This is a genomic window from Chromobacterium sp. INPA-IVC (genome assembly GCF_059047085.1).
Map to the genome: position 1 here is coordinate 54,828 of NZ_JBTNLS010000005.1, position 108,922 is coordinate 163,749.

The 108,922-nt window shown below is 65.5% G+C and carries 112 protein-coding genes and 6 tRNA genes (2 of these 118 only partly in view); 76 read left to right on the forward strand and 42 right to left on the reverse strand.

The features are described from left to right. From rpsA to rfaD, 9 genes are all read left to right on the forward strand, one after another. Positions 1–324 carry the 3' portion of a 30S ribosomal protein S1 gene (gene rpsA, locus ACX17K_RS09945; protein WP_463087894.1) on the forward strand. Its footprint begins 1,371 nt before the window's first position, so 324 of the gene's 1,695 nt are visible here — the last part of the coding sequence; the start codon falls outside the window, past its left edge; the stop codon is at positions 322–324. Between the two features lie 7 nt (positions 325–331). After that, positions 332–646 (forward strand): integration host factor subunit beta, encoded by a 315-nt coding sequence (locus ACX17K_RS09950; protein WP_021477774.1) that lies wholly within the window; start codon positions 332–334, stop codon positions 644–646. A gap of 136 nt (positions 647–782) precedes the next feature. Further along, positions 783–1,076, forward strand: coding sequence for a LapA family protein (locus ACX17K_RS09955; protein ID WP_231154915.1), 294 nt, complete (start codon positions 783–785; stop codon positions 1,074–1,076). Positions 1,077–1,133: 57 nt separating this feature from the next. Next, complete coding sequence (gene lapB, locus ACX17K_RS09960) at positions 1,134–2,291, forward strand: lipopolysaccharide assembly protein LapB (protein WP_493774663.1); 1,158 nt, start codon at positions 1,134–1,136, stop codon at positions 2,289–2,291. Between the two features lie 63 nt (positions 2,292–2,354). Next, positions 2,355–3,098 carry an orotidine-5'-phosphate decarboxylase gene (pyrF, locus tag ACX17K_RS09965; protein ID WP_493774664.1) on the forward strand — a complete coding sequence of 248 codons (744 nt, stop codon included), beginning with the start codon at positions 2,355–2,357 and terminating at the stop codon, positions 3,096–3,098. Beyond that, positions 3,095–4,414, forward strand: coding sequence for a UDP-glucose dehydrogenase family protein (locus ACX17K_RS09970; protein WP_493774665.1), 1,320 nt, complete (start codon positions 3,095–3,097; stop codon positions 4,412–4,414). Before pyrF ends, ACX17K_RS09970 begins: the two co-directional genes overlap by 4 nt. 8 nt (positions 4,415–4,422) lie before the next feature. Next, positions 4,423–5,385: a D-glycero-beta-D-manno-heptose-7-phosphate kinase gene (gene rfaE1 / locus ACX17K_RS09975; RefSeq protein WP_104947593.1), complete on the forward strand. Its 963-nt coding sequence runs from the start codon at positions 4,423–4,425 to the stop codon at positions 5,383–5,385. A 24-nt stretch (positions 5,386–5,409) separates the two neighbouring features. Next, positions 5,410–6,000, forward strand: coding sequence for a DUF924 family protein (locus tag ACX17K_RS09980; RefSeq protein ID WP_493774666.1), 591 nt, complete (start codon positions 5,410–5,412; stop codon positions 5,998–6,000). A 46-nt stretch (positions 6,001–6,046) separates the two neighbouring features. Continuing rightward, positions 6,047–7,048, forward strand: coding sequence for an ADP-glyceromanno-heptose 6-epimerase (gene rfaD / locus ACX17K_RS09985; RefSeq protein ID WP_493774667.1), 1,002 nt, complete (start codon positions 6,047–6,049; stop codon positions 7,046–7,048). A gap of 58 nt (positions 7,049–7,106) precedes the next feature. Here the strand turns inward: rfaD and ACX17K_RS09990 are convergent, their stop codons facing one another. Next, positions 7,107–7,877, reverse strand: coding sequence for an FCD domain-containing protein (locus ACX17K_RS09990; protein WP_493774668.1), 771 nt, complete (start codon positions 7,875–7,877; stop codon positions 7,107–7,109). A gap of 258 nt (positions 7,878–8,135) precedes the next feature. On the opposite strand from ACX17K_RS09990, the gene ACX17K_RS09995 reads away from it, so the two are divergent. From ACX17K_RS09995 to zapE, 10 genes are all read left to right on the forward strand, one after another. Next, a complete protein-coding gene (locus ACX17K_RS09995) occupies positions 8,136–9,080 on the forward strand; it encodes a chemotaxis protein (RefSeq protein WP_493774669.1) in 945 nt (314 codons plus the stop codon). A 194-nt stretch (positions 9,081–9,274) separates the two neighbouring features. Further along, positions 9,275–10,018 carry a (Fe-S)-binding protein gene (locus ACX17K_RS10000; protein WP_493774670.1) on the forward strand — a complete coding sequence of 248 codons (744 nt, stop codon included), beginning with the start codon at positions 9,275–9,277 and terminating at the stop codon, positions 10,016–10,018. Then, positions 10,015–10,713 (forward strand): LutC/YkgG family protein, encoded by a 699-nt coding sequence (locus ACX17K_RS10005; RefSeq protein WP_493774671.1) that lies wholly within the window; start codon positions 10,015–10,017, stop codon positions 10,711–10,713. Before ACX17K_RS10000 ends, ACX17K_RS10005 begins: the two co-directional genes overlap by 4 nt. Beyond that, a complete protein-coding gene (locus ACX17K_RS10010) occupies positions 10,710–12,167 on the forward strand; it encodes a LutB/LldF family L-lactate oxidation iron-sulfur protein (RefSeq protein ID WP_493774672.1) in 1,458 nt (485 codons plus the stop codon). Before ACX17K_RS10005 ends, ACX17K_RS10010 begins: the two co-directional genes overlap by 4 nt. Further along, positions 12,164–14,980: an FAD-binding and (Fe-S)-binding domain-containing protein gene (locus tag ACX17K_RS10015; RefSeq protein WP_493774673.1), complete on the forward strand. Its 2,817-nt coding sequence runs from the start codon at positions 12,164–12,166 to the stop codon at positions 14,978–14,980. Before ACX17K_RS10010 ends, ACX17K_RS10015 begins: the two co-directional genes overlap by 4 nt. A 126-nt stretch (positions 14,981–15,106) precedes the next feature. Next, positions 15,107–16,741, forward strand: a complete 1,635-nt coding sequence (locus tag ACX17K_RS10020; protein WP_493774674.1) for a lactate permease LctP family transporter — start codon at positions 15,107–15,109, stop codon at positions 16,739–16,741. A gap of 135 nt (positions 16,742–16,876) precedes the next feature. Beyond that, entirely contained in the window at positions 16,877–17,767 is an 891-nt protein-coding gene (gene cysM, locus ACX17K_RS10025; protein ID WP_231161662.1) for a cysteine synthase CysM, read from the forward strand. Between the two features lie 76 nt (positions 17,768–17,843). After that, complete coding sequence (gene yfcF / locus ACX17K_RS10030; RefSeq protein WP_493774675.1) at positions 17,844–18,455, forward strand: glutathione transferase; 612 nt, start codon at positions 17,844–17,846, stop codon at positions 18,453–18,455. A gap of 53 nt (positions 18,456–18,508) precedes the next feature. Continuing rightward, on the forward strand, positions 18,509–19,291 hold the full coding sequence (locus ACX17K_RS10035; protein WP_493774676.1) for a substrate-binding periplasmic protein: 783 nt from the start codon (positions 18,509–18,511) through the stop codon (positions 19,289–19,291). A gap of 91 nt (positions 19,292–19,382) precedes the next feature. Beyond that, positions 19,383–20,546 (forward strand): cell division protein ZapE, encoded by a 1,164-nt coding sequence (gene zapE, locus ACX17K_RS10040; RefSeq protein WP_493774677.1) that lies wholly within the window; start codon positions 19,383–19,385, stop codon positions 20,544–20,546. 15 nt (positions 20,547–20,561) lie between these two features. Here zapE and ACX17K_RS10045 read toward each other — a convergent pair whose 3' ends face one another. Next, positions 20,562–21,311 carry an MgtC/SapB family protein gene (locus ACX17K_RS10045; RefSeq protein ID WP_231153604.1) on the reverse strand — a complete coding sequence of 250 codons (750 nt, stop codon included), beginning with the start codon at positions 21,309–21,311 and terminating at the stop codon, positions 20,562–20,564. Between the two features lie 286 nt (positions 21,312–21,597). Between ACX17K_RS10045 and rbsK the strand changes: the two genes are divergently transcribed. From rbsK to ACX17K_RS10075, 6 genes are all read left to right on the forward strand, one after another. Then, positions 21,598–22,488: a ribokinase gene (rbsK, locus tag ACX17K_RS10050; RefSeq protein WP_493774678.1), complete on the forward strand. Its 891-nt coding sequence runs from the start codon at positions 21,598–21,600 to the stop codon at positions 22,486–22,488. After that, on the forward strand, positions 22,485–22,883 hold the full coding sequence (gene rbsD, locus ACX17K_RS10055) for a D-ribose pyranase (RefSeq protein WP_231153602.1): 399 nt from the start codon (positions 22,485–22,487) through the stop codon (positions 22,881–22,883). Before rbsK ends, rbsD begins: the two co-directional genes overlap by 4 nt. Positions 22,884–22,894: 11 nt before the next feature. Next, positions 22,895–24,403 carry a sugar ABC transporter ATP-binding protein gene (locus ACX17K_RS10060; protein ID WP_493774679.1) on the forward strand — a complete coding sequence of 503 codons (1,509 nt, stop codon included), beginning with the start codon at positions 22,895–22,897 and terminating at the stop codon, positions 24,401–24,403. Then, the gene (locus ACX17K_RS10065; RefSeq protein ID WP_493774680.1) at positions 24,400–25,338 is read left to right on the forward strand and encodes an ABC transporter permease; all 939 of its coding nucleotides are present in this window, start codon (positions 24,400–24,402) and stop codon (positions 25,336–25,338) included. Before ACX17K_RS10060 ends, ACX17K_RS10065 begins: the two co-directional genes overlap by 4 nt. A 59-nt stretch (positions 25,339–25,397) precedes the next feature. Continuing rightward, complete coding sequence (gene rbsB / locus ACX17K_RS10070) at positions 25,398–26,333, forward strand: ribose ABC transporter substrate-binding protein RbsB (RefSeq protein WP_231153599.1); 936 nt, start codon at positions 25,398–25,400, stop codon at positions 26,331–26,333. A 94-nt stretch (positions 26,334–26,427) separates the two neighbouring features. Next, the gene (locus ACX17K_RS10075) at positions 26,428–27,444 is read left to right on the forward strand and encodes a substrate-binding domain-containing protein (protein WP_493774681.1); all 1,017 of its coding nucleotides are present in this window, start codon (positions 26,428–26,430) and stop codon (positions 27,442–27,444) included. Here ACX17K_RS10075 and ACX17K_RS10080 read toward each other — a convergent pair. The 3 genes from ACX17K_RS10080 to ACX17K_RS10090 all read right to left on the reverse strand — a co-directional run bounded on the left by ACX17K_RS10080 (position 27,441) and on the right by ACX17K_RS10090 (position 31,417). Next, on the reverse strand, positions 27,441–28,634 hold the full coding sequence (locus tag ACX17K_RS10080; protein WP_493774682.1) for an MFS transporter: 1,194 nt from the start codon (positions 28,632–28,634) through the stop codon (positions 27,441–27,443). The genes ACX17K_RS10075 and ACX17K_RS10080 overlap by 4 nt on opposite strands. 66 nt (positions 28,635–28,700) lie before the next feature. After that, positions 28,701–30,095, reverse strand: coding sequence for a CoA transferase (locus ACX17K_RS10085; protein WP_493774683.1), 1,395 nt, complete (start codon positions 30,093–30,095; stop codon positions 28,701–28,703). Positions 30,096–30,139: 44 nt separating this feature from the next. Continuing rightward, positions 30,140–31,417, reverse strand: coding sequence for a S10 family serine carboxypeptidase-like protein (locus ACX17K_RS10090; RefSeq protein ID WP_493774684.1), 1,278 nt, complete (start codon positions 31,415–31,417; stop codon positions 30,140–30,142). 209 nt (positions 31,418–31,626) lie between these two features. On the opposite strand from ACX17K_RS10090, the gene ACX17K_RS10095 reads away from it, so the two are divergent. From ACX17K_RS10095 to ACX17K_RS10105, 3 genes are all read left to right on the forward strand, one after another. Next, the gene (locus ACX17K_RS10095; RefSeq protein WP_493774685.1) at positions 31,627–32,760 is read left to right on the forward strand and encodes a flagellin N-terminal helical domain-containing protein; all 1,134 of its coding nucleotides are present in this window, start codon (positions 31,627–31,629) and stop codon (positions 32,758–32,760) included. A gap of 200 nt (positions 32,761–32,960) precedes the next feature. Beyond that, positions 32,961–33,455 (forward strand): putative pterin-binding protein, encoded by a 495-nt coding sequence (locus ACX17K_RS10100; RefSeq protein WP_493774686.1) that lies wholly within the window; start codon positions 32,961–32,963, stop codon positions 33,453–33,455. Next, entirely contained in the window at positions 33,452–35,182 is a 1,731-nt protein-coding gene (locus ACX17K_RS10105; protein ID WP_493774687.1) for an ATP-binding response regulator, read from the forward strand. Before ACX17K_RS10100 ends, ACX17K_RS10105 begins: the two co-directional genes overlap by 4 nt. Before the next feature lie 71 nt (positions 35,183–35,253). Here ACX17K_RS10105 and ACX17K_RS10110 read toward each other — a convergent pair whose 3' ends face one another. From ACX17K_RS10110 to ACX17K_RS10145, 8 genes are all read right to left on the reverse strand, one after another. Beyond that, entirely contained in the window at positions 35,254–36,117 is an 864-nt protein-coding gene (locus ACX17K_RS10110) for a helix-turn-helix domain-containing protein (RefSeq protein ID WP_493774688.1), read from the reverse strand. A gap of 313 nt (positions 36,118–36,430) precedes the next feature. Continuing rightward, entirely contained in the window at positions 36,431–38,521 is a 2,091-nt protein-coding gene (locus ACX17K_RS10115) for a flagellar biosynthesis protein FlhA (RefSeq protein ID WP_343479249.1), read from the reverse strand. Beyond that, positions 38,518–39,657 (reverse strand): flagellar type III secretion system protein FlhB, encoded by a 1,140-nt coding sequence (gene flhB, locus ACX17K_RS10120; RefSeq protein ID WP_104947576.1) that lies wholly within the window; start codon positions 39,655–39,657, stop codon positions 38,518–38,520. The genes ACX17K_RS10115 and flhB overlap by 4 nt, the downstream gene beginning before the upstream one ends. Continuing rightward, positions 39,650–40,429 (reverse strand): flagellar biosynthetic protein FliR, encoded by a 780-nt coding sequence (fliR, locus tag ACX17K_RS10125; protein ID WP_493774689.1) that lies wholly within the window; start codon positions 40,427–40,429, stop codon positions 39,650–39,652. Before fliR ends, flhB begins: the two co-directional genes overlap by 8 nt. Before the next feature lie 2 nt (positions 40,430–40,431). Continuing rightward, positions 40,432–40,704: a flagellar biosynthesis protein FliQ gene (gene fliQ, locus ACX17K_RS10130; RefSeq protein WP_011136551.1), complete on the reverse strand. Its 273-nt coding sequence runs from the start codon at positions 40,702–40,704 to the stop codon at positions 40,432–40,434. A 13-nt stretch (positions 40,705–40,717) separates the two neighbouring features. Then, complete coding sequence (gene fliP, locus ACX17K_RS10135) at positions 40,718–41,464, reverse strand: flagellar type III secretion system pore protein FliP (RefSeq protein WP_463087858.1); 747 nt, start codon at positions 41,462–41,464, stop codon at positions 40,718–40,720. After that, positions 41,464–41,808, reverse strand: a complete 345-nt coding sequence (fliN, locus tag ACX17K_RS10140) for a flagellar motor switch protein FliN (RefSeq protein ID WP_021477810.1) — start codon at positions 41,806–41,808, stop codon at positions 41,464–41,466. The genes fliP and fliN overlap by 1 nt, the downstream gene beginning before the upstream one ends. Before the next feature lie 15 nt (positions 41,809–41,823). Further along, complete coding sequence (locus ACX17K_RS10145; protein WP_493774690.1) at positions 41,824–42,666, reverse strand: FliM/FliN family flagellar motor C-terminal domain-containing protein; 843 nt, start codon at positions 42,664–42,666, stop codon at positions 41,824–41,826. Between the two features lie 228 nt (positions 42,667–42,894). On the opposite strand from ACX17K_RS10145, the gene fliE reads away from it, so the two are divergent. From fliE to flgJ, 18 genes are all read left to right on the forward strand, one after another. Continuing rightward, complete coding sequence (gene fliE, locus ACX17K_RS10150) at positions 42,895–43,236, forward strand: flagellar hook-basal body complex protein FliE (protein WP_231153591.1); 342 nt, start codon at positions 42,895–42,897, stop codon at positions 43,234–43,236. A 13-nt stretch (positions 43,237–43,249) separates the two neighbouring features. After that, entirely contained in the window at positions 43,250–44,923 is a 1,674-nt protein-coding gene (gene fliF, locus ACX17K_RS10155; RefSeq protein ID WP_493774691.1) for a flagellar basal-body MS-ring/collar protein FliF, read from the forward strand. Further along, a complete protein-coding gene (locus ACX17K_RS10160; RefSeq protein WP_493774692.1) occupies positions 44,907–45,965 on the forward strand; it encodes a flagellar motor switch protein FliG in 1,059 nt (352 codons plus the stop codon). The genes fliF and ACX17K_RS10160 overlap by 17 nt, the downstream gene beginning before the upstream one ends. Next, positions 45,962–46,633, forward strand: a complete 672-nt coding sequence (fliH, locus tag ACX17K_RS10165; RefSeq protein ID WP_104947570.1) for a flagellar assembly protein FliH — start codon at positions 45,962–45,964, stop codon at positions 46,631–46,633. Before ACX17K_RS10160 ends, fliH begins: the two co-directional genes overlap by 4 nt. A 3-nt stretch (positions 46,634–46,636) precedes the next feature. Next, positions 46,637–47,950: a flagellar protein export ATPase FliI gene (gene fliI, locus ACX17K_RS10170; protein ID WP_231161643.1), complete on the forward strand. Its 1,314-nt coding sequence runs from the start codon at positions 46,637–46,639 to the stop codon at positions 47,948–47,950. Then, on the forward strand, positions 47,947–48,378 hold the full coding sequence (gene fliJ, locus ACX17K_RS10175) for a flagellar export protein FliJ (RefSeq protein ID WP_231161642.1): 432 nt from the start codon (positions 47,947–47,949) through the stop codon (positions 48,376–48,378). Before fliI ends, fliJ begins: the two co-directional genes overlap by 4 nt. 85 nt (positions 48,379–48,463) lie before the next feature. Further along, a complete protein-coding gene (gene fliD / locus ACX17K_RS10180) occupies positions 48,464–49,816 on the forward strand; it encodes a flagellar filament capping protein FliD (protein ID WP_493774693.1) in 1,353 nt (450 codons plus the stop codon). A 25-nt stretch (positions 49,817–49,841) separates the two neighbouring features. After that, positions 49,842–50,234 carry a flagellar export chaperone FliS gene (fliS, locus tag ACX17K_RS10185; RefSeq protein ID WP_166438216.1) on the forward strand — a complete coding sequence of 131 codons (393 nt, stop codon included), beginning with the start codon at positions 49,842–49,844 and terminating at the stop codon, positions 50,232–50,234. Continuing rightward, a complete protein-coding gene (locus ACX17K_RS10190; protein ID WP_493774694.1) occupies positions 50,221–50,508 on the forward strand; it encodes a hypothetical protein in 288 nt (95 codons plus the stop codon). Before fliS ends, ACX17K_RS10190 begins: the two co-directional genes overlap by 14 nt. Next, positions 50,505–51,512, forward strand: a complete 1,008-nt coding sequence (locus ACX17K_RS10195) for a flagellar hook-length control protein FliK (protein ID WP_493774695.1) — start codon at positions 50,505–50,507, stop codon at positions 51,510–51,512. Before ACX17K_RS10190 ends, ACX17K_RS10195 begins: the two co-directional genes overlap by 4 nt. A gap of 21 nt (positions 51,513–51,533) precedes the next feature. Next, complete coding sequence (locus ACX17K_RS10200; RefSeq protein WP_493774696.1) at positions 51,534–51,971, forward strand: flagellar basal body-associated FliL family protein; 438 nt, start codon at positions 51,534–51,536, stop codon at positions 51,969–51,971. Positions 51,972–51,976: 5 nt separating this feature from the next. Further along, positions 51,977–52,672 (forward strand): FliA/WhiG family RNA polymerase sigma factor, encoded by a 696-nt coding sequence (locus ACX17K_RS10205; RefSeq protein WP_046167270.1) that lies wholly within the window; start codon positions 51,977–51,979, stop codon positions 52,670–52,672. A gap of 16 nt (positions 52,673–52,688) precedes the next feature. Then, positions 52,689–53,555, forward strand: coding sequence for a flagellar motor stator protein MotA (gene motA, locus ACX17K_RS10210; RefSeq protein ID WP_021475129.1), 867 nt, complete (start codon positions 52,689–52,691; stop codon positions 53,553–53,555). 3 nt (positions 53,556–53,558) lie between these two features. Then, complete coding sequence (locus ACX17K_RS10215; RefSeq protein WP_231153582.1) at positions 53,559–54,545, forward strand: flagellar motor protein MotB; 987 nt, start codon at positions 53,559–53,561, stop codon at positions 54,543–54,545. A gap of 221 nt (positions 54,546–54,766) precedes the next feature. Then, a complete protein-coding gene (locus tag ACX17K_RS10220) occupies positions 54,767–55,453 on the forward strand; it encodes a Crp/Fnr family transcriptional regulator (RefSeq protein ID WP_493774697.1) in 687 nt (228 codons plus the stop codon). Positions 55,454–55,493: 40 nt separating this feature from the next. Beyond that, complete coding sequence (gene flgM, locus ACX17K_RS10225; protein WP_493774698.1) at positions 55,494–55,835, forward strand: flagellar biosynthesis anti-sigma factor FlgM; 342 nt, start codon at positions 55,494–55,496, stop codon at positions 55,833–55,835. Beyond that, the gene (gene flgN, locus ACX17K_RS10230) at positions 55,835–56,260 is read left to right on the forward strand and encodes a flagellar export chaperone FlgN (RefSeq protein ID WP_493774699.1); all 426 of its coding nucleotides are present in this window, start codon (positions 55,835–55,837) and stop codon (positions 56,258–56,260) included. Before flgM ends, flgN begins: the two co-directional genes overlap by 1 nt. Further along, positions 56,241–56,951, forward strand: coding sequence for a flagellar assembly peptidoglycan hydrolase FlgJ (gene flgJ / locus ACX17K_RS10235; protein WP_493774700.1), 711 nt, complete (start codon positions 56,241–56,243; stop codon positions 56,949–56,951). The genes flgN and flgJ overlap by 20 nt, the downstream gene beginning before the upstream one ends. 110 nt (positions 56,952–57,061) lie before the next feature. On the opposite strand, the gene ACX17K_RS10240 is transcribed toward flgJ, so the two are convergent. The 5 genes from ACX17K_RS10240 to ACX17K_RS10260 all read right to left on the reverse strand — a co-directional run bounded on the left by ACX17K_RS10240 (position 57,062) and on the right by ACX17K_RS10260 (position 57,485). Beyond that, a tRNA-Ala gene (locus ACX17K_RS10240) sits at positions 57,062–57,137 on the reverse strand. A 7-nt stretch (positions 57,138–57,144) separates the two neighbouring features. After that, positions 57,145–57,220: transfer RNA gene (locus tag ACX17K_RS10245), tRNA-Glu, on the reverse strand. Between the two features lie 19 nt (positions 57,221–57,239). Next, positions 57,240–57,315, reverse strand: a tRNA-Ala gene (locus ACX17K_RS10250). A gap of 10 nt (positions 57,316–57,325) precedes the next feature. Next, positions 57,326–57,401: transfer RNA gene (locus ACX17K_RS10255), tRNA-Glu, on the reverse strand. A gap of 8 nt (positions 57,402–57,409) precedes the next feature. Next, positions 57,410–57,485 (reverse strand) — tRNA-Ala (locus tag ACX17K_RS10260). A 301-nt stretch (positions 57,486–57,786) separates the two neighbouring features. On the opposite strand from ACX17K_RS10260, the gene ACX17K_RS10265 reads away from it, so the two are divergent. The 3 genes from ACX17K_RS10265 to ACX17K_RS10275 are packed head-to-tail and all read left to right on the forward strand — an operon-like array spanning position 57,787 to position 60,007. Further along, entirely contained in the window at positions 57,787–58,548 is a 762-nt protein-coding gene (locus tag ACX17K_RS10265; RefSeq protein ID WP_493774701.1) for an amino acid ABC transporter substrate-binding protein, read from the forward strand. A gap of 14 nt (positions 58,549–58,562) precedes the next feature. Next, positions 58,563–59,243, forward strand: coding sequence for an amino acid ABC transporter permease (locus tag ACX17K_RS10270; protein WP_493774702.1), 681 nt, complete (start codon positions 58,563–58,565; stop codon positions 59,241–59,243). Beyond that, positions 59,240–60,007, forward strand: coding sequence for an amino acid ABC transporter ATP-binding protein (locus tag ACX17K_RS10275; RefSeq protein ID WP_493774703.1), 768 nt, complete (start codon positions 59,240–59,242; stop codon positions 60,005–60,007). Before ACX17K_RS10270 ends, ACX17K_RS10275 begins: the two co-directional genes overlap by 4 nt. 16 nt (positions 60,008–60,023) lie before the next feature. Here ACX17K_RS10275 and ACX17K_RS10280 read toward each other — a convergent pair whose 3' ends face one another. From ACX17K_RS10280 to ACX17K_RS10290, 3 genes are all read right to left on the reverse strand, one after another. Then, positions 60,024–60,950 (reverse strand): diguanylate cyclase domain-containing protein, encoded by a 927-nt coding sequence (locus ACX17K_RS10280; RefSeq protein WP_493774704.1) that lies wholly within the window; start codon positions 60,948–60,950, stop codon positions 60,024–60,026. 1 nt (position 60,951) lies between these two features. After that, positions 60,952–65,772: a CHASE domain-containing hybrid sensor histidine kinase/response regulator gene (locus ACX17K_RS10285; protein WP_493774705.1), complete on the reverse strand. Its 4,821-nt coding sequence runs from the start codon at positions 65,770–65,772 to the stop codon at positions 60,952–60,954. 143 nt (positions 65,773–65,915) lie between these two features. Then, a tRNA-Ala gene (locus ACX17K_RS10290) sits at positions 65,916–65,991 on the reverse strand. Positions 65,992–66,195: 204 nt separating this feature from the next. Between ACX17K_RS10290 and hpnC the strand changes: the two genes are divergently transcribed. From hpnC to ACX17K_RS10335, 9 genes are all read left to right on the forward strand, one after another. Next, positions 66,196–67,008, forward strand: a complete 813-nt coding sequence (gene hpnC / locus ACX17K_RS10295; protein ID WP_493774706.1) for a squalene synthase HpnC — start codon at positions 66,196–66,198, stop codon at positions 67,006–67,008. Between the two features lie 69 nt (positions 67,009–67,077). Further along, the gene (gene hpnD, locus ACX17K_RS10300) at positions 67,078–67,923 is read left to right on the forward strand and encodes a presqualene diphosphate synthase HpnD (RefSeq protein WP_493774707.1); all 846 of its coding nucleotides are present in this window, start codon (positions 67,078–67,080) and stop codon (positions 67,921–67,923) included. After that, complete coding sequence (hpnE, locus tag ACX17K_RS10305; RefSeq protein ID WP_493774708.1) at positions 67,920–69,191, forward strand: hydroxysqualene dehydroxylase HpnE; 1,272 nt, start codon at positions 67,920–67,922, stop codon at positions 69,189–69,191. The genes hpnD and hpnE overlap by 4 nt, the downstream gene beginning before the upstream one ends. Then, on the forward strand, positions 69,188–69,949 hold the full coding sequence (locus ACX17K_RS10310) for an SDR family oxidoreductase (protein WP_166438231.1): 762 nt from the start codon (positions 69,188–69,190) through the stop codon (positions 69,947–69,949). Before hpnE ends, ACX17K_RS10310 begins: the two co-directional genes overlap by 4 nt. 14 nt (positions 69,950–69,963) lie before the next feature. After that, complete coding sequence (locus tag ACX17K_RS10315; RefSeq protein ID WP_493774709.1) at positions 69,964–70,509, forward strand: hypothetical protein; 546 nt, start codon at positions 69,964–69,966, stop codon at positions 70,507–70,509. Positions 70,510–70,580: 71 nt separating this feature from the next. Next, positions 70,581–71,942, forward strand: a complete 1,362-nt coding sequence (radA, locus tag ACX17K_RS10320; protein WP_493774710.1) for a DNA repair protein RadA — start codon at positions 70,581–70,583, stop codon at positions 71,940–71,942. Between the two features lie 4 nt (positions 71,943–71,946). Beyond that, complete coding sequence (locus ACX17K_RS10325; RefSeq protein WP_104947555.1) at positions 71,947–72,507, forward strand: sigma-70 family RNA polymerase sigma factor; 561 nt, start codon at positions 71,947–71,949, stop codon at positions 72,505–72,507. Then, complete coding sequence (locus ACX17K_RS10330; RefSeq protein WP_493774711.1) at positions 72,504–72,698, forward strand: anti-sigma factor family protein; 195 nt, start codon at positions 72,504–72,506, stop codon at positions 72,696–72,698. Before ACX17K_RS10325 ends, ACX17K_RS10330 begins: the two co-directional genes overlap by 4 nt. Before the next feature lie 64 nt (positions 72,699–72,762). After that, positions 72,763–73,668 carry a hypothetical protein gene (locus ACX17K_RS10335; RefSeq protein ID WP_493774712.1) on the forward strand — a complete coding sequence of 302 codons (906 nt, stop codon included), beginning with the start codon at positions 72,763–72,765 and terminating at the stop codon, positions 73,666–73,668. 48 nt (positions 73,669–73,716) lie between these two features. On the opposite strand, the gene ACX17K_RS10340 is transcribed toward ACX17K_RS10335, so the two are convergent. Next, complete coding sequence (locus tag ACX17K_RS10340; protein WP_021477625.1) at positions 73,717–74,070, reverse strand: DUF2325 domain-containing protein; 354 nt, start codon at positions 74,068–74,070, stop codon at positions 73,717–73,719. A 258-nt stretch (positions 74,071–74,328) separates the two neighbouring features. Between ACX17K_RS10340 and ACX17K_RS10345 the strand changes: the two genes are divergently transcribed. Further along, positions 74,329–75,120, forward strand: a complete 792-nt coding sequence (locus ACX17K_RS10345; RefSeq protein WP_493774713.1) for a transporter substrate-binding domain-containing protein — start codon at positions 74,329–74,331, stop codon at positions 75,118–75,120. Positions 75,121–75,166: 46 nt separating this feature from the next. Here the strand turns inward: ACX17K_RS10345 and ACX17K_RS10350 are convergent, their stop codons facing one another. Both ACX17K_RS10350 and ACX17K_RS10355 read right to left on the reverse strand, forming a co-directional pair. After that, positions 75,167–76,129, reverse strand: a complete 963-nt coding sequence (locus ACX17K_RS10350) for an SPM autocatalytic domain-containing protein (RefSeq protein ID WP_493774714.1) — start codon at positions 76,127–76,129, stop codon at positions 75,167–75,169. A 104-nt stretch (positions 76,130–76,233) separates the two neighbouring features. Further along, positions 76,234–77,916: an ABC1 kinase family protein gene (locus ACX17K_RS10355; protein ID WP_493774715.1), complete on the reverse strand. Its 1,683-nt coding sequence runs from the start codon at positions 77,914–77,916 to the stop codon at positions 76,234–76,236. Positions 77,917–77,976: 60 nt separating this feature from the next. On the opposite strand from ACX17K_RS10355, the gene ACX17K_RS10360 reads away from it, so the two are divergent. From ACX17K_RS10360 to ACX17K_RS10395, 8 genes are all read left to right on the forward strand, one after another. Continuing rightward, positions 77,977–78,711, forward strand: coding sequence for a C40 family peptidase (locus tag ACX17K_RS10360; RefSeq protein WP_343479221.1), 735 nt, complete (start codon positions 77,977–77,979; stop codon positions 78,709–78,711). 61 nt (positions 78,712–78,772) lie between these two features. Beyond that, complete coding sequence (locus ACX17K_RS10365) at positions 78,773–78,994, forward strand: hypothetical protein (protein ID WP_493774716.1); 222 nt, start codon at positions 78,773–78,775, stop codon at positions 78,992–78,994. Positions 78,995–79,005: 11 nt separating this feature from the next. Beyond that, on the forward strand, positions 79,006–80,244 hold the full coding sequence (locus ACX17K_RS10370) for a lipoprotein-releasing ABC transporter permease subunit (protein ID WP_104947549.1): 1,239 nt from the start codon (positions 79,006–79,008) through the stop codon (positions 80,242–80,244). Continuing rightward, positions 80,237–80,929 carry a lipoprotein-releasing ABC transporter ATP-binding protein LolD gene (lolD, locus tag ACX17K_RS10375; RefSeq protein WP_493774717.1) on the forward strand — a complete coding sequence of 231 codons (693 nt, stop codon included), beginning with the start codon at positions 80,237–80,239 and terminating at the stop codon, positions 80,927–80,929. The genes ACX17K_RS10370 and lolD overlap by 8 nt, the downstream gene beginning before the upstream one ends. Before the next feature lie 40 nt (positions 80,930–80,969). Continuing rightward, positions 80,970–82,259 carry a mechanosensitive ion channel family protein gene (locus ACX17K_RS10380; RefSeq protein ID WP_493774718.1) on the forward strand — a complete coding sequence of 430 codons (1,290 nt, stop codon included), beginning with the start codon at positions 80,970–80,972 and terminating at the stop codon, positions 82,257–82,259. A gap of 9 nt (positions 82,260–82,268) precedes the next feature. After that, the gene (locus ACX17K_RS10385; protein ID WP_493774719.1) at positions 82,269–82,889 is read left to right on the forward strand and encodes a response regulator transcription factor; all 621 of its coding nucleotides are present in this window, start codon (positions 82,269–82,271) and stop codon (positions 82,887–82,889) included. Beyond that, positions 82,890–83,339 (forward strand): dihydroneopterin triphosphate diphosphatase, encoded by a 450-nt coding sequence (gene nudB / locus ACX17K_RS10390; protein ID WP_493774720.1) that lies wholly within the window; start codon positions 82,890–82,892, stop codon positions 83,337–83,339. It begins immediately after the preceding gene. A 157-nt stretch (positions 83,340–83,496) separates the two neighbouring features. Continuing rightward, a complete protein-coding gene (locus ACX17K_RS10395) occupies positions 83,497–84,261 on the forward strand; it encodes a hypothetical protein (protein ID WP_493774721.1) in 765 nt (254 codons plus the stop codon). Positions 84,262–84,268: 7 nt separating this feature from the next. On the opposite strand, the gene ACX17K_RS10400 is transcribed toward ACX17K_RS10395, so the two are convergent. From ACX17K_RS10400 to gntR, 3 genes are all read right to left on the reverse strand, one after another. Further along, positions 84,269–85,576 carry an MFS transporter gene (locus ACX17K_RS10400; protein WP_493774722.1) on the reverse strand — a complete coding sequence of 436 codons (1,308 nt, stop codon included), beginning with the start codon at positions 85,574–85,576 and terminating at the stop codon, positions 84,269–84,271. 46 nt (positions 85,577–85,622) lie between these two features. Beyond that, positions 85,623–86,123: a gluconokinase gene (locus tag ACX17K_RS10405; protein WP_493774723.1), complete on the reverse strand. Its 501-nt coding sequence runs from the start codon at positions 86,121–86,123 to the stop codon at positions 85,623–85,625. A gap of 183 nt (positions 86,124–86,306) precedes the next feature. Beyond that, on the reverse strand, positions 86,307–87,326 hold the full coding sequence (gene gntR / locus ACX17K_RS10410; RefSeq protein WP_493774724.1) for an HTH-type transcriptional regulator GntR: 1,020 nt from the start codon (positions 87,324–87,326) through the stop codon (positions 86,307–86,309). A 109-nt stretch (positions 87,327–87,435) separates the two neighbouring features. On the opposite strand from gntR, the gene ACX17K_RS10415 reads away from it, so the two are divergent. After that, positions 87,436–88,071 carry an FMN-binding negative transcriptional regulator gene (locus ACX17K_RS10415; RefSeq protein WP_493774725.1) on the forward strand — a complete coding sequence of 212 codons (636 nt, stop codon included), beginning with the start codon at positions 87,436–87,438 and terminating at the stop codon, positions 88,069–88,071. A gap of 39 nt (positions 88,072–88,110) precedes the next feature. On the opposite strand, the gene ACX17K_RS10420 is transcribed toward ACX17K_RS10415, so the two are convergent. Further along, entirely contained in the window at positions 88,111–88,935 is an 825-nt protein-coding gene (locus ACX17K_RS10420; protein WP_493774726.1) for a hypothetical protein, read from the reverse strand. Positions 88,936–89,175: 240 nt separating this feature from the next. On the opposite strand from ACX17K_RS10420, the gene ACX17K_RS10425 reads away from it, so the two are divergent. The 3 genes from ACX17K_RS10425 (at position 89,176) to ACX17K_RS10435 (ending at position 94,476) form a co-directional block, all read left to right on the forward strand. Continuing rightward, a complete protein-coding gene (locus ACX17K_RS10425; RefSeq protein WP_493774727.1) occupies positions 89,176–93,348 on the forward strand; it encodes a sensor domain-containing protein in 4,173 nt (1,390 codons plus the stop codon). A gap of 116 nt (positions 93,349–93,464) precedes the next feature. Then, positions 93,465–93,938, forward strand: coding sequence for a GNAT family N-acetyltransferase (locus tag ACX17K_RS10430; protein ID WP_493774728.1), 474 nt, complete (start codon positions 93,465–93,467; stop codon positions 93,936–93,938). A gap of 88 nt (positions 93,939–94,026) precedes the next feature. Further along, positions 94,027–94,476, forward strand: a complete 450-nt coding sequence (locus ACX17K_RS10435; RefSeq protein WP_493774729.1) for a GNAT family N-acetyltransferase — start codon at positions 94,027–94,029, stop codon at positions 94,474–94,476. A gap of 1 nt (position 94,477) precedes the next feature. Here the strand turns inward: ACX17K_RS10435 and ACX17K_RS10440 are convergent, their stop codons facing one another. Both ACX17K_RS10440 and ACX17K_RS10445 read right to left on the reverse strand, forming a co-directional pair. Then, positions 94,478–95,140: a DUF3313 domain-containing protein gene (locus ACX17K_RS10440; protein WP_493774730.1), complete on the reverse strand. Its 663-nt coding sequence runs from the start codon at positions 95,138–95,140 to the stop codon at positions 94,478–94,480. A 210-nt stretch (positions 95,141–95,350) separates the two neighbouring features. After that, positions 95,351–95,548, reverse strand: coding sequence for a hypothetical protein (locus tag ACX17K_RS10445; RefSeq protein ID WP_493774731.1), 198 nt, complete (start codon positions 95,546–95,548; stop codon positions 95,351–95,353). A gap of 256 nt (positions 95,549–95,804) precedes the next feature. On the opposite strand from ACX17K_RS10445, the gene ACX17K_RS10450 reads away from it, so the two are divergent. Next, a complete protein-coding gene (locus tag ACX17K_RS10450) occupies positions 95,805–96,527 on the forward strand; it encodes a substrate-binding periplasmic protein (RefSeq protein ID WP_493774732.1) in 723 nt (240 codons plus the stop codon). 41 nt (positions 96,528–96,568) lie between these two features. Here ACX17K_RS10450 and ACX17K_RS10455 read toward each other — a convergent pair whose 3' ends face one another. After that, the gene (locus tag ACX17K_RS10455) at positions 96,569–97,246 is read right to left on the reverse strand and encodes a hypothetical protein (RefSeq protein WP_493774733.1); all 678 of its coding nucleotides are present in this window, start codon (positions 97,244–97,246) and stop codon (positions 96,569–96,571) included. Here ACX17K_RS10455 and ACX17K_RS10460 point away from each other — a divergent pair. Further along, on the forward strand, positions 97,230–97,454 hold the full coding sequence (locus ACX17K_RS10460) for a hypothetical protein (protein ID WP_493774734.1): 225 nt from the start codon (positions 97,230–97,232) through the stop codon (positions 97,452–97,454). The genes ACX17K_RS10455 and ACX17K_RS10460 overlap by 17 nt on opposite strands. A gap of 130 nt (positions 97,455–97,584) precedes the next feature. On the opposite strand, the gene ACX17K_RS10465 is transcribed toward ACX17K_RS10460, so the two are convergent. The 4 genes from ACX17K_RS10465 to ACX17K_RS10480 form a co-directional block, all read right to left on the reverse strand. Further along, positions 97,585–98,193, reverse strand: coding sequence for a 3'-5' exonuclease (locus tag ACX17K_RS10465; protein ID WP_493774735.1), 609 nt, complete (start codon positions 98,191–98,193; stop codon positions 97,585–97,587). Further along, positions 98,193–99,998, reverse strand: coding sequence for a putative nucleotidyltransferase substrate binding domain-containing protein (locus tag ACX17K_RS10470; RefSeq protein ID WP_493774736.1), 1,806 nt, complete (start codon positions 99,996–99,998; stop codon positions 98,193–98,195). Before ACX17K_RS10470 ends, ACX17K_RS10465 begins: the two co-directional genes overlap by 1 nt. 57 nt (positions 99,999–100,055) lie before the next feature. After that, the gene (locus ACX17K_RS10475; RefSeq protein ID WP_493774737.1) at positions 100,056–100,838 is read right to left on the reverse strand and encodes a class II glutamine amidotransferase; all 783 of its coding nucleotides are present in this window, start codon (positions 100,836–100,838) and stop codon (positions 100,056–100,058) included. 233 nt (positions 100,839–101,071) lie between these two features. Beyond that, positions 101,072–102,001, reverse strand: a complete 930-nt coding sequence (locus ACX17K_RS10480) for a LysR family transcriptional regulator (RefSeq protein ID WP_493774738.1) — start codon at positions 101,999–102,001, stop codon at positions 101,072–101,074. 141 nt (positions 102,002–102,142) lie between these two features. Here ACX17K_RS10480 and ACX17K_RS10485 point away from each other — a divergent pair, with 141 nt between their 5' ends. Together ACX17K_RS10485 and ACX17K_RS10490 are read left to right on the forward strand one after the other, a co-directional pair. Beyond that, positions 102,143–103,003 carry an MBL fold metallo-hydrolase gene (locus ACX17K_RS10485; RefSeq protein ID WP_493774739.1) on the forward strand — a complete coding sequence of 287 codons (861 nt, stop codon included), beginning with the start codon at positions 102,143–102,145 and terminating at the stop codon, positions 103,001–103,003. Positions 103,004–103,008: 5 nt separating this feature from the next. Continuing rightward, positions 103,009–103,692 (forward strand): DsbA family protein, encoded by a 684-nt coding sequence (locus tag ACX17K_RS10490; RefSeq protein WP_493774740.1) that lies wholly within the window; start codon positions 103,009–103,011, stop codon positions 103,690–103,692. A 63-nt stretch (positions 103,693–103,755) separates the two neighbouring features. On the opposite strand, the gene ACX17K_RS10495 is transcribed toward ACX17K_RS10490, so the two are convergent. Continuing rightward, positions 103,756–104,202 (reverse strand): globin family protein, encoded by a 447-nt coding sequence (locus tag ACX17K_RS10495; RefSeq protein ID WP_343479201.1) that lies wholly within the window; start codon positions 104,200–104,202, stop codon positions 103,756–103,758. A 199-nt stretch (positions 104,203–104,401) separates the two neighbouring features. On the opposite strand from ACX17K_RS10495, the gene ACX17K_RS10500 reads away from it, so the two are divergent. Continuing rightward, positions 104,402–105,718, forward strand: coding sequence for a chitinase (locus ACX17K_RS10500; RefSeq protein ID WP_493774741.1), 1,317 nt, complete (start codon positions 104,402–104,404; stop codon positions 105,716–105,718). A 22-nt stretch (positions 105,719–105,740) separates the two neighbouring features. Here ACX17K_RS10500 and ACX17K_RS10505 read toward each other — a convergent pair whose 3' ends face one another. The 6 genes from ACX17K_RS10505 to ACX17K_RS10530 form a co-directional block, all read right to left on the reverse strand. Further along, on the reverse strand, positions 105,741–106,469 hold the full coding sequence (locus ACX17K_RS10505) for a peptidylprolyl isomerase (RefSeq protein ID WP_493774742.1): 729 nt from the start codon (positions 106,467–106,469) through the stop codon (positions 105,741–105,743). Positions 106,470–106,646: 177 nt separating this feature from the next. Then, entirely contained in the window at positions 106,647–107,429 is a 783-nt protein-coding gene (locus tag ACX17K_RS10510; protein WP_493774743.1) for a peptidylprolyl isomerase, read from the reverse strand. Between the two features lie 28 nt (positions 107,430–107,457). After that, positions 107,458–108,246, reverse strand: a complete 789-nt coding sequence (locus ACX17K_RS10515) for a peptidylprolyl isomerase (protein WP_493774744.1) — start codon at positions 108,244–108,246, stop codon at positions 107,458–107,460. A 20-nt stretch (positions 108,247–108,266) separates the two neighbouring features. Further along, on the reverse strand, positions 108,267–108,533 hold the full coding sequence (locus tag ACX17K_RS10520) for a BolA family protein (protein WP_493774745.1): 267 nt from the start codon (positions 108,531–108,533) through the stop codon (positions 108,267–108,269). Continuing rightward, positions 108,530–108,835: a YciI family protein gene (locus ACX17K_RS10525; RefSeq protein ID WP_493774746.1), complete on the reverse strand. Its 306-nt coding sequence runs from the start codon at positions 108,833–108,835 to the stop codon at positions 108,530–108,532. The genes ACX17K_RS10520 and ACX17K_RS10525 overlap by 4 nt, the downstream gene beginning before the upstream one ends. Further along, positions 108,832–108,922: the 3' end of a septation protein A gene (locus tag ACX17K_RS10530; protein ID WP_347371650.1), read on the reverse strand. The gene runs 443 nt beyond the window's last position; the window shows 91 of its 534 coding nt (coding positions 444–534); the start codon falls outside the window, past its right edge — the gene reads right to left on this strand; the stop codon is at positions 108,832–108,834. Before ACX17K_RS10530 ends, ACX17K_RS10525 begins: the two co-directional genes overlap by 4 nt.

Here is a 108,922-nt window from a genome sequence, read left to right on the forward strand (position 1 = left end):
GTCAAGGGTACCGTGAAGTCCGTTGACGCCAAGGGCGCGGTTATCGCTCTGGACACCGACGTTGAAGGCTACCTGCGCGCTTCCGAACTGTCCCGCGACCGCGTGGAAGACGCTCGCTCCGTCCTGAAGGATGGCGATGCCGTCGAGGCCGTGATCGTTGCCGTGGACCGCAAGTCCCGCAACATCAGCCTGTCCATCAAGGCTAAGGACGCTCAGGAAGAGAATGCCGCGATGAAGAACCTGTCGACCGTTGACAGCGCTTCCGCCGGCACCACCAACCTGGGTGCCCTGCTGAAGGCCAAACTGTCCGGTTCCAACGAGTAATAGCGTCATGACCAAGTCTGAGCTGATCGCGAGGCTGTCTGAACGACTGGCCGAGCGCAATTCTCAGTTGGTCTACAAAGATGCTGAGTTGGCCGTCAAGACCATTCTGGACGCGATGGCCAACAACCTGGCGCAGGGAAGCCGCATCGAGATTCGCGGGTTCGGTAGCTTCGATCTGAACTACCGTCCGCCGCGGGTCGGCCGCAACCCGAAGTCGGGCACCAGCGTCTCGGTTCCTGAGAAATACGTGCCTCATTTCAAGGCCGGCAAGGAACTGCGCGAGCGCGTGGACTTGTCCCTTGTGGAACAGACCCAGGCCTGATCGCAGTTTTATCGGTCTACATGCTAAAAAGCGCCGCATATGCGGCGCTTTTTTCGTATCCGCGCCGCTTGAGCGGCTTGGGTTGCGGCGGGCTATCGTTTAGAATTGCACTCCGGCAAACTCATTGAGCGATCCCATGCGATATTTGTTGCGCATCGTCGAACTGGCCCTGTTGCTGCTGCTGGTCGCCGTCACCGTGCAGAACAGCCACTCAGTCGAATTCAAACTGTTCTTCGGCCAATCGTGGTCGGCTCCGTTCATCGTGTTCCTGCTGCTGTTCTTCGTCGTCGGCGCCGTCGTCGGCCTGCTGGCCACCTTCAGTTTCTACCTGAAAACCCGCCGCGAGCTGTCGCAGTTGAAAAAAGAACTGCGCAATCGGCCTCCCGTCGGCAAGGTGGTCAACGATCCCAGCGACGCCATCGCCGATTGAGCTTGTCTTCACGGGGCATGGCCTTGACCCCGTTCTATCATCCCGAAAGGATTGCTGTTGGAACTCGATTTGTGGTGGCTGCTGCTGTTTCCAGCCTTTTTCGGCCTGGGCTGGTTCGCGGCCCGGGTGGACATGCGCACCGTGCTGAAACAGGCGAAGTCGGTGCCGATTTCCTATTTCCGCGGCCTGGACGCGCTGGTGGAAGACAAGACCGACGTCGCGGCCCAGGCTCTGGCCGAAGTGGCGCGCCAGCAGGGTTCGGCGCTTGAGTTGCAGCACATCCTCGGCAAGCTGTACCGCAAGCGCGGCGAGAATGACCGCGCGATCCGCCTGCATCAACAGATGCTGGATTCTTCCGACCTGCCGGGCGAGCAGCGCGACCTGGTGCGCAACGAGCTGGCGCAGGACTTCCGCAAGGCCGGCCTGGTGGATCGGGCCGAGGAGATCCTGCTCAAGCTCCTGAACGGCAATATGGCGCTGGCGGCTCGGCGCCAGCTGCTGGACATCTATCAGCAGGACCGCGACTGGAAGAAGGCGATCGAGACCGCGCGCGAGCTGCGCAGCGACGCGCACTCGTTCCAGCATGAAGTCGCGCAGTTCTACTGCGAGTTGGCGCAGGGCGAGCTGTACAAGTCCGATCACAGCCAGGCCAGGCAATACGTGGCGGAGGCGCTGGCGGCCAACCGCAAATGCGTGCGCGCCAGCCTGATCCTCGGCGATATCGAGTTCGCCGAAGGCAATCTGGAGGCGGCCATCGCCGCCTGGCAGAACATAGAGAAACAGAACTACGAATATCTGGCGATGGCGGCCGAGCGCCTGTTCGACGCTTACGAAAAGCTGGGGCGTCCGCAGGAGGGCATCGCGTTGCTGCGCGGTTATCAGCGCACCTTCCCGCAATTGGAACTGACCGATCTCTTGTACCAGAAGATCGCCACCTATGATGGCGAGGCCAAGGCGCTGGACGGCGTGCGCGAAGCGGTGCATGCCCGCCCCAGCCTGGCCGGCGTGTACCGGATGATAGAAGCGCAGATGGACGAGCTGTCGCCGGAGGGGCGGATGGACGCGGAGGTGGCGCGCGCGCTGATCCTCAAGCACTCCCAGCGCCTCAGCGTGCATCGCTGCAAGTGCTGCAACTTCCGTTCGCGGGCCTTCTTCTGGCACTGTCCTGCCTGCGGCGAGTGGGAAAGCTTCACCGCCAACCGTTCGGAAAACTGAATCACTCGGCGCGCGGCCGCTTGAACGGCGCGCGCCGCGGCAATATAGAATGATGGAGCATCGATGAATCCCCTGATCGCACAAAGCGAAAGCCGGACGACATCCCCGGTGGTGGTGGCGCTGGACTTCGCCGACGCGGATAGCGCATTGGCTTTCGCCAGCCGCCTGGATCCGGCGGAGTGCCGGCTGAAGGTGGGCAAGGAGCTGTTCACCTCCAGCGGCCGCCATCTGGTCGAATCGCTGGCCGCGCGCGGTTTCCAGGTTTTCCTGGACATGAAATTCCACGACATTCCCAATACTGTCGCCCATGCCTGCAAGGCCGCGGCCGAGTCCGGCGTGTGGATGGTCAACGTCCACGCCTCCGGCGGCCGCCGGATGATGGAGGCCGCGCGCGACGCGCTGGCCGTTTACAGCCAGCGTCCGCTGCTGATCGCGGTGACGGTGCTCACCAGCATGGAAGCGTCGGATCTGGCCGAGGTCGGCATCGATGTCCCGCCGCAGCAGCACGTGCTGCGCCTGGCCACGCTGACCCGCGATTGCGGCCTGGACGGCGTGGTGTGCTCGGCGCAGGAGGCATCCATGCTGAAGCAGGCCCTGGGCAGTGATTTCAAGCTGGTGACGCCGGGCATCCGCCTGGCCGACAGCGCCGGCGACGACCAGCGCCGCGTGATGACGCCGACCGCCGCCTTGGCCGCCGGCTCTGACTATCTGGTGATCGGCCGCCCGATCACCCGCGCCGCCGACCCGCTGGCCGCGCTGCGCGCCATCAATCAAGACATTTCCGCATTCCTGGGTAAACAATCATGAAAATCACGGTAATTGGCTCGGGCTATGTCGGCCTGGTGACCGGCACCTGCCTGGCCGAGACCGGCTACCACGTCTGCTGCCTGGACGTGGACCCCCGCAAGATCGAAATTTTGCAAAACGGCGGCATTCCCATTTTCGAGCCTGGTTTGGAAGACATGGTGAAGCGCAATGTGGCCGCCGGCCGCCTGCACTTCACCACCGACGTGGCCGCCTCGGTCGCTTTCGGCGAAGTGCAGTTCATCGCTGTCGGCACGCCGCCGGATGAGGATGGCTCGGCCGACTTGCAGTACGTGCTGGCCGCCGCGCGCAATATCGCCCGCCACATGACCGGTTACCGCGTGGTGGTGGACAAGTCCACTGTGCCGGTGGGTACCGCGGACAAGGTGCGCGCCGCCATCGCCGACGAGCTGGCGCAGCGCGGCGCCGACCTGCCGTTCAGCGTGGTGTCCAATCCGGAGTTCCTGAAGGAAGGCGCGGCGATCGAGGACTTCATGCGGCCCGACCGCGTGGTGATCGGCGCGGACGACGACCGCGCGGCCGAAATCATGCGCCGCCTGTACAAGCCGTTCCAGCGCAGCCACGAGCGCGTGCTGCTGATGGACGTGCGCTCGGCCGAGCTGACCAAGTACGCGGCCAACGCGATGCTGGCCACCCGCATTTCGTTCATGAACGAGCTGGCCAATCTGGCCGAGACCATGGGCGCCGACATCGAGCAGGTGCGCCAGGGCATGGGCTCCGATCCGCGCATCGGCTACCACTTCCTGTACCCGGGCGTCGGCTATGGCGGTTCCTGCTTCCCCAAGGACGTCAAGGCGCTGGTGCAGACCGCCAAGGAAAACGGCCACACGCTGCGTGTGCTGACCGCGGTGGAAGAGGCCAACGACGCGCAGAAGCTGCGCCTGGTCGAGAAAGTGGTGTCCCGGTTCGGCGAGGATCTGTCCGGCCGCCGCCTCGCATTGTGGGGCCTGGCGTTCAAGCCCAATACCGATGACATGCGCGAGGCGCCCAGCCGCGTGATAATCGAGGAGCTGACCCGCCGCGGCGCCGAAATCGTCGCCTTTGATCCGGTGGCGGCGCACGAGGCGCAACGGGTGATGTCCGGCGTCAACGGCGTGGCGTTCGCCGACGACATGATGCAGGCGCTGCAAGGCGCGGACGCGCTGCTGATCGTGACCGAGTGGAAGATGTTCCGCGCGCCGGACTTCGAGGCGATCCGCAGCAGCCTGAAGCAGCCGCTGATTTTCGATGGCCGCAATATGTACGACCCGGCCTGGCTGCGCGAGCAGGGCTTCGATTACCACGCCATCGGCCGCTGAGGTAAGCCATGAGTCTGATGCAAACCCTGGGACTGAAGCCCGCCGCGCTGGCTTCTTCCCTGGCGAAGGCCAAGGTGCTGGTGGTCGGCGATGTGATGCTGGACCGCTACTGGTTCGGCGACGTGTCGCGCATTTCGCCCGAGGCGCCGGTGCCGGTGGCCAAGATTGGCCGCAGCGAGGAGCGGGCCGGCGGCGCCGCCAACGTGGCGCGCAATATCGCCGGCCTGGGCGGCAAGGCCACCATTTTGTCGGTGGTCGGCGACGACGAGGCGGCGGACGCGCTGGAGAGGCTGTTGAAGGCGGACGGCATCGTCACTTCGTTCAAGCGCGATTCCAACATCGCCACCACGGTGAAGCTGAGAGTGGTGGCGCGTCAGCAGCAGCTGATCCGGCTGGACTTCGAAGACGCGCCCAGCCATGAAATCCTGGCCGGCAAGCTGGAAGAGTTCGCCGACATCGTCGCCGCGCACGACGTGGTGATCCTGTCCGACTACGGCAAGGGCGGCCTGACCCATGTGGCCGAGATGATTCAACTGGCCCGCGCCGCCGGCAAGCCGGTGCTGATCGACCCCAAGGGCGACGATTACAGCAAATACGCCGGCGCCACGCTGTTGACGCCCAATCGCAGCGAGTTTCGCCAGGTGGCCGGCGGCTGGAAGGACGAGGCCAGCCTGACCGCCAAGGCGCAGGCGTTGCGCGCCGAACTGAATCTGGACGCGTTGCTGGTGACGCGCAGCGAAGAGGGCATGACGCTGTTCCGCGCCGACGGCGCGCTGCATCAGCCGACCTTCGCGCGCGAGGTTTATGACGTGTCCGGCGCCGGCGATACCGTGATCGGCACGCTGGGCTTGGCGCTGGCCGCAGGCCAGCCGTTGCCGGTGGCGATGAACCTGGCCAACGCCGCCGCCGGGGTGGTGGTGGGCAAGCTGGGAACCGCCGTGTGTTCGCAACAGGAACTGTTTGCCTTGTAAGCCGGCGCGCCGGCAGGAGACGCGATGACGAAGCTGACCGCGCAACAAGTTGAAGAGGTGCTGGCCTTCTGGTTCGACGCCAGCGACGACGAGGCCTTGAGCCGGCCCCGCGAGGCCTGGTTCCGCCGCGACGACGCGTTCGACGCCGAAATCGGCCGTCGTTTCCTGCCTTTGTGGCAGGCGCTGGCGGCCGGCGGGCTGGCCATCGACGCCGGCGACGCCCGCGCGGCGCTGGCCTGGCTGATCGTGGCCGACCAATTCCCTCGCAATCTGTTCCGCGGAGAGGCTAAAGCGTTCTCCAGCGACGAGAAGGCGAGAGAGGGCGCCCGGTCGGCCGTCGGCCAGGGGCTGGAGCAGACGCTGCCGCCGGTGGCGCGGGTTTTCTTCTACCTGCCGTTCGAGCACAGCGAGGACATGGCGGACCAGAGGCGGTCGCTCGAGTTGTTCGCCGCGCTGGACGCGGCCTTGCCTGGCTCCAATTATCTGGATTTCGCGCAGCGGCATGAGCGGGTAGTCGCCGAATTCGGCCGTTTTCCGCATCGCAACGCGGCGCTGGGCAGAACCAGCACGCAGGCCGAACAGTCCTACCTGGCGCAGCCGGGCGCGGGCTTCTGAATTTCATCCGGACCCGAGGGTCCGCAGCAGAACTAAGGATCGACATATGACTATCGTCGTCACCGGAGCCGCAGGCTTCATCGGTTCCAACCTGGTCAAGGGTTTGAACCAGCGCGGCATCACCGACATCATCGCCGTAGACAACCTCAGCAGCGGCGACAAATTCCACAATCTGGTCGATTGCGAGATTTCGCATTATCTCGACAAGCACGAATTCCTGCACCTGCTGCTGGATGGCGAGTACGAGGGCGAGCTGGCCGCCATCCTGCACCAGGGCGCGTGCTCCGACACGATGAACCACGACGGCAAGTACATGATGGACAACAACTACCAGTACACGCTGGCGTTGTTCGACTATTGCCAGCATGAGGAAATCCAGTTCTTGTACGCGTCCAGCGCCGCTACCTACGGCAAGGGCACCGTGTTCAAGGAAGAGCGCCAGTACGAAGGCCCGCTCAATGTCTATGGTTATTCCAAGTTTCTGTTCGACCAGGTGCTGCGCCAGCGGATGAAGGAAGGCCTGTCCGCGCAGGCGGTGGGCTTCCGCTACTTCAACGTCTACGGCCCGCGCGAGCAGCACAAGGGCCGCATGGCTTCCGTCGCCTTCCATCATTTCAACCAGTACCGCGAGCACGGCAAGGTCAAGTTGTTCGGCGGCTGGGATGGCTGGGACAACGGCATGCAGAGCCGCGACTTCGTGTCGGTGGAGGACGTGGTCAAGGTCAACCTGCATTTCCTGGACCATCCGGAGAAGAGCGGCATTTTCAACCTGGGCAGCGGCCGTTCGCAGCCGTTCAACGATGTGGCCGAAGCCACCGTCAACGCCTGCCGCCGCCACGAGGGCAAGCCGGCGCTGACGCTGGCCGAGATGATAGTCCAGGGCATCGTCGAGTACATCGATTTCCCGGACGCGCTGAAGGGCAAGTACCAGAGTTTCACCCAGGCCGATATCGCGCGGCTGCGCGAGGCGGGTTACGGCGAGGCCATGCTGTCGGTGGCCGAGGGCGTGGACCGCTACGTCGATTGGCTGATCAGCCGCCAGGGTTGATCGCCTGGGCAGTGATATCAAGCCGCGTCGTCTTTATGATGGCGCGGCTTTTGTCGTTTCAGCGTCCGGTGTTTTCCTGCTCCAGCCGCATGCGGGCCCGGGCATCGCGTTCGGCCAGCAGCATCTGGTTTTGCAGCGTGTCGGCGACAAAGTCGATATGCCGCTCCGCCGCCAGTTGCGCGTCGTCGGGCTGGCGGTCGCGTATCGCCTGCCAGATCGACAGATGCTGCTCGCGCAGCGCCTCCGCCACTTCGCCGACGGCGAACAGATTGGCGATATTGTCCTTCACATGCCGCTGCAGCATGGCCAGCAGGCTGCCGGACAGGTGGGCGAACAGCACATTGTGGGAGGCTTCGGCCACCGCCTGGTGGAACTCGACGTCAGCCTGCGCCTGCTCCGCCAGATCGCCGCCGCGGTAAGCCTGCTGCAGCCGGTCCACGCAGCGCCGCAGCCGCTCCACGTCGGCCGGCGTCGCCCGGCTGGCGGCGCAGCGCGCCACCGTGCCTTCCAGCACGCGGCGGAATTCGAGCAAGTCGCCGTGCAGCTCTTCGTGCTGGTTCAGCAACTTTTCCCAGGGATCGGAAAACGCCGTTTCCAGCCTGTCCGTCACCCAGGTGCCGCCGCCCTGGCGGCTGGACAACAAGCCGCGCGACGACAGTTGCTGGATCGCCTCGCGCAGCGATGGCCGCGACACGCCGAACTCCTCGGCCAATTGTCTTTCCGGCGGCAAGCGGTCGCCCGGTTTGAGCACGCCGTCGAGTATGCGTTTTTCCAGTTGCTGCACGATCATGTCGGACAGTTTGGGCAGGTTTACTTTGGGGTAAGCCATAATGAAATGAATCCGCGGCAAGCGGAATATTGGTCTGACCAGATGGCCCAGCATAGCAGAGCGGACAGCCGCCTGTCATGATTGGGGCCTCCGCTGCCGCGGCATATTGCCAGAAGCATGCCCCGTTCAGGCTCAAGCCTTGGCTTGCGCGTCTGGCGCGGGTGCGAGAGAAATGATCCGGGTATATCTTTTGGCCGAGGCCATTTAATTTTAGATATTTGCTATAAAGACATACTGTCTTTTGCAAGGAGTTACGCGATGTCCGACCTGCTGAAAAAAATCGACGCTCGAACCAAGCTGGCCGGCACCAATAAGCTGGAAATCCTGCTGTTTTCGCTGGGCGACGATCAGCGCACCGGCCGCAAGGAGGTATTCGGCATCAATGTGTTCAAGGTGCGCGAGGTGATGCGCACGCCGGAAATCACCACCGCGCCGGAGATGCCGGCCTCGGTGGAGGGCATGGTCAGCCTGCGCGGCGCGCTGGTGCCGGTGATCGACTTGGGGAAATACACCGGCATCGTGACGTCCAAGCGGCCGGAAATCATGATCATCACCGAGTACAACGGCCATACCCAGGGTTTCCTGGTGGAGACGGTGGATACCATATTGCGGCTGGACTGGTCGGCGATGCGGGTGCCGCCGGACATGATCACCAACCGGATGGCGGGGCTGGTCACCGCGGTCACGGAGTTGGAGAGCGGCACGCTGGTGATGATGATGGACGTGGAGAAGGTGCTGGCCGAAACCTGCCTGTCGGACGAAACCCAGAACTATATCTCCATCGAGCCGGTGAAGGAGGACAGGCACATCTTCTTCGCCGACGACAGCGCGGTGGCGCGCAAGCAGATCGAACGCACGCTGGACGCGATGCATATCCGCTATTCATCGGAAATGAACGGCATGCGCGGCTGGGAAACCCTGCAGAAGATGGCGCAGCAGGCGGAGGCGGCGGGCCAGAAGCTGAGTCAGGTGCTGCACCTGATCCTGACCGATGTGGAAATGCCGGAAATGGACGGCTACATGTTGACCAAGATGATCAAGGACGACGCGCGTTTCGCCGGCATTCCGGTGCTGATGCACTCGTCGCTGTCCGGCATGGCCAACAAGAAGCTGGGCGAGTCTGTCGGCGTGGACGCTTATGTGTCCAAGGATGAGCCGCAGAAGCTGGCCAGCAAGCTCCGGGAGATGCTGTTGCTGGAATAGCGCCCATGCGGCGCGTCGCCCGGCAGGGACGCGCCGCCCATTTCTGCCCGCCTGCGTTCCGCTCAGGGGCGCAAGACTCCGCTCCGCCCTGTACTCCCTTCCCGACGGCCTCTTGTCATATTGACGAACTCAAGCATTCACTCTAAAGTGGTTTTCATAAGAATAATTGGTCTTACCAATTTACAAAGGAAGCCATGAAGACGCCTGCCGACGTTTACCTGTTCGGCACCTGTCTGCTCGACCTGTTCCTGCCGGAAGCTGGCCTAGACGCCATCGCCCTGCTGGAAGGCTTGGGCGTGCGGGTGCATTTTCCCCAGGCCCAGAGCTGCTGTGGCCAGCCGGCCTATACCAGCGGCCATCCCAAGGAGGCGCTGGCCGTGGCGCGCGCGCAACTGGCCTGTTTCCCGGAAGACTGGCCCATCGTGGTGCCGTCCGGCTCTTGCGGCGGCATGATCCAGCATCATTGGCCGCGCCTGTTCGCCGGCGAGGCGGATGAAAGGGTTGCCTGCGCCATCGCCGCGCGGGTGGTGGAGTTTTCCGATTTCCTGCTGAATCACCTGGATTGGCGTCCGCAAGACCTGGGTGCGCCGGTCAAGGTGGCGGTGCATACCTCCTGTTCGGCGCGGCGCGAGATGAACGTGCACAAGACCAGTTGGGCGCTGGTGGATCGGTTGCAGAATGTTCAGCGCGTGGCGCATGACCATGAGTCCGAGTGCTGCGGATTTGGCGGCACTTTCTCCATCAAGCATCCGGACATCGCCGGCGCGATGGTGGAGGACAAGGCGCAGTCCTTGCAGGACAGCGGCGCGATGGAGTTCGTCACCGCCGACGGCGGCTGCCTGCTCAATATCAACGGCAAGCTCGGCCAGTGCGGCAGCGGTTTCAGGGGCCGCCATCTGGCCAGCTTTCTGCTGGCGCGCACCGGGGGCAAGCGATGAGCGCCCGCGCCTCCATCTTGCAAAAGCTGCGCGCCGCGCCCAGGCAGGAGCGCGCGCGGCCGGACCTGGCCGGCCATTTCCAGCATTTCGCGGCCAAGGACGATGAGATTGCCCGCCTGCGCCATTGGGCGGCGATGATGCGTTCGGTGAAAACCGACATTCTGTGGACGCGCGAGGCGGAGTGGGACTCAGCGCTGGCCGGTTGGCTGGCCGCGCATCCGCAAGATTCCATCCTGTTGTCCGTCACGCCGCATGGCCGACGGCTGGCGCAATGCCTTGAGGGCAGGGAGGATGCGCCGCGCATCGTCTGGTTCGAGCGCGAGGTGGATGGCTGGAAGGCGGAGCTGTTCGACATCGCCGCCGGTTTCACCGCCGCCCGCTGCGGCATCGCCGCCACCGGCACGCTGGCGCTATGGCCGGACGAGGCCGAGCCGCGCACCATGAGCCTGGTGCCTCCCTTGCACATCGCTTTGTTCGACGCCGCGGCCTTGTACCCGGATTTCTATTCGGCGATGAAGGGCGAGAACTGGTCCGCCGGCATGCCCACCAACGCCTTGCTGATCTCCGGCCCGTCCAAGACCGCCGACATCCAGCAGACATTGGCCTACGGCGCGCACGGCCCGCGCGATTTGCTGGTGCTGGCCGTGCTGCCGCCGCACATCGCCATCCATGACGTGGAAGGGGAGACGAGATGAGCGAGAGCAAGATCACCGTTTACCCGTCGCGCGCCTTCAAGGACAACGCCAGGCTGGCGCTGACCGACGACAAGCTGCGGCAAAGCCTGCGCGGATCGATGGACTTTTTGATGGCCAAGCGGCTGGCGTCGTTTCCGGACGAGGCGGAGCTGTCCGCCTTGCGCACGCTGGGCGAGGGCATACGCCAGCGCTGCCTGTCGCGGTTGCCCGATTTGCTGGAACAACTGGAAGACAAGCTCACCGCCAACGGCGTGCAAGTGCATTGGGCGGAAACGGCCGAGGAGGCCAACCGCATCATCCACGGCATCGTCGAAGCCAGGCAAGGCAAGCTGATGGTCAAGGGCAAATCGATGGTCAGCGAGGAGATCGAGCTCAACCATTACCTGGCCGAGCAGGGCGTGGAGGCGGTGGAGAGCGATATGGGCGAGTACATCGTCCAGCTGGCGGGCGAGAAACCCACCCACATCATCATGCCGGCCATCCACAAGACCAAGCAGGACATCGCCCGGCTGTTCCATGAGCAACTGCCGGACACGCCTTACACCGAGGACGTGGACGCGCTGATCCAGATCGGCCGCCGCGTGCTGCGCCGCAAGTTTCTGGACGCCGGCGTCGGCCTGTCCGGCGTCAATTTCGCCGTGGCCGAAACCGGCACGCTGTGCCTGGTGGAAAACGAGGGCAACGGCCGCATGTGCACCACGGTGCCGGACGTGCACGTCGCCATCACCGGCATCGAAAAGGTGGTGGAAAAGCTGGAAGACGTGGTGCCGCTGTACAGCTTGTTGACCCGTTCCGCCATCGGCCAGCCCATCACCACTTACTTCAACATGATCAGCGGCCCGCGCAAGCCGGGCGAGAAGGACGGCCCGCGCGAGGTGCACCTGGTGCTGCTGGACAATGGCCGCAGCCAGGCTTACGCCGACGAGCAATTACGCAAAACGCTGCAATGCATACGCTGCGGCGCCTGCATGAACCACTGTCCGGTCTACACCCGCATCGGCGGCCACGCCTACGGCACCACCTATCCGGGGCCGATAGGCGAGATCATCTCGCCGCATCTGATGGGACTGGAAAACACCCGCGACCTGCCTACCGCGTCCAGCCTGTGCGGCGCCTGCGGCGAGGTGTGCCCGGTGCGGATTCCGATTCCAGAGATGCTGATGCGGCTGCGCGAGGAGAGCCAACGCCCGGCCGGCGAGCGGGTGGCGCATCCGCTGCGCGGCCAGGGCGCGGCGGCCAGCGGCGCGGAGCGCATGGCCTGGGCCGGATGGCGGCTGGTCAACGCTTCGCCCAATCTGTACCGGATGTTCGGCTGGGCGGCGACGCGGCTGCGCAGGCATGCTCCCAAGAATCAGCTGGGCTGGACGCAAAACCACCTGCCGCTGACGCCGGCGCCCAAAACGCTGCATGAGCTGGTGCGCGAGCGCGAGGCGAGCAAGGGGAAATCCACATGACGCCCGCCCACGCCGATTTTCTGCAGGATCTGCGCCAAACGATGCCGGCGGCGCGCATTTTCACCGACCCATTGTCCACGCTGGCCTACGGCACCGACGCCAGCTTCTACCGCTTGCGGCCGCAAATCGTCGCCAGGGTGGAGAACGAGGGCGAGGTGGCGGCGCTGCTGCGGCTGGCCAGATTGCACCGCGTGGCCGTCACCTTCCGCGCCGCCGGCACCAGCCTGTCCGGCCAGGCGGTCAGCGATTCGGTGCTGGTTCTGCTGGGTGACGGCTTCAACCATGGCGAAGTGCTGGACGGCGGCGCGCGCATCCGTCTCAAGCCCGGCATGATAGGCGCGCACGCCAACGCGATGCTGGCGCCGTTCGGCCGCAAGATCGGTCCCGATCCGGCGTCGATCAACACCGCCAAGATAGGCGGCATCGCCGCCAACAACTCCAGCGGCATGTGCTGCGGCACCCGCGACAACAGCTACCACACCATGCAGGCGATCCGGCTGCTGCTGCTCGACGGCGCGGCGCTGGATACCGCCGATCCGGCCAGCGCGGCGGCCTTCCGCGAATCGCACACCGGCCTGCTCGATGGCCTGGCCCAGTTGTCGCGACAACTGGCCGGCGATCCGCAGCTGGCGGAGCGGGTGCGCCGCAAATACCGGCTGAAGAACACCACCGGCTACGGCATCAACGCCTTGCTGGATTTCGCCGATCCGCTGGAAATGCTCAGCCATTTGATGATCGGCTCCGAAGGCACGCTGGGCTTCATTTCCGAGATCACTTTCCACACCGTGGCCGAGCATCCGCACAAGGCGTCGGCGCTGGTGCTGTTCGACGATCTGGAGCGCTGCTGCCGCGCGGTATCGGCCTTGAGCGCGGCGCGCGACGCCTGCGGCGTGTCGGCGGTGGAGCTGATAGACAGTCGCAGCATCCGCGCGGTGCAGGGCAAGCCGGGATTGCCGGATTTTCTCTATCAGCCGGTGGGGCCGGGCAGCACCTGTCTGTTGATCGAGCTGCGCGCCGGCGACGAGGCGCGGCTGGGGGAGGATTCCGCCGCTATCGAGCGGCTGCTGGCCGATTACCAGCCGCAGGTGTCCAGCGGCTTCAGCCGCGACGCGCGCGAATGCGAAACCTACTGGGCCTTGCGCAAGGGCCTGTTTCCGGCAGTGGGCGCGGCGCGGCCGGTGGGCACCACGGTGGTGATCGAGGACGTGGCTTTTCCCATCCCTCAGTTGGCCGACGGCGTGGCCAGGCTGACCGCGCTGTTCGACAAGCACGGCTACGACGAGGCGCTGCTGTTCGGCCACGCGCTGGACGGCAATCTGCACTTCGTGTTCGCGCCCGGTTTCGAAAGCCCGGCTGAGGTGGACCGCTACGAGGCCTTCATGCAGGACGTCAGCGATCTGGTGGCCGGCGAGTACGACGGCTCGCTGAAGGCCGAGCATGGCACCGGCCGCAATGTGGCGCCCTTCGTGCGGCAGGAGTGGGGCGACGCCGCCTGGAACATCATGCGCCGCATCAAGGCGCTGTTCGATCCGGAAGGCCTGCTCAATCCCGGCGTGATCATCACCGACAACGACAGGCTGCACCTGGAAAACCTGAAGCCGATGCCGGCGGCGGATGATCTGGTGGACCGCTGCACCGAGTGCGGCTTCTGCGAGCCGGCCTGCCCCTCGCACGGGCTGACGCTGAGCCCGCGCCAGCGCATCGTCGCCTGGCGGCGCATCCGCCAGCTGGAGCGCGACGGCGAGGGCGCGATGGAGCTGGCGGCGCTGAAGTCCGGCTACCGCTACCGCGCCGTCGATACCTGCGCCGCCACCGGCATGTGCGCGACCCGTTGTCCGGTGGGCATCAACACCGGCCTGCTGATGAAAAAATTGCAGGGCCCGAGCCGGCGTCCCGTACTGGCCGGCTTCGCCGCGCGGCATATGGGCTGGATGACGGCGGCGGCGGGGACCGGCTTGCGGCTGGCGCATCTGGCCGGCGCGCGGCGCTTGAACGAGTGGACGCGCCGCCAGCCGGGTGAGCGCAAGGTGATTCCGCTGATCCCGGCCTGCCTGCCGCGCGCCGCCGCGCCGCTGCCCCGCTTGTCCGGCGACGGCGAGCCGGTGGTGCTGTTCGTCAGCTGCGTCAACCGCGCGCTGGCGGAGGGCGAGGGCGGCGAGTCCGTCGCCACTCACACCGTCAACCTGTTGCGCCGCGCCGGTTTCGCGCCGGTCTATCCGCCCGGCCATGAAGGCCTGTGCTGCGGCCAGCCTTTCGCCTCGGCCAACGCGGCCGGCGCTTTGGCCTTCAGCCAGGCGTCGCTGAACGAGGCTTTGCTGCAAGCGAGCGGCGATGGCCGCCGCCCGGTTTATCTCGACAACAGCCCGTGCGCGGCCCGCGTCAAGCAGGCGCAGGCCGAGGGCTTGCTGGACCCGCGCTTGCAGCTGTTCGACGCCGCCGGCTTCCTGGCGGAAAAAGTTCTGCCGCGGCTGAGCATCGCCCGGCGGCTGCCGCAACTGGCGCTGCATATTCCATGCAGCGCGACGGCGATGGGCGCGGCTGGAAGCTTGAAACAACTGGCCGCCAGTTGCTGCGACGAGCTGACTGTGCCGGACATCGCCTGCTGCGGCTTCGCCGGCGACAAGGGCTTCACCGTGCCGGAATTGAACGCCCATAGCCTGCGGCGGTTGAGGCCGGCCTTGTCGGATGCCTGCCGCCACGGCGTGTCGATGAGCCGCACCTGCCAGATCGGCCTGACCGAGCATGGTGGGATTCCCTACGCCAGCATCGAGGCGTTGCTGGATTTCTGCACCAACCCAAGCGGTCCGCCATGAAGGCCGCCTTTTCAACGCTGATGTAAACCCAAGAAACGCAAGCCAGTCCTGCCATGCCGAAACGATCCCGTTCCTCGGCAGGGGAGCGGCTGCGCCTGCGAAACCAGGAATGAGGAGAAGCTTCACATGCAAGGTATCTGGACCCAACAGTACTTTCCCGCCGGCGGCCCCGCGCTGTCGGCATTGATGGCCGCGCTGCCCATCGCTTTTTTCTTCGTCGCGCTGGCGGTGCTGCGATTGAAGGGCCATGTCGCCGGCACGCTGACGGTGCTGATCGCGCTGGCGGTGGCCATGCTGTTTTACGGCATGCCGGCGCAGATGGCGCTGGCCGCCGCCGCCTTCGGTTTCGGCTACGGGCTGTGGCCGATCGCCTGGATCATCGTCGCCGCGGTGTTCCTGTACAAGATCACGGTCAAGACCGGGCAGTTCGACATCATCCGCGCCTCGGTGCTGTCGGTGACCGAGGACCAGCGGCTGCAGATGCTGCTGGTGGGTTTTTCCTTCGGCGCCTTCTTGGAGGGCGCGGCCGGATTCGGCGCGCCGGTGGCCATCACCGCCGCGCTGTTGGTGGGCTTGGGCTTCAATCCGCTGTATGCGGCCGGGCTGTGCTTGATCGCCAACACCGCGCCGGTGGCGTTCGGCGCGATGGGGATACCGATCATCGTCGCCGGGCAGGTGACCGGGTTGGATCCGTTCCTGATCGGCGCCAAGGCCGGCCATCAGCTGCCCATCCTGTCGGTGATCGTGCCGTTCTGGCTGGTGATGATGATGGACGGCCTCAAGGGTGTGCGCCAGACCTGGCCCGCCATCCTGGTGGCCGGCGTCTCGTTCGCCGTCACCCAGTTTTTCACCTCCAACTACATCGGGCCGGAGCTGCCGGACATCACCTCGGCGCTGGTCAGCCTGATCTGCCTGACGCTGTTTCTGAAAACGTGGCAGCCCAGCGAGATCTTCACTTTCAACGGCCGCCGCGCGCCGTCCGCCCGGCAGGCGAGCGGCTTCAGCCTGGGACAGATCGCCCGCGCCTGGAGCCCTTTCCTGATTCTGACCGCGCTGGTGACGGTGTGGAGCGTCAAGCCGTTCAAGGCCTTGTTCATCAAGGGCGGCGCGCTGGAGGGCTGGATCTGGAAGCTGCACGTGCCGGGTCTGGACAAGCTGGTGCTGAAGACCGCGCCCATCGTCGCGCATGACGCGCCGTACGAGGCGCTGTACAAGTTCGACATCGTTTCCGCAGTCGGCAGCGCCATCTTCCTGTCTGCGTTGCTGTCCATGGCGCTACTGAAATTCCGCCCGGCCGACGGCTTGCGTACGCTGGGCGAGACATTGGTCGAGCTGCGGCGGCCGATATTGTCGATAGGCATGGTGCTGGCTTTCGCCTTTGTCGCCAACTATTCCGGCATGTCGAGCACGCTGGCGCTGTGCCTGGCCGGCACCGGCAAGGCATTTCCGTTCTTCTCGCCGTTCCTGGGCTGGCTGGGCGTGTTCCTGACCGGTTCCGATACCTCGTCCAACGCGCTGTTTTCCGCCTTGCAGGCGGCCACCGCGCACCAGTTGGGCGTCTCGGACGTGCTATTGGTGGCGGCCAACACCACCGGCGGCGTCACCGGCAAGATGATCTCGCCGCAGTCCATCGCCGTGGCCTGCGCGGCGGTGGGGCTGATAGGCAGGGAAGCGGATCTGTTCCGCTTCACGCTGAAACACAGTCTGATCTTCTGCAGTTTCGTCGGCCTGTTGACTTGGCTGATGGCGTATATGGGCTGACGCGGGTTCTCCGCGGCGGCAAGCGCCGCCGCGGAGCGGATTGTCCGGTTACGGATGGTTATTAGATTAGAAATAACGATTTCGCATCTGCTGATAGCCAATCGATATAATGGGGCCAGTTCTGGGAGAGGCTCTGTGTACAAACATCTGGAAGATTTCGTCGGCGGCACGCCGCTGGTGCGGCTCAAGCGCCTGCCGGGCGATAACGGCAACGTGGTGCTGCTGAAGCTGGAAGGCAATAATCCGGCGGGGTCGGTGAAAGACCGGCCGGCGCTGTCGATGATCCGCCGCGCCGAGCGGCGCGGCGACATCAAGCCGGGCGACACGCTGATCGAGCCCACCAGCGGCAACACCGGCATCGCGCTGGCGATGGCGGCGGCGATGATGGGCTACCGCATGGTGCTGATCATGCCGGAGAACTCCAGCGCCGAGCGGGTGCAGGCGATGCGCGCTTACGGCGCCGAGGTGATCCTGACGCCGGCCGCCGGTTCGATGCCGGCGGCGATCGACCTGGCGCGCAGCATGGAGGCGGCCGGCGAGGGCCGCATCCTCGACCAGTTCTCCAATCCGGACAACCCGCTGGCGCATTACGAGGGCACCGGTCCGGAAATCTGGGAAGAGACCGAAGGCAAGATCACCCATTTCGTGTCCAGCATGGGCACCACCGGCACCATCATGGGCACCGGCCGCTTCCTGAAGGAAAAGAATCCGGCCATCCGCATCGTCGGCGTCCACCCGGAGCCGGGCAGCCAGATCGCCGGCATCCGCAAATGGGAAGACCCGTACGTGCCGAAGATCTGCGACTTTTCCCGCATCGACGAGATCCTGCATGTCGGCCAGCAAGAAGCGGAAGACACCGCCCGGCTGCTGGCGCGGCGCGAGGGCATCCTGGCCGGCCCGTCTTCCGGCGGCGCGCTGGCGGTGGCCTTGCGGCTGGACGCGCAATTGAAGAACGCGGTAATCGTGTCGGTGGTGTGCGACCGCGGCGACCGCTACTTGTCCACCGGATTGTTCGATCGCGTTTGACGCTGTGTCGCCGGTTGCCGGCTTGGCAGCCGGGCCGGCGGCGATTAGCATGGCATTTTGTTCGAAAGATGCCGATATGCTGAAACTCTACGTCGATCAGGATTTCTTCAGCCCCTACGCGATGGCCGCCTTCGCCGCGCTGACCGAGAAGGGCCTGCCTTTCGAGGCGCTCACCCGCGACCTCGCCGCAGGCCAGCAGTTCGAGCCCGCCTACTGTGCGCAATCGCTGACCTCCCGCGTGCCGACCTTGGTGGACGGCGATTTCGCGCTCAGCGAATCGTCGGCCATCATCGAATACCTGGAAGACGCCTACCCCGACACCCCCCGCGTGCTGCCCGTCGATCTGAAAGCCCGCGCCCGCGCGCGCCAGCTGCAGGCCTGGCTGCGAAGCGACCTGCTGCCGCTGCGCGACGAGCGCAGCACCGAGACGGTGTTCGGCCGCAAGCCGGCTTTGCCGCTGGGCGAGGCGGCGCGCAAGGCGGCGGACAAGCTGATCGCGGTGGCCGAGGCGGTGGTGCCGGCGGATGGCGGCAACCTGTTCGGCGACTGGTGCGTGGCGGACGCGGAGCTGGCACTGCTGCTGAAGCGGCTGGCGGCGGAGGAGATGCCGCCGCGGCTGTCCGCTTACGCCGAGCGGCAGTGGCTGCGGCCATCGCTCGCGGCTTGGCGTGCCCGGCAGGCTCGCTGAGCCGGCCCCGTCCGCTCTATACTGCGGGTAAAGAAGAGCGGGGGACGGGGACGATGGGTATCGCGAAGACGGGTTCCAGGCTGTGGGCCGGCCTGCTGCTGGCCTGCTCCGGCGCGCAGGCGCATGCGGCGTCGCGCGATCTGTATTTCGTCACCCAGCTGTTTCCTCCCTTCATCACCCAGGATGCCGACGGCAGGCTGGATGGCGCGCTGGTGGCGATTCTGCGCGAGGCCTGCCGGCGTTCGTCATGGAATTGCACCGTCCAGGCCATGGTGTGGAAGCGGGCATTGCTGACGGTGAGCCAGGGCGGCGCCGACGGGCTGGTGCTGGCGCAGGACGCGCCGGAGCGGCGGGCGGTGATGGAGTTGTCCAAACCGGTGCTGGCCAGCAGCTACGGCCTCTACGTGAAAACGAACAGTCCATTGCGCTACCGCCAGCCTGGCGATCTCGCCGGCAAGACCGTGGCCGTGTACGGCCCGTCGCTGTCGCAGACCAATAGCGAGCGGCTGGTCCAGGGCGTGGCCGGCGTGAACCTTAGCGTGGAGCTGGACCCGGAGACGGTGCTGCGCAAGCTGGCGGCGGGCCGTTACGGCAATAATGCGGTGGCGTTTTCCAATGACGACGTCGCGCGTTACTGGATTAAGCGCGACGGCCTGGGCAATCTGCGCAAGCTGGCCGAGGTCAAGCAGCTGACGTATCTGTACGGCTTCACCCGCAGCCGGGTAAAGCCTGGCATGCTGGAAACATTCAATATCGCTCTGGACGGCATGTGCCGCGATGGCAGCCTGGCCAGGCTGGCCGCGCCGTCCGGCATCCGGCTGGCTACTTGCCGCTGAGCGCGGGCAAGGGCCGGCCAAAGCGGTTATCATTCAGGGATTCCCTCGCCGCCGCCGGCGGCGCCAAACGCAGCGCAGAACAAGCATAACCATGTCGCAACACGCATTCTCTCCGGACGAGAACGTCCACTGCAGCCCCAAGGGCTGGTACCAGCTGGCCAGCGAGAAGCCCGGTTTCATTCATGACGAGGCCCAGGCCGCCGCCATCGAGCAACTGGACCGCCTGTGGCACGAGCTGATGGATTTCAAGACCAAGCGCAACCGCTTCCTGGGCCGCAGCCTGAGAAGCCCGGACGTGCCGCGCGGCTTGTATTTCTGGGGCGGAGTGGGGCGCGGCAAGAGCTTCCTGATGGACGCCTTCTACGCTTGCGTGCCGTACCGCCGCAAACGCCGCATCCACTTCCACAACTTCATGGCGGAAACCCACCGCGAACTGCGCAAGTTCGCCGGCGGCAAGGACCCGCTGCTGGCCTACGCCGACGAGATCGCCAAGTCGACGCGGCTGCTGTGCTTCGACGAATTCCACGTGTCGGACATCGCCGACGCGATGATTCTGGGCCGCCTGCTGTCGGCGCTGATCGAGCGCGGCGTGGTGGTGGTGACCACCTCCAATTACGCGCCGGACGATCTCTACCCGGGCGGCCTGCAGCGGCAGAACTTCCTGCCGACGATAGAGCTGATCAAGCGCGAGATGGACGTGCTCAACGTGGACGGCGGGCATGACTACCGGCTGCGCGAGCTGACGCGGGAGCCGCTGTTCATGGTGCCGGCCGACGAGGGCAGCGAACGGAAGATGGAGCAACTGTTCCACAAAGTGGGCACTGGCGCGGAGCTGCCGCAGAAATCCATCATCGTGCTGGAACGGGAGATCGCGGTGAAGCGGATGTCGCCCGGCGTGATCTGGTTCGATTTCACCGCCTTGTGCGACGGCCCGCGCGCGCAGACCGACTACCTGGAAATCGCCAGCGAATACCACACGGTGTTCGTGTCCGGCATTCCCAGGCTCAGCGCCAAGCAGGCCTCGGTCGCCCGCCGCTTCACCTGGCTGGTGGACGTGTTCTACGACAACCGCGTCAAGCTGATCGCCTCGGCCGACGCGCCGCCGGAAGAGATCTACACCGAGGGCCTGCAGTCCGGCGAGTTCTTCCGCACCGCCAGCCGGCTGACCGAGATGCAGTCCAAGAGCTATCTGGAGCTGCCGCACCAGTCGATGGCGCAGAGCCACGACCAGCCGCCGCCGGGCGTGGCGCTGTAAGCGGGCCGGCCGCGCTCAGTTGCGCGCCGGTTGCAGGTCCAGCTCCAGGATGTGGTCGGCGACCATGATGTCGCGGGCCAGGTCCACCACGCTGATGAAGCTGCGCCGGTCGTGCGCGGACACCAGGAAGCTCCAGCTGGCGCCGTTCTGATCGGCGCGGATGCTGATGCTTTCCTCGTGCAGCTTCAGGCCCGACGGCGCCAGCCGTTCCGCCAGCCGCTCCACCGTCCAGTCGTGGTCGGCGCTCAGCTTGACGCTGACGAACAGGCTGACCCGCCGCGGCAGGATGTTCTCGATGCGGTTCACCACGGTGACGAAGACCATGCACAAGATGGTCAGCGCGATGGCTGCGCCGTAGAAACCGACGCCGATCAGGATGCCGATCACCGACGACATCCACACCGAGGCGGCCGAGGTCAGGCCGCTGATGCTCAGCCCTTCCTTCATGATCATGCCGGCGCCCAGGAAGCCGATGCCGGTCAGCACGCCTTGCGCCACGCGGGTCATGTCGCCGTGCATGATGTCGGCCGACTGTCCGCCGTACCAGTAGCCGGAGTAGCCGATGATGCTGATCGCCGCCGACGATGCCATGCACACCAGGCCGTAGGTGCGCATGCCTGCCGCGCGGCCGTTGTACCAGCGCTCATAGCCCAGCAGGCTGCCCAGGACCAGGCCGCCGAACAGGTGGGCGACGACCAGCAGGTTGACCTGCCATTTGCCAGCGTTCCAGTACAGGTCGGCCAATTGCTGCCAGCTCAAATCCATTTTCTTCCTCCGGCGCCGTCGGGCGCGCATGCGGTGTCGGTTTGCTTAAGCGGGCATCATGGCATACCGCGCGGCGCTTTCTCAATCCGGCGGGCATTTGTCGGCGCGCGGGTGCTGGGGAACATTGATATCTTTACGTGAAAATATGTAGTGAGATGACTACATTTTTGCGCTTCCCTCTTTCGTGAAGCTGTCCATCTCTGCTATAAATCGATGCTGATTACGTTTTAGCAAGAAAATCGCAATTTGTGCGTTGCAATGTAGCAAAGGTACACAAGGAGACGGCATGACTCGGGTGCTGGTAGTCGGCAGTATCAATATGGACCTGGTGGCATCCGCCAAACGGATGCCGAAACTGGGCGAAACGCTGCTGGGCGATGGCTTTGCAACCTACCCGGGCGGCAAGGGCGCCAACCAGGCCGTGGCCGCCGCCCGTCTGGGCGCGCAAGTGTCGCTGCTGGGCTGTGTCGGCGACGACGCCTTCGGCCGCGACCTGCGCGCCCATCTGGAGCGCGAGGGCGTGGATTGCGGCCGGGTGGGGGCCGTGGACGGGCCCACCGGCATCGCCGTCATCACCGTCAGCGGCGGCGACAACGCCATCCTGGTGGTGCCGGGCGCCAACCACAAGCTGACGCCGGCCCATCTGGACGCCGCGGAGCAGGCCTTCATCGACGCCGACGTGGTGCTGACCCAGCTGGAAATTCCGCTGGCGACAGTGCGCCGCGCCGCTGAATTGGCCGCCCGCCACAAGAAGCCGTTGCTGCTGAATCCCGCGCCGGCGGTGCCGCTGCCGGAAGAGCTGCTGCAGCGAGTGGCGTTGCTGACGCCCAACGAGCACGAATTCCTGACCATGCTGGCCCAGCCCGACGCCGATTGGCGCTCACTGCTAGCCGAGCGCCCCGGCAAGCTGGTGATGACCCATGGCAAGCACGGCGCCTATTTCGCGCTGGCGCGCGGCCAGCTGCGCCATCAGCCGGGCTTCGAAGTCAAGGCGGTGGACAGCACCGGCGCCGGCGACACCTTCAACGGCGCGCTGGCAGCCTTCCTGCCGCTGGGCCTGGAAGAGGCGGTGCGCCGCGCCAACGCGGCCGGCGCGCTGTCGGTCACCCGCCCCGGCGCGCAGGGCGGCATGCCCACGCTGGCGGAGCTGGAAGCCTTCCTGGAGAGCAAAGCATGAAGAAGCACGGCCATCTGAACCGCGACATCGCCCGCATCCTGGCGTCGATGGGCCATACCGACAGTTTGGTGATCGCCGACTGCGGCCTGCCGATCCCGCCCGGCGTCGAGTGCGTGGACCTGTCGCTGAAGCTGGGGCAGCCCGGCTTCATCGAAACGCTGGACAGCGTCCTGGCCGATTTCCAGTGCGAGCGCGCGGTGTTCGCCATCGAGTGCCGCCAGCACAACCCGTCGGTGCAGGACCGGGCCGAACGGATGGCGAAGGACGGCGCGGTACTGGATTTCGTCAGCCACGAGGAATTCAAGCAGCGCTGCCAGGCGGCGAGGGCGGTGATCCGCACCGGCGAATGCACGCCGTACGCCAACGTGATCCTGCACTCCGGCGTGATCTTCTGAGGAGCCGGACCATGCAAGTGACCATGCGCGGCATCAGCAAGGCTTTCGGGCCGGTCAAGGTGCTGGAAAATGTCGAGTTCACGCTGCGCGGCGGCGAGATCCACGCGCTGATGGGCGAGAACGGCGCCGGCAAGTCCACGTTGATGAAGATACTCAGCGGGGTGCACCGCGCCGACGCCGGCGAAATTCTGCTGGACGGCCGCAAGACCGAGCTGCGCGACACCGCGGCGGCGGAAGCGGCCGGCATCGCCATCATCCACCAGGAATTGAACCTGATCCCGCAGCTGTCGGTGATGGAAAACCTGTTCCTCGGCCGCGAGCCGTCGCGCTTCGGCCTGATCGACTACGGCCGCATGCGCCGCGAGGCGAAGGCGCAGCTGGCTGCGCTGGGCGTCGGCGGCATCGATCCCGACGCCGAGGCCGGCGGCCTGTCCATCGGCCAGCAGCAGATGGTGGAAATCGCCAAGGCGCTGGCGCTGAACGCCCGCGTGCTGATCATGGACGAGCCGACGGCGGCGCTGACCGAGCGCGAGATCGACACGCTGTTCGGCCTGATGGCCCAGTTGAAGGAAAGCGGCGTGGCCATCGTCTACGTTTCGCACCGGATGGAAGAGATCTTCCGCGTCTGCGACCGGATCAGCGTGCTGCGCGACGGCTGCTTCGTCGGCGAGCGCGAAATCGCCGGCACCGATTTCGACGAGGTGGTGCGGATGATGGTGGGCCGCGAGATCGGCGACCGCTATCCCAAGCGCGAAGCTGTTCCGGGCGCGGTGCGGCTGAAGGTGGAAAACCTGGCCGACGAGAACATGATCGCCGGCATCAGCTTCGAGGTGCGCGCTGGCGAGGTGCTGGGCATCGCCGGGCTGATGGGCTCGGGCCGCAGCGACATCCTGAAGACGTTGTTCGGCGCCAAGCGCCGCACCGCCGGCCGCGTCGAGCTGGACGGCGAGGAGTTGAAAGTGGCCGCGCCGGGCGACGCCATCGCCGCCGGCCTGGGCTTCGTGCCGGAAGACCGCAAGAGCAAGGGGCTGGTGCTGGGCATGTCGTTGCGCGAGAACGCGACGCTGGTGCACCTGGATCGTTACGCCCGCCTAGGCGTGGTGAGCGCCGGCGACGAGAAGCGGGCGGTGGACGGCTTGATAGAGCAACTGCGCATCCGCGCCCGCGACGCCGAGCTGGACGTCAAGTCGCTGTCCGGCGGCAACCAGCAGAAAGTGGTGTTCGCCAAATGGCTGGCGCGCCCGCCCAAGGTGCTGCTGCTGGACGAGCCGACGCGCGGCGTCGACGTCGGCGGCAAGGCCGAGATCTACCACATCGTCAACCAGCTGGCCGCCGCCGGCGCCGCCATCGTGATGGTGTCGTCCGAGCTGCCGGAAGTGCTGGCGCTGAGCAACCGCATCCTGGTGCTGCACGAGGGCCGCCAGGCCGGCATCTTCGACGCCGCCGGCTGCAGCCAGGAAACCCTGATGGCCGCCGCCGCCGGCGGAGCCGCATCCACCGAAACCAGGAAACAAGCATGACCCCGCAACAGAAAGCCAATCTGCAACGCCTAGGCCCCTTCATCGCCCTGGTGCTGGTGGCCGTCGGCCTGTCCGTGATGAGCCCGGACTTTCTCACCGTCAACAACCTGCTGAACGTGATGCGGCAGGTGTCGATCAACGCGCTGATCGCCTTCGGCATGACGCTGGTGATCCTGCTGGGCGGCATCGACCTGTCGGTGGGCTCCATCCTGGCGCTGTCCTCGGTGCTGACCGCCACGCTGCTTCAGGCGGGCGTCGATCCGATGTTGGCCACGCTGCTGGGCATTCTGTCCGGCGCGGCGATGGGCCTGTTCAACGGCCTGGTGATCAGCAAGGGCAAGGTGGCGCCGTTCATCGCCACGCTGGCGACGATGACCATCCTGCGCGGCCTGGCGCTGGTGTTTTCCAACGGCAGCCCGATCACCGGCTTCGACAGCGAGCTGTTCTCGATGCTGGGCGGCGGCTATGTCGCCGGCCTGGTGCCGGTGCCGGTGGTGTGGATGCTGATCCTGTTCATCGGCTTCTGGTTTCTGCTCAAAAAGACCGTGTTCGGCCGCCATCTGTACGCCACCGGCGGCAACGAGGAAGCGGCGCGGCTGTCCGGCGTCAAGGTGGACCGGGTCAAGCTGTGGGTGTACACCGCTTCCGGTTCGATGGCGGCGATGGCCGGCGTGGTGCTGACCTCGCGGCTCAATTCGGCGCAGCCGACCGCCGGCGCCGGCTATGAGTTGGACGCGATCGCCGCGGTGGTGCTGGGCGGCACCAGCCTCAGCGGCGGCCGCGGCTGGATTTTCGGCACCTTGATCGGCGCGCTGCTGATCGGCGTGCTCAACAACGGCTTGAATCTGCTGGGCGTGTCCTCGTTCTACCAGCAGGTGATCAAGGGCGCGGTGATTCTGTTGGCGGTATTGCTGGATCGCAGCAACAAGAAGTGACGATGGCGGCGCGCGCCGCCCAATGCAGTGCATCATTCCATTTTCCAGGGAGCATCAGCATGAAACGCATTCTTACCCCGCTCGTGGCCGGCATTCTGGCCTTCGGCATCGCCGCCTGCTCCAAGCAGGGTCCGGGCAGCGCGCCGGCCGGCGACGCCAGCGCCGCGGCGGCCGACGGCAAGATCACCGTCGGCCTGGCGGTGTCCACGCTCAACAACCCGTTCTTCGTCGAGTTGCGCGACGGCGCGGCGGCCGAGGCCAAGAAGCAGGGCGTCAGCCTGATCACCGTCGACGCGCAGGACGATCCGGCCAAGCAGCAGGCCAGCGTGGAAGACCTGATCCAGAAGAAGGTCAGCGTGATCCTGATCAATCCTACCGATTCGTCCGCCGTGGCCAATGTGGTGAAGGAAGCGACGTCCAAGGGCATCAAGGTGGTGTCGCTGGATCGCAGCGTGAACGGCGCCGAAGTCAGCGCCCACATCGCGTCCGACAACATCGCCGGCGGCGTGATGGCCGGCCAGTACCTGCTGGACAAGCTGGGCGGCAAGGGCCGCATCGTCGAGCTGGAAGGCATCGCCGGTTCTTCCGCCGCCCGCGAGCGCGGCGAGGGTTTCCACCAGGTGGTGGACAAGAAGGAGGGCGTCAAGCTACTGGCCAAACAGCCGGCCGACTTCGATCGCGCCAAGGGTCTGTCGGTGATGGAAAACATCATCCAGGGCAACAAGGACATCCAGGGCGTGTTCGCGCACAACGATGAAATGGCGCTGGGCGCGGTGAAGGCGATCCAGGCCGCCGGCCTGAAAAACGTGGCGGTGGTCGGCTTTGATGCCACTCCGGACGCGGTGGCCGCGGTCAAGGCCGGCACGCTGTCCGCCACCGTGCAGCAGCAGCCGGCCCTGATCGGCCAGTACGGCGTGCAGGCCGCCAAGAAGCTGGCCGACGGCCAGAAGGTGGACAAGTTCATCCCGGTGCCGCTGAACCTGGTCCATCAATAAGCCGCAATCAAGCAACGGGGCCGGCGCCTGCGCGTCAGGCCCCGTTTTGCCATATTGCGATTATCATTTCCGTTTCATAGCCCAGCCATACTCCATGAGCAGCTTCAAACGCCTGACCATAGACGACATCGCCGCCCTGGCCGGCGTGTCGCGCACCACCGCCAGCATGGTGCTGAACGGCCATGCCGAGCGCTACCGCATCTCGCCGGCCACCGTGGAAAAAGTGGAGCAGGCTGCGCGCGAGCACCATTTCAAGCCTTCCCAGCAGGCGCGCAGCCTGCGCAGCCGGCGCAGCAGCAGCATAGGCCTGGTGGTGCCGGATCTGACCAACTCCACCCATGCCGCCTTGGCGCAGGCGTTGGAGAACGGCTGCCGCGAGCGCGGCTACCAGCTGCTGATGGTGACCAGCGACGAAGATCCGGAACGGGAAAGCTCGGGGATCGGCCAACTGGCGGCGCGCCAGGTGGACGGCATGATCGTGGTGCCGTGCAGCGGCGACGCCGCGCGCTATCAGCCCTGGACCGGCAGGCTGCCGTTCGTGTTCGCCGACCGCCACATTCCGGGCAGCGGCATCGCGTCGACGGTCACCGACGCCGGCGACAGCGTCGCCAGGCTGCTGTCCCCGCTGCTGGCGGATGGCGTGGATGAGCTGGCGTATTTCGGCGGCCAGCCGGAATTGTCGGCCAGCCGCGAGCGTCTGGCCGGCTACCGGCAGGCGCTGAAAGCCGCAGGGCTGGAGGAGGGGATGGACTGGGTGGCCGAGCGCGATTTCCAGCGCGAATCCGGCTACCGGATGATGGCCGACTGGCACGCGCGGCATGGCCGCTATCCGCGCGCGCTGTTCACCGCGTCCATCACGCTGCTGGAGGGCGTATTGTCCTTCATCCGCGAGCGCCACCGGCTGCGCGAGGCGCCGCAATATTTGCTGACTTTCGACGATCATCCCTTGCTGGATTGCCTGCCCTTGCCGATAGACGCCATCCGCCAGAACAGCGCGGCGTTGGCCGAGGCCAGCCTGGCCCAGGTGCTGGCCCTGCTGCAAGGCGAGACGCTGGCCGAGCGGGACCTGCGGGTGCCGGCCAGCCTAAACCTGCGTCGTTTGGCCATCTAGGCCGATTGCGCCGCCTGCCGCCCGGCGGGCTCGCGCGCTTCGCGCATCATCAGCGAACCCAGCAGGAAGGTGGACGACAGCAGCGTCGAGAACGCCATCGCCAGCGCGTAGTCGCCATGGCGCAGATCGACCAGCAAGCCGAATGCATAGGGCGCGGCCGTGGCGACGAGATAGCTGAGGAACCAGAACAGGCTGAAGGTGACCGCCGCCTTGTCCGGCGTCATGCCGGGCTGTTCCTGCGCCAGCGTCACCAGGCTGGGCAGGGGCAGGAAGATGAAGAAGCCGGCGGCCAGCGCGGCCGCGGCCACCAGTCCGTCATCGCCGCTCCAGCCCCAGACCTGGGCATGCAGGCCGATCACCGCCAGCAATTGCATCAAGCCCGACAGACGCAGCATGGGCAGCCTGCGCGTGATTTTCCTGGCCAGCCAGATGCCGGCCATGGTGCCGGCGAGCCCCGCCAGCACCACGTATTTCGCCTGCCGGATGCCGGCGTTCTGGTAGAAGCTGAACAGGATCACGTAGAAGGACAGCGTGCCGCAATAGGTGAAGGCCAGCAGCCAGTTGAAGCGTTCGGCCAGGCCCTGGCGCAGCGTGTGGCGCGGTCCCGCGTCGGCCATTTTCTTCTCTGCGGCGCCATCTGCTCCGAAAACCAGCCATAGCGCCAGGCAACACACGCTGCCCAGCGAGATCGCCAGCAGCGTGGTTCGCCAGTCGCCAAACCAGCCCAGCATCGACGGCAGGCCGAACAGGATGGCGGCGGTGCCGACGTTGAATGCCACCGCGTTCAGGCCATTGACGAAGGGCCGTTCCGCCGGAGCGAACCATTGCATGACGATGGGCGAGAAATAGACGATGACCAGCGCGCCGCCCAATCCCATCAGGAAGCGCGTCAGCAGCAGCCAGGGATAGCTGTGGACGAAGGGCGTCAACACTCCCAGCGCCATCAGCGCCATCGCCACGGCGACGGCTTTCTTGGCCAGCAGCCGCGACAGGATGGCAGCGGCGACGAAGGCGCCCAGCAGCTTGGCGGCGGCCACGGCGTTGCTGATGTGCGAGCCGGCGGCCAGGTCATGGATGTCCAGCTCGCGCATGATCTGCGGGATGAAGGCGCTGCCGCCGGCCCAGCTCATGCCGAACAGCACATAGCTGGCAAACAGCAGCGCTTCGATCAGGTATTTATTGGTTTTCATCCAGGCCTCGCCGGATAGGGAAAACCGCCAGTTTTAGCGAGGCCGCCTGCGGTGAAACCTGTCTCTTCAGCCAGTCCAGGCCGGGGCGTGGCTGTCCAGCGGCATGGCGGGATGTTCCCAGCGCGCCGGCGTCCTCTCCATTTGGGCGGCATGGCGCACCGCCAGCAAGCGGCCGAAGCCGGATTCGCTTTCCTCCAGCCAGGGACGGACATCGTCCAGCGTCGGCAATGGCAAGCCCATCGCGCCATCGACGCGGCCCAGGCCGCGCAGCCAGTGGCCGGTTTTCGCCAGCGATACCTGCACGTGCCAGCTGCCGCCTTCCCGCTGCTGGCGATGCAAGGCGGCGATCGCGCCCAGCGCGGCCAGATACGCGGCGCCGTGGTCCAGCGCTTGGCCGGGGAAAGCGCGCGGCGTGTCCGAGCCGGCGGCCTGGGCCTCGGCCAGGTTGAAGCCGCTGGCGGTTTGGGTCAGCGAGTCGAAGCCGCGTCGGCCGGCCCATGGCCCGGTGTGGCCGTAAGCGCAGAGGCTGACGTAGACGATGCCCGGCCGCAGGCGGGCGGCGTCCTCGGGAGAAAAGCCCAGCCCGGCCAAGCCGCCAGGGCGGTAGCCTTGAATGAAGACATGGCTGTCCGCCAACAGGCCGCGCAATGCCGAGCGGCCTGTTTCCTGGGTCAGATCCAGCTGGGCATTGCGTTTGCCGCGGCCCATGTCGATGTCCAGCGTCGGGATGGTGGGCAGATGCGGGGAGGTGATGTGCAGCACATCCGCGCCATGGGCGGCCAGCGCCCGCCCAGTCACCGGCCCTGCGATGATGCGCGTCAGGTCCAGCGTTCGGATGCCTTGCAATGGGCGTTCGGCGCCGCCAAGCGCGCGGGGAGGCGCGTCGTCGATGCGGGTGATGGAGATGACTGGCTGGGTTGCCACCGCGATGCCTTGGGGATGGGCGTCCCACTCTTCGAAGCTGCGCAAGGCGGCGACGACCAGGCCCCGCTCGGCGGCGGCGTCTTCGAAATCGAACGCGGTCCATTTCGCCAGCGCCTCGGTTGCCGCGGCCTTGTCGTATTCGCAGCCCAGCAGGTCCAGCACGCCCTGGCGGTGGTGCGGGAAATTGGTGTGGACGCGCACCCAGCGGCCGTCGCCGCAAGGGTAGATGCCGGCGATCTTGTCCCATGGATCCGCCAGCGTGTTTCCATTGACGCGAAGATTGAGTTCGCTGCGAAATTCCGCGGCGGCGTGGCGGGCTTCGACGCTGACGGTTTGCGGCTCGCCGCCGCGCAAGGAAAAGAACTCGGCGGCCGCCAGTCCGCAGGCGCCGATGGATGCTTGCGCCGCCGCCGCGATGGCGAAGGAGGAGGGCAGCGCCGTTTCGGAGCCTGGCAGTTCAAGGTGGCGCAAGGACGAAGCATCGAAGCCGCAATCCAGCCAGAGCTGGTGCGCTGCGTGAAGGGCAAGCTCGGACATGGAATGTTCTCGATAAAGAATGCGCTATTACAACCCGGCGCTTTTTATCGGTCAATACCATCGTCATTCTGGGCGTCGCCACTGTTCAGAAAGTCGCGCAGCATCGCCTGCGCGGCGGCGGGCTGGTCGCGGGCGACGCGCAGTCCGGCGTTCTGGACGATGATCTGGCTGAGATTGCCATAGCTGCGGATCAGGCCCGCGGCCAAGCCGTAAGGCCGCCAGGCCTGGCGCTTTTGTTGCCGGAAGGCGTCGGCCTGGGGGCCGGTCTGGGTGTTGAGCCAGGCGTCGAGTCCGAGATAGTTGCCGGCCATGCAGCATTCGCCGTGGAAGAACAACACCTTCATTTGATCCAGCAGCGCGGGCAGCAAGTGGGACGAGTTTTCCAGCCAGGCGGCTTCGGCCACCAGGCCGGATTGCGGCTGCAGCTCGTTGTTTGAGCGGCGGTCGATGCGCAACGCTTGCTGCACCGAAGGTTTTTTCAGGTATTCGCCCAGGGTTTTGGAGGGCGTTTGCGGCGGGTGGCGGATATCGCGCAAATCGCGGCCGCAGCAGTGTTGCATGAAACGGTTGATTTCGATGGCAATCCGGCTGGCCGATTGGCGTTGCAGCGCGAGGGGCGAGGCATAGGCGCGGATGAACTCGTCCAGCATGGATTGCGCGCGGTTTTTTTCATCCAGGTTGATCAGCCGATGCTGGTACGCGTATTCGATATGGCTGGGCAGCTGGATTTCCGGCGCCAGTTGCGGATTGCCCAGGCCCAGGCCCTTGAGCGGTATCGGGGGCTGGCCGCCGTTGTTGCCGTCCTGCACGCGGTGGGCCAGCCGCGCGATCGAATGGGCGGCGGCGGCGTTGCCGAACAGATAGCAATCCCGTTCCCGGTAGCGCGGCCAGCGCAGCAGGAATTCCTGCAGCGCGTGGTACAGCTGCTGGCTGGCTTCGTCATGGCTCTCCGGCAGGTAGCGCGGATGGGTGGTGAAGGACAGGCCCTGGCCCAGCGGTTGGTCGATGACCAGGAGATTGGCATGGTGATGCCAGCCGAAGGGATTGGAGTAGACGCGGCCGGATGGGTCCAGCAAATAAGGGCCGTGCTCATCCAGCATCGCGTGCAGCGCGGTCCATTCCGGGTCGCCGTTGATCCAGACCAGCAATGGCGCTGCCTCCGGGTGGTCTCCCGCCTCGCTGAACCAGAAGTACAGCCAGCCGCCTGCAGAGTCGCCGACAGACAGATAACCGGCGAGCTGGGTGGTCCGGATTGCGCCGAAACCAGGCAGATGGCTGAGGGCGGCGCTTTCGAACAGGAAGGGATTCGATTGCACGTTCATCGACGGGTTCTTTCCGCTCGGCGGCGAGGGCAAGCGTTCGGACTGCGATGAATATGTTATAGACATTGTGCCGGACTGTGCTTGCGCTTGCTAAAAGTCGTTGTGATTTTTCACATTCTGTTGAGATTTAAGTTCCCGGCGATAAGCGCCGCCTTGCTGGGGTAACGGCAGCGATGCCGCTTACCAAACCAAACCGACGGAGCATTCCCATGCTGAGCCTGCACACCAATATCGCGGCACTGAACACCAAGTCCAACATGAACAGCACCCAAGGCGCGCTGTCCACTTCCATGACCCGCCTGGGCACCGGTCTGCGCATCAACTCCGCGATGGACGACGCCGCCGGCCTGCAGATCGCCACCCGTCTGGACGCGCAAAGCCGCGGCATGAACGTCGCCATGAAGAACGCCCAAAACGGCATCTCCATGCTGCAGACCGCCGAAGGCGCGCTGAACGAAGTGACCAACATCCTGCAACGGATGAAGGACCTGGGCACCGAAGGCGCCACCGCCACCGCCACCGCCGACGACAAGAAGGCGATGCAGGCCGAGTACGATGCCCTGGGCAAAGAACTGACCAACATCATGAAGAACACCTCCTTCGGCGGCGAGAAGCTGCTGCAAGGCGGCAAGCTGACCCAGGAACTGAACTTCCAGATCGGCGCGGCCTCCACCGAGTCCATGTCGCTGAACCTGAAGGACAACATGACCGGCCTGGATTCCGCGCTGAAGTCGGTTTCCTCGAAGTACGAAGTGGCTTCCGCTACCCCGAAGACCGATCTGGAAAAGGCCAACGACGCCAAGGCTGAGGCGCTGAAAAAGTACAATGCAGCTAAAACTGCAGCGGGCACTGCCGGCGGCACGGTGGATGCTGACGCGGTAGCTGAAGCCGAGAAAACGAAAAAGCTGACCGATATCGACGCGATGGCCGAGACTGACGAAGCCACGAAGAAAACCAAAGCAGATGCCTACACTGCTTACTACAACGCCTATGTGACGAAAGCATCCGGCAACGCGGATGTGAAAAAGGCTGTCGATGCCGTTGGCGACGCCGGCACCGAAGTGGGCGACAAGGCCACCATCGACACCATCTCCAAGGCGCTGGATTCCGTCGGCACCGTGCGCTCCGCGCTGGGCGCCAACGCCAACCGTCTGGACCATGTGATCAACAACCTGTCCAACGTGAACAACAACACGCTGGCAGCCAAGGGTCGCATCATGGACACCGACTACGCCAACGAAAGCTCCACCATGACCGCCAAGCAGATGCTGATGCAAGCCAGCACCTCCATGCTGAAGCAAAGCGGCAGCATGAGCAGCCTGGCCATGTCCCTGCTGCAGTAATCATCGAAGCGCGGCCACGCGCCGCGTCGATGCAAGCCAGTGGTTCGCCACTGGCTTTTTGCGTTTTTCTCCTCCTGGTTTGTCGATGTGGTCGAAAAATGGTCGCAAAATGGAGCATCGGGCGGGTTTTCTTCGCTCGGCACTGGCTGCGGAAGGCCGGGGGTGAATATAATTGGCCGTTTTTTATCTGCGATTCGAGGATGGCTATGCGTAAGGCCTTGTGCTGGCTGATAGGCCTCTGCCTGTGCGCTCCCGCGCTGGCGGGCGGCGATCCGGTGGTGTTGACGGTGTCGGGCAAGATCGGGCGCTTCACCGATGCCAAGCGCGGCATCTACCAGTTTCGCGACAGCGATCTGGGCAAGCTCAGGCAGGTCAGCTTCTCCACCTCCACCAGCTGGACGCCCTCGGTGCGCTTCAGCGGGCCGCTGGTGCGCGACATCCTGGCCAAGGTGGAGGCCAAGGGCACCATGGTGAGGGTGCTGGCGATCAACTACTACCGCTACGACATCTCGGTGGACGAGCTGGGCAAACAGAGCGTGGTGCTGGCGCGCCGCATCGACAACAAGCCGTTCGATGTCGCCCACTATGGCCCGCTGTGGCTGATGTATCCGCTGCAAAGCATACCCGATGCCGACAAAGGGCCGCCGCTGGATGCCAAGCTGGTGTGGCAGGTCGAGGCGATGGAGGTCATGTGAGGCTGGGCGGCATCAAGCGCTATGTGCAGGCGCCATGGTGGCTGATCGTGTCGCTGCTGGTGCTGCTGCTGGCCGCGGCATGGAATTTCTACCGCATCGACCGCGCCAGCCAGGCGCTGATAGACGGCGGCAAGAGCGAGCAGCTGTACTGGAATGTGGCGCAGCTGCATATCGAGCTGGAGAAGACCCGCGCCGAGCTGATCGGCTATGCGGCGGAGCCGTCGTCGTTCGATCCGGGCGCGCAGTTCCAGCTGCTGCAAAGCCGCTACCAAGTGTTCGAGGCCCCGGACAGCGTGCTGGTGCACCGCCAATTGCGACGCGTGGCCGGTTTCGACGCTCTGGTCGGCGCGCTGGGGCCGCTGATCCACGACAAGAGCTGGCTGCGGATGACGCCCGATTGGGCGCGCCGCATGGTGGTGCGCATCGACGCGCTGCGCCCCGTGCTGGCCAATTTCGCGGTGCAAAGCCGCGAGGCCGAGGTTTCGGCGCGGGTGGCGCGCACCAAGGCGCTGGCCAGCCAGCGTTCGCAGATGCTGATGCTGCAGCTGGTGTTGTGCGGCGGCATCTGCGGCGTGTTGCTGGTGCTGATGCGCTTCCGGGAGGTGAAGGAATTGGCGGAGGTGCGGCAGTCGCTGCTGGAGCAAGAGCGCGCCGCCCACCAGGCGACGGTGGCGCTGGAGCTGGACCGCACTACCTTCCTCGGCACGCTGGGCCATGAAATCCGCTCGCCGCTGCAATCGATGCAGATGTGCATGGAGCTGGTGGAGCCGGCGGTGACGCCGCAGCCGGCCGCCCAACTGGCGCTCAAGCGGATGAAGGCCGGCATGGCGCAGCTGACCAGCCAGATTCACGACATCATGGACATCTCGGCGATCAAGAACATGCAATTGCGGCTGAATCCGGGCCGGGTGAAGCCATCGGCCGCGCTGCGCGCGGTGATGGACGTCATGCAGCCATTGGCGGACGCCAAAGGGCTGACGCTGCGCTACGAGGAGGCGTCGCTGCCGGAGTGGGTGTTGCTGGACGAGATCCGGTTGCGCCAGATCGTCGGCAATCTGGTGTCCAACGCGATACGCTACACCGACCAGGGCGGCGTGACGCTGAGGGCCCGCGGCGTCAACGATGCCGATCATTCCGAATTGCGGCTGGAGGTCAGCGACACCGGCATCGGCATCGCCGACGAGGACCGGCAACGCATCTTCCAGCCGTTCAGCCAGGGACGCAACCGCCGCCCCGGCAGCAGCGGCCTGGGCCTGTCCATCGTCAAGGAGCTGGTGCGGCTGTTCGGCGGCAGCATCGAGATGGAAAGCGCGGTCGGCGCCGGCTCCGTGTTCACCGTCAGGCTGCCGCTGCGCGAAGTGGGCGGCAGCGAGCAGAGCCGCAGCGTGCTGATCGTCGACGACGACGACGAGATTCGCGGCTCGGTGGCGGAGCTGTTGGGAAAGGACGGCTATCAGGTATCCTGCGCCGCCACCTTGAGCCAGGCGGCCGATTGCCTGGTGCAGCGGCGTTTCGATGTGCTGCTGCTGGACATGCAGCTGGGAGGGGACAGCGGCTACCAGTTGGCCGAATTGGCCCGCAAGCAGCCGCAGCGGCCGCTGATGCTGGCGATGAGCGCGGATCCGGACGAGTTCGCCGATGCCCGTTCCGGCTGGTTCGCGGCGCGTCTGAGCAAACCTTTCGACAGCGGCCAGCTGCGCGCCGCGCTGGCTAGCCTGCCCCTGTAGCGGCGGCGCAGACGAGACAAAAAAACAGGCTCCCGCGGGAGCCTGTTTTCATGCGCAGGTGCCACGCGCGCTCAGGCGTGCTCCAGCGCGTTGGTGACCATGTTCTTGATCTGCAGCGCCAGGATGGAGCCGGGCGCCGGCTTGCCGATGTAATAGACGCCATGGGTTTCCAGCGCGCGGGACAATTCGCTTTCGTGCTCCAGCGCGTAGCCGGTCAGCACCACGATGGGCACCGTGGTCGAGTGGCGGCGTATGGTCTCGATCACCTCCATGCAGCTGGTGGGCTCGCCCAGCACCCAGTCCAGGACGAAGGCGTCGAACGCTTCATGCTGCATGGCCTGCAGCAGCGCCTGCGGCTGGTGGTAGGGCAGCGCGAACAGGCCTTGCTGCACCAGGATCGCCGACAACAGGTCGGCGTCCTTGTCGTCCAGCACCGCCACCAGCAGCCGCTTGGTGTTGGCGCGCTTGGGCGGGCGTATGGTCAGGTAGCCGACCTCATAGCCGTCCTCGCCGTCGAACAGGGTGCCGGGAAACACGTGCCAACAGTCGTGAAGGCGCTTGGCCAGGAACAGCGGCGCGCAGGAATCGTCGGCCAGCTGTTCGCCCAGTTGAATCCAACAGTGGGCTTCGCCGCTCTGGTTGTTCAGATGCAGGATGGCGGGCAGCAGTTCGTTGTCCATCGGATTCTGGCCGATCTGCTGGCTGTGATCGACCAGCAGGCTGGAGGGCGGGATATTGAAGTACTGGGCCAGACGCTCCACCTGGGTCAGTTGCCAGGGGCTGCTGCCGTTCAGTTTGCGGTAGGCCTGGGAAGTGCTTAGCCCCAGGATCTGTTCGATCAGGCTGGCTTGCTGGGCTTCCGGCCAGCGGAACTGCTCCAACTGCTTGCGGATGTTGTCGCAGATGATTTCGTTGGCGGTCTTGGGGGTGGTCATGTCGATGTCCCGTCACATGATTTTCATAATTGAGATCCTAGCATCCATGCGGCCGACATGTACGCAAAAAATGCTCAAACTGGCAATTTTTCCTAATTTTGCGAATCATGCGTTTGCATTTTCACAACATGCGAAAAAGTACAGATGATTTTTTGCCGGGACGATCCTATTCCATAGCCCGGAAGCCAGGAGGCGAATGGCGCTAAATGCGTGAATAACATGTAGGAATTGACAGGCCGGCATGGAGCTGTCCAGCCAGAGGGAGAGAAGATTTGCGCCGGATGGCAGGCATCCGGCGCAAGAAATGCGAGCGTCAGCCCAGGGTGCCGGTCAGGCTGACCTGGCGGTTTTCCGGCACCTCGTTGTACGACAGCACGTGCAGGCCGGGCGCGAACAGCCGGCCGTAGCGGGCCAGCAGCGGCCGGATCTGCGGCATCACCAGCAGCACCGGGGCCTGGCCCTGCTGCTTCATCTGGTCGCGGATCACCGGCATATTGGCTTGCAGCTGCTGCAGCACGTTGGGGTCGATCGGGAAACTGTCCAGTTGCGGCTTGCCGGTCTGCTGAGCCTGGGACAGCGCCCCCAGCAGCAGGTTTTCCAGATCGGCGGACAGGTTGAAGGCGCGGATTTCATCGCGCGGGCCGACGATGGTCTGGACGATCTGGCGCTTCAGCGCGCAGCGCACCTCGGCCGACAGCATGATCGGGTCCTTGGTCGTGTCGCTGGCTTCCAGCAGGGCGGAGGCGATGGGCACGATGTCCTTCAGCGACACATTGTCCTGCAGCAGCTGGCGGAACACGCGCAGTTGCTGCACTGGCGTCAGCGCCTGGCCCAGCGCCGTCGCCAGCTTGGGCGCCAGCGCCGACAGCCGCTCGCCCAGCGCGGCCACGTCGTCGTGGCGGAACAGTTCGGCCAGGTTTTCGCGCATCACCTTGTTCAAGTGGGTGGCCATCACGCTGGAGCAGTCCACTACCTGGTAGCCCAGTCCCAGCGCCTTGCTCTTGTCGGCCAGCGCGATCCAGGTGACCGGCATGCCGAAGGCCGGATCGATGCCGGGAATGCCGTCGATCTCGCCGTAGACGTCGGGCGAGGGAATGGCCATCAGCCGGTCGGCGTAGACCTCGGCCTCGGCCACTGTGTTGCCGGAAATCTGCACCGCGTATTGCGAGGGCTTGAGCCTGAGGTCGTCGCGCAGGTTCACCGTCGGCAGCAGCAGGCCCATCTGTTCGGACAGGCTCTGGCGCACGCCCTTGACCCGCTTGGTCAGCGGCGCGCCCTGGCCGGCGTCCAGCAGCGTCACCAGCCGGTAGCCGAGCGCGATGCCCAGCGTGTCGGCGTAGGGCAAGGTGTTCCATTCCAGCTCGATTTCCGCTTCGCCCTGCAACGCGGACTTCACCGCGGTCTGGTTCAGGGTGTTGGCCGCGACCGGACGGCGGACATGCATGCGCCAGGCCACATAGCCCAAGAGCGCGGCGAAGCCGAGGAAGGTCGGCCACGGCATGCCTGGAATGATGGCCAGAATCAGCATCATGCCGGCGGCGCTCATCAGCACGGTGGGCGAGGCCAGCATCTGGTTGCCCACCTGTTGCTGCATGTCGCCGTCGTCGCTGATGCGGGTGACGATGATGGCGGCGGCGGACGACAAGAGCAGCGCCGGAATCTGCGCCACCAGGCCGTCGCCGATGGTCATCAGCGCGTACTGGCGGAAGGCGTCGCCCATCGACAGATTGTGCATCAGCGCGCCGATGGCCACGCCGCCGAACAGGTTGATGATCAGGATCAGGATGCCGGCGATGGCGTCGCCGCGGACGAACTTGGACGCGCCGTCCATCGCGCCGTAGAAGTCGGCCTCGGTGGCGATGTCGCGGCGGCGCTGCTGCGCCTGCTCCTGGTTGATCAGGCCGGCGTTGAGGTCGGCGTCGATCGCCATCTGCTTGCCCGGCAGCGCGTCCAGCGTGAAGCGGGCCGATACTTCCGAAATCCGTTCCGCGCCCTTGGTCACCACCATGAAGTTGATGATCATCAGGATGACAAACACCACCATGCCGACCACGAAGTTGCCGCCTATCACCACGTTGCCGAAGGCCTCGATCACCCGGCCGGCGGCATGCGTCCCTTCGTGGCCGTGCAGCAGCACCACCCGGGTGGAGGCCACGTTCAGCGACAGCCTGAGCAGCGTGGTGGCCAGGATGATGGTGGGGAACACCGAGAAGTCCAGCGGCCGCCGCGCCGACACGCTGACCAGGATCACGATGATGGCCAGCACGATGTTGAAGGTAAACAGCATGTCCAGCGCCAATGGCGGCAGGGGCAGCATCACCATCGCCAGAATGGCGAGCAGGAACAGCGGGGCGGCGAGCTTGTGGCGGCCGATGTCGGCAAGCAGTTTGGTCAGCGAGTTCATGATGCGGGCTCGGGGTCGGACAGTTCGCGGGGGATGGGCAGGTCCGGCAGGGTGGGCCGGCTGCGGCGGCTACCCGCCTGGAACGCCTTCAGTTGCAAGACATAGGTCAGCACCTGCGCCACCGCGCGGTACAGCGGCGCGGGGATCTGCTGGTTGACCTGGGTGGTGTGGTACACCGCGCGCGCCAAAGGCGGCAGCGGCAGCACCGTCAGTTTCAGTTCGTCCGCCAGCTGGCGGATGTAAAGCGCCATCTCGTCCACGCCCTTGGCGACGATGAACGGCGCCTCGGCGCGGTTCTCGTCGTACTTCAGCGCCACCGCGTAGTGGCTGGGGTTGACGATGATCACGTCGGCGCCGGGCAGCGCCTTGCGCACGCCGCGCTGCGCCATTTGCTGCTGCAGCTGGCGGATGCGCTGGCGCACTTCGGGGCGGCCTTCGGTGTTCTTGTGCTCTTCCTTGATTTCCTGCTTGCTCATCCGCTGTTGCTTCATGAACAGGAATACCTGCAGCGGCAGGTCGGCCAGCGCGAACAGCAAAAACACCGCCGCCAGCTTGAGCAGGCAGGACAACAGCAGGTCGGCCGCGCCGGCCAGCGTCGGCAGCAGCGGCATGCTGTGCAGCGCGAAAAATTCATGCAGCGCGTCGCTGGCCACGCGGTACAGCAGCCAGCCCAGCACCAGCGCCTTGGCGATGGATTTGCCGATCTCGCTGGCGTGCTTGGGCGAGGCCAGCCGCGACAGGTGGGCCAGCGGGTTCATCCGCTCGAACTTGGGGCTGATCTGGTTCAGCACGAACACCCAGCCGCCGGGAAACAGGCTGAGCAGCAGCATGGTCAGCGGGATGACGGCCAGCGGCGCCAGCATCTTGATCAGCAGCAGCAGGGTGCCGCCGAACAGCTTGGACCAGCTGTTTTCCAGCGCGCCCTGGCCGGACAGGGAGGCGAAGGCCAGCGCGAACAGCTGGCGGAAATCGTCCAGCCAGCCCGGCGCCAGCCAGAACATCATCTTCAGCGCCAGCAGCAGGCCCAGCGCGGCGGCCAGGTCCTTGGAGCGGGGCACTTGCCCCTGCTCGCGCGCCTTGCGCAGCCGCTGGGGCGTCGCCTTTTCTGTCTTGTCGCCCTGTTGCGCCTCAGCCATGGCCCATCTCCAGCAGGCGGTCCAGCAGGCGCAGCGTCTGCTCGCTCAGGCTCAGATATTGCGGCGGCAGCACTTGCATCAGCAGGGTCAGTGTGGACAGGCCGAACAGGGTCACCACCGGGAAGCCCAGCGAAAACAGGTTCAGCGCCGGCGCCACGCGGTTGATCATGCCGAAGCCGGCCTGCACCACGAAGGTGGCGAACACCACCGGCAGGGCCAGGATCATCGCCGCCGACATCACCCAGCCGACGCTGGCGGCCAGCACCGGCAGCGAGGCTTGCGGAATGCCGCCGCCCAGCGGCCAGGCGCGGAAGCTGGCGTACACCACCTGCACCAACACCAGGTGGCCGTCCAGCGCGAAGAACAGCAGCGCGGCCAACAGGTAGAGCAGGCTGGACACCACGTCCGAGCTGTTGCCGTTGCCGGGGTCGTTCATGATGGCCATCGACAGGCCCATCTGCGACGACAGTAGGAAGCCGAGCAGCGACAGCACGGACAGCGTCAATTGAAATGCGAGGCCGAACAACAGGCCGATGACCACTTGCTCGACGCTGGCGGCGACGCCGTGCAACGAAAACGGGTCGATGGGGGAATGGGCAGGCATGCCGGGGATGCAGGCGACGGCCAGGGCCAGCGCCAGGCCGACGCGGGCGCGGATCGGCACCGCCGCGTCGCCGATGAAGGGCGCGATGGCGAACGCCGCCATCAGCCGGCAGAATGGCCACCAGACGGCGGGGATCAGGTCCAGCAACTGGGCGTACAGGCCCTGCATCGCTATCCCACCTGGCTCGCGGCGCGCTGGAACATGGCGACGCAGAAATCCATCAGGTAGCCGGTGATCCAGTGGCCGGCCAGCGCGATGGTCAACAGCACGATCAAGAGCCGGGGCAGGAAGGACAGCGTCTGCTCGTTGATCTGGGTGGCGGCCTGGATCAGGCTGACCACCACGCCGACGATCAGGCTGGGCAGCACCAGCAGCACTACCAGCGTCACCACCACGCGCAGGCTGTCGTTGACGATGTCGACCGCGATATCGGGCGTCAGCATGGCTCCGTCTCTCCTAGTAAGCCTGTATCGACGTGACCAGGGTGTTGACGGTCAGCGACCAGCCGTCCACCAGCACGAACAAGAGCAGCTTCAGCGGCAGCGAGATCACCAGCGGCGACAGCATCATCATGCCCATCGCCATCAGCACGCTGGACACCACCAGGTCTATCACCAGGAAGGGGATGAACAGCATGCAGCCGATCTGGAACGCGGTTTTCAGCTCGGACAGCACGAAGGCGGCCAGCTTGACGGTGAAGGCGTGGTCTTCCGGCTTGGCGACGTTCTCCTCGCCCGACAGCCGCGCCACCTGGGCCAACGCGGTCTTGCCGGTCTGGGCCAGCATGAAGCGGCTGATCGGTTTGGAAGCGATTTCCAGCGCCTGCTGCATGGTGATCTTGTCCTGGTCGAACGGCACCATCGCCTCGTTCCACACCTGCAGGCCCACCGGGCGCATCACCAGCAGCGTCAGGATCAACGCCACGCCGGTAATCAGGCGGTTGGGCAGGCCCTGCTGCAGGCCGAGCGCCTGGCGCAGCAGCGACAGCACGATGACGAAGCGGGTGAAGCTGGTCATCATCAGCGCCAGCACCGGCAGCAGGCCCAGCGCCGTCATCAGGATCAGGATCTGGGTCTTGATCGTGAAGTCGACCGACGCGCCGCCGGCGTTGGCGGACAGCAGCTTCAGCGGCTCGGCCCAGGCCGGCGCGGCCGCGAGCAGGCCCGCGGCGGCGAGCGGCAGCAGGGGGAGGGCGCGTTTCATCAGGCCAGGCTGTCCAGCTGCAGGTCGTTCAGCTCCACTACGCGCAGGCCGTAATTGTCGCCGGACACCACCACCTCGGCGCGGCCGATCACGGTGCCGTTCACCTTGATGTCCAGCGGCTCGCCGGCGATCTTGTCCAGCTCCACCACCGATCCGGCGCCGATCTGGCACAGGTCGGCCAGGCTGATGTCGGCGCTGCCGACTTCCAGCGTCAGTTTGACCGGAATCTTGCGCAGGAAGGGCGTCATGTCGCGCGGGGCCGGCGCGGGCTCGGCGGCGGCCGGCGCTTCAGCGTCCAGGCCGTCCAGGATGCCGTCCAGGTCGAAGTCTTGGTTCAGTTCCATTGCGGGTTCCTTGGTTTATTCGATGTCGGCGAAGCCGGACAGGCACAGCTTGCCCTGGCGTTCCACCACCTGGGCGCGGAACAGCGGCGAGCCCTGGGCGCAGACCTCGGCGTGGGGCTGCATGGCGACGGACAGCACGCTGCCGGGGCGCAGGTCCAGCACCGCGCCCAGCGGCAGCTCCTGTTCCAGCAGGCGGGCGTCCAGGCGGATGCGCAGCCGGTCGCTGAAATTGGCGCAGTCGGCGTTGCCGCCCAGCCGCGGCCGCTGGCCGGACAGGTTTTGCAGCAGCGCGTCGAAGGCAGAGGCGTTCAGCCGCAGGCGCAGGGTGCCCAGCTTGGCGTCGCCGTCGCTGAGGTTCACTTCCAGCTGCCAGGCGGATTGGGCCGGATAGCCGAGCGCTTGCGGCTTGGGCGCGTCCGGCTGCGGGGCGTGGCCCAGTTGATGGATGGCGCGGGCCAGGCGCGGCAGCAGCCGCTCGGCCAGCGTGCGGGCCAGGCGGCGCTCGGTTTCGGTTTCGGCCGGCAGTTCGCCGTCCGGCGCGGCGGCGCGGGCGCCGAAGCGGTAATCGAGTATGCCCAGCAGCAGGCCGCGGTCGAAATGGCTGCCCAGCTGCCAGTCGTCCAGCGCGTGCCACTGCCAGCGCAGCTCGTCGGCGGCGGGCAGCTGCTGGCGCAGCGCATCGATGCGGAAGCCGGCGTGGTAGCGGCGGTTCAGCTCGCGTTCGAGAAAGTCATCCAGTTCCTGCCGCAAGGCGCGGGCAAACAGCGGCAGCAGGTGTATCGGGCGGCCCAGCGTGCGCAGGTCCAAGGCCTGCAGGCGGACGCCTTCCTGCGGTGCGACGATTTTGGCTTTGGGCATCGGAGCTTCGTTATCGTGGTCGGCGGCTGCGCGGCAGCCCCCGGCTATTGCTGGGAGTGTGCATCTTACTGGCTGTCCGCCAGCGGTAAAGGGGGAAAATTCACGGCTGGGAATGTGAAAAGTACCATCGGTATGCTAAAGCGGTGAGTTTAAAATCCGCCAGCCTGCATTTAACAAGCGTTGCAGGTTGACCGAGTAGTTTCGAGACCGCTTTTCTAAGGATGAACGATGGCCACCAATCTGGGCTTGATGATCCACGCCGACCGCAGCCAGTTGCTGGGGGAGATGGCGAAACTGGGGCAATCCGCCCCCGCGCCTATCGCCGCGCAGGAAGAGGCCCCCGCCGCCGGCCACAGCTTCAGCCAGTCTATGGTGTCGGCCGTGCGCGACGTCGACCAGCAAAACCGCCTCGCCGCGGAGAAGATGACCGAGGTGGACAGCGGCCAGAGCGACGACCTGGTCGGCGCGATGCTGATGAGCCAGGAAGCCAGCCTGTCGTTCTCGATGCTGATGCAGGTGCGTAACAAGGTGGTCGGCGCGGTCGACGATCTGATCAAGATGCAGCTGTAAGCGGGAGCCGACTGTGGTCAAACAATTGCGCAGCGGCCTGGCTGCGGTTCAACAAAGAATGGCGGGGCGCCAGCTGGTGCCCGCCAACGCCTGGCGCTACCTGCTGCCCATCGTGCTGTTGGCCATCGGCCTGAGCGTGGTGGCCACGCTGTGGCTGTGGCGCGACGATTCCAGCTACCGCCCGGTGTTCGGCGCCCAGGAAAAGGTGAGCGGCGCCGACATGATGGCGGTGCTGGACGCCGAAAAGATTCCTTACCGCGTCCATCCGCAAACCGGCCAGGTGCTGGTGCCGGACGGCGATCTGGCCCGCGCCCGCATGCAGCTGGCGGCCAAGGGCGTGGTCGCCCAGCTGCCGGCTGGCCTGGAGCTGCTGGACAAGAACGATCCGCTGGGCGTCAGCCAGTTCGTGCAGGACGTGCGCTTCCGCCGCGGCCTGGAGGGCGAGCTGGTGCAGAGCATCCAGGCGCTCGATCCGGTGCGTTCGGCGCGGGTGCACCTGTCGCTGCCGCGCAGCACATCCTTCGTCACCGCCGGCGGCGAGAAGGGCTCCGCCTCGGTGGTGGTGACGCTGAAGCCGGGCCAGCAGCTGTCCAGCGAGCAGATCGCCGCCGTGGTCAAGCTGGTGGCCGGCAGCGTGGCCTCGCTCGACCCGTCCCAGGTCACGCTGGTCGACCAGGCCGGCAATTTGCTGTCCGCCCACGTGGACCTGAGCGACGGCGGCATCGCCGGCAACAACAGCGAGGCGTCGCGCCGCTTCCGCGAGGAGGCGCTGCAGAACGTGCGCGACCTGCTGACGCCGGCGCTGGGCGCCGACAACTACAAGGTCAGCGTCACCGCCGACGTCGACAATGACCGCGTCGAGGAAACCCGCGAGAAATACGGCGAGTCGCCCAAGGTCACCAACGAGGCTTCCCGCGAGGAGACCAGCACCGAGCGGATGGCGCTGGGCGTGCCGGGCTCGTTGAGCAACCGCCCGGTCAATACCGACTCCTCGTCCCCGGCCGCCGACAAGGCCGGCAACAGCAAGAACGCCGTCACCCGCCAGTACGCCTACGACCGCAACATCACCAACATCAAGCGCGCGCGCGGCACGCTGCGCCGCCTCAGCGTGGCAGTGGCGCTGAACCAGGCCGCCGCTCCGGGCGGCAAGGGCTGGCAGCCGGCCGAGCTGGCCAATATCGACAAGCTGCTGCGCAACGGTCTGGGCATCAGCACAGACCGCGGCGACGTGCTGGCGGTGTCCACGCTGCGTTTCGTGCGGCCGGTACCGGCGGAGCCTTTCTGGGAGCAGCCGGAAACCTGGTTCGAGGGCGCGCGCTGGGCGGTTTACGGCGTGGCGCTGCTGCTGGCCTACCTGTTGCTGGCGCGGCCGCTGCTCAAGCTGGCCCGCCAGCTGGCCGAGCGCAAGCTGAGCGATTACACGCCGGACGAGCTGGACGTGACGCCGGACGATCCGCTGCTGGACAACCGCTCGCTGCGGGAAACCGCGACCCAGCGCCAGGCGGCGCTGTCGGCCGCGCCCGGCGACAGTCCGGTGGTGCCGCTGCTGGAAAATTATGACCTGCCGCCCGCCGGCTCGCCGGTGGACGTGATGGTGGAACACCTGAAGGGCCTGGCTGCCAAGGAGCCGGAGCGCGTCGCCGAAGTGGTCAAGCAATGGGTGCAGAACAATGGACGCAAACAATAATCCGGCGCCGGAATCCCCGGCCTACATTCCGCCTTCTCCTCCCGCCGGCAACGGCCAGATGTGCGCGATCGAACAGGCCGCGGTGCTGCTCTTGTGCATGGGCGAGGAGCCCGCCGCCGCGGTGCTGCGCTGCCTGAGCCGCGAAGAACTGCTGCAAGTGACGCAGGCGATGTCCGGCATGAGCGGCATCAAGGTGGACGCGGTGAGGACGACGATGCAGCGCTTCTTCGACGAATACCGCGAGCAGAGCGGCGTGCATGGCGCCAGCCGCAGCTTCCTCAAGCGCTCGCTGGAGCTGGCGCTGGGCGGCGACATCGCCGGCAGCGTGCTGGACACCATCTACGGCGACGCGATCCGCCCCAAGATGGCGCGGTTGCAATGGGTGTCGCCGCAGTGGCTGGCCGACCGCATCGCCGCCGAGCACGTGCGCATGCAAGCGGTCTTCCTCGCCTTCCTGCCGCCGGCGCTGGCTGGCCTGGTGGTGGAGGCGCTGCCGGAGGCCAGCCGCGACGGCGTGCTGGTCAATGTCGCCCGTCTGACGGACGTGGACCGCGAACTGCTGAACGAATTGGACGAACTGGTCAACCGCTGCCTGGAGAGCCTGCACACCCAGAGCACCGCGGTGGAGGGCATGCAGCAGACCGCCGACATCATCAACCGCCTGCCGGGCGACCGCAGCCGGATGATGGAGCTGCTGCGCGCGCACGATCCGGAGATCGTCGACGAGATCGAGGTGAGGATGTACGACTTCTTCATCCTGTCGCGCCAGACCGAGGAAGTGCTGATGCGCATCTGCGAGGACATTCCGCTGGAGCAGTGGGCGATCGCGCTGAAGGGCGCCGAGCCCGCGGTGCGCGACGCCATCATCCAGACCATGCCGCGCCGCCAGGCGCAGAACTTCGAGGCCACCATGCGCCGCTCCGGGCCGGTGCCCAAGAGCCGCGTCGAGGAGGCGCGCCGCGACATCATGGCCCAGGTCAAGCAGCTGGCGGACGCCGGCGAGATCGACCTGCAGCTGTTCCCTGAGGAAGTGGTCGAGTGAAGCACTGGCGACCTTTCCGATTTCCGCCGCTGATAGACGGCGCGCCGCTGGCGCCCGACGCCGCGGCCGAAGTGCAGGCCTCGGCCGCGGACGGTTTCCGCCAGGGCATGGACGCCGGCTACCGCGAAGGCTTCGACAGCGGCGAGGCCGCAGGCCGCGATGCCGGCTACCAGGCCGGCTTGGAGCAGGGCCGCGCAGAGGGCGTCGCCGCCGCGCGCGCCGAGACGCTGGCCGGGCTGGAAACCCTGGGCGCGCCGCTGGCGGCGGCCATCGAACAACTGAGCAAGCTGTGCCGCGACTACCAGGCTGCGCAGCGCGACGAAGTGGTGGACCTGGTGGCCAAGGTGGCTCGCCAGGTAATCCGCTGCGAGCTGGCGCTGAAGCCGGTGCAGATTCTCGATCTGGTGGAAGAGACGCTGGCGGCGCTGCCGCAGGGCGCTCACGCGCAGGGCGAAGTGGAAGTGCTGCTCAATCCGGAAGAGTGCCAGCGCATCCGCGAACTGGCGCCGGAGCGCGCCGCGCAATGGAAGCTGAGCGCCGATCCGTCGCTGGCGCCGGGGGAATGCCGGGTGCGCGGCGCAGAGTTCGAGGCCGACGCCGGCTGCCAGCAGCGGCTGGAGCATTGCGTGGACAGCCTGCGCGAACAACTGCAAGCGGAAGAGGGCTAAGCGATGCTGCGCCAGGCTCTCAGCCAGCTTTCCGTGCCGGACGCGCCGGTCGCCACAGTCAGCGGCAAGCTGGTTGGCGTCAACGGCCTGCTGCTGGAAAGCGTGGGCTGCCCGCTGCAGACCGGCCAGCGCTGCCTGGTGGAAACCGCCGGCGGCGGCTGGCTGCAGGCGCAGGTGGTGGGTTTTCGCCGCGAGGTGTCCTTCCTGATGCCGTTCAAAAAGCCGGTCGGCCTCGCCACCGGCGCGCGGGTGCTGCCCGCACCGGACAACGGCGGGCTGATGATAGGCGACGGCTGGCTCGGCCGCATCGTCAACGGCCTGGGCGAGCCGCTGGACGACAAGGGCCGCCTGGGCGGCGACGCGCCGCTGGCCGCGCATCCGCCGCAGGTCAATCCCTTGAGGAAAAAACCGGTCGATCGGCCGCTGGATGTCGGGGTGCGCGCGATCAACGGCCTGCTGACCATGGGCCGGGGCCAGCGCGTCGGGCTGTTCGCCGGTTCCGGCGTCGGCAAGAGCGTGCTGCTGGGCATGATCACCCGCCACACCGAGGCCGAGGTCGTCGTCGTCGGCCTGATCGGCGAGCGCGGCCGCGAAGTGCGCGAGTTCGTCGAACATGCGCTGGGGCCGGAAGGCCTGGCCAAGGCGGTGCTGGTGGTGGCGCCGGCCGACGAGTCGCCGCTGATGCGGCTGAAGGCCACCGAGCTGTGCCACACCATCGCCGCCCATTACCGCGACCGCGGCCGCAACGTGCTGCTGCTGGTGGATTCCCTGACCCGCTACGCGATGGCGCAGCGCGAAGTGGCGCTGGCGCTGGGCGAGCCGCCGGCCACGCGCGGCTATCCGCCGTCGGTGTTTGGCCTGCTGCCCAGCCTGGCGGAAAGCGCCGGCAACGGCGAGGGCGGCGAGGGCAGCATGAGCGCCATCTACACGGTGCTGGCCGAGGGCGACGACCAGCAAGACCCAGTGGTGGACACCGCCCGCGCCATTCTGGACGGCCACATCGTATTGAGCCGGGAGCTGGCCGAGCGCGGCCACTACCCGGCGATAGACATTTCCCGCTCGGTCAGCCGCTGCATGAGCCAGCTGATCGACGGCGGGCACGCCGCCGCCGCGCGCGACGTCCGCGGCGCCTGGAGCCGTTACCAGGAGGTGCGCGGCCTGCTGCCGCTGGGCGCTTACGTGCCGGGCGCCGATCCGGCCACCGACCGCGCGTTGCGGCTGCAGCCGCGCATCGAGGCGCTGCTGTGCCAGGGCGCCGGCGAGGCCGCGCCCTATGACGACACCCTCAGGCAATTGCAGGAGCTCGCCGGCGCATGAACCAGCCGATACGACAACTGGACCTGCTGCTCAGGCTGCGCGAACGCGACGGTGAGCGGCTGGAGACCGAGCTGGCCGCCAAGCGGCGGCTGCAGGAGCGCTACCGGCGCAATATCGAGCGCCTGGACCAGCTCAGCGCGGCCAGCGGCGCTAGCGCGGCGGCCGGCCACCCGGCGCTGGCGCTCAACTGCGCCGGCTACAAGAGCCATCTTCTGGGCCTGCGCCAGTCGCAGCAGCAGGACTTGCAGCTGGCCCAGGCCGACGCCGAAGTCAGCCGCTCGCGCCTGCAGGACGCGCGCAGGCGCGAAGAGCAGGTCAAGCTGCTGCGCGAGGAAAAGCTGCTGGAATGGCGGACCGAGCAAGGGCGGGCGGAGCAGAAGCGCACCGACGAGACCGCCGGCCAGGCCTGGCTGAGAGGGCGCGGCTAGTGGTGAATATTCACGTCGTTTCAGTCCGCGCGGGCGATGGTCGCCCTGTGTTGGTACATACCGTTAGCGGACGAAAGGAATACTGATGGCGATCGATTTCAACGCGGTGCCGCCCTCCACTTGGGCGGAAAACCTGGCGCGCAAGCAACTGGGCAAGCAGCAAGCCCAGCTGGACACCCAGACCAAGGACGCCAAGGCGCGCACCGACGCGCTGGGCCAGTTGCAGAAGGCCCTTCAGGATTACAAGACCAGCCTGACCACGCTGACCGGCAAGAAGAGCCTGGTGGCGATGAACGCCTCCGCCACGCCGGACGGCATGGCAACCGTCACCGCCAAGGGCAATGCCCAAGCCGGCAACTACAGCGTGTTTGTCGAGCAATTGGCCAGCTCCCAGCAATTGCTGATGGGCGATCTGGCCGGCGCCACCGCCAAGGCCGGCGACAAGTTCACCGTCAAGCTGGCGGGCGGCGAAAGCTTCGAGGTAGCGCTGGACGGCGCCGACCGCGACAAGGACGGCAAGTTGTCGCCCAGCGAACTGGCGCTGGCGATCAACCGCGCCAGCGGCAATGCCGGCAAGGTCAACGCCATGGTGCTGAACAACAACGGCGCCAGCCAGCTGGTGCTGTCTGCCGGCAAGAGCGGCGAAAAGAACACCATCTCCCTGGATCTGGGCGGCGTGAGCGACAGCGCCCTGAAAAACGGCCTGTCCGCGCCCAAGGAGCTGAGCAAGGCGCAGGACGCCGTCGTCTGGCTGGGCGGCAAGGCCGGCGGCGTCAAGCTGCAGCAAGGCTCCAACACCTTCGACAACATCGAGGGCGTCAGCTTCACCGTCAATAAGATGAGCAAGGACACCGATCCCCCGCTGCAGATTTCCATCAGCCGCGGCGACAGCGATACCACGGCCAATGTCCAGTCCTTCGTCGATTCGTACAACAAGATCTACAAGGCGATTTCCGACCTGTCGCAGCCGGGCAAAGACGGCAAGCCGGGCGCGGCCTTCGCCGACGATTCCAGCATCCGCGCATTGAAAAGCCAGCTCAACGCCATCCTGCGCCAGCCCTTTGACGGCGTCACGCTGGGCCAGATGGGCATCAAGGCCGCGCGCGACGGTTCGCTGGAGCTGGACAGCAAGAAACTGGGCGAAACGCTGAAGGCGACGCCGGACGCGTTGGACCGCTTCTTCAGCGGCGCCGGCCAGAACGGCGCGCTGAAGCAGAGCGCCGACTATCTGGACAAGTGGCTGAACGGCAGCAACGGCCTGATCAAGCAGCGCCGCGACAGCGAAGACCGCGGCCAGAAGGATCTGACCCGGCGGCAGGACGCGCTGCAGAAGACTTTCGAGCAGACCTACAACCGCTATCTGGCGCAATTCACCAAATTGCAGAGCATGCAGGATCAGATGACCCAGACCATGGGCATGTTCAACTCCAACTTCTGAATCTAAAGAAAGCAGGATCGAAATCGTGGATTACGACGCCTATCGCAGCTACCACGCGGTCAATCTGGAAGCCCAGACCGGGGCCGCCAGCCAGGTGGAACTGGTGCTGGTGCTGTTCGACGGCCTTCTTGAGGAAATCGCCCGCGCCCGCGGCCATTTGCAGCAGCAGCGCTTCGAGCAGAAGGGCGAGAGCATCAGCAAGTGCATCAACATCCTCAACGGCTTGTCCAGCGCGCTGGATTTCGAAACCGGCGGCGAGGTGGTGACCAATCTGGCGCGGCTGTACGACTACTGCGCCCATCGCCTGTACCAGGCCAGCGTCGAGCTTGACGCCGTGGCGCTGGACGAGGCGGAAAAGCTGCTGGTCACGCTCAAGGGCGGCTGGATAGGCGTGCGGGACCAGCATGCCGCGGCCTGAGGTCGAACGCTGGTGCCAGGCCATCGCCGACGCGGCGGAGCGGCGGGACTGGGACGCGTTGACGGCCATGGACGCGCGGCTGCGCCGGCTGTTGGCCGAGTCCGGACTGAGCCTGGACGCGGATGACAGGGCGGCCTTGTCGGCCGCCTACCGCGCCGCGCTGGCCGTGAGCGGAGCCGAGCTGGACGCATTGAGCGAGAAGATGGCAGAGGCGGGACAACAGCGCGAAGGCCGTCTGGCCTACGCGCAATTCAGTGAATGGGAACAAGCATGAGCAGAGTGGCGCCGCCGCAATCCGCGCCCGTTTCCCCGGTCCAGACGGGGAGTGGCGACGGAGTAGTCAGTCAGGCGATGGACGACCTGTCGTGGATGGATGCCGATCCGGCGGCAGGCTTCGCCGACGCGATGTCCGACGCCGGCGCGCGGCAGTCGCCGGCCATGGAGGAATCGGCGCAAGAGCCGGCTTCGCTGGCGGATGCTGTTCGCCAAGGCTTGCCGGCCATGCCGGCGGCTGTCGATCAGAATGCCGCGGTTGGCGACGGCGAGGATGAGAAGGCGCGCAAGCCGGTGGACCTGGCCGCGCTGAGTCCGGCGTTGCAGCCGCAAGCCTGGCAGGCGCTGATGCCGCGCCAGGCGGCGCCTACGGCGGATGCCGAATCGCCAGCGGACGCGGGCAAGGTTGCCGCGCCCGTTCTGGATGCCGCGCCGGCGTCTCCAAAACCGGCCGACAAGGCGATGCAGATTCAAACAGCGGATCTGGCCATGCCGAGGGACGCTGCGCCGCGTCTGGACAATATCGCCGCGGCTTTGCCGCCGGCTCATCCGGCCGATGCCGCCAAACCGGCGGAAAGTTTCAGCCTGGCTTTGCCGCCGGCGCAGCCGGAGAGCTGGAGCGGCAAGCTGCAGGCGGCGCTGGGCGAGCGTGTGCAGCTCATGCCCAGCCAGAACATGGATCGCGCGACGCTGCGGCTGGATCCGCCGTCGCTGGGCACGCTGGAGATCTCGCTGCGCCACCAGGCCGGCGCGCTGGTGGTGGAGCTGACCGCTTCGCACGGCGAAGTAGTGCGCCAGCTGCAAGGCATAGGCGACGCGCTGCGCCAGGATCTGGGCAGCCGCCAGTACACGCAGGTGGCGGTGGAGGTGCGCGAAGGCATGCCGTCCGGGCAGGGCCAGGGCGGCCGCCAGGGCCGGGAGCAGCAGGCCCAGCAGCAGCCGGGCCGGGCGCTGAGCGAGCAGGGCTGGCAGACGGCCGGCTCGTTTCAATTGGATCAGGGCTGAGACAGCGAAGGATATCGATAGATGAATAGCAGGACCCTGATCGTGGCCGCCTTGGTGGCCGCAGGCGTGGCCGGCATCGGCGGCGGCGGGTGGTGGTGGTACCAGCAGGCGGCGCATGCCGAACCCGCCAAGCCGCAGCCGGTGGATTACCGCTTCGTCACCTTGGACAAGATCATCGTGATGCTGAAGAGCGAGTCGGGCGGCGACGCGCGCTACATGGCGGTGGACCTGGTGTTCCGCAGCACCGCGGAAAACGAGGCCAAGGTGAAGGAGCAGCTGCCGCTGCTCAAGAGCGTGGCGGTGCGCGCGCTGTCGCAACTGACGCGCGAGCGCGCCAACGCCTTGAACATCGACGACTTCCAGAAGCTGCTGGACCGTTCCTACCGCGCCACCTTCGCGCGGGAGGCGCGCGGACAGCCGTTCACCGAGGTGATGGTCAGCAAGCTGATCATCGAGTAAGCGCGATGTACGCCGAGAGCTACGAGCAGCCGTCCCAAGCCGTCGACGAGGCCCGGCACCTGGCGACCTACGCGCCGCTGGTCAAGCGCGCCGCGCGCCAGCTCTCTAGCCAGGCCGGCGGCGTGTTCGACCGCGAGGACATGGAGCAGATCGGCCTGATGGCGCTGCTGGACTGCCTGCGCCGCTATGGCGGCGAGCCGGACGAGCGCTTCGCCGGCTTCGCCATGCTGCGCATCCGCGGCGCCATCCTGGATGAATTGCGGCGGCTGGACTGGCGGCCGCGCGCGGTGAGGCAGGAAGCGCACCGGGTTCGGGACGGGCTGCGCGAGTTGAGGCGCAAGCTTCGGCGCGAGCCCACCGAGGCGGAGGCGATGACCTTGCTGGGGCTGGACGCCGACGCCTACCGCGACGCGCTGCTGGCCGAAAACGCCGAGGCGATGGCGAGCTTCGACGAACTGGTGGCCGGCGGAATGGAGCTGGCGGCGGAAGGTTCGCCGGAAGCCAGGTTGGAGCGGCAAAGCGAGCTGGCGCGCGCGCTGACCGCGCTCAACGAGCGCGAGCAGCAGGTGATCCAGCTGTACTACGAGTTCGAACTGAGTCTCAAGGAGATCGCGGCGGTGCTGGAGCTGACCGAGGCCCGCATCTGCCAGATCAACAAGAGCGCCCTGAAAAAGATGCAGGCCTGCCTGATGGCGGCCTGAAGCAAGGAAACACCCCATGCAGCAATTGTTTGGCATTCTGATCGTGCTGGTTTGCGTATTCGGCGGCTTCATGCTGCACGGCGGCGTGCTGTCCATCATCTGGCAGCCGACCGAGCTGTTGATCATCTGCGGCGCGGCGCTGGGCGCGGTGGTGCTGGGCAACCCGCCGCACGTGCTGAAGGAGATGGGCGGCCAGATCAAGCGCGTGGTGGTGCGCAAGAAGCAGGGCGCGGAATTCCAGCGCCAGCAGCTGTTGCTGATGTACGAATTGCTGATCACCGCCAGCCGCGGCCTGAAGGCGCTGGACCAGCACGTGGAAGCGCCGCGCCAGAGCCCGCTGTTCAACCGCTACCCCATGGTGCTGGAAAACCGCAAGCTGCTGGCCTTCATCGTCGACAACTTCCGCCTGATGGCGATGGGCAAGATCAACGCCCATGAGCTGGAGGGCGTGCTGGACCAGGAGCTGGACGCTATCCATGAACAACTGATCCAGCCGTCCAAATCGCTGCACAAGATCGCCGAGGCGATGCCGGGTTTCGGCATCCTGGCGGCGGTGCTGGGCATCGTGATGGCGATGAACACCGTGGCCCAGGGGGCCAGCGCCGGCGAGATCGCCGCCAGCGTCGCCGCGGCCATGGTCGGCACCTTCATCGGCATTTTCTTCTGCTACGGCGTGCTGGACCCGCTGTCCAACGTGATGCATCAGTTGGTCAAGGAGGAGCTGTCCAACTTCGAATCGGTGAAGGTGGTGCTGACCACTCACGTGTCCGGCAAGCCGCCGCTACTGGCGATCGACGCCGGCCGCCGCCTGGTGCAGCTGAACACCAAGCCTAGCTTCTCGCAGCTGGAGTCGTGGATCAACGCGATGGAAGGGCTGGGTTAAGCGATGGCCGGCCAGAAGAACAAGGGCGATCACGAAGGCGCGGTGATCAAGAAAGTGTCCCGCCGCAACGCGGAAGAGGGGCACGGCGGCGCCTGGAAAGTGGCGTTCGCCGACTTCGTGCTGGCGCTGATGTGTCTGTTCCTGGTGCTGTGGGTGCTGGCCGCGCGAGATCAGGAAAACCTGCAGCAATTGCTGACCACTTCCGGCGGCAGTCCGCTGCTGCAGGGCAACGGCCGGCAGATAGACCACATGGGCAATCCGCCCGGCACGCTGATCCCGCGCGATCCCATCCCGGGCCAGACTGGCAGCCAAGTGGCCAGCAAGTCCGCGGTGCGGGACAGCGACAAGCGCGCCAGCGAGCAGCCCGAGCTGCCGCGCCGCAGCTATGACAGCGAGGCCGACCTGCGCAAGCTGGCCGCCCAGCTGTCCGAAATGAGCCAGAAGGCCGGACTGTCCAGCAATCTGCAGACGGTGATCACGCCCTACGGCCTGCGCGTGACGCTGCACGACACGGATCAGCAAGGCATGTTCGAGCGCGGCAGCGCCATCGTCGACCCTCGTTTCCGCGGCCTGCTGCAGCAGATCGGCGCCATGTTGGGCGAAATCGACAACCGCCTGCTGGTGGTCGGCCACACCGATGCCGCGCAATACCACCGGGCCGGCGCCTTCGGCGCGATGTCCAACTGGTCGTTGTCCAGCAACCGCGCGATGGCCGCGCGCCTGCACATGATGCAGGGCGGCCTGGCCGGCGATTCTGTGTTGCAGGTGGTGGGCATGGCGGAACGGGCGCCGCTGGACAAGCAGCATCCGCTGGCGGCGTTGAATCGCCGGATCGAACTCCTGGTGCTGACCTCGGGGCAGGCTCAGGCGGTGGTGTCGATGTTCGGCGCGGCGGCGGAGGCGAAAGGCGCGCCGCCAGGTGTTGCGTTAGCGCTACCAAATGCTGATGAATTAAAAAAATTAAGGTCAAATACCATCGGTATGCAGTAATTTGCTGTTAAAATTTGTTAAGCACAGAAAAAATCTTGTTTCAAGAAGTTTTTTCTGTGCTTTTTTCACATAAATTTTAATCAAATTATTTACAATTTCCCCACCGTTGATAACAATGTCACCTGTATGAGTCATATCTCATACAGTAAACAATAAATAATGACTCCTGCATTTTCGTTTGGTTTGCGAGTTTGCCTGGTAGTCGGGGACGTGTTACCGAGATGAATCAAGAACAAGTTAGGCAGATGTTGCGGCAGACGCCGCTGTTTGGTCATTTGGAAGACGAGGCGTTGGACCATGTCGTGGAATGTTCCGAGACAGTGCGTCTGGCGAAGGGCGAATCCCTGTACGAGGAGGGAGATGAATCCGATTCCGTAGGGCTGCTGCTGGATGGATGCATGCAGGTTTACGTATCCGAATCGAGCGGCAAGAAGTATGTGCTGCAGATGGTCATGCCGGGGCAGTTGCTGGGCATGGAGTCGTTTGTCGACTGCGGCGAGCGCGGCAACAACGTGGTGGCGGACGAGGACAGCGTGTTGCTGCGGTTTACGCGGGAAACGCTCAGGCAGGTGTTCGATAGCGAAGATGGCTTGCCCGATTGCGACAGGGTCCGCTGCAGCATCATGCGCTATCTGGTCTCGCTGGTGCGCCACATGACCACGCTGGCGCGCAACCTGGCCTTGCTGGACGTCTATGGCCGAGTGCGCATCCTGATCAACCAGATGCTGATCGAACAGGACGGCGTGCTGATATTGCGCAAGCAGTTGACCCAGCAGGAAATAGCCGACCAGATCGGCTCCTCCCGCGAGATGGTGGCGCGTATCCTGAAGGAGTTGGTTTACGGCCATTACATTCGCCTGGAGAACAGGCGCATCGTGGTGCTGAAGATGTTGCCGGAGAATTTCTGAGCCGGCGGAGAGGCCGCGCGACATCGAGTCGCGCGGTTTTTTGTTTTCAAGGTTTAAGTTTGGCGGCCGCGGGTCGCCCTGTATCGGTATCACACCCATACAGTTGCTAGGCAGACAGATGCAGATTTCTTCTCTTTCCACCTGGCGCGGCGAAAAAGCCGCGGCGGGCAAGTCCGAAACCGCGTCGGCGGCCGACGCGGCTCCTCGCGCGATTTCGTCGGTTGCAAGCGCCGGGGCGCCGCTGGCGGCCGCCTTGCAAGCCATGCCCGAAATCGACCAAGCCAAGGTGGATGCAGTCCGCGCCGCGCTGGCCAGGGGCGAAGTCCGTTTCGATCCTCTGCGGCTGGCGGGGTTGGTCGAGCAGTATCACGGCGGCCGCTGATGGATAGAAAGCAGCTCTATCGCCGATTATTCGCCACCGTAGGCGAGGATCTCGTCGACTATCCGCAGCTGAACGTTTTGCTGGAGCGGCAGTTCCGCGCCGCGCTGGAGCATGACGCGGCGGAGCTGGAGCGGTGCGCCGGCGAAATCGCCGCGAAGTGCGACAAGCTGGAGCGTAGCCGCCGCGAGCGTTTGAGCTTGGTGGAGTCGCTGTTGCCAGCGGAAGCGGAGTGGTCGATGGCGGAAGCGCTGAAGGTTTTGCCGCAAGCGCTGCGCGAGCAGGGCGACGCGCATTGGCAGCGTTTGCGCGCGTTGATCGCGGATTGCCGCGAACGCAATCTGCGCAATGGCCAGCTGCTGCAGGAGCGCAGGCAGCTGTTGCAGCGCGTGCTGGAGGGCGAGAGCGATGTTTACGCAGCGCAGTGAGTCCTGGCAGGCCGCCGGCGCGGCTGTTTCGCCGGACGCGGTGGCTCTGCCGCTGAGCCTGCCGTCGGAAGGCGCGGGTTTTTCCGAGCAGTTCGCCGGCGTGCGCGCCGAAGTGGAGCGTTTCATCGCCGCCGGCGAGCCGGGCTCGGCTCAGCAGTTGTCGCCGGAAGCGTGGCGCGTTCAGCAGCAACTGCGCGCCGGCGCGGCCGATTTTTCCGCGGTGCCGCGGGATCGGCAGGGTTTTGTCGAAGAGATGCTGCCGCACGCGCAGGCGGCTGCGGCGCGTCTGGGCGTGACGCCGGATCTGGTGCTCGCTCACGCGGCGCTGGAGTCGGGCTGGGGGCGCAAGCCGCTGACGCGCAGCGACGGCGGCAACAGCCATAACCTGTTCGGCATCAAGGCCGATGCGCGTTGGGGCGGGGAGGTGGCGACGGCGCTGACCACGGAGTTCATTCACGGCCAGAAGCAGAACAGGGTGGAGCCGTTCCGCGCCTATCCCGATTATCGCGCGGCGTTCGACGATTACGCCGATTTCTTGGCGTCGAATCCGCGTTACCGCGCGGCGCTGGGCGTCGGCGGCGACGCGAAGGCCTTCGCCGCGGCCTTGGCGCGCGGCGGCTATGCGACCGATCCCGATTATGCCGGCAAGCTGGCGGGTTTGGCGGGGCAGTTCCGCAAGAGCATCCGTTGAGTCCAGGGGTGGGGGAGAGATTGGCGCCAATGGCGCCAATTTTCATTTATGCGGTTTTTTTGAAAAATAAAAAGAAAAAAGCCGAAATCATAAGATTTCGGCTTTTTGATTGGTGGAGATAAGCGGGATCGAACCGCTGACCTCTTGCATGCCATGCAAGCGCTCTCCCAGCTGAGCTATACCCCCAGTATGCTGGCGTCCCCACGGGGATTCGAACCCCGGTCGCCGCCGTGAAAGGGCAGTGTCCTAGGCCTCTAGACGATAGGGACGTAATACCTAATTGTAATTTGGTGGAGATAAGCGGGATCGAACCGCTGACCTCTTGCATGCCATGCAAGCGCTCTCCCAGCTGAGCTATACCCCCAGTAATGCTTTGGCGTCCCCACGGGGATTCGAACCCCGGTCGCCGCCGTGAAAGGGCAGTGTCCTAGGCCTCTAGACGATAGGGACTAAATTTTTGGTGGAGGTAAGCGGGATCGAACCGCTGACCTCTTGCATGCCATGCAAGCGCTCTCCCAACTGAGCTATACCCCCACATATCCGCCGATTTCGCTTTCGCGGGACCGTTCGGTCTCGACAGGAGGCGAACTATACCTGCAGCAAATTCCCCATGCAAGCGCTTTGTGAAAATATTTCTAAAAAACGCATAATTTATCTATTTTGATTAGCATGGCCGTTGCTGGGTACGCCAAGGCGGAGCTGATAATGCATTTATATGTATTTTTAGAATAACAAAGTAAAATAATATTACTTAGCGTTCTAATTTTCGACTGTTATGGTGTCGCCATGCCCGGCCGAATCCAGGCTGGAGGAACAATATTCTGGAGAATGGACAATGAAGAAACTGAACGCAGCTTTCGCCCTGATCCTTGCCGCGGCAGGCGCCGCCCACGCTGACGATCTGGCCGACATCCGCAAGGCCGGCGTGCTGAAGATCGGCACCGAGGGCACTTACGCGCCCTTCACCTATCATGACGCCGCGGGCGGCCTGACCGGTTTCGATGTGGAGATCGGCCAGGCGATCGCCGCCAAGCTGGGCGTCAAGCCGCAATTCGTCGAAGGCAAGTGGGATGGCCTGATCGCCGGCCTGGACGTCAAGCGCTACGACGTGGTGATCAACGAGGTGGCGATCACCGACGCGCGCAAGGTCAAATACGACTTCTCCGTTCCCTACATCGTCTCCAAGGCGGTGCTGATCGTTCGCGACGACAACCGCGACATCAAGCGTTTCGAAGACCTGAAGGGCCGCAAGTCGGCCAACACCCTGACCAGCAACTTTGGCAAGCTGGCGCAGCGCTACGGCGCCGAGATCGTGCCGACCCAGGGCTTCAACGAATCGGTGGCGTTGCTGGAATCCGGCCGGGTGGAGACCACCATCAACGACAGCTTGTCCTTCTTGGACTTCAAGAAGAAGCAGCCCAAGTCACGCCTGAAGGTGGCCGCCACCGAGGCGAACGGCGACGCGTCCGGCGTGCTGCTGCGCAAGGGCAACCCGGAGTTGAAGGCCGCCATCGACAAGGCGCTGGCCTCGATCAAGGCCGACGGCACCTATCAGAAGATTTCGCACAAGTATTTCGGCGCCGACGTGTCGCGCTGAGTTGAGGAGCGGCAATGCCCCCGTGGTTGCAGTTGATGGCGGATTCGCTGCCGTCCCTTTTGTATGCAGGCCTGGTATTCACCGTGCCGCTGACGCTGTTGTCCTTCGCCGGCGGCCTGGCGCTGGGCCTGGCGGTGGCCTTGATCCGGCTGTTCGGGCCGCGCCCGCTGGTTTTGCTGGTGCGCGGCTATTCCTGGCTGGTGCGCGGCACGCCGCTGCTGGTGCAGCTGTTCGTGATCTTTTACGGCTTGCCGCGGGTCGGCATCGTGTTCGACCCGTTCCCGGCGGCGCTGCTCGGCTTCGTTCTCAGCGTAGGCGCCTACACCTCGGAAGTGATACGCGCCGCGATTTCGTCGGTGCCGAAGGCTCAATGGGAGGCGGCGTATTCGCTGGGCATGAGCTGGTCGCAGGCGATGCGCCGCACCATCCTGCCGCAGGCGGGCAGGGTGGCGGTGCCGCCGCTGGCCAACTCCTTCATCTCGCTGGTGAAGGACACTTCGCTGGCGGCGGTGCTGACGGTGCCGGAAATGTTCCAGGCGGCGCAGCGCATCGCGGCCACCACTTACGAGCCGCTGCTGCTGTATCTGGAGACCGCGCTGATCTATCTGTTGTTGAGCACCGTATTGACCTGGCTGCAGGAACGGTTGGAAAAACGTTTTGACCGGCACGTGGCGCCGGTAGGGGCCGTGTCATGATCAAGCTGAGCCGCATCGTTAAATCCTTCGGCGGGCAGACCGTGCTGCATGATGTCGGCCTGGAGCTGGCCGAGGGCGGCGTCACCGCGCTGATCGGCCCGTCCGGCAGCGGCAAGAGCACGCTGCTGCGCTGCGCCAATCTGCTGGAGACGCCGGATGCCGGCGAGCTGCAGCTGGCCGGCGAAACGCTGCGTTTCGAGCCCGGCAGGAAGCTGTCCCGCGACGCCATCCTGCGCGTGCGCCGCGTCACCGGCATGGTGTTCCAGAGCTTCCAGCTGTTTCCGCATCAGACCGTGCTGCAGAACGTGATGGAAGGACTGCTGACCGTGCAGCGCTGGCCGCGCGACAGGGCGGAGGCGCGGGCGCGCGAGCTGCTGGACAAGGTGGGCATGGCGCACAAAGCCGACGCCTGGCCGTCTACGCTGTCCGGCGGCCAGCAGCAGCGGGTGGCGATCGCCCGCGCGCTGGCACCGTCGCCGCAGCTCTTGCTGTGCGACGAGCCGACGTCGGCGCTGGACCCGGAGTTGGCCGCGGAAGTGGTGGCGGTGCTGCGCCAGCTGGCCGCCGACGGCGTCACCATGCTGATGGCCACGCATGATCTGCGCCTGGCCTCCAGCGTCGCCCGGGACGTGGTGTTTCTGGAAAACGGCCGCGTGGTCGAGGCGGGCTCCGCCGCGCAGATCTTCGGCGCGCCGCGCGAGGCCCGCACGGCGGAGTATGTGTCCACGCTGACGGCCGGCGCCAGGGATCTGGTGCAGATCTGATCCGCCGGATGGCGATTCAGCCGGCGCTGACGCGCGCGCGGCCGGCGCGTTTGGCCTGGTACAGCTGTCGGTCGGCGGCTTCGATCAGTGTTTGCGGAGGGGCCGAGCCGTCCGGGACGATGGCCGCGACGCCTATGCTGGCCGTAACCGCAGGCCCGGCGTCGGATGTCTCGTGCGTGATGTCGAGCGCGCGGATGGCCTGCAGAATCTCTTCGGCCAGGCGGGCGGCGCCGTCGAGCTCGGTCTCTGGCAGCAGACAGGCGAACTCTTCGCCGCCGTAGCGCGCCGCCAGGTCCCTGGGCCTGCGCAGCGACAAGCGTATCGCCTGGGCCACCCGGCGCAGGCAGTCGTCTCCGGCCTGGTGGCCGTAACGGTCGTTGAAGCGCTTGAAATGGTCGACATCCAGCATCAGCAGGGAGACGGGCTGCTGCTGCCGGGCGCATTGCAGCCAGTCGGATTGCAGCGTTTCGTCGAACTTGCGGCGGTTGGCCACCCCGGTCAGGCCGTCCTGCAGCGCGATCGAGCTGAGCAGGTCGGTCTGGAATTTCAGCGCCAGATGGGTCTGGACCCGGGCGCGCAATATGGTGCGGTTGACCGGCTTGACGATGTAGTCGACGCCGCCCAGTTCGAAGCCGCGCACTTCATCCGCCTCCTCGCGCTGCGCCGAGACGAATATGATCGGCACTGAACGGGTGTGCGGATCGGTTTTCAGCCTGCGGCACACCTCGAAGCCGTCGATGCCCGGCATCACCAGGTCCAGTAGGATCAGGTCGGGCTTCAGCGACAGGCACTGGGCAATCGCCTGCTCGCCGTCCAGCGCCATGAAGACTTCGCATTCATCTTTGAACAGCTCCCGTATCAGCAGGATATTGGTGGTCTGGTCATCCACCACCAGGATGCGCGGCCGGGCGGGACTGGGTCGTTCGTTCAGCGGCAGGTCCATGTCAGGGTTCGCTCCCGATCAGGGTTTTGACGATCTGGGCGGCGGGGGCGAATTGCAAGCGTCCCACTTGTTCCGCCAGGTTTTCCACCTGCTGCCGAATGTGTCGGCCGGCCAGCGGCGGCAGCGCCATCGCTAGGTCGATGGCGGCGAGGTTGCCGCTTTCCAGCAGGGGCAGTATCTCGAGCAGGCGTTCTTTCCACTCTTGAGGCGTCAACGGCGGCGTTTCGCCGGACGCGGCTGCTGGCGCCGCCGGCAGGCGGCTGTCCAGCTTGGCCACGCTTTCGGCCACCAGCCGCTGCAGCGTCTCGGCGGCGCCGCGCCAGGCCTCGGCGTCCAGCGCGCGGCCATCGGACTGCTTGGCGCGTTGTTCTAGCTCGCCGGCGTGCCGGGCCAGGGCCGACGCGCCGACGGTGGCGGAGATGCCTTTCAGCGCGTGAAGCGTCGCGGCGCTTTGGGCGGTTTCGCCGTTTTCCAGTTGTTGGAGCAGGCTGGCGGCGAGTCGATGCGCTTCCGCGCGGAACTGTCGCAGCGCCGAGCGCATGGCGCCCGCCTGATGGCCGAAGCGTTGCAATACCCGTTCTTCCGGCTCGATGTCGCAAGGCGGGCAGGTTTCGGGCGCGGCCGGCGAGGCGTCGGGCGCGCGGCCCGACAGCGCCAGCAGCCGCGACGCGAGCTGGTCGATGTCGATCGGCTTGCCGATATGGTCGTCCATGCCGGCGGCCAGGCAGTCGGCGCGGTCGGCGAGCGTGGCGTTGGCGGTCATGGCCAGGATGGGCATGCCGCATCCGCCGGCGCGGATGCGGCGGGTGGCTTCCAGGCCGTCTATGTCAGGCATCTGCATGTCCATGATCACCACGTCGTAGTCGGCGTCGTCGGCGGTGGCCAGTTCAACGCCGGCCAGTCCGCCTTCGGCCAGTTCCACTCTGGCGCCTTCGGCGCTGAGCAGTTCGGAGGCGACCTGCCGATTCAGGGCATTGTCTTCCACCAGCAGCAGCCGCATGCCGCCCAGGCGCTGGCGGATGGCCGGCGAAGGCGGCGGGGCGCGTTCTCCCAGCAGATTGCGGCGCACCGCGTCCAGCAACTGCTGCGGCGTCACCGGCTTGGTGAGAAAGTCGGCGAACGGCGGGTCGCCGCTGTCGGCGATCTCGGACAGCACCTCGCGGCCGAAAGCGGTGAGCATGATCACCACCGGCGGTGTGGAGGCTGCGGCCCGGATGCGCGACGCGGCCTCCACGCCGTCCATGCCGGGCATCTTCCAGTCCATGATCACCACGTCGTAGCGCGGGCCGGCTTCTGCCATGCGCACGGCCTCGGCGCCGCTGGCGGCGTAATCGGCGCGCCAGCCGGCCGTCTCCAGCGTGCGGCCAAGCACTTCCCCCATCAGCGGATTGTCGTCCACGATCAGCGCGCGCAGGCTCTGAGGCAAGGCGGCGTCTGCGGCGACCAGCGGCGCGGCATCCGCGGTTTCCAGCTCGATCTCGAAACTGAAGCGGCTGCCGCGGCCCGGCTCGCTCTGCGCCGTTAGTTGGCCGCCCATCATCCTGACCAGCCGCTGGCTGATGGCCAGGCCCAGTCCGGTGCCGCCGAATCGGCGCGCGGTGGAAGCTTCCGCCTGGGTGAAGCCGTCGAAGATGCGGCCCAGCTGCTCCGCTTCTATGCCGATGCCGGTGTCGCTGACGGAGAAGCGCAGCGCGGCTTGCCGTTCTTGCTCGCGGATCAGGGCGACGCTGACGATCACTTGGCCGCGTTCGGTGAACTTCATCGCGTTGCCGGCCAGATTGATCAGGATTTGCTGCAGCCGCAGCCGGTCGCCGGAGACGGCGGCGGGCAATGACGGATCAATCTCGAATACCGTTTCCACATCCTTGTCGCCGCGGTTGCCGGACAGAATGACGCCCAGGTCGCGCAGCAGTCCGTCCAGTTGGAAGGGGTGGCTGTCCAGCTGCAGCTTTCCGGCCTCTATCTTGGAGAAGTCCAGAATGTCGTTGAGCAAGCCAAGCAGCGATTTGGCCGCGGTTTGGGTTTTGGACACGTAGTCTCGCTGCCGCAAGTCGAGCGCGGTGTGTTGCATCAGCTGCAGCAGGCCCAGCACCGCGTTCAGCGGGGTGCGGATCTCGTGGCTCATATTGGCCAGGAAGCGGCTCTTGGCCTGGCTGGCTTGCTCGGCCAGCTGTTTGGCTTGCAGCAACTGCGCTTCCGAGCGGCGCCGCTCGGTGATGTCGGTGGCGATGCCGACATAGCCGATGATGTCGCCGCCGGCGGCGCGCATCGCCGTCACCGCCAGCGAGACGGACACATGGCTGCCGTCCTTGCGCACATAAGTCCATTCGCGGGTTTCCGCGCCGAATATTTCCGGCATGTGGACGAAAGCCCTGAAGCCGGCGATTTCCTCGCCGAACAGCGCGCTGAGCTCGCGGCCTCTGTCCACGACTTCGCTTTCCAGGTGGAAACGGGCCGGCGTGCAGCTGCCCACCATTTCCTGCTGCGCATAGCCCAGCATCCGCTCCGCGCCGGCGTTGAAAACGGTGATCAGGCCGTCGTGGTCGGTGGCGATGATGGAGACCTCGGACGCCGCGCTCAGCACATTGCTCAGCAGCAGGCTCAGGCGATTGATCTCGGCGTCCACCAGCCGGCGGCGGGTGGTGTCGATCCGCAGGGCGATCACCCTCTCTATCGCGCCATCGCCGTCAAGCAGCGGCGCGATCACGGTATCGGACCAGCGCAGTCCGCCATCGCGCGCCCGGTTGCATATCTCTCCGTGCCAGGCGTCGCCGCGCCGCAGCGTCTGTTTCAGCTCGCGCCAGAAGGACCGGTCCTGAAGGTCGCCGGTCAGTATGTGGTGGTTGCGGCCGATCAGCTCGCCGCGCGCGTAGCCGTTCACTTCGCAGAAGCGCTCGTTCACTTCCAGGAAGCGGCCGGCGGCGTCGATTTCCGAGTACTGCATCTGTTCATTGATGATGCCGAGCAGCGCCTCGTTTTCGCGCAGCGCCGCGGCGAGCCGGGTTCGCCCGTCGACCAGCTCGGTGACATCGTGGACTACCGAGTAGAAGCCGCGGATCTCGCCGTTTTCCCTGTCCGGCAAATAGTGGACCAGCGTATGGCGCAGCTCGCCGTCAGGACCTTCCAGCGTGCGTTCGAAGCTCTGGGAATGGCCTGCCAGCGCGGCCTCCACATAGGGCCGGCTGATCGCGAACGATTCCTCGCCCAGCAGTTCCGGCAACCAGGTGCCGGGCAAGGTATCCGGCGCCCGGTGGAACCAAGCGTGGTAGGCGTGGTTGGCCACCCGGTTGATCAGGTCCTTGTCCCAGTAGCCTATCATCGAGGGCACGCCGTCGAGCACGGTGCGCAGGTCGCGGCGCGCGGTTTCCAGTTGCCGGGTGCGTTCGGCCACCTGCGCTTCCAGGCTGGTATTCAGCGCGTGCAGCTCCGCTTCCATTTCCTTTTGCCGGGTGATATCGCGCACGGTTTTGGCTGCGCCCGTCACTTTGCCGTCGTCGCCATAAATGGGGGCTACGGAAACCGCCACCTCGAGCTGGCTGCCGTCCTTGCGGCGGCGGGTGGTCTGGAAATGGGCGATGCGCTCGCCGCGGGCGATGCGGGAGAGTATGTCCTGCTCCTCGGTCTGCCTGTCCTCAGGCACGATCAGCCGCAACAGCGATTGGCCCACGGCCTCGTCGGCGGCGTAGCCGAACATCTGCTGGGCGCCCTTGTTCCAGCTGATGACGACGCCGTCCAGCCTCTTGCCTATGATCGCGTCGATCGAGCTTTCAACGATGGCGGCCAAGTCTTCGCGGGTGTCCTGCAGTTTGCGGCGCGATAGCGCGTTGCTGCGCCAGGCATAGGCCAGCGCCGCGCCGGCCAGGCTGGCCAGCAGGCCGGCCAGCGCGATCAGTCTGGGATTGAGGAGGCGCAGCGCTTCAGCGAAGGCGGGGCTGGCGTGGAAGTCCAGCCGCCATACCCGGCCGAACAGCGGGGCGCTTTGGGTGGCGGTCGCCACGGTGGCGCCGGCCGCATTGTCCGCGTTGCGGAAAAAGCGCGTGGGCCGCGCCGGGTTGCTGGCGTCGCTCAACTCTATCCAGCCATCCCGCGGCGTTTGCTCCAGGCCGGCGAGCACTTCGGGCATGGCCAGCGGCGCATAGCTCCAGCCGGTGATCTGGCGGCGGCGCTCGTCGCGATCGGCCGGCACGACGATGCCGCGGTAGATCGGCAGCAGCAACAAGAAACCTTGGCCGCGCAGCGGCGTCGCCTGCAGCAGCGTGATGGGTTCCGATAACCTGGCCTCCCCGGTATCGGTCGCTTCTTGTGTCGCGGCGCGGCGTGCGGGGTCCGAGGCGATGTCCAGGCCGATGGCTGGGCCGTTGCCCGATATCGGTTCGATGAACTGGATGATTTCGTGCTCGCCGCGGTAGGGGTGGAATTGGTGCAGTTTGAAATCTGGGCTTCCGCTTGCGCGCATGGCTGCGATGAAGCGGGGCAGCTCGGCGTCCGCCACGCGGCGGATGATGCCGAAGCCGCGGGCGCCGGGAAATTCCCGTCCGGGTTCGCGGCTTAGAGCATAGCGGTGGAACGTTTCGCGGTTCAGTCCACCGTCGCCGGAGGCGATGAATGCGCCGCGGGCGCCGCGCAGTCCGTATTCGTAGCGCTGCAGGCGCTCGACGATGTCGTCGAGTGTGAGTTGAGCTTGCTGATTGGCCGCCTGCTGCAGCGTATCGGCGTTGCGCCACTCAATGTACTGGCAGGCGAGGGCGGTCAGCGACAGCCCCAGCAGCAAGGTGGCCGCCGCCCAGCTGATGGCGGAGGAGGTGTAGCGCTTTCTCGTCATGGTGGAGTCGCCGCAACGATGGGAATGATGCCGGCAGGCTGGGCCGGGTTAATTTATGATAGTTGCGTCGGGAGAATTTGCAGCGAAGAGGGAAAATGAAAAAAGCCCGCATGGGCGGGCTTGTTTCATTGTGAAGCAGTTATTGGTGGAGATAAGCGGGATCGAACCGCTGACCTCTTGCATGCCATGCAAGCGCTCTCCCAGCTGAGCTATACCCCCGTTGGTCCATCGCTGCGTTCACAGTGCTGAGCATTCTATGCGTGTCTTTTGGGCTTGTAAATACCTTGCCGTGCAAAAAGTGAAAATTGCCGCGATGGCGCTGTCGGCATGGCTCAGGACATGCGGGCATGGCATTGTCAGCGGGCAGGACGCTGCAAGGGGGCGTCGGGTATAATCGGCGGCCCGGATACGCAGGAGGGCGCGATGTCGGTCGGCCACTACGAGAATTTCCCGGTGGGTTCGCTGTTGCTGCCGCGCAAGATGCGGCGCGCGGTCCACGCCATCTACCATTTCGCCCGCTATGCGGACGACGTGGCCGACGAGGGCGACGCGAGTCCTTCCGAGCGTTTGGCGGAGCTGGACCGCCTGGAGGCCGATCTGGACCGCATCGGGGCGGGCGAGCCTCCCCGGATCGAACTGATGGTGCCGCTGGCGGCGGCCATTGCCGAGCACGCTTTGCCGCTGCAGCCATTTCGGGATCTGCTGTCGGCCTTCCGCCAGGATGTGGTGAAGACCCGTTACCAGAGCTTCGCCGAACTGGTCGACTACTGCCGCCGCTCCGCCAATCCAGTCGGCCGGCTGATGCTGGCGCTGTACGGCGAGACCGACGCGCGCAGCCTGGCGCAGTCCGACGGCATCTGCACCGCCTTGCAGCTGATCAACTTCTGGCAGGATGCGGCGGTGGACTGGGGCAAGGGCAGGGTTTACCTGCCGCAGGAGGATCTGGCGCGTTTCGGCGTGGACGAAGCGCAGATCGCCGCTGGCCGTTTCGACGCCAAATGGCGCGCGCTGATGCTGTTCCAGACCGAGCGGGCGCGCAAGATGCTGCAGGCCGGCGCGCCGCTGGGCAGAACGTTGCGCGGCAGGCTGGGGCTGGAGTTGAGGCTGATCGTGATGGGCGGCGACCGCATTTTGCACAAGCTGCACGCGTCCGGCGGCGATGTGTTCGGACAGCGGCCCAAGCTGGGCGCTGGCGATTGGATATATATGATGTGGCGGGCGTGCCGGGCCAAGTGAGCCGGCGCGGCGCCGGAAACGGAATGAGTCTGGCTCGGAGACGGGCCGGCGACAGTTGGGGAGAGGCGCGTGACGCCCGATCAGTATTGCGAAGACAAGGCCGCGGCCAGCGGCTCCAGTTTCTACTACAGCTTCCGCTTTCTGCCCGAAGAGCGGCGGCGGGCGATAACCGCGCTGTACGCGTTTTGCCGCGAGGTGGACGACGCGGTGGACGAATGCCATGACCTGAGCGTGGCTCAGGCTAAATTGGCTTGGTGGCGCGGCCAGGTGCAGCGCGCCTACCGAGGCGAGGTGGATCACCCGGTGATGCGCGCGCTGTTGCCGCATCTCGAAGCGTTCCAGCTGCCGCAGTCCGAACTGGAAGAAATCGTCGACGGCATGGAGATGGACCTGAGCATGGTCCGCTATCAGCGTTTCCAGGACCTGCTGCTGTACTGCCACCGGGTGGCAGGCGTGGTGGGCAAGCTCGCGGCGCGCATCTTCGGCTATAGCGACGAGCGCACGCTGGAGTACGCGCACGAGCTGGGGGTCGCCTTCCAGCTGACCAACATCATCCGCGACGTCGGCGAGGACGCGCGGCGCGACCGCATCTATCTGCCGATGGAGGAGCTGCAGCGCTTCAACTGCCCGGCGATGGATATTCTGCATTACGAGGAAAGCGACGCCTTCAAGTCGCTGATGGCATTCCAGATCGAACGCGCGCACGAGCATTACCGCAAGGCCTGGGAGCTGCTGCCGGCGGCGGACCGCAAATCGCAGCGCCCGGGGCTGCTGATGGCGGCCATCTATCGCGCCACGCTGCGGGAAATCCAGCAGGATGGTCCGGCGAAAGTGCTGAACCAGCGGCTGTCGCTGGGGACTGGCCGCAAACTGTGGCTGGCCTGGAAAACCTGGACCTTCGGCTACAAGCCGTGAAACCCAGGGTGGCGGTGGTGGGCGCCGGCTGGGCCGGGCTCGCCGCGGCGGTGGAACTGGCCGGCCATGCCGATGTCACCGTCTATGAGGCCGGGCGCGAACCTGGCGGCCGCGCGCGCTGCATCGGGCGCGCGGAAGACAGGTTTGACAATGGTCAGCACATTTTGCTCGGCGCTTATGCAGAATGCCTGCGCCTGATGCGGACAGTCGGCGCCGATCCCGACCGCTTGCTGCTGCGCAAGCCGCTGCAGTGGCGGCGGGAAGGGGGGCTGAGCCTGGACTGCCCGCGCCTGCCCGCGCCGCTGCATCTGGCCGCGGGATTGCTGGCGGCGCGCGGCCTGGGCTGGCGCGACAAATGGCTGCTGGCGCGCGCGCTGGACGGCTTGCGGCGCGGAGGCTACCGGCTAGCGCGCGATTGCAGTGTGGCCGAATGGCTGGCGGAGCAAGGCCAGAGCCGCAGGCTGCGCGACGATTTCTGGCGGCCGATGGTGTTGTCGGCGCTGAACACGCCGCCGGAGCGGGCGTCGATGCGGGTGCTGGCCGCCACGCTGCGCGACAGCCTGGGCGCGCGGCGCGCGGACAGCGACCTGTTGTTGCCGGCGGCGGGGTTGTCGGCGCTGTTTCCCGCCCCGGCCTGGCGCTGGCTGGCGGAGAGGGGAGCGGATCTGCGCGCCGGCCGCCGGGCGCGGCGCATCGCCCCGCTTCCGGATGGTCCGCAAGTGGACGATGAAAGGTATGATGCGGTGATAAGCGCCGTCGCGCCCTACCATGCGGCGGAACTGCTGGATGATCCGAAGTTGCGCGTGGCGCTGGAGGCTTACCGCTACTGGCCGATCGCCACCGTCTACCTGCGTTTCGATGTTTCGCCGCGGCTGCCGGCGCCGATGATGGGCGTCAGCGGCGGCGGCATGGACTGGCTGTTCGACCGGGAGGCGCTGGCCGGCGAGGCCGGCCTGGTGGCGGCGGTGCTCAGCGCGCCGGCGGCGCTGCCGGACGCCGATGAATTGGTCGCCCGGGCGCTGGCCGACGCGCGCCGGCTGGCGCCGCATCTGGCCGAACCGGTCTATAGCCGGGTGATCGTGGAGAAGCGGGCGACGTTCGCCAGCGAAGTCGGCCTGGAGCGGCCGGCGGCGCGGACAGCGCAAAAGGGAATCTATCTGGCCGGGGATTGGGCGCATCCCGATTATCCGGCGACGCTCGAGGGGGCGGCGCGCAGCGGCGTGGCCGCGGCGGCGGCCGCATTGCAGGACTTAGGAATAGAACCATGACGATGAAGACCGAGTTTGCCCAAGACGCGCTGGCAGGGCGCGTGATCCTGATCACCGGCGCCTCTCAGGGCGTGGGGCGCGAGGCCGCGCTGGCCTTCGCCCGCCATGGCGCCACCGTGGTGCTGCTGTCTCGCAGCGTCAAGGGGCTGGAGAAGGTCTACGATGAAATCGTGGCGGCCGGCGGGCCGGAACCGGCGGCGGTGCCGCTGGATCTGCTGAACGCGGGCGAGAACGAATTCAACCAGCTGGCGCTGACCATCAAGCGCGAATTCGATCGTCTGGACGGCATCGTGCATTGCGCCTCGCATTTCTACGCATTGTCGCCGCTGACCAACCAGACCATAGAAGAATGGATGAACCAGTACCGGATCAACACCGTGGCGCCGTTCGCGCTGACCCGCGCCTGCCTGCCGCTGCTGAAGGACGCGCCGGATGCGTCGGTGCTGTTCGTCGGCGAGCATCATGCGCTGCATCCGGCGGCTTACTGGGGCGGCTTCGGCGCGTCCAACGCCGGCTTGCCGTACCTGACCAAGGTGGCGGCCGACGAATGGGAGATGTTGCCCAATCTGCGCGTCAATCTGTTGCTGCCGGGGCCGGTCAATTCGCCGCAGCGCAACCGCACTCATCCGGGCGAGGACAAGAGCGAGCGCGCCGATCTGGCGGATTTGATGCCGCATTTCTTGTACTGGCTGGGCGGCGACAGCCGCGGCCGCAGCGGGGAAGTCGTGGAGCTGGATCTGCGCAAGCCGCGCGGCTGAAACGGGGAGAGGGCATGAAGAGACTGCTGTTGTTGGCCTGCGCGCTGCTGCTGGGCGGCTGCAACTACGTGAACAGCGTGACCGGGCTGAGCAAGGATTCGGACAAGGCGATAGGCGCGGCCTGCCGCCAGACCGGCCGTTCGCTGGAGGAGTGCTACCAGCGCAATCCGAGTGCGGACAAGGCCTTCATCTACGCCGGCTGGCGCGAGATGAACGAGTACATGGCCAAGAACAAGCTGGAAACGATGGAGCCGCTGCCCGAGGTAGCGGCGCAGCCGGCTTCCGGCCCGACGCCGGCGATGGCCGGCAAGCGGTCGGCGAGCGGCTCCACCTCGTCGGCCGGGCAGACCGGCCTGCCCGATCTGATGAGCAGCGAAGAGGCCGATCGCGCGGCCAAGAACGATCCCCAGGTGGCGGCGGTGATGCGCGCGATACGCAATGGCCAGCCGGACGGCCAGGCGGCCAAACACTCATCGTCGGCGCCGCCCGAAGACCAGAAGCGTCTGCTCAACATCATTCAGGAATTGAACAAATCCGACTCGGGGCGCAGCCCGGGTTGAAGTTTTTTGACTGCCGGCTTCGCGCCGTCCTGCTATCCTTCCGCCTTTGATTCACCCTGAATCCTTCCCTGATGGCCAAGAACAAAACCGTATTCAGCTGCACCGAGTGCGGCGGACAATCGCCCAAGTGGCAGGGCCAGTGCCCGCACTGCAATGCCTGGAACACGCTGACCGAGGCGGTGGCCGCTCCGGCCGCGGCCGGACCGCGCTTCCAGTCCTGGGCGGCCAATGTCACCAAGGTGCAGAAGCTGTCCGAGGTGCAGACCGCGGAAACCCCGCGCGATCCGTCCGGCATCGACGAGCTGGACCGCGTGCTGGGCGGCGGCATCGTCCGCGGCGCGGTGGTGCTGATCGGCGGCGACCCCGGCATCGGCAAGTCCACGCTGCTGTTGCAGGCGCTGTCGCAGATCGGCCAGAACCGCAAGGTGTTGTACGTGTCCGGCGAGGAGTCGGCGCAGCAGATCGCGCTGCGCGCCTCGCGGCTGGCGTTGGATACCAGCAGTGTCGACCTGCTGGCCGAGATCTGCATCGAAAATATTCTGGAGACGCTGAAGCGCGAGCAACCCGAGGTGGTGGTGATCGACTCCATCCAGACGCTGTACACCGAGCAGGTGACTTCGGCGCCGGGCTCGGTGTCGCAGGTGCGCGAGTGCGCGGCGCAGCTGACGCGGATGGCCAAGCAGAGCGGCATCACCGTGCTGCTGGTCGGCCACGTCACCAAAGAGGGCTCGCTGGCTGGTCCGCGCGTGCTGGAGCACATGGTGGATACCGTGCTGTATTTCGAGGGCGACTCCCATTCCAGCTACCGGATGATACGCGCGATCAAGAACCGCTTCGGCGCGGTCAACGAGTTGGGCGTGTTCGCGATGACCGATCGCGGCCTGAAGGGCGTGTCCAATCCGTCGGCCATCTTCCTCTCATCCTACCGCGACGATGTCGCCGGCTCCTGCGTGCTGGTGACGCAGGAGGGCACCCGGCCGCTGCTGGTGGAAATCCAGGCGCTGGTCGACGACTGCCACGGCTTCCAGCCCAAGCGGCTGACCGTGGGCCTGGAGCAGAACCGGCTGGCGATGCTGCTGGCGGTGCTGCACCGCCACGGCGGCGTGGCCTGCTTCGACCAGGATGTGTTCCTCAACGCGGTGGGCGGCGTCAAGATCAATGAGCCGGCGGCCGACCTCGCCATCATCCTGGCCATGGTTTCGTCCTTGCGCAACAAGGCGCTGCCGGAGAAGCTGGTGGTGTTCGGCGAAGTGGGCCTGGCCGGCGAGGTGCGGCCGGTGACGCGCGGCCAGGAACGGTTGAAGGAAGCCGCCAAGCTGGGCTTCACCCGCGCCATCGTGCCCAGCGCCAACAAGCCGCGTCAGGAAATCGAGGGCCTTAAGGTATTGGCCGTGGACCGCCTGGACCAGGCGGTGGAATTCTGCAGGGAGTAAGCGCATGGTGGATCCGCAAGCGATAGAACAGGAACGTCCTTATCTGCTGCGTTACGCGCTGGCCCAGCTGCGCGAGCGCGACGCGGCCGAGGAGGCGGTGCAGGAGACGCTGCTGGCGGCGCTGGAGTCGCGGGATAACTTCTCCGGCAAGTCTACCCTGCGCACCTGGCTGACCTCCATTCTGCGTTTCAAGCTGATCGACGCCCTGCGCCGCAAGGGCAAGGAAAAACTGTTCGAATCCTTGGATGACGAGTGCGACGACAGCGACTTCGACGGCTTGTTCACCCAGGACGGCCATTGGCGCGAGCCGATGCGCGCCTGGAGCGGGCCCGAGTCGCAGCTGGTGTCGAAGCAGTTCTGGCAGGTGTTCGAGGAGTGTTCCAAGGTGATGCCGCGCCGCACCGCGATGGTGTTCGCGATGCGCGAGGTGATGGGCATGGAGATCGCCGACATCTGTAACAATCTGGAGATCACCGCGACTAACTGTTCAGTGCTGTTGTACCGCGCGCGCATGAGCCTGCGCGAGTGTTTTTCGATACGCTGGAGCCGGGAGGACGAGCGATGAAGTTGAATTGCCGCGCGGCCAGCCGGTTGATATCCGCCGGACTGGACCGCCCGTTGAGCATGGGTGAGCTGCTCAAGCTGAAAATGCATTTGATGTTGTGCGGCAACTGCAGGCAGTTTTCGCAGCAGTTGGGCATGCTGCGCGATGCCGCGCGCCAGGCGGGGCGGGGAGACGAAGCGTCCGGCGATTGATGCTTTTGACATTTTCATCATCGCTGGCGACACTGGGCCTTTCTTGTTTGGAAAGGCCTTTTTCATGTCCGCCCTTGCCGTTCTCGATGCCTTGATGCGAACCCATGACGACTACCCGGACGAGGCGATCGCGCAATTGCCCGGCTTGCTCGCATCTCCGGATCTTCCTGCAGCCTCTCTGCCTAGGGCGGCGTGGCTGGCCAACCATCTTTTGGGCGAGAAGAAAGGGGATTGGCGCGGCGCCTGGGCTTTGCTGAAGAGGCTGCCCCTGGCCGAGGCCGGCCCGATATTGCTGCGCCATTGCGCAGTAGCCGCCACGCTGGCGGGCGACGCGCTGGGCTCCTGGAAGCTGGAGCGGCAATGGCTGGCGGGCGGCGCGAACGCGGAGTGCGTGCGTTTGGCGCTCAGGCTGGGCGTGCTGCAAGGGGCGCAGGGCTCGACGCCGCTGCCGGAGCTGTTGTCGGAGTTTTCCGCCTTGCTGGCCGCGCTGGAGCTATGCGAGGCAGGTGAGCTGGACGCCGCGTTGGCATCCTTGTTGACGAACATCGTCTCGGCGCTGCTGGAGCGCGGCGAGCTGGACATCCGCGATTCGTCCTGTGCGGAAACCTTGTCCAGCGGCGCGCGGATCGCCAGGCTGCTGTGGGGGCGGGTGGGCAGCTGGGTGAACCATGAGCGGGCGGAGTACCTGCTGGCGTTGACGGCGAACCGTTTCGAGCGTTGGCGGGACGGTTTGCAGGCCGCCGACGCCGGCCTGGCCTTGATCGCCGCGAACGGAGAAGAGGACGTGGATCGCGCCTTCCTGCTGCTGGAGCGGGCGAGGGCGCTGCGGGGATCGGGCCGAGAAGCGGAAGCGGAGGAGGCTTATGCTGCGGCGCAGGCGCTGGCGGCATTGTTCAGCGCCGATCTGCGGCCTTGGTTCGACGATTGCGCGCGGCGGGCAAAAAGAGAGCCGGCTGCGGCCGGCTCGTGAATCTACAAAGGTAAGAGCTTAGAGAAAAATCTTGCTGAAACAGATGCTTCAACGCTTGCGTTTGATCGGCTTGTCGCCGCCGCCGCGTTGCGGGCAAGCGGCGCAAGGCTGCTCGCACATGCCGGCACCGGTCAGCGATTGCTTGAGCGCGCAGACCGAACGCCGACAGGCGATGAAGCGGATCTGCTGTTCGGCCGCCAATTCGCGGAAGTGGCGCATGACATTGTGGCCGAGGAAGTCGGTGAACAGGATCAGGAGGTCGGTGCCGGCGGGCAGGCGGTCCACCTTGCGTTGATGCGAGCTGTTGCGGCCGCTCAGATGGCGGTGGATGGTGATGCCGTAGTTCTGCAGCACGTCGGGGATGTTGCCTAAGGTGTCGGCTCCAACCAGCATGGCATTCATCGAACTTCTCCTGTGTGAGTTTTTGAAAATGATAATAATTATCATTCGCAGAGTCAATCCCGTTTTTCAAGGTCTTTTTTCTTCCGCCATCGGATGATCCGATTTCTTCTGGCCATGCCCGGAGCGTGAGTTATGGCGCAAAGCATTGCGTGTAAAGGATTTTTCCGGATTTGCCCTGGCCGCCGGATGGCTATCGCCTATGGTGTAAGGAATGGTTTTTGCCCTTAGTGCCAGTGTGGCGGCGGAGCGGGAGGCGATATGAGTTTGGCCGGTTGGAAGGGATGGGCGCTTTGCGCGTTGTTGCTATTGCCGCAGTTTGCGGCGCAAGCCGGCGGCGAGGAGTGGGCGCGCATCCGGCGCGACGGCGCGATGCAGATCGGTCTGGAAGGCACGTTTCCGCCCTATAGCCAATTGGCGAGCGGCCAGCTGCAGGGCTTCGAGGTGGACTTCGGCCGGGCGCTGGCCGCGCAGATGGGCGTGGCGGCGCGCTTTCAGACCATGGTGTGGGATCATATGCTGGACAATCTGGCCGCCGGCCGGATGGATGTGGTGATCAATCAGGTGGTGGCGACACCGGAGCGCAGGAAGCGCTTCGAATTTTCCATTCCCTACACTTATTCCGGGCTGCAGCTGGTAGTGCGCAAGCCGGATTTGCCGCGCTTCCATGGCGCAGGGGACCTGGCCGGCGCCCATGTCGGGGTCAGCGCGGGCACCAATTACGAGCAATGGCTGCGCGACAACGCGCCGCAGGCCCATATCCATCTTTACCCTGACGATCCGACGAAGTACGACGGCCTGCGCCGCGGCGAGGTGGACGCCATCGTGATCAACCGGCTGGCGGCCTTCAACCTGGCGCAGAAGACGCAGGGCGAGCTGGCGCCTGCCGGCCGCATGCTGGCGCGCGAAGACGCCTGCGTGGTGTTGCGCAAAGGCAGTCCGCAACTGTTGGCGGCGGTGAACCGGGCGATAGGCCATCTGCAGCGCGACGGCACCTTGCAGACGCTGTCGCGCAAGTGGTTCAAGGCGGATATCGTCAGCCGGCCGCAGTAGGCGGCCGGCCCGAGAGCGATGCTTTCGCGCGGGCCCCCGGCTGCGCTCAGCCATAAATGTCCAGCTGGCTGATCATGCCGGCCTGTCCATCCTCCTTGACGAATACGCCGGCGCGCCGCATTTGCGCCTGCGGATCGGCGTCGCTTGGATTGGCGCGCATCGTCAGCGGGGCATCCACGCTGGGCAGCAGGATGGCGCCGATGCCGGCGTCCTTCAGCGAAATCAGCTGATCCTTGCCGTCGCTGCCGCGGCCGGTCCAGATCTTGAGTTGGGCGAAGGCGGGGTCGTTCTCGTCGATCACGCCGTCGTGGTTGCTGTCCAGCTTGGCCAGGTCGGCGAAGCCGTTGCCGGACTGCGGCCCGAACAGCTCGCTGCCGTCATTGATCTTGCCGTCGCCGTTCTTGTCCAGCGCCAGCCAGCCGCCCTGGCTGGAGAAGGGCAGATTCACCATCTGGCCGTTGTTCTGCAAATCGAAGCTGACGCTGGCGCCGCTCAGGCTGCCGGCGGCGCCGCCAAGGTTGACCATCAGCGGATCGCAGCTTTTCTTGCCGCCGGATTGGTAGCTCTGGCTGCTGTGGTATTGGTAGCTGCTCTGCATCTGCATGTTCAGCGAGAATTGCAGCTGCTTGCCGTCCTGGGTAGTGATCTGGCCGTTGGCGGTGAAGCTCAGCTGCTGCTGTTGCTGGTAGTCGATGTCCTGCTGCGCGCTGACCGTGGGATCGGGGATGACGGAGAGTTGAGAATTCTCGGGTTGGAGCGGGAACAGGCGCAGCAGCTTGAAATGGACGCCGAAAGCCTTTTCCAGTATCGCCTCGATCAGGCTGTAGACCGCGTCCTTGTCCGAGCTCAGCTGGTCCAGCAGGCTGGTCTGCGTCGCCTGGCTGCTCAGCTGCACGTTGTCGGCGGCGGTGGGTTGCGGGGAGGTCACGGAGAGGGTTTGGGTGACGCTGAGGGATTGGCTCTGGCTGAAGCTGCTGCCAAGGCTGACGGAGGCGGAGGCGATTTTCATGGCGGCGTCCCTTAAGGTGTACCCCCTCGCTATCGACCCGCCTCCGCCCGACTTGATGCCGCAGTTTCCCGTATTGCCAATGGTTCCGATGCTTGTTCCGGCGGTTATAAGTCCTTGCCCGAGCGCCAGATCGACCAGACCAGCCACACGCTGTTGAACAGCGCCAGCATGAAGCCGAAGAAGCCGAAGAAGGGCAGGCCGAACAGCTTGGGGCCGGCGTTGACGGTCATCACGATCGACGAGCCTATGATCAGGCAGCCGGTGACGATGCCCATGGTCAGCCGGTTGCTGCTGCGGTCCAGCTGCTTGCCGAAGCTGTCCAGCCGCTGCAGGTCCAGATTGACGCGGAACTTGCCGTGGCGCATGTCGCGGCCGATGCGGACCAGGTCGCGCGGCAGGCCGGCTATCATCTCCAGCCCTTCGGACAGCGACTGCCGGCCGCGCTTGAGCAGCGCCGCCGGATGGTAGCGGGCGACGATCAGCTCCTTGACGAAGGGCGTGATGTGCGCGACCAGCTGGAATTCCGGGTTCAACTGCCTGCCCAGGCCTTCCAGCGTCACCAGCGCCTTGAACAGCATCGCCATGTCCGGCGGCAGCACGATGCCGTGATTGCGGATCAGCGCCATGATGTCGCCGATCAACTGGCTGATGTTCAGCCCCTTCAGCGGCACATGCTCGTACTGGAACATGAACTCGCCGACCTCGTCGGCGAATTTCGGCATGTCCACCGGCGTGTTGCCGGTCCATTCGACCAGCACGTCGATGATGCCGTGCTCGTTGCGCTCGGCCACCGCCGACAGCAGGTCGACGATTTCGTCGCGCCGCACGTGGCTGATGCGGCCGACCATGCCGAAATCGATGAAGGCGATGCGATGCTCGGCCAGGAAGAACACGTTGCCGGGGTGGGGGTCGGCGTGGAAGAAGCCGTTGACCAGGATCATCTTCAGCACCGCATCGGCGCCGCGCTGTGCCAGCAGCACCGGGTCCAGGCCGCTGTCGCGCAGTCGGGCGAGATCGCTGGCCGGCACGCCGTCGACGTAGCTCTGCACGTTGACCGCGGCATTGGTGTATTCCCAATGCACCCTCGGCACTTCGACGAAGGGGTCGTCGATGAAGTCCCGGGCGAAGCGCTCCATATTGCGCGCCTCGATCGCCAGGTCCAGCTCGCGGCGCAGCGAACGCGAGAACTGGGCGACGATGCCGGACGGCTGATAGCGGCGCAGCTCGGGAAACTCCAGCTCCAGCAAGTGGGCCAGATGGGCGACGATGCGCAGGTCGGCCTCCACCTTGTCGGCGATGCCGGGCCGGCGCAGTTTCACCGCCACCTCGCTGCCGTCCTTCAGGCGCGCCCGGTGGACCTGGGCGATGGACGCGGAGCCTATCGGCTGCATGTCGAACTCGGCGAACAGCTGGTCGGCCTCGGCGCCCAGCGCGTCGACTATCAGCTTGCGCACCATGGCCGGCGGCAGCGGCGGCACCCGGTTCTGCAGCTTCTCGAATTCGTCTATCCAGTCAGGGGGGAACACGTCCACGCGGGTGGACAGGATCTGGCCCAGCTTGATGAAGGTGGGCCCCAGCTCTTCGAAAGCCAGCCTCACCCTTACCGCCGTCGGCTGGCCGGATTCGCGGTCCGGCAGCGACAGGTTCAGCCATTCGCCGGCCTTTTCCATCGCGCGCGGCAACTTCAGCCGCTGAGCGAACTCTCCCAGTCCATGACGGATCAAAATTCCGCTGATTTCTCTTAACCGCGGTAAGTCCCGCATTGCAATCAAGGTTTCCCGAATCATGTGCTTTTCGCCGTCCCGCTTGGCTTTACACTACCGGTCCCGTCCGATAGAGTGCGGCCTATGAAATTGCAACTCCGCTTATCAGCGCTGGCGCTGGCGGGCTTCATGGTTTTTGCCCAGGCCGCGCCAGACAAGGCCCCGACCGAGGGGAAAGCCGCCGCCGACAGTTCGGCGACGGACAAATCGGACGATCCCATCTCCAAGTACGCCGCTCCGCAAGAGGATGCGGTGGGCGACTTGCTTTTGCAAGCGATGAGCCTCTTGGGCGTCGCTTATCGCTTCGGCGGCAACACGCCGGACGACGGCCTGGACTGCAGCGGCTTCATTCGTTACGTGTTCCAGAAATCGCTGCGGGTGAACCTGCCGCGCACCGCGGCCGAAATGGCCCGGGTGGGCAAGTCGGTCGGCCGCGGCGAACTGATGCCGGGCGACCTGGTGTTCTTCAACACGCTTGGTCGCAATTATTCCCATGTCGGCATCTACATGGGCAACAACAAATTCATCCACGCGCCGCGAACCGGCAAGAACATCGAGGTGTCGAACCTGTCGCAGAGCTACTGGACCGCGCGTTACAATGGCGCGCGCAGGGTCAATCGTAGCACCGCCTTGCAGGCCGCCGATACTTCCGATGACGTCAGCGTGAAAAGCGCGGCGAAGCCGTCTCCGGCGCCGGAAGCGGCGAAATGCCGCAAAGGCAGGAAATGCAAGGCGGCCGCCGAGCCCAAGGGCAAGAAAGGCGCCAAGGCGCAAAAGGCGGCGAAATCCGTCGGCAAGAAGAAAAAGGGCCGGCACTGAGCGGTCCGGCCGAGCGACGATGCCCGCTTTTCGCGGGCATCGTGTTTTCAGGAACAGGAATATGGCATTGAAAATCGAAATACCGGTATGGCGCGACCCGGAGGGCAACATCGTCGCCTGCGTCGAGAAGCTGAAGGTGATGCGCGAAAACCTGGAGGAAATCGCCCAGATGGCCCAGGACGCGTTCGAGGACGCGGTGCTGATGGGCTGCGAGGAGCAGCAGGTGCGCGACTTCCTGGTGGCGATGATGCAGAGCCTGGACAATCCCTACCGTTCCGAGTGAGAAAACCCGAGATGCCATTTGAAGCCTTTATCGGGCTGCGCTACCTGCGCGCCAAGCGCCGCAACGGATTCATCTCCTTCATTTCCCTGATTTCCATCGTCGGCATCGCCCTCGGCGTGGCGGCGCTGATCATCGTGCTGTCGGTGATGAACGGGTTCCAGAAGGAAATCCGCGGCCGCATCCTCAGCGTGGCCTCCCACCTAGAAGTCAGCGGTTACGACGGCCGCCTCGCCGGCTGGCGCGACGCGCAGGCGATGCTGGTCAAGCAGCCGCACGTGCAGGCGGCTGCGCCCTTCGTCAGCAGCCAGGGCCTGTTCGTCGCCTACGGCAATGTGCGCGGCGGCCTGGTGCGCGGCATCGAGCCCGCGCTGGAAAACAAGGTGGTGGACGTGGGCCATCACATGGTGTCCGGCAAGCTGGAAGACCTGAAGCCTGGCAGTTTCGGCATGACGCTGGGCGTGGAGCTGGCGCGCCAGCTGGGCGTGGGCGTCGGCGACAAGGTGACGCTGATGACGCCGCAGGGCAACATCACGCCGGCCGGGATGGTGCCGCGCTCCAAGCAGTTCACCGTGGTGGGCATCTTCAAGGTGGACATGTTCGAATTCGACGCCTCGCTGGCGATGGTCAATCTGCGCGACGCCCAGGTGCTGGAGCGGATGGGCGATTCCGTCAGCGGCGTGCGGCTGCGGCTGGACGATCCGATGCTGGCGCCGCAGCTGAAGGCCGAGCTGCGGCCGCAACTGCCGCAACTGCTGGTCACCGACTGGACCGACACCAACGCCAATTACTTCCGCGCGGTGCAGATCGAGAAGCGGATGATGACCATCATCCTGACGCTGATCGTCGCGGTGGCGGCGTTCAACCTGGTGTCCACGCTGGTGATGGTGGTGACCGACAAGCAGGCCGACATCGCCATTCTGCGCACGCTGGGCGCGTCGCCCGGCAGCATCATGAAGATCTTCGTGATCCAGGGCGCGGTGGCCGGCGTGCTGGGCACGCTGGCCGGGGTGGCCAGCGGAGTGGTGATCGCGCTGAACCTGGACGTGATCGTGCCGGTGATCGAACGCATCATCGGCACCAAGATCCTGTCCAGCGACGTCTACATGATCGACTACCTGCCTTCCGACGTGCAGTGGGGCGACGTGTCCACCATCACCATCATTTCACTGCTGCTGGCCTTGTTCGCCACCCTGTATCCCAGCTGGCGCGCCTCGCGCACCCAACCGGCGGAGGCCCTGCGCTATGAATAAGGTATTGAGCTGCCGATCGCTCGGCAAACGCTACCAGGAGGGCAAGCTGGCGCTGGACGTGCTGGCCGACGTGAATCTGGAAGTGGGCAAGGGCGAGCACCTGGCCATCGTCGGCGCGTCAGGCTCCGGCAAAAGCACGCTGCTGCATCTGCTGGGGGGGCTGGACACGCCGACCTCCGGCGCGGTTGAAGTGCTGGGCCGCGACCTGTCCACGCTGTCGGAAACCGAGCGCGGCAGGCTGCGCAACGAGTCGATGGGCTTCGTCTACCAGTTCCATCACCTGCTGCCGGAATTCACCGCGCTGGAAAACGTGATGATGCCGTTGTTGATCCGCCGGATGGACAAGGGCGAGGCGGCCCGCCGCGCCGGCGAAATGCTGGAGAAGGTCGGGTTGGGCAAGCGCCTGGAGCACAAGCCGGGCGAGTTGTCCGGCGGCGAGCGCCAGCGCGCCGCCATCGCCCGCGCGCTGGTGACGCAGCCGGCCTGCCTGCTGGCCGACGAGCCCACCGGCAATCTGGACGTCCATACCGCCGGCCAGGTGTTCGAGCTGATGCTGGAGCTGAACCGCACGCTGGGCACCAGCCTGATCATTGTCACCCACGACCTGGAACTGGCCGGCCGCACCCAGCGGGTGCTGCGCTTGAACGAAGGCCGGTTGGCGGCGTCGGATACCGTTTCTGCCTGACGGCGGCTTGCCCGCCGCGTTTTGACCAAGGAGTCGGACATTGCTGTTCATCCGCAAGGAAATGAATTTTTTCGCGCTGCTTGACGCGCTGCAGACCAAGAACGGCCTGATCGAGCTGGCGCTAGGCCTGTTGTGCGTGATCGCCGCCTATGCGCTGGCCCGCCGGCTGTATCGCTACTGGTTTGCTCATAACCCTGAGCGCTACGACCAGTTTCTGCCCTATACCGGCTTCCGGCTGGTGTTGCCGCTGTCGGCTCAGGTGCTGGTGGTGCTGGCCAGCTTCACCTGGGGCAGGCTGGAGCACGCGCCGATGCTGGTGCTGCACATCCTGAGCGCGCTGCTGTTCTGGCTGGCGGTGATCCGCCTGTGCACGGCGGTGGTGCGCCAGGCCTTTCCGCATAGCCGCTTCGAGCGGCATTCCGAGCACTTCCTGGCCTCGGCCTTGTGGCTGGGCTTCGTCAGCTGGACCATAGGCTTCGACGTGGCGGTGATGGATTGGCTGGAGTCGATCTCCTTCTACGTGGGCAAGACCCGGCTGGACCTGCTGACCATTCTCAACGGCCTGCTGTGGGTGACGGTGATCGTGGTGGTGGCGCTGTGGGCGAGCCGCCTGATCGAAGCCCGCATCATGAAGCTCAAGCACCTCGATTCCAATCTGCGCATCGTGTTCGCCAAACTTACCCGCACCGGTCTGGTGGTGGCCTCGGTGCTGGTGGCGCTGCCGGTGATGGGGATAGACCTGACCGTGCTGTCGGTATTCGGCGGCGCGGTGGGTATCGGCCTGGGCCTGGGCTTGCAGAAGATCGCCAGCAACTTCGTGTCCGGCTTCATCATCCTGCTCGACCACTCGATCCGCATCGGCGACCGGCTGATGGTGGACAACCGCGTCGGCTATGTGACCAAGATGACCTCGCGCTATGTGGTGTTGAAGGGCTCCGACGGCACCGAGGCGCTGATCCCCAACGACGCGCTGATGTCCAATACGGTGATCAATCAGTCCTACTCTGACAAGAATATGTGGACCAGCCTGCCGGTGCAGGTGGCTTACGGCACCGATCTGGACCTGGCGCTCAGCCTGCTCAAGCAGGCGTCGGACCATCCGCGCGTGCTGAAGAATCCGGGCGCCAACGCCTTTGTCACCCTGTTCGCCGACAGCGGCATCAATCTGGAGCTGGGTTTTTGGGTGGCCGATCCGGAGAACGGCTTCATGGGCCTGAAATCGGACATCAACCTGGCCATCTGGCGGCTGTTCAAGCAGCACAATATCGAAATCCCCTTCCCGCAGCGGGAAGTGCGCATCGTCGGCGACAAGCCGGCGGGGCAGGGCTGAGGAGGCATCATGAGCGCGAAACGGCTGGCCATCATCGACGACGACGAGGCGGTGCGGCAGTCGCTGCTGTGGCTGCTGGATGGCCAGGGCTACCGCGCCGACGGCTTCGACAGCGGCGAGGCCTTTCTGGCCGATGGCCACGGCCAGGACTACAACGGCATCGTCCTGGATCTGCGGCTGTCCGGCATCAGCGGCATCGTGCTGCTGGAGAAACTGGCGCACTGGCCGTACTGCCCGCCGGTGATCATGCTGACCGCGCACGGCGACGTGCCGCACGCGGTGGCGGCGCTGAAGCTGGGCGCGCTCGACTTCATCGAGAAGCCGTTCGACGACGTGCGCCTGCTGGAGCGCGCGGCGGCGGCGGTGGAGCTGGACGAGCAGAACCGCCAGCGCCACGGCCTGCAGCGCAAAGTGTCGGCGGCGCTGGCGCTGCTGACCGAGCGCGAGCGCGAGGTGATGCAGCTGATCCTTGCCGGCAAGCTGAACAAGCAGATCGCCGAGGAGCTCAGCATCAGCATGAAGACGGTGGAGGTCCACCGTTCGCGGGTGTTCGAGAAGATGGGCGTCAAGTCGGCGGTGGAGCTGGCCGGCATGCTGGCCGCGCCCGGCGCCCAGGGAGGCAAGCTTTAAATGGGCAGCAAGCAGCCGGTGTCGGTGCTGGTGGTGATACACAGCCGCGATGGCCGGGCCTTGCTGATGGAGCGGGCGGACAAGCCCGGCTACTGGCAGTCGGTGACCGGCAGCCGCGAAGGCGGCGAAGACCTGATCGACACCGCCCGCCGCGAAGTGGCGGAGGAAACCGGCCTGGACGCATCCCGTTTCGAGCTGAGCGACTGGCATCTGGTCAATCGCTACGAAATCTACCCGCACTGGCGCCACCGCTACCCGGACGGCGTCACCCACAACGACGAGCACGTGTTCGGCCTGCTGCTGCCCGAGCCCTGCGAGGTGGCGCTGGCACCGCGCGAGCATCTGGGTTATCGCTGGCTGCCGTGGGATGAGGCTGCCGAGCTGGCGTTCTCGCCATCCAACGCCGAGGCGCTGCGCATGCTGCCGAAGAGGCTGGGGCTGGAGAGTTGAGCCGATTGCCCCTGTCCGTCCATCTCCACCCGCCCGCTTCGGCGGGTTTTCTTTTTTCTGCCGCGTGAATATGACTTTTCTTGATGCTTTTGGCATGAAAGAATGATTTTAAAATTAAATGCATATTCTGGAATGATCCAAATGATGGAGGCTGGCAATGCAGGAACGCGAAGAGGAAAGAAGTTCAAAGCGCGAATTGGAGCTTTCCGAGAGACTGGCAGTTCTCGAGGCGCAGTTTAAGGAAGGGCGGGAGCGCGCTGCTGAATCGGAAAACGCGAGAACGATGCGCTTGGACATCGTGCTGGATTTGATTCGGTCGATGTGGAGGGCTCTACTGCTGATTGTTTTGCTATGCGCCGCTGCTCATTATGGATTGGCGTTTTTCCAGTTGCGAATTGAGCGCGAGGCGAAAGCGGAGTTGAGAGCTGCGTCGGAGCAGGCCGCCAACAACGCTCGGGACGCGCAGACTGCTGGCGTGGTGGGAAGCATGGGGCCGCAGATTGCGGGAAAGGACGGTTTGATCTTGCTGCGTCTGGCAGTGGAGTCTTATCCGGAGGGCAGCGGGGCTGCGAAGAAGGGTGCGATTCCGCTTTCCGGTTTGGTTTCCTTGATCGATAAATTCGCCGCGGCAGGCGCGATCATGGTGAAGGATGCCTCGGCATTGAAGTCGGAGTTGTTGAAGAATGCGGTGGAAGGGGGGAAGGAGATCATGGTCGAAGCGGCGAAAAAGCTGATCGACAAGTTTCTGGATGATAAGAAGGACGAGCTCCTTGTGAAGGGAGTCGCTGGCCAGTTTATGGTGCAAGTGAACCAATTTTGCGGCGGCGCATCGACTAAATCGCATCCCAAGCCTGCGCCGCCGACTCCCAAACCGCGCGATTTGTGCGGCAAGTGCGGAGACGGCAAGCGCAGAGCCTGTTAAACGTGCCCTAGTCTGAAACTGCGCCGGGCTCGGGCAGTTGTTCGATGCGGCCCAGCAGGAAGACGAAGGCCAGGATGCCGATCACCAGCATGAAGCCTGCCACCATGAAGGCGTTGGCGAAGGAGTGGGTGGCGCCGACGATGAAGCCGGTGACGATGGGGGCGACCGCGCCCATCATATTGTTGGCGAAGTTCATGATGCCGCCGACGGTGCCGGTGCCGCCGCGCGGCGCGATCAGGGACGGCAGCGACCAGCCCACCGGCGCGGCGGCGGCCAGGCCGCTGAGCGCGATGGTGATCCAGATGATGGCGATGTAGGGATCGGTGGTGGTCGTCGCGCCGAACACCGCCATGCCCATGGCCATCCCGCACAGCAGCACCGTCTTGCGCACGCGGGTTTCATCGTGGCCGCGGGCGATCAGCTTGTCGATCAGCCAGCCGCCGACGAACAGGTCGGACAGGGTGGCGAACATCCACGGGATGGCGGAAAACCACGCGGACTTCAGGATGTCCATATGCATCGCCTGCACCAGGTAGCCGGGCAGCCAGGTCAAAAACAGGTAGAACACGTAACCGTAGGCGGCGAAGCCGATGGACAGCCCCCACACCTTGCGCTGGCGCAGCAGGTAGCCCAGCATCGCCATCGAGCTTTGCTGGCTGACGCCTTCCTCGGCCGCGCCGCCCTGGATGATGTATTGGCGCTCGGCTTCGCTCAGGTTTTTGTCGGCGCTGGGGTCGCGGTAGATCAGATAGAAGGCGATGAAGTACAGCACGCTCAGGATGGCGGACACGCCGAAGCCCCAGCGCCAGCCCAGGTGCACCACCGCCAAGGCGACCATCGGCACGCCGATCACATTGGAGAACTTGGCGGCGGCGTCGAAGATGGCGGTGGCCATCGCCCGTTCGCGGCGGGGAAACCAGTAGCCGGTGGCCTTGGAGCTGACCGGGAAGCCCGGCGCTTCGGCGACGCCCAGCAGCATGCGGGCGGCGAAGATGCCGGCGAAGCCGCCGGCGCAGGCGGTGAGAGTGGCGGCCACGCCCCATAGCAGCGCGCCCAGGCGGCCGATGCGGGTGGTGCCGAAGCGGTCCAGAATCACGCCGGTGGGAATCTGCAGCAGCGCGTAGCTCCAGAAGAAGGCGCTGAACAACAGGCCGAGTTGGCCGTTGCTGAGGCCGAACTCCTGCTGCAACTGCGGCGCGGCCACCGACAGGCTGATGCGGTCGAAGTAATTGACCAGGATGCCTATGCCCAAGAGCCCGCCTATGCGCCAGCGGCGGGCGGGAACCTTGAATTGTTGTGGGGACGGGGCGTTCATTGTTGTTCTCCTCTTTGATACTGCCTTTGCGTTGAAACGGTTGGGTTCAGTCCAGCTCCGCCAGGATGCGCCGCAGCAGCGCGTCTGGCGGCAGGGCGACGTCGCAGGGAATCGCGGCTTCGTCGGCGCCCGGGGCTTCCAGGTCGCGGAACTGGCTGTCCAGCAAGCTTTCCGGCATGAAGTGGCCGCTGCGCTCGCGCATGCGCTCGGCGATCAGCGTCTTGTCGCCGAACAAATGGACGAAGCGCAGGCCGGGATCGCCGCCGCGCAGCACGTCGCGGTAGCGGCGCTTGAGCGCCGAGCAGGCCAGCACCATGGGTTCGCCGCTCTCGCGGCCCTGGCGCAGCTTGTCTGCCAGATTGGCCAGCCAGCCGGCGCGGTCGCCGTCGTTCAGCGGAATGCCTTCTCGCATCCGCGCGATGTTCTCGGGGGGGTGGAAGCTGTCGCCTTCGATGAAGCTGGCGCCGATGGCCTCGGCCAGCAGGCGGCCCACGCTGCTTTTGCCGCAGCCGGCCACGCCCATCACCACGATATTGCCGTTTTTCATGTTAGCGCTAACATTTTGTGTTGAAGGATAGCCGGAACAAGCCCGGCTGGATGGCATTGATGTTAGCGCTAACAAAAAGTTCACAACAAGCAGTTGGATCAAGTTTTGCGTTTTGTCCGCGCGGCGCTGTAGTGGGATAGCAACATCGCGGCCTGAGGCGGAAAGCCGCGCGGGCGCGGGCTTTCAGCTGCTGCGGCGCAGCATCAGCTGGAAGCCCAGGTCGGCGCGGCGCGATTCCGGCTCCTCGCCATCTATCAGCCGCAGCAGGGCGCGGGCGGCATGGACGCCGATGTCGCGGCGCGGCGTGGCCACCGTGGTCAGCGTGGGCGTGCACCAGGCCGACGGCTGCAGGTCGTTGAAGCCTGCGATGGCCAGCCGCCCCGGCACATCCAGCCCCAGCTGCTGGCTGCGCGACAGCGCACCGATCGCCAGGTCGTCGTTGCAGCAGAACAGCGCGTCGCAGTCCGGGCGCTGCGCCAGCGCCGCGTCCAGCATGTCGGCGCCCATCTGCATGCTGGAGGGCTGAGGGTCCAGCCATTCCAGCCCGGCGTCGCGGCAGCCGGCCGCGTCCAGCGCCGCGCGGTAGCCTTCCAGGCGCTTCATCACCCGTTCGTCCAGCTGGGCGCCGAGAAAGCCGATGCGGCGCTTGCCGCGCGACAGCAGGTGGCGGGTGATGGCGGCCCCGGCCTCCTCCTGCGAGAAGCCCACGCAGCAGCGGCCGTCGTCGGCCAGATCCATCATGTAGACCGCCGGCAGCGCGTGCTGGCTCAGGATGCGCTCGAACGGCTCGGCGTGGCTGAGGCCGGTGATCAGCACGCCGTCGGGCCGGTGCTGCAGATAGGCGCGCAGCAGCTGCAGCTCCTGGCCTGCGTCGTAATGGCTGTTGCCGATCAGCATCTGGTAGCCGGCGGCGTCCAGCACCGTTTCGATGCCGGCCAGCGTCTCCAGGAACACGGTGTTGGCCAGCGAGGGAATCAGCACCAGCACCGTCCGCGATCTCGCCGAGGCCAGCGTGCTGGCGGAGCGGCTGGGCACATAGGCCAGCGCGTCGACCGCCTGCATCACTTTTTCGCGCAGCGCTTCGGAAACCTGCTGCGGTTGATTCAGCACCCGGGATACGGTGATGGCGCTGACGCCGGCCGCCTTGGCCACGTCGTGCATGGTGACGCCGCTGCCGGAGCGGACGCGCGGTTTTCTGGACATGGATTTCTCGAAATGGATTGGCAATACTGTTGTCATTATATCGCGGCGGAAGCGCTTGCCGGGCGATGACGCCTGCTTGTAATGTCGTGATTTTTCCCGGGAGCCCATCATGTACCAGCCTAGCCATTTCGTCGAGGCGGATCCTGCCGTTTTGCTGAGCCTGATTCGCGCCCGGCCGCTGGCCACCGTGGCGATCAACGGCGAGGACGGCCCGCTGGCCAACCACCTGCCGTTGCTGGCGGTGGAAGAGGACGGCGCGCTGAGGCTGAGGGGCCATGTGGCGCGCGCCAATCCCCTGTGGCGGCTGCTGGAGGCGGAGCCGCAAGCGCTGGCGGTGTTCCAGGGCGACGACGCCTACATCAGCCCGTCCTGGTATCCGGCCAAGGCCGAGCACGGCAAGGTGGTGCCCACCTGGAACTATATGGTGGCGCACGCCAGGGGGCGGCTGCGGGCGGTGGACGATCCACAGTGGCTGCGACAACTGCTGGAAGAGTTGACGGTCCGGCGCGAGGCGGGTTTCCCTTTGCCCTGGCAAGTAGCCGACGCGCCGGCCGACTATCTGGACAAGATGCTGCGCGCCATCGTCGGCATAGAGTTGACGGTGAGCCGGCTGGACGGCAAGTACAAGCTCAGCCAGAACCAGGACGAAGCGACCCGCCAGAGCGTGCGGGCAGGCCTGGAAGGCGGCGGGGATGCGCGAGCCAGGGCGCTGGCCGGCGAGATGGCCCGCCGGCAAAAACCTTGATCGCGCGCGGGCCGGCGCCTTGAGCGTGCGCCAGCGGCGCTAGTGGCGGAAGCGGGCGAGCAGTTCGGCCAGCTCCGGCGGCGCGGCCTCGCCGTCCTGCCGCAGCCGCAGCAGGAAGCCGTCCAGAAAACCGGACAGCAACGCGGACGAGGTCACGGTGGCGCCGATGCGGGCATGGTCCCACTCCACCACCACGCCTTGCAGATAGGCGGTCAGGCGGTTGCTGTCCTGCTGGAACGAGTGGTACAGGCTGATCGCCGGCGCGCCGCTCAGCTGGTAGAAGGCCTGCAGCGTAGATTTGTCCAGCCGGCAGCGGCTGAGGATGTCGCGGCTGTCGAACTCGACGAACAAGGGCTGCGCCACCTGGTTGCGGCGGGTGTTGCTGCTGTATGGCCGCGACACCACGCCGATCGCTGAATTCAGCTGGCCGGCGGGCCGGCCGTTGCTGACCGGATAGCCCAGTAGCAGGGTGAAGGCGCTGGCCATCGGATCGGGCAGGGCGCCGTGGTCCAGCTCGAAACAGTTTTCCACCGGATGGCGGACCAGCCAGTCGGCCGGCAGATGTATCGCCGCCAGGTCCAGATGCTGGGGGCTGGCGCAACGCAGCTGCAGCAACGGCCATTGCTGCGAGCCGTTGCTGGCCACCACGTTCTGGCCGTGATTGACGCAGGCGGCGGACAGCACGGCTTCGGATGTGACGATGAACTTTTCGCCACGGTAGCTCAGCAGCAGGCCGCTGCCGAAACAGGGGCCGGTCCGGCCTGCGCTTTTTTTCGGATGAAAGGCCACTACCATCGGGCTGAGAAACTGGTAGATATGCTCCAGACACTGCAGGGGATCATCCAGATCGAACAGAAACTCCATCCCCGGTTACCTCTCGCGACAACGATTCTTCGCTCAGCATAGTTCAGGCTAGGATGATTTGAATGCCTGTTTGTCTTCCCGCCGCGGCAGCGGGCGAGGCGAATGCTATACCTGTATGGAACGAATCCGAACGAAACGGACGGCATGCAGTCCGCTTCGGTGGACGTTGGACAAGGCTCCGCCGGCAGCGCGGCGCGGAGGACGACAGACCCGGCCGGCGCCGGGCTCAGGGGGCTCTCAATGGCAAGCAACGCGCGAACCAGATTCATTCTGCTGGCGGTGCCCAGCTATGCGCTGTTCGCGCTGGCCTGGATTTTTTTCTCCGATCAGCTGCTGGCCGGAATGGATGCTTCCCGCGCGCTTCCCCTTTCCATCGCCAAGGGCGTCTTCTTCGTTCTGCTGACTTCCATCCTGCTGTCGCTGGCGCTGAGGGCGGTGCCGTCCGGCGACGGCATCGCGCAGCTGGCCTGGCTGGGCAATCTGGCCAAGGGCATGCAGCCGGGCCGCCGAAGCGGCTGGCTCGCTTATCCGGCGGTGCTGGCGCTGCTGGGCGGCGCGCTGGCGCTGCGGCCATTCCTGATGGGGCCTGAGCTGGACGCGCACCCGATGCTGATCCTGCTGATATTGCCCATCATCCTGGGCGCCGGCATGGGCGGCCTCGGCCCCGGCCTGCTCGCCACCGCGCTGGCGGTGCTGGCTGCGGATTGGCTGGCGGAACCCCATCTGCACGTGGCTCAGGCGCCGTGGCACAGCAAGCTGCAATTATTGTTTCTGGCGGTGAATGGCCTGGCGGCGAGCTTGCTTTGCGCCAAGCTGCGCCAGGCGCTGGAGCGGGTCGTCATGCACCGGGCGCTGCTTGACGCCGTGGTGACAAGCACGTCCGACGCGGTGTTCATCAAGGATGTGCAAGGCCGCTATCTGCTGGCCAACCATGCCGCGCTGGCCTTTGTCGGCAAAACCGGCCGCGACGTGATAGGCAAGGACGACCGCGAGCTGTTCGACGAGGAAACCGCCAAAGAGCTGATCATTCAGGACCGGCTGATCATGCAGAACGGCCGGGTGCAGACCCTGGAAGAGAATCTGACGCTGCCCAGCGGAGAGCGGATGGTGTTTCTGGTGACCAAGGGGCCGGTTTACAACCAGGAAGGGCAATTGGGCGGGCTGTTCGGCATTTCGCGCGACATCAGCCGGCAAAAGCAGGCCGAGAACCTGCTGCGCGAAAACGAGACGATGCTGCAGCAGGCGCAGCAGCTGGCCGGCATCGGCAGCTGGAGCTGGGATCTGGTTGAGGACCGCCATTACTGGTCGCCGGAGGCTTATCGCCTGTTCGGCCTGGTTGAACGCTTCGGGCCGCCCGGCTATCCGGCGATGCGGCGGTTTTTCAGCGACGAAGGCTGGGAACAGCTGTCGGAGGCGATAGGCCGCTGCAGGCTGATGGGCATGGGCTACGAGTGCGACGTGGAGTTGCTGCGCGCGGACGGAGAAAGCCGTTGGCTGACGATGCGGGGCGAGGCGCGGCGCGGCGAGGAGAACGCCATCGTCGGGCTGTACGGCACCATGCAGGACATCACCGAGCGCAAGCAGATGTCGATGCAGGTCAAGGCCAGCGAAAACCGTCTGCAACTGGTGGCCGAGGCCACCAGCGACGGCTTCTGGGATTGGGATCTGCGCAGCGGCAAGGTATACCGCTCTTCCCGCTACTACGAAGTGACCGGCACCCAGCCGGAGGAGGACAGCGGCGATTTCCGCTTCTTCCGCCAGATGGTGCATCCTGCCGACCTGCCTTATGTATTGCAGGCGATAGAGGCGCATCGCCGCGGCAAGAGCCCGAAGATAGAAATCGATTTCCGGCTGGCCAAGCAGGACGAGGGCGTGCGCTGGCTTCAGGTGAGGGGCCGCGCGGTGGAGTGGGACGAGCGCGGCGCCGCGGTGCGGCTGGTCGGCAATTTGTCCGACATCACCGAGCGCAAGCGCGCCGACGAGGACTTGAGGCTGGTGTTGAACGAAGCCGGCGACGCGATCTGGGTCACCGACGTCGACGGCTATTTCATCTTCGCCAATCCCGCCGGCTGCCGTCTGACCGGACACAGCCTGGATGAATTGCGCGACATGCACATCCACGATCTGGTGGCGCCAGAGTGCCTGGGCATGCTGGCCGAACATCTGGCCAAGATCAACAACGGCTCCTTCCTGCGTTTCGAGTGGAAGCTGCGGCTGAAGAAGGGCGGCTCGGTCAGCGTGGACCTGACCTCAGGCAAGATGAAGGACGGCCGCTATATCGCCTTCGGCCGCGACCTCACCGAACAGCACCGCGCCGAGCAGGAGCTGCGCGACCGCGAGCGCCAGCTGGCGCGGGTGATCGCCGGCTCCGACCAGGGTTTCTGGGACTGGAACCTGAAAACCAACCGCTTTCAGATCAGCCCGCGCTGGGAAAGCATGCTGGGTTACGGTCCCGGCGAGATGCATATCACGGCGGACAACTGGTACGAGCATCTGCATCCGGAGGACGTGGCTCTGGTCCGGGACTCCATCCAGCGCAATCTGCGCGGCGAACTGAACAGCCATGAGGTGGAAGTGCGCTGCCGGACCCGCGGCGGCGACTGGCGCTGGATCCTGTCGCGCGGCCGGGTGGTGGAGCGGAGCGAGCAGGGCGAGCCGCTGATGATGTCCGGCACCCATACCGACATCACCGAGCGCAAGGTGTTCGAGCAGACGCAGAAGGAAGCCGCCGCGGTGTTCGACAGCAGCTATGAAGGCATCCTGATGGTGAGCCCGGACGGCGTGATCACCAAGGTCAACAACGCCTTCTCCCGCATCACCGGCTACAGCGCCGAAGAGGCGATAGGACAGAAGCCCAGCCTGCTGTCTTCCGGCAAGCAGCCGATCAGCTTCTACGAGGAGCTGTGGAACTCGGTCAAAGGCCACGATTTCTGGCGCGGCGAGCTGTGGAACCGCCGCAAGAACGGCGAACTCTACGCCGAGCTGCTGTCGATTTCCGTGGTGCGCGACGAACAAGGGGAGGTGCAGCACTATATCGGCATTTTTTCCGACATCACCCAGCTCAAGCAGCACGAGGCCGAGCTGGACCGCGTCGCGCATTACGATCCGCTGACCGGGGTGCCCAACCGCCGCCTGCTGTCCGACCGGCTGCGGCAGGCCATCGTGCGCGCCAACCGCAGCGGCAAGTCCTGCGCGGTGTGCTTCCTGGATCTGGACGGCTTCAAGGCCGTCAACGACAAATACGGCCATGCGGTGGGAGACCAGCTGCTGGTGGCGGTCAGCAACAATCTCAAGGCCATTCTGCGCGGCGACGATACGCTGGCGCGGCTGGGGGGCGACGAGTTCGTGGTGCTGCTGTCGGAGGTGGGAGGGCCGGAGGAGTGCATGCTGGTGCTGGACCGGGTGCTGGCCACCGCATCGCGGCCGATGCCGGTGGGCGACGCGGCGGTCAGCGTCACGGCCAGCATAGGCGTCAGCCTGTACCCGCAGGACAATGTCGATCCGGACACGCTGCTGCGCCACGCCGATCAGGCGATGTATTTGGCCAAGGACGCGGGCAAGAACCGCTACCAGCTGTTCGACCCGGAAAACGACCGCAAGGCGCAGGAGCACCGCCAGTTCCTGGAGCTGTTGCGCCAGGCGCTGGTCCGCGACGAGTTCACGCTGTTCTACCAACCGGTGGTGGATCTGCAGAGCGGCGAGATCATCAGCGTGGAGTCGTTGATACGCTGGCGCCACCCCAGGCGCGGGCTGCTGGCGCCGGCGGAGTTCCTGCCTCACCTGTCCGGCAACGAACTGGAGGCCGCTTTCGGCCTGTGGGTGCTGGATGCCGCGCTCAGCCAGGTGTCGCGATGGGCGGAGGCCGGCTTCCACGTCAATATCAGTACCAATGTCAGCACCAACTACCTGCTGCGAGCCGATTTCGGCCAGCAACTGTCCGCCGTGCTGGGACGCTATCCCAACGTGCCGCCCTGGCATCTGGAGCTGGAGATCGTGGAGAGCGCGTCCGGCGATGTCGAGCAAACCATACGGGTGCTGCAGCGCTGCCGCGAACTGGGCGTGCATTTCGCGCTGGATGACTTCGGCACCGGCCATGCGTCGCTGACTCATCTGCGCCGGTTGCCGGTGGATACGCTGAAGATAGACAACAGTTTTGTCCACGACATGATAGATAGCCCGGACGACAGGCGCATCGTCGAGGGCGTGATCGAGCTGGCTTCCATTTTCGCCCGCAAGGCGATCGCCGAAGGCGTGGAAACGATGGAGCATGCCGCCCTGCTGCGCCGGATTGGCTGCCGCTATGCCCAGGGTTACGGCATCGCCCGGCCGATGGAGGCCGACAAGGTGATGGAGTGGTGTCGCCGGTGGCAGCAGGACGAGACCTGGCAACAGTTGGCGGACCAGGCTTCCTGATGCGATTCCCTGTTGTCATTTGTTTGGCTGCCGCTGCCGCCATTTTCTGCTAGATTGCCGTTTTCAGACACACTGGGCCCGCCGCGAGGCGGGCCTTGTCATTGGAGAATTCTGGCATGCATGAATGCGCCAGGGCGGGGCATCCGGTTGAAATAAGGCTCGCCGCCGGCGCGGATGCCGACGCGCTGGCGGCCCTGTATCGTCAGTTGACCGGTGACGCGCGCACGCGGGTGTTGCCGGAGCGGCTGGATGCCTTGGCGGGCGGCGAACGGGCGCAGGTGCTGGTGTGCGAGTGCGGCGGCGAGCTGGCCGGTACCGCCTGGCTCGGTTTTTGCGAGGACATCATGTACGGCGAGCAGCCGTTCGCCGTGCTGGAGAACCTGGTGGTGGACGCGCGCTGGCGCGGCCGCGGCTTGGGCGCGATGCTGCTGCGCGAGGCCGAGCGGCGCAGTCTGGCGCGAGATTGCTCCAAGATCATGCTGCTCAGCTCGATTGGCAGGGAGGACGCGCATCGTTTCTTTCTGCGCGCTGGCTTCCACGGCGACGCCAAGCGGGGATTCGTCAAGTATCGCGGCCGGATGGCGGGATGAAACCGGATTGATTGATAACAATAGCCAAGGAAACAGGATGCGCTTGCAAGAAAGAACAAGACCAGACATCGATGGGGCGGCGAACAGGGTGTCGATCAGGCTGGAGCGCCCGGATCAGCCCGAAGTGCTGGCCTTGATCGACGAGCTGGACGCCTACCAGAAACCCTTGTATCCGCCGGAGTGCCATTACGGGGTGGATGTGTCGGCGCTGTTGAAGCCGGAAGTGGCTTTCGCCGTGATTCGAGGGAGGGACGACGCGGCGCTGGGATGCGGCGCAGTATGGTGCGGGCCGGAATTCGGCGAGCTCAAGCGGGTATTCGTCAAACCGGAATGCCGCGGCAAGGGCGCGGCGCGGGCCGTGCTGTCATTCCTGGAGGAGCAGGCGCGCGCCAGGGGCTGCGCGGTGGTGATGCTGGAGACGGGCATCCATCAGCATGAGGCGATCGCTTTGTACCAGCGCGCCGGCTACGATTTCTGCCCGCCTTTCGGCGATTACCGCGAAGACCCGCACAGCGTGTTCATGCGCAAGCCGCTGTGAGTCAAGGGGCCTTGCCCAGATGGGCGGCCAGCTGGCGCGCGCTCTGGCGGCACCATTCGTCTATCAGCGGCTTGATCAGGTCCAGCGTCATCGGCTGTTCCTTGATCTTGTTCTTTTCGTTCTGGCGCAGGTTGACGGTGCCGGCCAGCAGGCCGCCGTCCTGGGCATCCTCCAGTTGCGCCATGCTCGCGATCTTCAGCAGGTAGGGCTCCTTGCCGGTGGCCAGGCGGGCCAGATTGAACACAGCCTTGACCGGCAGCAGATCGATGGCGTTGACACCGGGCCTGTCCTGGCTCACGCCGGTGACGGCTACCCGCAACCGGGCGACGCCCGTCGCCGGCTGCAGCGCTTCCTCTACGCCGGCGGCTTTCAGTTCCGCCTGCATCCGATCATGGAAGTAGCCGACGATCGCGTTTTCGTCTCCCGCCTGCAGCAATTCCCAGCTGCCGTCATCCGCCTGGCGCAGAAAGAGCAAGGGTTCCAGCAACACCGAATGATAAGCCTTCAGATCCACGCCGGGTTTCTGGTACACGCGCTGGCCGGGCACCATCTTGCCGGGCTGGAAGGCGTCCAGCGGCACGGTGAACAGATTGTCGGCGCTGTCGGCCAAGGCCGGCAGGCTGAATCCCAGGACGCAGCATAGTGTCAGTGCGGACAGTCTCATTATCGTTTCCTCTGTTTTGGCTTCAGTACGGTGACATGACGCAGACAGGATAGTTCGAAGCGGAGAGCTTGTCGCGCGGGAACAGCCAGGACCGCTTAGAGCCGCTAACAAAACCTCGCAGAGAACCTGAGCCAAGGCGCGCCGACGCAGGCAGTACTCATCGTGCGACAAGGAGGCGCAACGCGGGATCAGGGGTTTTGTTAGCGGGTCTTAACGGGCGAAGTAGGCGTACAGCGCCAGCATCAGGATGCAGGCCGCCACCATCAGATTGAGCAGGAGGTCCTCTTGCAGCGGTTCGAAATGCAGTTTGTCATGTGCGCTCAGGCGGGAACCGTTGAGCTTGCGCAGCCAGTATTGCAGCAGATTGCGGGGACTGGGGCCGTCCGCGTCGGCATTACCGGGTTTCATGATCGAATGCCTTTTTGTTTGAGAGTGAACGCCGTTGCATTTTACGCCGCTTTTATATGCAGGCAACATCTTTTGATGAATATTTTTCTTTCGGAAATGAATATTCAAATGGAAATAATGCTTTTGGCATTAATTGGTCAGGGAGGCGGCGCGGTGGAGGATAGCGGCTGGGCTACACTGACGAAAGTGGTCCGAGCGGAGGCCCGGAGCGCGCGGATGCGTTGCCGGACCGCCGCCGCTCAGGTCGGGAGAGACGATGAAACTGCGGCTTGTTTGGCTGGTTCTGGCCGCCGCTGCCGCAACTGCGGCCGCGGAGCCTGTGTTGTTCCATTCCTACACGCTCGCAGTGGAGCCGTGGGGCGTGGCCGACAGCGATCGAGGCGTCGGTCCGGATTTCGTCCGTTTCCTGGCGGCGCAGACCGGCGTGCCGATCAAGGCCGAGGTCAGACCCTATCTGCGGGTGATAGACGGCATGCGCAGCGGAGCCAACGCGATCAATCTGGGCATCCCCACCGAAGAGAGGGAGCGTTACGGCATCTCCATCTGCGAAGTGGCGAAGCTCAGGGTCTCGCTGGTTTACCGGCTGGAGCCGGGGCGCGCGCATCCATCGGCGCGCAGCTTCGCCGGACTCGCCGTCGGAGAGCTGAGAGGCAGCCACACGCTGGATGCCTTTGACCGCGCGGTGCCGCATGTCAGAGTGCTTCTGGGCGATATGGATCAAGGCGCGAAGATGCTGGCGGCGGGCAGGCTGGACGCCACCGTCTGCGTAAGGCCCGGCTGCGGCAATGTGCTGGATGAGGCGGGCCTGGCGGGGAAGGCGCTGGGAGAATGGCCGCTGGACGCGCAGCCGCTGAGGATTTATGTCTCGAAATTCAGCGCGCTGGCGCGCGATGCGGACGCGATGGGCAGGTTGCGGCAGGCTTGCGAGTCGGCGGAAGGCCAGCAGGAGATGCGCCGCCTGCTGGCTCCCTATCATTAGCACGCGGCGGTCGCGGGCAGGTCCCGCGCCGCGCGTCCATTTCAGACCGACATCGACATCAACAGGCTGCTGATATCGTTGGTGCCGGCATTCGCCTGATACAGGCTCAATGCGGCCTGCAGTTGCTGGGCGCTGGTCGAGTTGGTGGAGCCGGTGGTCCCGGAGGATTGGGATTGGCTGCCATTGGCGGCATTCAGCAGGCTTTGCAGGCCGCTGTCGTTTTGTTGCTCGCCGCCGCCGCCGTGATGGTGGTGGTGATGGTGCTGTCCGCTGGCTTGCTGGGTGCCGTCGGCCTGCAGGCCTTGCTGCAATTGCTGGAAGTCTTGCTGAGCCTGGCTGATGTTGCCGGACTGCAGATCCTGGCCCAGCGTGTTCAGCAAGGAGGAGATGGAGCTCCCGGCGCTGCTTGCGCTGCTGCTGGTTTGGCTGCCGTTCACCGCGGCGAACGGATCAGTGGAACTGGAGCTGGAACTGGCCGACGTGGAGGACGTCGCGCTGAGAGCGCTGTTCAGCGCGGAGCTGAAGTCGCCGCCGCTGCTACTGCTGCTGCTGTTCGAGCCATTCAACTGCTGCAGCGCCGCCAGAGCCTGCTGCGCGCCGGCGATGTCGCCTTGTTGGACGGACTGGGTCAGACTGTTGAAATCCTGGCGGCGCTGCTGGCGCTGCGTCTGCATCTGCTGCCAATAGGCGTTCGAAGTATTGGTGCTGCTGACGGACATGGTGCTTCTCCTTGAAAACGATGTTGCCGGGCAGCGCTTCACGGATCCGCTGCTGTCCTTGGCGGCAGCCGGTCGGAGTGACTTCCCGTCCGGCCGGCAATTATTGCCGCCTTGCCGTTCAATGTTTGCCGTTGTCGCCGAGGAAATCGCTATTTTGCTGATTTTCCAATCGAAAACAACGACTTGGCGGAGGGTGGTTCAGCAATAGGCGTGCCAGGTTGCCGGCGCCGAGCGAGGGAAATGTTTACAAATGTTGCGGCGCAGGCGCGGCCGGGAAAACTCGCGCGGATGCGAGCCTCGCGGGCCCAGTGCGGTTTCTTTGGCTTGGCCGGGGGCTTTTAACCGAAGCCGCGCTTGCGCAGGGCCTGGTACAGCATCGCGGCGCTCAGCGCGTCGTTGAGCGCGTCGTGGCGCGGCAAGGCGGGCACGCCGAGTTCCCGGTGCAGCGCGTCCAGGCTGAGGTCGATGTGGGCGTCCGGATGCAGGCGGAAGCGGTAGTCGTAATAGCGGGCGGAGAGTTCGATCTGCCGTTGCGGCAGGCCGATGCCCAGCAAGGGCTTCACGTATTTGTTGAGCAGGGCGACGTCGTATTCCAGGTAGTAACCCAGCAGCGGCCGTCCGCCGATGAAAGCCAGCAGCCTGAGAATCGCCTCGCGCGGGGGTAGGGCGTCGGCCAGGTCGCGGCGGCGCAGGCCGTGCACGGCGATATTGCCGGCGCTGGGTATGCCCTCCGGCCTGACCAGCAGGTATAGCGCCTCGCTGTGCAGAATGCGGTTGCCGCGCAGCTTGACCGCGCCGATCGACAGCAGCTCGGCCTCGGCCGAGTTCAAGCTGGTGGTCTCGCAGTCCAGGCTGACCATCTCGTCCGCAGGCTCGTCGAAAAGCCCGCTCCAGGCCGGATCGCGCAGCCGCGCGCGCAGCCAGCGCCGCCGCAGCCGCTCCAGCATCAGAAGCTCCCCAGCCGGTAATGGTGGCGCAACTGGGCCTTGAAGCGCTTCGCCACCGCCAGCGCGTCCTTGAGCAGATCGCGCTCCAGCGTGGACAGTGCCTCCGGCTCGATCAGATTGTCGGGGGCCTCGCCGGCGTCCAGCCGCCGCAGGCCGCGTTCAAGCCGCAGCTGGGACAGGAAGGCCAGCGCCTCCAGGATGTCGTCGGCGAGCCCGGCTTCCAGCTTGCCCGCTGCCGCCAGGAATCTGGCGCGCTCCGCGCTGGAGGCGGCGTCGATGCCGTTTTCCAGCGCCAGCGCGCGCAGGCCGTGGACCAGGGGAAAGATGCCGCCCTTTTTCAGGTCCAGCAGCTCGCGGCCGCCGCTTTCCCGCGTGCGCAGCCGCGAGAAAGGGCCGAGCGGAGTGTCGAATTGGTCGATGGCGCGGGCGAAGCGGGAAAAGAAGCCGGCGTCGTCCTGCAGCCGCGCGCGCAGGTAGCCGCGGCAATCCGCCAGCAAAGCCTCGTCGCCGCATACGGATTCGGCGTCGCAGAAAATGGCCAATTGCAGCATGCTTTCGCCGTCGGGACGGGTCAGCCAATGGTGGATGCGGTCGCGCATGTCGCTGAGGGACAGGCGCCAATGCGGATTGCTGACCATCACGCCGCCGGGACAGGGCGGGTAGCCGAAGCGGGCGAGCGCGGCCGAGAACGCCTCGCAGCAGGCGGCGGCTTCCGGGAAGTCTTCCGCATTCGGCAGCAGCAGCGCGTTGTCCTGATCGGTCTTCAGTATCTGCTCGCCGCGGCCTTCCGACCCCATCACCAGCAAACAGCTGCTTTCCGCCAGCCTCGCCGGCGCGATCATGCGCCAGGCGCGGGCGAACAGCCGGGCGTTCAGCGCCTGCACCAGCCGGCCCAATTGGGGAGGGCGCACGCCATGGCCGGACAGGATGCGGATCAGCCGGTCGATCTGGCCGGCGATGTCGGCCAATTCATCCAGATCGGCGGCGCGGTCCAGCCGCTGGGCGATCAGGTGGGAATGATTGGAGAAATAGGACAGCACGTCCACCTGGGCCAGGATGCCGACCGCCTGGCCGTTTTCGGTCACCACCAGCCGGCGCAGATTGCGTTGCGTCATCAGCAGCAGGGCGTTGAACAGGAAGTCGTCCCTGTCGATGCACAACAGCTGGTAACTGCTGTGGCGGCCCACCGGCTCGCCGCCGTCCACGCCTTCCAGAATGATGTCGCGGCAGTCGGTGGTGGTGAAGATGCCCAGCCTTTCGCCGTCGCGGACCAGCACCGATTTGCTGCGCTGTTCCTTCATCGCGCGCGCGGCGTCGCGGATGCTGGCGGCGGCATCGACGAAAACCGGCTGGCGGCAACCGGCGTCGCGCACGGTGGCGGACAGCAGGGTTTGCAGTTCGCGGCTGCCGGCGCGCTGGGCGAGCAGGCCCATTTTTTCCGCGACGCTGGCGTAGAAATAGGCGCCGAAGCGCGGGTTGCTGTCGGTCAGCGCCAGCACCGCGTCGCGGGGCAGGGCCAGCAGCAGCGTTTCTTCCTCGGCGACGAAGCGGTTGGCGGCGCGGCCGGCCACCAGCGAGCGGGCGTCGAAGACGTCGTGGATGCGATAGCGGCCCAGCGTTTCGTCGCCGGCAAGCTCGGCCGCTACACCCTTGATCACCATGTACAGCGCGTCCATCGGTTGATCCGGGCCGACGATTTGGGCGTCGTCGGGAAAGTAGACGATGTCGGCGCGGGCTTCCAGCGCGTCGCGCTCGGCGGGCGCGAGGGTGTCGAACGGCGGCTGGCTGAGATCGAAGCGGCTCATGGCGTGTCCATGCTGCGGGCTGTTCCCTTCAGCATAACGCCTATCGCCGCCTCGGTGTCAGCCGGCCGGTTTGTGGATCAGGCGCGGCTCGCCGTCGCGGAACAGGATCAGCTCGCCCGGGGACAGCGGGGTCCAGCGCTCGTTGTCGGTCAGCGGTTGGGTGGCGATCATCGCCACCTGGTCGCGCGGAGTGGTGACGGAGGCGAAATCCACGCTGACGTCGTCGTCCACCAGGTGGGCGGTGTTGAACGGCGCGCGGCGGATGATGTAGTGCAGGTTGGTGGAGCAGTGGACGAACAGCGACTGGCCGTTGCTCAGCATGAAATTGAACACGCCGCTGGCGCTGATCTCCGCGGCCAGCCTCGCCACTTCTTCGAATAGCGCGTCTTCCTCCGGAGGCTCCGACCATTTGACGCGCAGCTTTTCCATCAGATGGCAGAACGCGCGCTCGGAATCGGTGGTGCCCACCGGACGGTAGTGCTCGCCGGGGCCGGGGTTGAAGCTTTCCAGGTTGCCGTTATGGGCGAAGATCCAGTACTGGCCCCACATCTCGCGCATGAAGGGATGGGTGTTGGCCAGATTGATCTCGCCCTGGGTGGCTTTGCGGATGTGGGCGATGACGTTTTCGGACTTGATCGGGTAGCGGCGCACCAGATCGGCCACCGGCGATTCCACCGACGGTTTGTCGTCGAGGAAGACGCGGCAGCCCTTGTTTTCGAAGAAGGCGATGCCCCAGCCGTCGGCATGGTGGTCGGTGAGGCCTCCGCGGCGGTGAAAGCCTTCGAAGGAAAACAGGATATCGGTCGGGGTATTGCAATTCATGCCCAGCAGCTGGCACATCGGCTTGATTCCACTTCTTGAAACGGTTTGCGCGGCTCCGGCCTGGCTGCCGGGATGGTCTTGTAGCTGAGCTTAGGCGATCTTGCGGCCGCAGGCAATCGCCCTGCGACAGCCGATAGCAAAAGTTATGCAGGCATGACTGATCGATATAAGCGTGGAAGTCGAGGATAGCTGCGGAATTCTGCGTCAGGAACGCAGGGCATGGCGTGCAATGCCTGGCCGCGTATCGCCTTTCAAGCGGTGCGCCCGGCCAGCGCCGATGGAATGTCCCATGGCGGCAGCGGCCCGCCCAGACGGTCCACCAGGAAGTCCAGCAGGCTGCGCAGCGCCAGCGGCAGCAGCCGCCGCGACGGATAGAGCGCGTGTATGCCGAGGATGGTCGGCTGCCATTCCGGCAGCAACGCCACCAGCTCGCCGCGGCTGACGTGATGCGCGGCCAGGTAGCTGGGCTGCATCGCGACGCCGGCGCCGGCCACCGCCGCGCTCAATAGCGCGCTGGCCTCGTTGCCGCTGATATTGCCGGACACCCGCACTTTTCGTTCTTCGCCGCCGCGGTTCAGTTTCCATTCGCTGCGGCCGAAGTTGCTGTAGCTGAGGCAGCGATGCCGCTCCAGGTCTTCCGGACTCTGCGGCGCGCCGTGCCGGGCCAGGTAGGACGGCGCGGCCACCAGCAAGGAGCGGCAGTCGCACAGCCGCCTTCCCACCAGGCCGGGATCCGGCTCGTTGGTAATGCGGATGGCGAGGTCTATTCTTTCTTCAATCAGGTTGACGGCGCGATCGCCCAGCTGCAGGTCCACCCGCAGCTGGGGATGGCGCTCGCCGAACTCCGCCACCGCGCCGCCCAGCACCGCCAGTCCGAACGAGGTGCTGGCCGCCACCCGGAGCAGGCCGCGCACCTGGCCGTCGCGCTGGCCGGCATCCGCCCGCACTTCGTCGGCCAGCTCCAGCATTTGCCGGCAGCGGGCGAGGCAGGCGAGGCCGGCGTCGGTGAGGGTGACTTTGCGGGTGGAGCGCTGCAGCAGGCGGACGCCCAGCCATTGCTCCAGCTCTTCGACATAGCGGGTGACCATCGGACGGGACATGTCCAGCTTGTCGCCGGCGGCGGTGAAGCTGCCCAGCTGGGCGACTTCGGCGAAGACTTGCATGGCGGTGAGTCGGTCCATTTATTTGCACGATTTAAGAAACAATAATGTGCAGTTTAGCCGATTTATTGGATCGATTCTTGCGCTTATAGTGTGCGCATCATCACTGAAACGCAGTGCAACCCGCCGGCGGGCGCCGGCATTAGACCAAGGAGTCACCTTATGATCCGCCAAACCCTGATCGCCGCCGCTCTCGCCGCCGCCGGTTTCGCCCATGCGGGCGACCTGAAACTGTCGGTGTACAACGCCGACGGCAACAGCTTCAATGTTTCTTCCGTGCTGGTCACCGGCGACAAGGACGCCGTGTTGATCGACACCGGCTTCACCCGCGCCGACGCCTACCGCATCGCCGCCAAGGTGCTGGACAGCGGCAAGAACCTGAAGACCATCTACGTGAGCCAGGCCGATCCGGACTACTATTTCGGCGCTTCCGTGCTGAAGCAGATCTTCCCCAAGGCCGAGCTGGTGGCCGCGCCGGAAGTGCTGGCCCACATCAAGGGCAACGTGAAGGGCAAGGTAGCGTTCTGGGGCCCGAAGATGGGCGCCAACGCGCCGCAAGCCAAGCCGCTGCTGCCGACCGCGCTGAAGACTGACAAGATCATGCTGGAAGGCAAGGCGCTGGAGCTGCGAGACACCAAGGGCGTGATGGCGCACCGCGGCTATATGTGGATTCCGTCCATCCGCGCCATCGTCGGCAACGTGGGCATCTACTCCGGCATGCATGTATGGACCGCCGACACTCAGAACGACGCCGAACGCAAGGGCTGGTACAAGCAGTTGGACGACATGGAAGCGCTGAAGCCGGAAGTGGTGGTGCCGGGCCACATGATCGCCGGCGACAAGATGGACGTGTCCGCCATCCGCTACACCCGCGATTACCTGAAGGCCTTCGAAGCCAAGAATGCGGAAACCCGCAACAGCGGCGAGCTGATCGAGGCGATGAAGCAGGCCTACCCGAACGCGGCCGAAGTCTCCACGCTGGAGCTGGGCGCCAAGGTGCGCAAGGGCGAGATGAAGTGGTGACCAGCATGAAACTGCATTACTTCTACGACCCGCTGTGCGGCTGGTGCTACGGCGCCTCCCCGCTGCTGCAGGCAGCGGCCGCGCTGCCCGGCGTCAGCGTGGAAATGCACGCCGGCGGCATGATAGACGAGGAAGAGGGCCGCGCGATCACCCCTGACTGGCGCGCTTACGTGATGCCGCACGACAAGCGCATCGCCCAGATGAGCGGCCAGCCTTTCGGCGACGCTTACTACGATGGCCTGCTGAACGATATCGGCGCGCCGCTGGCGTCGAATCCGCCGATCGCCGCGGTGCTGGCCGCTCCTGGGCTGGGCATCGCGCCGCTGGCGATGCTGGCCCGCATCCAGCGAGCCCATTACCAGGAAGGCCGGCGCATCGCCGAGTTCTCGGTGCTGAGCGAATTGGCGGTCGAACTGGGCGCGGATGCGGCATCCTTCCAGGCGGCCTGGCAGTCCGCTCGAGACGAGGCCGAAACGCACATCGACGACACTCGCCGCCAGATGGGCCGTTTGGGCTTGCGAGGGTTCCCGTCGGTGGTGCTGGAGCAGGACGGCAAGCTGGAGCGGCTGGAGCTGTCCGGCTGGCTGGGCAAGCCGGCCGAGCTGGCCGCCGCGCTGGCGGAGAAGCTGCCCAAGCCGGCAGTCGCCGGCGACGACGCGCTGTTCTGCACGCCGGACAGCTGTCGCTGATTTTCCGCTGCAGGTCAAACCGCCGTTCCCTTGGGAGCGGCGGTTTTTTTCGTCCCCCGTAGCCTATTCGCCGGCGTCGGATGATGCCCGGCATTCGGGATAAGCCGCTTGTTTCATCGCCGCGGCCATTAGGCGGAAAGCGTCCACCCAGGCGGCGCGCAGCTCTTGCGACCACCTTTCGTCGCCCAATCCCCGTTTCAGCGTCCACAGCAGCGCGTTGCCAACCGGAGTGTAGTCGCCGGGCCGCACGCCGTAATCGACATGGCGCTCGGCCAGTTTGCCCAGCACCGGCGCCAATTGTTCCAGGTCGTCCAGTCCCTTGACCGCCAGTTTGAGCGCGGACATCAGCATTTGCCGCTGCGCCGCCATGTCTTTCTTGAACAGTGGGCGCAGATCGGGCGCGTATTCGAACAGCTTGTCGTAAAACAGCCTGGCGGCTTCGTCGGCGATCGGCTCCACTTGGGCGAAGCTTTCCTGCACCAGGTTGATTTGCCGCTGGGTGAGTGCCATGGACCGCTCCTTGCCGGGGGATTGGTTCAGGATAGCAAATGGCTTCGCCGGGTCGGCCGCAAACGGCGGATAGCCCGGGTAAATGGAGTACCTTTGCGGCATTGATATTTATTCGACATTTCAAGCTTGAAAGTTATTGCTGACGACATACCATAAAATACCAATTAGATACCAGTTGGCAATCAAAAGGAGAGGACAGATGCGCGAAACGATCGCAGGGACGAGGTGGGCGTTGGGGATGGCGCTGTTGATGGCGTACGGGCAAGTGGCACTGGCGGCTTGCCCGTCCTGGGCTGAGGGAACGGTCTATCAGGCTGGCGACGTGGTCGCCTACCAAAACGCCAATTATACCGCGCTGACCGCGCATACCGCCTATCCCGGCGCCAACTGGAATCCCGCCGCGACGCCGACGTTGTGGAAGGCGGGTGGCAGCTGCTCCGGCGGCGACCCGACCCCGCCGACCCCGCCCAATCCTCCGACGCCGCCGAGTCCGCCGCCGGGCACGCCGGCGCCGTTCGCCAAGCACGCGTTGGTCGGGTATTGGCACAATTTCGCCAATCCCAGCGGCGCGGCTTTCCCCTTGGCGCAGGTTTCGGACGATTGGGACGTGATCGTGGTGGCTTTCGCCGACGACGCTGGCAACGGCAATGTCAGCTTCACGCTGGACCCGGCCGCGGGCAGCGCGGCCCAATTCATCCAGGACGTCCGCGCCAAGCAGGCCAAGGGCAAGAAGGTGGTGTTGTCGCTAGGCGGCCAGAACGGCTCGGTGACGCTGAACAATGCCGCGCAGGCGCAGAATTTCGTCAACAGTCTGGCCGCCATCATCGGCCAGTACGGCTTCGACGGCATCGACCTGGATCTGGAAAGCGGCGTGTCGGTGGGCGCGCCGATCATCAGCAATCTGGTCAGCGCGGTGAAGCAGCTGAAGGCCAAGATCGGACCAAGTTTCTATCTGTCGATGGCGCCCGAGCATCCGTACGTGCAGGGCGGCTATGTCGCCTACGGCGGCAACTGGGGAGCCTACCTGCCCATCATCGACGGACTGCGCGACGATCTCTCGGTGATCCATGTCCAGTATTACAACAACGGCGGGCTGTACACGCCGTACTCCACCGGCGCGCTGCCGGAGGGCTCGGTGGACATGCTGGTCGGCGGCAGCAAAATGCTGATCGAGGGTTTCCCGCTCGGCAACGGCGCGTCCGGCAGCTTCAAGGGGTTGCGGCCGGACCAGGTGGCCTTCGGCGTGCCGTCCGGACGCAGCTCGGCCAATTCCGGTTTCGTTACGCCGGACACCGTGGCCAAGGCATTGAGCTGCCTGACCGCGCTGCAAGGCTGCGGCGGCGTGCTGCCGGCGCAGGCTTATCCAACCTTCCGCGGCGCGATGACCTGGTCGATCAACTGGGACCGCCATGACGGCTACAACTTCTCCAAGCCGGTGGCGGCCAGCTTGCGCCAGTTGCCTGTCGCGGCGGCGAGCAAGAAAAAAGCCGTCCGCGCGACGCGGACGGCCTGGTGAGCTTGAGCCGGGTGGCCGTCGCTTAGGCGGCGGTCATCTGGTAGCCGCTGATCTGGGCGCCGGATACCAGCATGTTCAGATACTCGTGCATCGCCTGGTTGAAGGCCATGTCGGTCAGGTAGTGCTGCAGGCGTTCCTTGACTTCGTCGAAGCCGATCTTGCCGCCGTCGGCGCGCTCGTTCACCTGAATGATGTGGTAGCCGAACTGGGTTTCCACCAGGTGCGGAGTGATCTGGCCGGCTTCGGTGCTGAATACGGCTTGTTCGAATTCCGGCACCATCTGGCCGCGGCCGAATTGGCCGAGGCTGCCGCCTTGCTTGCCGGACGGGCAGGTGGAGTGCTCCTGCGCCAGCGCGGCGAAGCTCGACGGGCTGGCTTGCACTTCCGCCAGGATGCCTTCGGCCTTGGCTTTGATCAGGCTGGCTTCCAGGCCTTCGCCCTTGGGCAGCAGGATGTGGCTGGCGACGGCGCTTTCGCCGGCGGAGAAGCGCTCCGGATAGCGCTCGTAGAATTCGCGGCAGCTGGCTTCGTCGATCGGCTGCACTTCCAGCTTCTGGTCCAGCAGGGCCTGGATGGCTTGCTGCTCGTCGGAGACGTCCAGGCCTTCGCTCTTGGCTTGTTGCACCAACAGGGTGTGCAGGACCAGCTGCTGGATCGCGGTGTCGCGCGGGCTGGGGGTATCCGCGTAGTGTTCCAGTTGCGAGGCGATCATGTCTTCGCTGATTTCGACGCCATTGACGATGATGGTCATGTGATTTTCCTGTGAGGGAGCGGCCATGTCATGGCGTTTCCGATGGGGCTGCCGGCGGCAGCGGTGACAAGGGCAGGGCGGGCCTGCTTCGGTTGAGCGCGAAGGTAAGCGCGGCGGGGGGCGCTGTCAAGCAAAACGGGGACGGCATGCCGTCCCCGTAACGCGCGCTGCGCGGGCTTACTGCTGGATCTGGGCCTTGGCCTTCAGATCGGCGACGTACTTCTCGATGCGGCTGCCCATCACGCGCTGGGTCAGCTGCGGACGGATTTCTTCAAGCTGCGGCACGTTGCGCTGGGTGCGCACGTCGTCCAGCTTGATCACGTGCCAGCCGTATTCGGTCTTCACCGGCTTGGCGGTCACTTCGCCCTTGGCGAGCTTGCTCATCGCGTCGGAGAACGGCGCGACGAAGGTGCCGGCTTCCTGCCAGCCCAGATCGCCGCCATTGGCCTTGCTGCCCGGGTCCTGCGACTTTTCCTTGGCCAGCTTGTCGAAAGACTTGCCCTTCTTCAGCGCGTCGATGACGGACTTGGCTTCAGCCTCGCTCTTTACCAGAATGTGGCGAGCGTGGAATTGCTTGGTTTCCGGAACCGAGGCCACCAGTTTGTCGTATTCGGCCTTCAGGTCGGCGTCGCTGACCGGATTGGCTTTCTCGTAGTCCTTGATCAGACGATTGGCCAGCGCCATCGACTGCATGTTCTGCAGTTCGGCGGTGAATTCCGGAGACTTGTCCAAACCCTTCTTCACGGCTTCCTGGCGCAGCACTTCGGCGGTCACCAGCTGGTCCTTGATCTGGTCGCGGGCCTGCGGGTTCACGCTCTGGCCCTGGGCTTCCATCATTTTGGCCACGGCGTCGACGCGGGCGTCGGAGATTTGCTGGCCGTTGACGGTCGGGCCGGCCACGGCGATGGCGCTGCCGGCGAAGGCGGCGACCAGAGCGGTTTGCAGCAAGATTTTACGCATTTTGTTCTATTTCCCGGATGAGGTGGGTTTACTGGATTTTGCTCTTGGCGCGCAGATCTTCCACGGCCTTGGCAATGGCTTCTTCCTGCAACTGGCGGGCGATCTGCGGCTTGACGGCGTCCAGCGGCGGAATCTGGGCGTTGCGGACGTCCGTTACCTTGAACACGTGCCAGCCCAGTTGCGACTGGTAAGGCGCGCCGCTGACCTGGCCCTTGGGAATGGCCTTCAACGCTTCGGCCAGCTTGGGTTCCATGCGGGACAGATTGCCCCAGTTCATGTCGCCGCCGCTTTGCTTGGCGTTGGGGTCGATGGAGCGGGTTTTGACCAGCTCTTCGAATTTGGCGCCCTTCTTCAGCTGGGCGATCGCCTTCTGCGCGTCGGCTTCGCTGCCGAGCGTGATCTGGTAAGCGTGGACTTCCTTGCTGCCGGCGACCTGGGCCGCCATCTCGTCGTAGCGGGCCTTGATCTGGGCATCCCCGACGTTGGCTTTCTCGGCGATGTCGGCGAATAGCGAATCGCGCAGCAATTCGGCGCGCGCCTCGTCCATGCGTTTGACGAAGGCCGGCTGCTTGTCCAGGCCGCGGCGGGTGGCTTCCTGGAGGATCAGCTGGCGGCTGACCAGCGAATTCTTCAACTGCTCGCGCAGTTCGGGGCTGTCCTGCACCTTGCCGCCATTGCTTTGCACGACATTGGCGACCGCGGCGTCCAGTTCGGACTTGTCGATGGAAACACCGTTGACCACGGCGATCGACTCCGCGGCGACCGGCAGGCTGATCGAGGCTGCCAGCGTCAGGGCGGCGATACGGGAGAGTTTCATATTGTCCCTTTGGTAGAAATTCAGAGTTCTTCTGGTGTCAGGGCGCGAATGGCCAGCGCGTGAACGCGGCCGGCCATCAGTTCGCCCAGGGTCTGGTAGATCAGCCGGTGCCGCGCTACGCGGTTGAGGCCGGCGAAGCGCGCGCTGACGATGGTCAGCGTGTAGTGGCCGCCGCCACCCTTGGCGCCGGCGTGGCCGGCATGCAGCGCGCTGTCGTCCTGGATGTCCAGATGCTCGGGCTCCAGAGCCCGCAACGCGGTTTCCAGCAGTTCCACGGTGCCGCTCATGCCGGGAATACCTGCACGAAGGGCTGAACGTCCACGCTGGCGTAGACGCCGCCGCCCTGGTAAGGGTCGGCCGCGGCCCAGGCGCGCGCTTCTTCCAGCGACGCGAACTCGGCGACCACCAGGCTGCCGCAGTAGCCGGCCGGGCCCGGATCGGCGCTGTCGATGGCGGGCAGCGGGCCGGACAGTTTCATCCGGCCCTGGTCCTGCAGCGCGGCCAACCGCGCGCGGTGTTCTGCGCGCAGCGCGATGCGGCGCTCGAGGGTGCCAGGGAGGTCGCGCGCGATGATGGCGTACAGCATCATTTCTTTTCCTCGATGTACTTGGCCAGGAACAGGCTTTGGGCGATCACGAACAGCAGCATCAACCCCATGCCGCCGAACAGCTTGAAG

Excerpts from the sequence above, each read along its gene's own strand:
- ACX17K_RS09950 (WP_021477774.1), top strand. The coding sequence starts at position 332 with ATGACCAAGTCTGAGCTGATCGCGAGGCTGTCTGAACGACTGGCCGAG.
- ACX17K_RS09955 (WP_231154915.1), top strand. The coding sequence starts at position 783 with ATGCGATATTTGTTGCGCATCGTCGAACTGGCCCTGTTGCTGCTGCTG.
- pyrF (WP_493774664.1), top strand. The coding sequence starts at position 2,355 with ATGAATCCCCTGATCGCACAAAGCGAAAGCCGGACGACATCCCCGGTG.
- ACX17K_RS09970 (WP_493774665.1), top strand. The coding sequence starts at position 3,095 with ATGAAAATCACGGTAATTGGCTCGGGCTATGTCGGCCTGGTGACCGGC.
- rfaE1 (WP_104947593.1), top strand. The coding sequence starts at position 4,423 with ATGAGTCTGATGCAAACCCTGGGACTGAAGCCCGCCGCGCTGGCTTCT.
- ACX17K_RS09980 (WP_493774666.1), top strand. The coding sequence starts at position 5,410 with ATGACGAAGCTGACCGCGCAACAAGTTGAAGAGGTGCTGGCCTTCTGG.
- rfaD (WP_493774667.1), top strand. The coding sequence starts at position 6,047 with ATGACTATCGTCGTCACCGGAGCCGCAGGCTTCATCGGTTCCAACCTG.
- ACX17K_RS09990 (WP_493774668.1), bottom strand. The coding sequence starts at position 7,877 with ATGGCTTACCCCAAAGTAAACCTGCCCAAACTGTCCGACATGATCGTG.
- ACX17K_RS09995 (WP_493774669.1), top strand. The coding sequence starts at position 8,136 with ATGTCCGACCTGCTGAAAAAAATCGACGCTCGAACCAAGCTGGCCGGC.
- ACX17K_RS10000 (WP_493774670.1), top strand. The coding sequence starts at position 9,275 with ATGAAGACGCCTGCCGACGTTTACCTGTTCGGCACCTGTCTGCTCGAC.
- ACX17K_RS10005 (WP_493774671.1), top strand. The coding sequence starts at position 10,015 with ATGAGCGCCCGCGCCTCCATCTTGCAAAAGCTGCGCGCCGCGCCCAGG.
- ACX17K_RS10010 (WP_493774672.1), top strand. The coding sequence starts at position 10,710 with ATGAGCGAGAGCAAGATCACCGTTTACCCGTCGCGCGCCTTCAAGGAC.
- ACX17K_RS10015 (WP_493774673.1), top strand. The coding sequence starts at position 12,164 with ATGACGCCCGCCCACGCCGATTTTCTGCAGGATCTGCGCCAAACGATG.
- ACX17K_RS10020 (WP_493774674.1), top strand. The coding sequence starts at position 15,107 with ATGCAAGGTATCTGGACCCAACAGTACTTTCCCGCCGGCGGCCCCGCG.
- yfcF (WP_493774675.1), top strand. The coding sequence starts at position 17,844 with ATGCTGAAACTCTACGTCGATCAGGATTTCTTCAGCCCCTACGCGATG.
- ACX17K_RS10035 (WP_493774676.1), top strand. The coding sequence starts at position 18,509 with ATGGGTATCGCGAAGACGGGTTCCAGGCTGTGGGCCGGCCTGCTGCTG.
- zapE (WP_493774677.1), top strand. The coding sequence starts at position 19,383 with ATGTCGCAACACGCATTCTCTCCGGACGAGAACGTCCACTGCAGCCCC.
- ACX17K_RS10045 (WP_231153604.1), bottom strand. The coding sequence starts at position 21,311 with ATGGATTTGAGCTGGCAGCAATTGGCCGACCTGTACTGGAACGCTGGC.
- rbsK (WP_493774678.1), top strand. The coding sequence starts at position 21,598 with ATGACTCGGGTGCTGGTAGTCGGCAGTATCAATATGGACCTGGTGGCA.
- rbsD (WP_231153602.1), top strand. The coding sequence starts at position 22,485 with ATGAAGAAGCACGGCCATCTGAACCGCGACATCGCCCGCATCCTGGCG.
- ACX17K_RS10060 (WP_493774679.1), top strand. The coding sequence starts at position 22,895 with ATGCAAGTGACCATGCGCGGCATCAGCAAGGCTTTCGGGCCGGTCAAG.
- ACX17K_RS10065 (WP_493774680.1), top strand. The coding sequence starts at position 24,400 with ATGACCCCGCAACAGAAAGCCAATCTGCAACGCCTAGGCCCCTTCATC.
- rbsB (WP_231153599.1), top strand. The coding sequence starts at position 25,398 with ATGAAACGCATTCTTACCCCGCTCGTGGCCGGCATTCTGGCCTTCGGC.
- ACX17K_RS10075 (WP_493774681.1), top strand. The coding sequence starts at position 26,428 with ATGAGCAGCTTCAAACGCCTGACCATAGACGACATCGCCGCCCTGGCC.
- ACX17K_RS10080 (WP_493774682.1), bottom strand. The coding sequence starts at position 28,634 with ATGAAAACCAATAAATACCTGATCGAAGCGCTGCTGTTTGCCAGCTAT.
- ACX17K_RS10085 (WP_493774683.1), bottom strand. The coding sequence starts at position 30,095 with ATGTCCGAGCTTGCCCTTCACGCAGCGCACCAGCTCTGGCTGGATTGC.
- ACX17K_RS10090 (WP_493774684.1), bottom strand. The coding sequence starts at position 31,417 with ATGAACGTGCAATCGAATCCCTTCCTGTTCGAAAGCGCCGCCCTCAGC.
- ACX17K_RS10095 (WP_493774685.1), top strand. The coding sequence starts at position 31,627 with ATGCTGAGCCTGCACACCAATATCGCGGCACTGAACACCAAGTCCAAC.
- ACX17K_RS10100 (WP_493774686.1), top strand. The coding sequence starts at position 32,961 with ATGGCTATGCGTAAGGCCTTGTGCTGGCTGATAGGCCTCTGCCTGTGC.
- ACX17K_RS10110 (WP_493774688.1), bottom strand. The coding sequence starts at position 36,117 with ATGACCACCCCCAAGACCGCCAACGAAATCATCTGCGACAACATCCGC.
- ACX17K_RS10115 (WP_343479249.1), bottom strand. The coding sequence starts at position 38,521 with ATGAACTCGCTGACCAAACTGCTTGCCGACATCGGCCGCCACAAGCTC.
- flhB (WP_104947576.1), bottom strand. The coding sequence starts at position 39,657 with ATGGCTGAGGCGCAACAGGGCGACAAGACAGAAAAGGCGACGCCCCAG.
- fliR (WP_493774689.1), bottom strand. The coding sequence starts at position 40,429 with ATGCAGGGCCTGTACGCCCAGTTGCTGGACCTGATCCCCGCCGTCTGG.
- fliQ (WP_011136551.1), bottom strand. The coding sequence starts at position 40,704 with ATGCTGACGCCCGATATCGCGGTCGACATCGTCAACGACAGCCTGCGC.
- fliP (WP_463087858.1), bottom strand. The coding sequence starts at position 41,464 with ATGAAACGCGCCCTCCCCCTGCTGCCGCTCGCCGCCGCGGGCCTGCTC.
- fliN (WP_021477810.1), bottom strand. The coding sequence starts at position 41,808 with ATGGAACTGAACCAAGACTTCGACCTGGACGGCATCCTGGACGGCCTG.
- ACX17K_RS10145 (WP_493774690.1), bottom strand. The coding sequence starts at position 42,666 with ATGCCCAAAGCCAAAATCGTCGCACCGCAGGAAGGCGTCCGCCTGCAG.
- fliE (WP_231153591.1), top strand. The coding sequence starts at position 42,895 with ATGGCCACCAATCTGGGCTTGATGATCCACGCCGACCGCAGCCAGTTG.
- ACX17K_RS10160 (WP_493774692.1), top strand. The coding sequence starts at position 44,907 with ATGGACGCAAACAATAATCCGGCGCCGGAATCCCCGGCCTACATTCCG.
- fliI (WP_231161643.1), top strand. The coding sequence starts at position 46,637 with ATGCTGCGCCAGGCTCTCAGCCAGCTTTCCGTGCCGGACGCGCCGGTC.
- fliJ (WP_231161642.1), top strand. The coding sequence starts at position 47,947 with ATGAACCAGCCGATACGACAACTGGACCTGCTGCTCAGGCTGCGCGAA.
- fliD (WP_493774693.1), top strand. The coding sequence starts at position 48,464 with ATGGCGATCGATTTCAACGCGGTGCCGCCCTCCACTTGGGCGGAAAAC.
- ACX17K_RS10190 (WP_493774694.1), top strand. The coding sequence starts at position 50,221 with ATGCCGCGGCCTGAGGTCGAACGCTGGTGCCAGGCCATCGCCGACGCG.
- ACX17K_RS10195 (WP_493774695.1), top strand. The coding sequence starts at position 50,505 with ATGAGCAGAGTGGCGCCGCCGCAATCCGCGCCCGTTTCCCCGGTCCAG.
- ACX17K_RS10200 (WP_493774696.1), top strand. The coding sequence starts at position 51,534 with ATGAATAGCAGGACCCTGATCGTGGCCGCCTTGGTGGCCGCAGGCGTG.
- ACX17K_RS10205 (WP_046167270.1), top strand. The coding sequence starts at position 51,977 with ATGTACGCCGAGAGCTACGAGCAGCCGTCCCAAGCCGTCGACGAGGCC.
- motA (WP_021475129.1), top strand. The coding sequence starts at position 52,689 with ATGCAGCAATTGTTTGGCATTCTGATCGTGCTGGTTTGCGTATTCGGC.
- ACX17K_RS10215 (WP_231153582.1), top strand. The coding sequence starts at position 53,559 with ATGGCCGGCCAGAAGAACAAGGGCGATCACGAAGGCGCGGTGATCAAG.
- ACX17K_RS10220 (WP_493774697.1), top strand. The coding sequence starts at position 54,767 with ATGAATCAAGAACAAGTTAGGCAGATGTTGCGGCAGACGCCGCTGTTT.
- flgN (WP_493774699.1), top strand. The coding sequence starts at position 55,835 with ATGGATAGAAAGCAGCTCTATCGCCGATTATTCGCCACCGTAGGCGAG.
- flgJ (WP_493774700.1), top strand. The coding sequence starts at position 56,241 with ATGTTTACGCAGCGCAGTGAGTCCTGGCAGGCCGCCGGCGCGGCTGTT.
- ACX17K_RS10265 (WP_493774701.1), top strand. The coding sequence starts at position 57,787 with ATGAAGAAACTGAACGCAGCTTTCGCCCTGATCCTTGCCGCGGCAGGC.
- ACX17K_RS10270 (WP_493774702.1), top strand. The coding sequence starts at position 58,563 with ATGCCCCCGTGGTTGCAGTTGATGGCGGATTCGCTGCCGTCCCTTTTG.
- ACX17K_RS10275 (WP_493774703.1), top strand. The coding sequence starts at position 59,240 with ATGATCAAGCTGAGCCGCATCGTTAAATCCTTCGGCGGGCAGACCGTG.
- ACX17K_RS10280 (WP_493774704.1), bottom strand. The coding sequence starts at position 60,950 with ATGGACCTGCCGCTGAACGAACGACCCAGTCCCGCCCGGCCGCGCATC.
- ACX17K_RS10285 (WP_493774705.1), bottom strand. The coding sequence starts at position 65,772 with ATGACGAGAAAGCGCTACACCTCCTCCGCCATCAGCTGGGCGGCGGCC.
- hpnC (WP_493774706.1), top strand. The coding sequence starts at position 66,196 with ATGTCGGTCGGCCACTACGAGAATTTCCCGGTGGGTTCGCTGTTGCTG.
- ACX17K_RS10310 (WP_166438231.1), top strand. The coding sequence starts at position 69,188 with ATGACGATGAAGACCGAGTTTGCCCAAGACGCGCTGGCAGGGCGCGTG.
- ACX17K_RS10315 (WP_493774709.1), top strand. The coding sequence starts at position 69,964 with ATGAAGAGACTGCTGTTGTTGGCCTGCGCGCTGCTGCTGGGCGGCTGC.
- radA (WP_493774710.1), top strand. The coding sequence starts at position 70,581 with ATGGCCAAGAACAAAACCGTATTCAGCTGCACCGAGTGCGGCGGACAA.
- ACX17K_RS10325 (WP_104947555.1), top strand. The coding sequence starts at position 71,947 with ATGGTGGATCCGCAAGCGATAGAACAGGAACGTCCTTATCTGCTGCGT.
- ACX17K_RS10330 (WP_493774711.1), top strand. The coding sequence starts at position 72,504 with ATGAAGTTGAATTGCCGCGCGGCCAGCCGGTTGATATCCGCCGGACTG.
- ACX17K_RS10335 (WP_493774712.1), top strand. The coding sequence starts at position 72,763 with ATGTCCGCCCTTGCCGTTCTCGATGCCTTGATGCGAACCCATGACGAC.
- ACX17K_RS10340 (WP_021477625.1), bottom strand. The coding sequence starts at position 74,070 with ATGAATGCCATGCTGGTTGGAGCCGACACCTTAGGCAACATCCCCGAC.
- ACX17K_RS10345 (WP_493774713.1), top strand. The coding sequence starts at position 74,329 with ATGAGTTTGGCCGGTTGGAAGGGATGGGCGCTTTGCGCGTTGTTGCTA.
- ACX17K_RS10350 (WP_493774714.1), bottom strand. The coding sequence starts at position 76,129 with ATGAAAATCGCCTCCGCCTCCGTCAGCCTTGGCAGCAGCTTCAGCCAG.
- ACX17K_RS10355 (WP_493774715.1), bottom strand. The coding sequence starts at position 77,916 with ATGATTCGGGAAACCTTGATTGCAATGCGGGACTTACCGCGGTTAAGA.
- ACX17K_RS10360 (WP_343479221.1), top strand. The coding sequence starts at position 77,977 with ATGAAATTGCAACTCCGCTTATCAGCGCTGGCGCTGGCGGGCTTCATG.
- ACX17K_RS10365 (WP_493774716.1), top strand. The coding sequence starts at position 78,773 with ATGGCATTGAAAATCGAAATACCGGTATGGCGCGACCCGGAGGGCAAC.
- ACX17K_RS10370 (WP_104947549.1), top strand. The coding sequence starts at position 79,006 with ATGCCATTTGAAGCCTTTATCGGGCTGCGCTACCTGCGCGCCAAGCGC.
- lolD (WP_493774717.1), top strand. The coding sequence starts at position 80,237 with ATGAATAAGGTATTGAGCTGCCGATCGCTCGGCAAACGCTACCAGGAG.
- ACX17K_RS10385 (WP_493774719.1), top strand. The coding sequence starts at position 82,269 with ATGAGCGCGAAACGGCTGGCCATCATCGACGACGACGAGGCGGTGCGG.
- nudB (WP_493774720.1), top strand. The coding sequence starts at position 82,890 with ATGGGCAGCAAGCAGCCGGTGTCGGTGCTGGTGGTGATACACAGCCGC.
- ACX17K_RS10395 (WP_493774721.1), top strand. The coding sequence starts at position 83,497 with ATGCAGGAACGCGAAGAGGAAAGAAGTTCAAAGCGCGAATTGGAGCTT.
- ACX17K_RS10400 (WP_493774722.1), bottom strand. The coding sequence starts at position 85,576 with ATGAACGCCCCGTCCCCACAACAATTCAAGGTTCCCGCCCGCCGCTGG.
- ACX17K_RS10405 (WP_493774723.1), bottom strand. The coding sequence starts at position 86,123 with ATGAAAAACGGCAATATCGTGGTGATGGGCGTGGCCGGCTGCGGCAAA.
- gntR (WP_493774724.1), bottom strand. The coding sequence starts at position 87,326 with ATGTCCAGAAAACCGCGCGTCCGCTCCGGCAGCGGCGTCACCATGCAC.
- ACX17K_RS10415 (WP_493774725.1), top strand. The coding sequence starts at position 87,436 with ATGTACCAGCCTAGCCATTTCGTCGAGGCGGATCCTGCCGTTTTGCTG.
- ACX17K_RS10420 (WP_493774726.1), bottom strand. The coding sequence starts at position 88,935 with ATGGAGTTTCTGTTCGATCTGGATGATCCCCTGCAGTGTCTGGAGCAT.
- ACX17K_RS10425 (WP_493774727.1), top strand. The coding sequence starts at position 89,176 with ATGGCAAGCAACGCGCGAACCAGATTCATTCTGCTGGCGGTGCCCAGC.
- ACX17K_RS10430 (WP_493774728.1), top strand. The coding sequence starts at position 93,465 with ATGCATGAATGCGCCAGGGCGGGGCATCCGGTTGAAATAAGGCTCGCC.
- ACX17K_RS10440 (WP_493774730.1), bottom strand. The coding sequence starts at position 95,140 with ATGAGACTGTCCGCACTGACACTATGCTGCGTCCTGGGATTCAGCCTG.
- ACX17K_RS10445 (WP_493774731.1), bottom strand. The coding sequence starts at position 95,548 with ATGAAACCCGGTAATGCCGACGCGGACGGCCCCAGTCCCCGCAATCTG.
- ACX17K_RS10450 (WP_493774732.1), top strand. The coding sequence starts at position 95,805 with ATGAAACTGCGGCTTGTTTGGCTGGTTCTGGCCGCCGCTGCCGCAACT.
- ACX17K_RS10455 (WP_493774733.1), bottom strand. The coding sequence starts at position 97,246 with ATGTCCGTCAGCAGCACCAATACTTCGAACGCCTATTGGCAGCAGATG.
- ACX17K_RS10465 (WP_493774735.1), bottom strand. The coding sequence starts at position 98,193 with ATGCTGGAGCGGCTGCGGCGGCGCTGGCTGCGCGCGCGGCTGCGCGAT.
- ACX17K_RS10470 (WP_493774736.1), bottom strand. The coding sequence starts at position 99,998 with ATGAGCCGCTTCGATCTCAGCCAGCCGCCGTTCGACACCCTCGCGCCC.
- ACX17K_RS10475 (WP_493774737.1), bottom strand. The coding sequence starts at position 100,838 with ATGTGCCAGCTGCTGGGCATGAATTGCAATACCCCGACCGATATCCTG.
- ACX17K_RS10480 (WP_493774738.1), bottom strand. The coding sequence starts at position 102,001 with ATGGACCGACTCACCGCCATGCAAGTCTTCGCCGAAGTCGCCCAGCTG.
- ACX17K_RS10485 (WP_493774739.1), top strand. The coding sequence starts at position 102,143 with ATGATCCGCCAAACCCTGATCGCCGCCGCTCTCGCCGCCGCCGGTTTC.
- ACX17K_RS10490 (WP_493774740.1), top strand. The coding sequence starts at position 103,009 with ATGAAACTGCATTACTTCTACGACCCGCTGTGCGGCTGGTGCTACGGC.
- ACX17K_RS10495 (WP_343479201.1), bottom strand. The coding sequence starts at position 104,202 with ATGGCACTCACCCAGCGGCAAATCAACCTGGTGCAGGAAAGCTTCGCC.
- ACX17K_RS10500 (WP_493774741.1), top strand. The coding sequence starts at position 104,402 with ATGCGCGAAACGATCGCAGGGACGAGGTGGGCGTTGGGGATGGCGCTG.
- ACX17K_RS10505 (WP_493774742.1), bottom strand. The coding sequence starts at position 106,469 with ATGACCATCATCGTCAATGGCGTCGAAATCAGCGAAGACATGATCGCC.
- ACX17K_RS10510 (WP_493774743.1), bottom strand. The coding sequence starts at position 107,429 with ATGCGTAAAATCTTGCTGCAAACCGCTCTGGTCGCCGCCTTCGCCGGC.
- ACX17K_RS10515 (WP_493774744.1), bottom strand. The coding sequence starts at position 108,246 with ATGAAACTCTCCCGTATCGCCGCCCTGACGCTGGCAGCCTCGATCAGC.
- ACX17K_RS10520 (WP_493774745.1), bottom strand. The coding sequence starts at position 108,533 with ATGAGCGGCACCGTGGAACTGCTGGAAACCGCGTTGCGGGCTCTGGAG.
- ACX17K_RS10525 (WP_493774746.1), bottom strand. The coding sequence starts at position 108,835 with ATGATGCTGTACGCCATCATCGCGCGCGACCTCCCTGGCACCCTCGAG.